The sequence below is a fragment of the Nocardioides humi genome, from assembly GCF_006494775.1.
In the GTDB taxonomy this organism is placed as follows: domain Bacteria; phylum Actinomycetota; class Actinomycetes; order Propionibacteriales; family Nocardioidaceae; genus Nocardioides; species Nocardioides humi.
This window is the reverse complement of sequence record NZ_CP041146.1, coordinates 562,013-672,835: the sequence shown is the minus strand read 5'-3', so window position 1 is coordinate 672,835 and position 110,823 is coordinate 562,013. Positions and strand designations below refer to the sequence as shown.

Genomic DNA, 110,823 nt, shown 5'->3' with positions numbered 1-110,823 from the left:
TCTCTCGCGCGAACAGCCGAGCGAGTTGTGACGATGACAGATGTACGGCTGCGGCGAGCTCGTCAGAGCGCCAGGACTTGTCCAGGGATGCCTCCAGTAGTCCGATTGCCTGTAGGACCTCTGTCCGCACGGTCCCTGTTGCTGCGGAAGTTGGCGTGGGGAAATGGTGGTCGCCGTTGTCTACGAGGCGGCGATCGGCGACGCGACGCGTAAGTTCGTCGAGGACTCTAAACCACAGAAGTTGGATCCTGAAGAACTGACCTTGGTGGGCACCGGAGATCCTCACTAACTCGTCGAGGCACGGCGCAAGGGTGAGCAGGTCACGTAGGCCGAGACGGACGATCACCATGTCTCGGGACCGAGTGGCCAGGTCCTCACAGATCGCGATCGATGCGTCGGGCTCGGCCCTCCGGTGCCAGGCGAACTGCTCCCGTAGGTACTCAGGTGCGAGGCTGACGGTCGTCAACACGGCCGAGTCTCGGGGCGAGCAGCGGTAGGTTGCGTCCTGGTTGATCAGTACGACATCCCCGGCCGCGACGTCCTCGATTCCTTGGCCGGTATGCATCCGCGCCCCACCGCGGCGAACGAAGCTGAGGGTGAAGCGCCCGTATTGGGTGATCCGCACGGCATTGTGTAGCAGCCATGTTCGTGCCAGAACTGGGCCTGTCTTACGTCCCATGACGCGTGTTCAGTCACCGCTCGTCCCAACGGTCAGGGACAATTCGCGAGGGCATGGTGACGCACTGACCTACTTCCCGCGACGAAGTTCAAGGGGATTGAGGACTCCTTCGGCGACGATCACGGTCGAGCGAGCGCCAGCTTTTCGATCTTGGGCGATCTCTTCATACTCCGGTGAGGTCGCCCATGCGTCGAAGGCGGCGCGGTCGGGAAACGAGATCAGGACAAGTTTGTCGTGCGGCCAGCTGCCTTCGATGATGTCGGGGGAGTTGTCGGCAGCCAGGAGGGCGCCGTCATACTGGGAGAAGACGTCGAAGAACTTGTCGAGGTAGCGACCGTACGCGTCGGGGTCGACGATGGTGAGTTCAGCGATGGCGTAGACCGTCATGGTCGGGGAACTCCGATGGGGTTGGGGACGGGAACTGCTCCGCGGTCGACCAGCAGCCGGGCCAGTGAGGTCAGGACGTCGATGGTTCCGGCGGCGTCATTCAACGCGTGGACCGATGGTGCGGCGAGTTGGTCGGTAAGGTCCTCGATCCGATCGCGCAGTGCGGTCCCTCTGGTGGTGAGGGAGTCGTCGTCGGCGAGGATTCCGCGTTCCCGGAGCGCGAGATGGGCTATCTGCCATTGCTCGTCGGTCCATCCCCGATTCTCTTGGATGATGCGGCGGCTTACCTGGCCGCTGGCTATATGGGTGATGGAGGCCTCCAGACCGGTCAGGCCGTTGGCGGTGGCCGCGATGACGTGGCCATCGCCGCGGTGCTCGCGCAGGATGGTGGCGGCCAGCCATAGTCGTTGCAGTATCGAGTCCGGTCGCCGGACTGAGTGCCAGGCGCTTGCGAGGGCGCGGCCGTCGAAGGGGAGGGCGTCGATGGCGCGTTCGAGGCCGTCGGTGACGCGGTGCAAGTCGTCGAGTGAGCCAGCGTCGGCGTGCTCGGCCAGAACCGTCTCTGCGGCGTCGAATCGCGCTTCGATGGCGGCTTCGGGACTGACTCGGGTCCAGATCTTCGGGACCGCGCGGTCGACCATCGCGGGGGAGAAGCCGTAGAACAGGGAGGTCACGACCTGCGACGGTGTTGGTCCGAGCGGGGCAGCGCGTCCGGCGAAGTAGCCGTTCCACCACCCTGTCAGCCCGGTTTCGTTCATTGTCGCAGCAAAGTGTGGGTGGAAGTAGCAGATCGCGTGGATGGGCTCGTAGGCGCGCCATAGCCGTCGTTCGGCACTTTGGACCCTGTCTGTGGTGGACATGAGGTCATGCTGTTGCGACTGCGAGGCATCTGGCTACTGCCACTTCGCAGTCGGTGGACTTGTCCGGCGTCCGCCACCGAATAGTCGTGGTCACCGGTTCACTTGGTTCTAGTGGTGGCAGAAGCGATCCGCCTGACGAGGGGGAGCAGAGCAACGACTGCTGCGATCGCGGAAGCGGTCGCGAACGCCCAGCGGATTCCCGTGGCCGCGGCCTGCTGGGACAGGACGAGTGGGCCACCGATAGATCCGAGCGCGAGAAGCGACAGTGTCGCGGTGAAGCCGACCGTCGGAGCCGCGGAGAAGGTGCGTGAATTCCACTCCGCGAGGAGTGCGCTCCCGATCATCAGCGACGCGCCGGCCAGTGATCCGGACGCCATCCACGCGATCCATGAGGATGGCCAGGCTGCCGTGAACAGACAGGCGCCAGTTAGGCCCCCGAAGGTGAGCGTGCACACGCTGTCGACCCCCCACCTCATGATCAGGTCCCCAGCGGCGAGTCCCAACAGCCCTGCCAGCCCCATCGCTGCATAAAGGCCGGCTCCGGCGGTGGCTTGCTCCAATCCGGCCGCGACGAGCTGGTCGGTGGAGAAGGTGAAGTAGAAGGCACTGACAGATCCGTAGCATGTGGCGACGGCGAAAAGTGATCGCGCCGACCTCATGCGTAGGCAGTCGATCAGCGATAGCTGGGACAAGTTCGTGTTCGTTCCACCCCCGCGATGTGGATCGGTCCCGCGAGTGGGTAGTTGTCTGTTCGCCCAAAGTGCTCCCACGGCCATGGCGGCATAAAGCCCCCATACCAACCGCCATCGGCCCTGTGCTGCTACGGACAACAGACCGATGATCAAGAAGCCACCCGCGGCACCGGAACTGATGACCGCCAAGACTCGAGCTCGGGTCGACGGGTCTGCCACATGGGCAGCGGCGTTGCTGTACGGCGCCCACGTCCAGCCGGCGCCGCTCGCCGCGATGATCAATCCGGATGCCGTCACCCACGAGTTGTGTGAAGCCGCGACGACTGCCATACCGAGACCGGCGGACGCGATCCCGATCACTACCGCAAGGCGGACCCCGAAACGCGGAACCACCATCCCGACGGCGAGCAGCGCCACGCCATACCCGCCGTACATGCCGCCAGCAACGACCCCGATGAACTCGGTCGAGGCTCCGAGTTCGGCACGGAACTGCGGAACGTACACGCCGAAGGCGTTGCGTCCGGGGCCCCAAGTGACGGCTATGCACACGAAGCCCGCTAGCGCGAGGTGCCGTGGAGCGGTTCGGCCTACCGCGCTCACGCGGGAACGGCTTCGCGCAGCAGCCGTGTCGCCGTGGCTTTGGCCAGGGTGATCTCCGATGCGTCGCGCAGTACCGCTCCCATCACGTAAGCGCCTTCCAGTAGCCGGGTGATGTCACCGGCGAGCGCTTCGGGCTCGCTTGCTCCGGCCGCCTGGCACAAGTCACTGAGTGTCCTTCGCAGCGATTGCTTGTGGTGAGCCACGACTTGGTGCCCTTCGTGGGAGGCGTCGGCGAATTCTGCGGTGAAGCTGACGAATGGGCATGGTCTGTAGTCGTCTTCGATCAGGGCTTCGTGGTACGCGTCGAACACCGCCAAGACCTGTTCGCCGTCGCCAACGTGATGATCAAGGTGGCGCGTGAGTCGCCGTTGCCACTCAATGTCCCGTTCGTTCAGGCTCGCCGCGACCAAGGCGTCTTTGGACGCGAAGTGCGAATACAGCGTGGCCTTCGTCACGCCCGCTTCTGCGGCGACCGCGTTCACTCCGACTGCACGAATTCCCTTGGACCGGAACAACCGGATCGCGGCGTCGAGCACCAGCTGCCGTCCTTGGCCGCGGCGGGTTCCCATGACGGATGACATAGGCCGAACTATACAGACTGGTATATATAGTTCAGGCCAGGTGGATCAGTCCACCTGTGTCGGATTGGATGCTGACGCCGCACGGTGGACCACGTTCACTAGCGGTGTTGGATCTTTGAGAGGAAGCGCGCCGATGACGACAGACATTCAGCACAGTCACATCGGTGCGCGTGCCGATGAGGCTTTCAGACTCCGAAGGAGCACCAGGCCACGGGAGAACGGCGAACTCGCTCGCGTTCTGGGGGATCCGAAGTTTGGCGAGCACTTCACCGATCACATGGTGCTCATCGACTATTCCGAGCCCGGCGGCTGGTGCGATGCACGCGTGGTGCCGTACGGCCCATTGACCCTGGATCCGGCATCGGCGGTGCTCCACTACGGCCAAGAGGTCTTTGAAGGGCTCAAGGTCTACCGCCACGCTGACGGTCATCTGCGGACGTTTCGGCCAGAGATCAACGCGCGTAGATTCGCTTTGTCGGCGGCTCGCCTCGCTCTGCCGGAACTGCCTGAGAGCCTGTTCATCGAGTCGATTCGGCAGCTCGCGCAAGCTGACGCCGGTTGGGTTCCGCATCAGAGCGGGGCCAGTCTGTACGTTCGACCGTTCCTCATCGCCACCGAGGCCTTCCTCGGGGTTCGTCCATCGCGTCAAGCAACCTACGGAGTGATCGCCAGCCCGGCCGGTTCGTACTTCGCGGACGCGGACGAGGGCATCAGTCTATGGCTGTCTCGCGACTACTCACGCGCTGGCCTCGGCGGAACGGGAGCAGCAAAGTGCGGTGGCAACTACGCGGCCTCCCTGCTTGCGCAGCAGCAGGCACATGCTCACGGATGTGCCCAGGTCCTGTTCACCGATGCGAGCACCAGGACGTGGGTCGAAGAGGCGGGCAGCATGAACATCTTCTTCGCCTTCTCCGATCAGACAATTGTGACGCCGCCCTTAACCGGAACCATCCTGGCGGGTGTCACACGCGACAGCGTCCTGCGCCTCGCGCGGGATATGGGGTATCGCGCGGTCGAACGGCCAGTCAGCATCGATGAGTGGCAGACCGCCGCCGTCACCGGCGAACTGAGAGAGGTGTTCGCCGCGGGGACCGCTGCGGTCATCACTCCCATTGCAGAGCTGGTCGGCGACGATCTGCTGATCGAAACCCCTGGCGGCGGCACCGAGTCGATTGCGGCACGGCTGCGCGCTGAACTGACCTCCATCCAATACGGTACGAGTCACGACCGCTACGCATGGATGCTCGATCTAGGTCCGGTCGACTCATGACGGCGGGCCACTTCGCCGCACGTGCCTGGGCAGATCTCGGAGCGCCCGGAGCGGACGTGGGCCACATCGGTTGTCCCGAGCCGCCGGTGAGACTCGACTCCCGACTCGATGTCGCCGGGCTGGTAACCGACAGCATCGCACTGGCCGCCTTGGCGATCGAACAGGTCGCCGCCACGCGAGCCCGGCGAGAGCCACGTACGCCGCGCCTTCGAGGCGACGTGATCACCACCTCGGTGCGCAGCGAACGGCACTTCCGTCTCGACGGCCAGCCCCCGCAGGCGTGGGCGCCCCTGTCCGGCTTCTGGTCGACGCGAGACGGCTGGGTCCGCACCCACGCGAACTACACGCACCACGAACAGCGGCTGCGACAACTGGTCGGACTCGACGAGTCAGCCAGCCCCGCGACGTTCGCGTCGGCCCTCGCCGAACGCCGTGCTATCGAACTGGAGAACGAGGCAGCCGAGCGTGGCGCGATCGTCGTTGCGGTCCGCGACCACCAGACCTGGGCACGACACCCACATGCGCAGACTGTCGCCACCATGCCGCTGATCGGCCGGGAGGTGGTGGGAGCGGCTCCGACGCGACGATGGCCGGGGGAATCCTCGCTACCCCTGTCAGGACTGCGGGTGCTCGACATGACCCGAGTCATCGCCGGGCCCGTGGCCACCCGCGACCTCGCCTACGCAGGCGCCGACGTGCTGCGTGTCGACTCTCCACGACTTCCCGAGATTGCTTGGCAACACCTCGACACAGGCCAGGGCAAGCGTTCGACCACCCTCGACCTAGCGTCGCGGGTCGATCGGCAGATGCTCGCAGATCTGCTCGAAACCGCTGATGTACTGGTCACCGGATACCGCCCGGGCGCTCTGGACCGCTATGGCCTCTCACCGGACGAGCTGGGCGAGCGGTATCCAGACCTGGTGATCGGCTCGGTCAGCGCGTGGGGCCGCGAAGGCCCGTGGCGGTCCCGGCGCGGCTTCGACAGCATCGTCCAAGCTGCCACCGGCATCGCGATGGTCGAAAGCCGCGACGGGGATCGTCCAGGGGCTTTGCCGGCCCAGGCGCTCGATCACAGCGCGGGACACTTCCTCGCTGCCGCGATCGCTCGGAGCCTGGTCGATCAGCGAGCCGACGGCCGTGTCTCGCACGTCTCGGTGGCCCTCGCCCGGCTGGCTCACGAACTGCTCGGGTCCGCTGCTCCCGGCCCGAGTGCTCTTGACGCTGCAGCGCCTGAGCAGCCTCCAACTACGCAGACGGCGACCGCCGATGCTGGAGTGGTGACCTTCGCTGCCCCTGTCGTCGGCTTCCCGGATGCCCCCGAGAGATACGCCTCGGTCGCCACCCGGTGGGGCAGCGACGCGCCCGCCTGGACAGGTCGTCAGGCGCTGCGGGAGGGTGCTCAAAGGGAGGACGGTCGGGCCCCATGACCTCGACGCCCACACGCCGGCAGACAACGCGACGTCCTTTGGCTCGGTCCCACATCGGCGCTAGGCAGCTCGTGGCGCTCCTGGGTGAGTGGGAATCGGCTGAACCGGTCTATGCGGCCCTGGCCACCCGGATCCGATTGCTATTGGCCGATGGTCGACTCTCCACCCACACTCGACTGCCTGCCGAGCGCGAGCTTGCCGACGAGCTAGGCAGGAGCCGCACCACGATCGTGGCGGCCTACCGAGCCTTGCGCGACAGCGGACACCTCATCAGCATGCGGGGGTCGGGAAGCGTCTTGGTCCTTCCCCGCCCTCGTCCAAGCCAAAGCGCGCCCGAGGTTGACTTCGCCCGCGCCGTACCGGCTCCAGTGGCCGGTCTCGACGAGATCATCCACGCTCTCGCTGGCCGAGCACCAGAAATTCTCGAGCGATCCGGTTTCGACCTCGTTGGCCAACGACGGCTCCGCGAACTCATCGCGGCCCGCTACACCGCGCGAGGCGCCGAGACAACGCCCGAGCACATCATGATCACCCTAGGTGCACAGAACGCCATCGCCCTCACCGCTAGGACGCTGCTACGACACGGTGATCGTGTCCTGATCGAGGCCCCGACGTATCCGCACGCCTACGAGGCGCTCGGAAACGCCGGTGGCCGACTCGCCAGCACGCCGGTGACAACGATGGGATGGGACATCGACCATCTTGTCAGTGCTATCGAGCGCGTGCGCCCCGAACTGATCTACCTCATCCCTGACTTCCACAATCCCACCAGCGCATCGATGACTGCTGAGGAACGCGAGCGAGTCATCGCCAGCGCTCGCCGCAACGGCGCCCTACTCCTTATCGACGAGACAACCGCTGACCTCGACATCGACCGGCTCGGCAGGCCGCCGGCATTCTCATCGCTGACCCCCGCACACGCCGCGGGCACTCTCGTCAGTGTCGGGTCACTCAGCAAGACCATCTGGGGAGGCCTGAGAGTCGGCTGGCTTCGCGCCGAACCCGCCATGATCAGCCGGCTGATCTCTCGGCGGCCCGCGGACGACCTCGGCACACCCGTCATCGAACAGCTCATCGCCACCGAGGTGCTGGAGCGCTACGACCTTCTCCTGGGTCGCCGGTCTGAACAACTGCGAGCTGGTCGAGATCTGCTGGTCGAACTCCTCCACACCCAGCTCCCCGACTGGCAGATTCCCGACGTCAAGGGGGGATTGTCGCTATGGGTCGAACTCGGCGCACCGCTCAGTTCAGCGCTGGCCTCGGCCTGTCAACGACGAGGAGTCCGGATCACTGCCGGTCCGAAGTTCGGCATCGACGGCGCGCATGAACGATTCATCCGGGTGCCCTTTACCGCTGAGGCCGAACGCATCGAACGTGGTGTGGCCATTCTTCGCGAGGCATGGGAATCCCTCGATCCCATGGCCACTCCGGGGTCACAGACCCACCTGCCGCCGGTCCTCTAGCCCGATCTAACGGCGGCTGGGCTAGCGCTCGCCGTCGGCAAACGCGACTGAGGCCCACTAATGAAAGGAAGACCATGGACGTCTCCGAGGACATCAACTCAGAACTCGCCGATTACGTCACCGACAGCTTCTCGCGTCAGGGACTGATGCGCCATCTCGGTGCCAGCATCACCGAGCTGCGTCGCGGATTCTGTCAGCTCCAGGCTCCCTACGGCGCTGACCTCACACAGCAGCACGGCTACTTCCACGCCGGAGTCACGAGCTCGCTCGTCGACACCGCGGGCGGCTATGCGGGTCTGTCCACCTACACCCGCGGTGACTCGATTCTGACCGTCGACTTCACCGTGAACCTCCTAGCACCCGCCATCGGCGACTCCCTTCTCGCCGAAGCCACGGTGATCAAGAGCGGTCGCACCCTCACGGTGTGCCAGTTGGAGGCATTCACCCTCAAGGCCGGCAGTCGTGTCCATGTCGCGACCGGACGCCAGACCCTGATCCGTCTTGCAGACACCTCCGATGGTCCGGCGTAGGGTTGCGATCAGACGCCCTGGATCAGGTGAGGTCGGCGGCAAGGTCGGCCAGGAGGGCCTGGCCGACGGGCCAGAGTCCTACTCCGCTGGACTCGTTGATATGCCCTTGGCGGCCGACCGCGCGGAACTGCCCAGCGAGCGCGCGAGCGACGCCTTGGGCGTACGCGATCTCCCCGTAGGGGTCATTCTCACTGGCGACCACCAACGAGCCGACGCCCAGCTCTCGGGCACGTACTTCGCGGAACGACTGTGCAGCGCCGGGGAAACTGGGTCCAGAGGGGTCGGGTACGGCCGCCAGAAACAATGCGGCTACATCGTCGACGTTTCCCTCGATCGCCCAGGCGATCGCTGCCAGGCACCCCAGGCTGTGGGCGATCAGGAGTGGCCGGCTGGTGGCCGAGTTCACGGCCTCGTCGACGGCCTGGACCCAATCGGAAAGGTCTGGCTGGATGAACGACTGTGGCGCGATACGCCGAGCATCCGGATGAGCAGCCTGCCACAACGACTGCCAGTGCCCCGGAGGCGAGTCGTCGATGCCGGGAACGATGACGAGCGGTTGCGACGGCAGGCTGATCTGTCGCGGAAACTCTACGGCGTCAGGTGCCTGCATGGCGGCGCTTCAGGAAGTTCATGGCCTTGAGTGACAGCACGAGGTCATCGTCGGAGTTGAGCAGTTCCGCGGTGGTGTGGACCAAACCCCGGTCGGGTTTGGAGTTCGATACCCGCGCCGCCTCGATCGTGGCTCGGAACCAGAGTCGGTCCCCGGGTCTGACGGGCCGAGGCCATCGCAACTCGTCCATTCCGGGCGACGCCATCGATGCGACATGAGACAAGTAGTGGTCCACGAACAACCGCATGCACACGGCCGCCGTGTGCCAGCCGCTGGCGATGAGTCCGCCGAACGGACCGCTCGACGCTTGCTCAGGATCGGTGTGAAACGACTGCGGGTCGTACTGGCGGGCGAAGGAGACGATCTCGTCAGCGGTGATGGTGATGTGGCCGTACTCATACACCGAGCCCGGGACATAGTCCTCGAAGTAGCGGTCAGTAACCGGCACCGCGAAATCTGTCGTGCTCAAGCACCGGGTCTTCGTCTCGTCTGCCATAGCACCAAGATATCGGCAAATCAGTTCGGTATCTAACGAAGTGTTTATGTCATACGCTGGGTGAGTGCACGCGAACGACTACGACCTGGCTGCCGTAGCCAAGGTCATCGGTGAGCCAGCTCGCGCGACGATGTTGTTGCGATTGATGGATGGACAGGCGCATACCGCCTCGGCCTTGGCCGCTGCCGCCGGCGTCTCGCAGTCGACGGCATCGGCGCATCTAAGCCATCTCGTAGACGCCGGCCTGGTCACTGTCCAGACTGAAGGACGTCGGCGTATGCATGTCCTTGCGTCTGGAGACGTTGCGGCTGCCGTCGAGGCACTGGGGTGTATAGCACCGCTGCTCCCGGTGGAATCGCTGAACCAGGCGCGAACGGGCAGCAAACTGCAGTTCGCGCGCGCCTGTTATAGCCACCTGGGTGGCTCGCTTGCAGTCGGCATCACCCGAGGACTCCTTAACGACGGCGCGATCGTGATGGCTGCTGATCAACGTGGCATCGAGCTACTCACGTTCGACCACCAACTTCTGCGCGGGTTAGGTATCGACTCGCTCGCCGCAGGCTCAGGCCCAGTCGCCTGGGGTTGCCTGGATTGGACCGAGCAACAACCTCACCTTGCGGGTCGGCTGGGAACGGCGATTCTGACGGCCCTTCTGAGCAAGGGTTGGCTGCTCCGCCGCCGCAACGACCGAGCCCTAGATCTAACAGAGGAAGGGAAGAACCGCCTGCAGCGCTGTCGGTTGATGGTCAACACACTGCACCCGACCTCGTGAGGATTCCAGTGCGGCGGGGTCTCCTGGAGCCAGTAGGTTGCGGCGTCGCCCGGCTGTGTTCGTCGAGACTCGTAAGCGGGGGCCGCGGATAGACGTTGAGCCGGACAGTTAGCTAGGCCATGTCTCCCATACCCGCACGCCGCCCGGACGGCCCCGCATCCCGCCCAGCGGCGTTGTCGGTGCTCGCCAGACAACCCCGGTATTGCTTCGGCCCTCCGCGTTGCCGGACGGGCGCGGATGCCGCCCGAGCTAACCGCGCTGATATGGGAGACACGGCCTAGCGTGCCCAAGCCTTGGCTGACTCGGCTTGGTCCCCTGCGTGATAGCTGGAACGAACCAGCGGTCCGGCCTCGATATGGGCTAGGCCCAGATCGAGGCCGTGCGTTCGATACGCCGCGAACTGTTCAGGAGTGACATATCGATCGACGCGCAGGTGCCCGTCGGATGGCTGCAAGTACTGCCCTATGGTCACCAACGAGACTCCAGCTTGGCGCAGGTCCCGCAAGCAGTCGAAGACTTCCTCATCGGTTTCCCCCATGCCGACGATGATGTTTGACTTGATCGCTGTCGAGGTGGGCATCAGCTCTCGCGCCAAGGCCAGATATTCCAGGCTGCGCTCATAGTCGAATGCTGGGCGGATATCAGAAAAGAGCCTTCGGGTGGTTTCGAGATTGAACGCGAAAACATCAGGGGCCGCGTCGACAACAGTGCGCAGTGATTCGCCTCCTCGCTCTGGATTTCTCGCGTAACCAAAGTCGCTCGGGAGGACTTCGATGCCGCAGTCGGGTGATTGGGAGCGGATCTGCCTGATGCATTCAGCTATCAACCAAGCTCCCCCGTCGTGAAGGTCGTCTCGAGCGACCATAGTCACAACGACAAAGTTCAGCCGGAGATAGGAAACTGCTGCGCCCAGTCTGCGTGGCTCGTCCCTGTCCAGAGGACCTGGTTTGCCGGTGCGGATTTGGCAGAAGGCGCAGCGTCGAGTGCAGTCTTCTCCGCCGACAATAAAGCTAACTTCCCTTTGCTCCCAGCACTCGAATATGTTTGGACACGCTGCCTGCTGGCAGACGGTGTTTAGCGACTTTCCGCGGACGAGTTGCGAAAGGTCGCGATACTCAGCGCCTTGCGTTGCGGTCACTTTGATCCATGGCGGGCGGACATCCGTATTGCGACTAGTGTCGATGCGGCTGCGAACAACGCCAGCACGTCGCTGGTTGTCGGTCGTCGCCAATGGAAGAAGTCGTCGTCCGTTTGGTCCGACGTCATTCTGCGAGTTCATCGATCTCCTAGGTGTTGTAGCTGACGCCAGCTGGCTCTCGTATCAGCCCATAGGCGACAAGGTTTCCGAGTTCGGCGAGAGCCGCTGACAACGTCAGCTGGCTGCGTTCAAGAAACTCCGGATCAAGGACCGATGTGATGCCGTCCGAAAGGACCTGGGCGGTGAACCCCGGATGGACGTTTCGAAACTCGCCATCTCTGATTCCGGCAACAACAATCGATTCCATCAACGTGACGCTGTATGCCGTGTGGGCAGCAAATACGCGGCGTGTTGCAGGGTGCGCATCAACGTCACGGCTGAATGCTAGTGAGGCTCGTTGAAAGCCAGCGGCCACGGTGTTGAGGTAGGTGCGGAGTTGATCGATCCGGCGTTCTTCGCGCTGTGCGGCGTCTCGCGCACCTGCTCCGAGCCGCTGTAGTACCCGATCAACGACTAGGACGACCAGCTCGTCCTTAGACGGAGCTAGTTGATACAGCGTGCGTCGTGAGCACTTTGCGCGCGTAGCCACATCGGAGAGCTTCAGCTGGCCGAATCCCTCTCTCAGAAAGAGATCCTCGAGCGCGTCCAAGACTTCGCGGGCCCGTCGTGTCGCCACTCCTCCGCGGTGCGACGCGGGCTTGATCGCCGGTGGAGGTGAGGCGGCCAAGCCGTGCGGTTGGCCGGGAGGGGTCGGGTTCGGCGAGCTCAAGGTCCAGGTCTCCTGAATCGATGCTTGACGGCGCGTCGACAAACACTCTACGGTACTCAAGACGGTACGCACAATCCCATTCTAGTACCGCTAGGAGGCGGAAGGATGTCATTGGAGACATCGCCCGGCACGGCTCGGGACGTAGCCTTGTCTGGCTACGAGTTGATGGTCACGGCGAGGCAGATCGAGCTCGAGTGTGTCCGTCTGTCAGGCCACTGGTATGCCGCAATCGGCGAGGAAGCCGTCTTGGCTGGTGCATATGGACTGTCGTCTCAGCACGGCGACGTGCTCTTCCCGCACTACCGGGGCGCGATGGTTGTGCATTACCTCCGCGGACGTTCATTAGAAGACCTGTTTCTCTCTGTGCTCGCGCGCAAGGGATCTAGCTCGCAGGGCCGGCACATTGCACCTCTTGATGGGTGGCTCCAGGGAGATGTGATGCCGTGGACTAGTTACATGCTTGGACCCAACATCCCCTTCGGCTCCGGAGCCGCCCTCGCCCTGTCGAGGTCGACAACCGACCGCGTCGCGATTGTCGGGCTAGGCGACGGCACTGCAGGAACGGGCGACTTTCACGAGGGTCTGAACATGGCGTCGGCGCTGAACCTGCCAGTCGTGTTTGTTTGCCACAACAACCAATTCTCGATTTCCACCCGCCCTCAGGAGGTTCTCGCAACGGAGAGCATCGCCTCCTGGGCGAGGGGGTATCAGATGCCGTCGGTCACGGTTGACGGCAACGATCTGAAGCAAGTCCAGGCAGCGGTGGGGGAAGCCGTCCGTCGTGCGAGACGTCGAGAGGGCCCGTCATTCGTGGAGTGTCTGACGTTCAGGCGCACCGGCCACTTTGCATCTGACCATGCTCCCTATCGAGATTCGGCGGAATTGGCGATGTGGGAGAAGCGGGATCCGATCGAATCTTGGGAGCGAGAACTAGTCAACCAGTGGAACATGTCGCGATCTGATCTGAAGGAGATCCGGACGCGTCTGGAGGAGGTCGTAAAGCAGGCAGCTGCGACCGCAGAGACTGCGCCGCACGCGGATGAAGAAGACCTCAGCCTCGAAGGGGTGTATGACCGATGATTGATACGACTTTGAGTGACCCGCCTGCGCGACGCCGGCACACGATTCGTGAGGCAACAATCGCTGGTCTGCGTGAGGAGATGGAGGCCGACGAATCGGTGATTTTGATCGGCCAGGACATCGGCGTGTTCAACGGGCCACTCGCTTGTACCGAAGGTCTATACGATCAGTTTGGCCCAAAGCGCGTAATCCAGACGGCCGTCTCGGAATCTGCAATGATCTCGCTCGCGCTCGGTGCCGCTGCCAAAGGGTTGCGACCGATCGTCGACATCATGTTCAGTGACATGCTTCCATTGATCGCCAGTCCGTTGATCCAGACTGCGGCACCGTTTAGATACTTGATGTCCGGTCGTGGTTCGCTCCCGGTCGTGATTCGTACCCGTGGCGGCGACGGCCCGTATCGTGCGCACCCTCAGAACTTCGAAGCTCTGTTCGCGCATTCGCCCGGGATGACGGTGGTGCAACCGTCGCGAGCGACGGATGCGTATGACCTCATTCGGGCGTCCGTGGCGTCAAATGATCCCGTCATCTATTTGGAGAATATCTACCTATACAACGCATTCAAGGACGATCTCCAGGACGAGAGGCAGCCGGCCAGAATTGGGAGCGCAACGGTTGTGTCGCAGGGTCGAGACGTTACCGCGGTCGGCTATGGAAGATCTGTGCGAACGCTGATGAATGCAGTCGCAGAATGTGAAGCGAAAGGCATCAGCCTTGAGGTAGTTGACTTGCGAACAGTTCACCCCTGGGATTCGGCCACGATCGAAGCATCGGTGGCGAAGACCGGCCGACTGATTGTGGCGCACGAAGCGTGGGCACGTGGCGGTATGGGTGACCAGATTGTCAGCCACATCAGCAGGACCATGTTCGGTCAGCTCCGGGCATCTCCTGCGGTACTGGGGGCACCGGACATTCCAATCCCTTGGGCGCCACGTGTCCGCGACGCCATGAGCATCTCGTCGGCAGCGGTGGTAGATGTGGCGGTCGAGATCATGCGTCGGTCCGAACGATGAAGGAGTACCCGATCGACCACCGTCCCAGGATCCTCGACCGCTCTCCGATCACGCCGCTACGCCGGATGGCGATAAAGCACTTGACTGAGAGCCACCGCAGCGTGGTAGCCGCGGGTCTGCACGGTCGCGCTCGTGCTGACAGCCTGCTTGAGTGGCGGCGCAGGATGGAGCGGAACGGCCAGAAGGTCAGCATCTCGGCGATGTTGGCCAAGTTGCTCGGTGACGCCGTGGCGGCGCATCCAGATGTGAATGCGGCGATCGTCGAGGATGAACTGGTCCGCTATGCGGACACACACCTGGGCGTCGCGATGTCGACTGGGCGTGACCTGGTAGTCCCAGTGATCAAGGATGCGAATCTCAAGACTATCGGGGAATGCGCCGAGGCGCTGGGCGACCTCAGTCGGCGGGCGATGGCGTCGAAGCTCGGCGTCAACGATCTTCGCGGAGGCACATTCACGCTCTCAAGCATTGGCATGTACGTCCGTGACGTGACAGCGACCGCGATTGTCCCGGGCGGCCAGAGCGGGATCGTTGTTGCCGCTGGCATTACCGACCAGCCCGTCGTGAACGGAGGCCAGGTCTGTGTTGCACCTGTGCTGCCGCTGAGTCTCACCGTCGATCATCGCGTCGTCAATGGCGCGGCGGCCGGTGAGTTTCTCACCGATCTGATCCAGCGCGTTGAGTCGTGTGTTGACCACTACCAACAATGAAAGAGAACGGATGAGTACGATTTTCGAGCTTTGTCTGCCGGAAGTAGGGGAAGGTGTGACCGAGGCATTCGTCGCGGTTTGGCTGAAGGATGTAGGCGATCCAGTAGTTGCTGGCGATCCGGTTCTCGAAGTCATGACCGACAAGGCCAATATCGATGTGCCCTCGCCAGTTTCTGGCACGCTCAAAGAACAGCGGTTCGCAGAGGAGGCGCGCGTGGAGGTCGGCGAAATTGTTGCAGTGATTGAGGTAACGACTTAGCCGCTTTCGTGGCGTCCTCGTGAGGCAGCGGTTCGCAGAGCTCTCGGCGCGCAATGGGCCGCAGTTTGGCCCTGGAGACATCCTTGGTCGCTGGCAGTTCGCGGCCGCACGCTGCTTCCAGCGCACATATTGCAGCGCTGGAATTGCAAGTCGGATTGTCTCGGAACTGCGCCAACCGACGAAGGCTTCAGCGAGTAGCGCGGCCAGCGGCCCCAGCCAGAGTACGAATTCGCGACTGTTCAGCGACGCTGGCTAACGTCGAAATCTGTGACTGCTGACGGGGCCGTCAGCCTTTGAATCCAGTTGGTTGTCCCCGGCGCCGCTTCGGCCTGCTGGTCGTCCCCGGCAGGGGATTTGCCAGCGCAGTTCGCAAGTCTGTGGTGGACCGCCTCATTGTTCAACGTGCTCGACGACACCCGAAAAGACTTGCTCGCGTCCGAGCATCGATGTCTCGATTACCTCGCCAAGCGTCGGAGCCCGGAGTGCTGTTACGGCAGTACGCGGGCGGGATGGATCTGTGTCAATGGGCGAGCTTGCCGTTGTGTTGTCGATGGTCGAGCAACGGGGTAGGTAGGGCGAGGCTCTCTAGCATCGCGCTGGCGCCCGAAAGGGGCTATGGGGTCAGCTCCGAGTAGCGCCCCCGGGTCGGATCGCTGTCCTCCATGTCCCTGTCGCCTGTTCGTGTTGAACGGATGTGCCGTGGCGCGGCCGGGCGGTCGCACAGGTACGGGAAAGGCTCTGCTTCTAGCCGGGAGTGGGGCCTGCCTGACGGGCTCCTGCGGCAGGTGGCGGGATCCAGAAGCGCACGCGAGAGCATGACGCCAACTGCAATCTCAACTCGTAACTTGATTTTCTATGTAGCACTTGACATTACGGAGAAGTGGCGTGAGAGTGACGTAGGGCACTTTCACTGCGGGAGTGCGATTGGACGTGGAGGAAGCACAATGAGAACGACATTCCGGACCGCTGCAATCTGCCTCGCATTGGGATTGCTTGCTGCGTGTGGCGGGCAAGATGCGAACGGCGGGGCTAGTGGGCGTGTTGGAGCCGATGTTCTTGAAGCGGCGCGGGATCGCGTCGCTGCGGCCAAGGCTGCTCCGGATGGTGTGGGGCTCGACGACGCCCTGTCTTCGCGACCCGAAAAGGGAAAGACCGTCGCCTTCTTGAAGTGTCCGGTGGCGACGTGCGCCACAATCGCCAAGGGCGTTGAGGCCGCAACGGAAGCCCTGGGTTGGGAGTTCAAGCTCGTTGACTTCGGGGCCACCCCCGAAGAGCAGAACGCGGCGTTCGAAAAGGCCATTCAGCTTGAGCCAGATGTGATTATGCAGACTTCAGGCTCGCTCGACACGTTGTCCAATTCGCTGGCAAAGACTAAGGCTGCGGGGATTCCAGTCGTCGAAGGGTCAACGTCAGACGTGGCGACTGGAATGGGCCCGGATGGGAACGGAATTATCGCGGTTCTCAACGGCGGCGCACAACTGGCAGACAACGGGTCGATGATCGCAGACTGGGTACTCGTCGATTCCGACGGGAAGAACCCTGAAGTGGCCGTTTTTAGTATTCCAGCAATCACCGTTCTCGAACACTTCGGGACGGGCCTGGAGGAATCACTGAAGGCCATCTGTGAGGGATGCCGAGTAACGACGGTAAACGCGCAGGTCGCTGATATCGGCAAGTCACTCCCGCAGACGGTTGTCTCCCATGTTCAGCAGAACCCCGGTGTCAAGTACGTGGCCTTCGCGTTTGGCGGAATGAGCACCGGAGTTAGCGCCGCGCTGCGTGAGGCTGGGATGAACGACGTGCGAGTCATTGGTGAAACCCCGAGCGAACCCAACTTGGCGAACCTAGGTCACAGGACCGAGCACGCCTGGGTTGGCCAAGACAGCACGATTCTCGGCTGGCGCATGGTCGATGCCTTCGCGCGTCAGGTAGTCGGCGACGATGTGGCGATTGCTCAAGGCGCTCTGTTGAACAACCAGTTGCTCGTGACAGGCGAGTACGAGCCTACAGGTCGGGACTACGAGGGTTACCCGAACTATGCCGCCGAATTCCAGCGCTTGTGGCGCATCGCCGATTGATGGGCGTTCAGAGGTCGGACACGGGGCTGGTCCTAGAGCACGTCAGCATGACATTTCCCGGCACGCGGGCTCTACAGGACGTGTCGGTGCATGTGGCTCCGGGAGAGATACATGCACTCGTCGGCCACAACGGGTCCGGAAAGTCAACACTGATCAAGTGCATGTCTGGCTACTATCAGCCGGACCCCGGTGCGACGTGTAGCGCAGATGGTAGGAGCATGACGCTCGGCGACGGGAGCGAGGCGCGTTCGGCGGGCCTAGCGTTCGTGCACCAGAACCTCGGCTTGGTTCACCAAATGTCTGTGACAGACAATCTTGCGCTTGAGTGGGGTGACATCTTGCGCCCGGTGCGCCGGATCGATCGGCGCGCTGAATCCCGTCGTGCTGAACTGGCTATGAACGAAGTGGGATACCCGACGTCTGGGGACCGATGCGTCGCGGATCTGAAGCCGTCGGAACGGGTCGGGGTCGCGTTGGCCAGGGCGATGTGGCGCCCCGGGAAGGTTCGCTACCTCGTCCTGGACGAGCCGACAGCCTCAATGCCTGCCGCTGAGGTGGAGCAGCTACTTGGATCGATGTGTTCGTTGCGCGACCGTGGCGTCGGAATTCTCTTCGTGTCGCATCACCTCCACGAGGTCGTCGAAATCGCTGATGCGGTGACAGTTCTGAAGGACGGCCAGGTTGTTCAAGTCTTCCGGCGCGGCGAGTTTGATCACGGGTCCTTGGTCCGCCTGGTGGGAGGCGAAGAGGCTGCGCTGGCTAACGGGCGGGTCCGCCCAGACTCAGACGACGCTCCGGAGCCAGCGAAACCGGAGAGTCTGGCAGTCCTAACTGTCGACGGGCTATCTGCGCCGGGCGTTCGCGGCTTCTCTACTGTGCTCTCGCGCGGCGAGATCGTCGGGATCGCCGGCGTCACCGGCTCTGGGCGGGAGGTCGTCCTGCAGGCCATCTTCGGTGCGGTTAAGCGGACTGGGACAGTTTCCGTGGGAGATGGCGCCATGATTCCAGACAGCCGACCAGACATCTCCATCAGAGAAGGTATGCAGTTGGTGCCAGCGGACAGGGCTGTTCACGCGGTCTTTCCTAACCTTTCGTTCAGAGAGAATCTGTACGTCAACCGGCTTGCCGGCGGCGCCCGCTACCGCGTCCGCCACTCGCGTGAGCGGGATGAAGCAACACAGTGGGGCCGCCGTCTACAAGTACGTCCCAATCGCTCCGAGTCGATGCTTTCGAACTTCTCTGGGGGAAACCAGCAGAAGATCGTCCTGGGGCGAGCGTTGGAGGCCGATCCGCAGGTTTTGCTGCTTGCTGAGCCGACCCAGGGGGTAGATGTTGGCTCAGCCGCAGAGATTCACCGGCTGATTATTGAGGTGGCCCGTGGAGGAGCCGGCGTACTCGTTGCCTCCTCGGACGAGGAAGAACTTGCGGCGATTTGCGACAGGGTGTTGGTAATGCGAGAAGGCCTCGTCACGCGTGAGCTAAGCGGCTCGGAGGCTACTTCGGGAGCGTTGGTTGGGGCGGTGCTGGGACCAAACGCGAACCAGCAGGCCACAAAGAGAGGCTTGACGGATGGAGCGAATAGCGATGATTGAGGGTGGAGCACTGACACGGGACCAGGAAGGTCGGTCCATATCTGCGCGACGGATCGGTCGGGTGATGATTGAAAGTTCGGGTCGACTGAGTGGCGTCTACGTCACAATCTTCCTGATTGTCCTATTTACGGTCCTCATCCCAGAAAACTTCGCTACATCGGTGAACGCCCGGATTATTATCTCAAGCGAGGCAGTGGCCGTGATACTCGCTTTGGCCCTGGTTATTGCACTTTCTGCCGACATCTTGGACGTCTCGGTGGCGGGCACCATGGGCATGGCAGTTGTGTTCGTGGGCTGGCTGCAGCAGCAAGGCGTCAACCCGGTCTGGTCAGTTGTGCTGACTCTGATGATGGGTCTGGTGGTTGGCGCTATCAATGCGTTGAACATCATCGTCTTGAAGGTACCCGCTCTGATCGCGACGTTGGGAATGATCTCGGTTCTGACCGCGATTGGCTACTGGCTGACCGACGGGATTGGCGTTGTCTCTGGTCTGAGTGACGGCTTCAAGAGGGCGGGACAGGCTCAGCCGTTCTCAATCCCGGCTCCTGTCTTCTATATGCTCGGCGTCGCGGCCATCGTCCACTACGTTTTGGAATACATGCCATTTGGTCGAAAAATTCGCGCAGTTGGTGATAATCGAGATGCCGCGCGCCTGGCAGGTCTTCGGGTGGAATGGCTGACGTTGAAGGTGCTGCTCGCGTCCTCGGGAATCGCTGCGTTCGCTGGAGTCGTGTATGCAGCTCGTTTGGGCACGGCCCCTCTTGACGCTGGTGATCCCTATCTACTGACAACTTTCGCTGCAGCGTTTCTCGGGTCGACACAGATTCGCCCGGGACGGTTCAACGTAATCGGCACCATCGTCGCTGTTTACCTTCTTGCAATTGGAATTAACGGCGTTCAGTTCCTATACCCAAATAGTTCGGTCTGGCTCAAGGGGCTGTTTTCCGGGTGTGCGCTCATCGTCGCAGTCGCGCTCTCTGTCCGTAGGAGGTCCACGTCGTGAGCAGCAAAATGGTCAGTTCGGACGTCCTCGTGGTCGGAGCGGGGCCAGGTGGATACGTCGCGGCAATCCGGGCCGCTCAACTCGGACTGAGCGTCACGGTCGTGGAGGAGAGATACTGGGGAGGGGTTTGTCTAAACATTGGCTGTATCCCCACGAAGACGCTTCTGGACAGTGCGGATCTGGTTCGCCGGGCCAAGGCAGAGGCCGCGATGCTGGGAGTGACGAGTTCGAACGTCATCCCAGATTACGAACTGGCCTTTGAACGCAGTCGGCACGTCGCGGCTGGTCGCGCCCGCGGTGTCCGCTACCTAATGAAGAAGAATGGCATCATCCAGATTGATGGGCGAGCCCGATTTGTCGACTTGAATGAAGTCGAGGTCGCGCTGAGCGACGGGACGACTCAGAGGGTCAGGTTCGGTAGCGCGGTGATTGCGACCGGCGCCCGTCCAAGGCCGCTCGAGGGCGTACCGTTCGGTAACGGGATCGTCAGCTACGCCGAGCAGATCTTGTCCTCTTCGGCCCCGCGTTCGGTCGGCATCGTGGGTGGCGGAGCTATCGGTACGGAGTTCGCCGTCTTGCTTAAGACATTCGGCGCGGATGTGACCGTACTGGAGAGCGAATCGCGGCTGCTGCCGCGCGAAGACTTGGATGTTTCTCGTGAGGTTGAGCGCGCCTTTCGACGATCAAAGATCGAGGTGGTTACTGACGCTTCACTGCAATCTGTTGAGAGTGCTGGCGACCATGTTCGCGTTAGTGTCGCGGCGGGCGGGGAACTTCGGAATATCAGCGTGGAAACTCTGCTCGTTTCGGTGGGTTTTCTGCCTAATGTCGAGAATCTGGGGCTTGAGGCTCTCGGTATTACCTTCGCGCCGGAGGCCGGGATTGAGACAGATGAGTATATGCGCACAGACGTTGCGAACATCTACGCGATTGGCGATGTAACAATGCGGATGCCACTCGCCCACGTGGCAGAGGCTCAGGGAATCATTGCCGCCGAAAGCATTGCAGGACGATCGCCAACGCCGATCGCCTACGAGATGGTGCCCCGGGTGACGTTCACGGAACCGCAGGTCGCTAGCTTCGGGCCGACTGAGTTGGAGGCGCGCCAATCGGGCATGGACGTCGTGACGGCATCGTTTCCGTTCGCGGCCAACGGCAAGGCGCATGCAGCGAACAGCACTGCCGGCTTCGTCAAGTTGGTCAAGGACTCTGCCACTGGCCACATTGTGGGAGCACATCTCGTGGGTCCGCACGTATCCGAGTTGCTGCCGGAGCTGACCCTTGCTGGACATGCGTGTCTCTCCGCGGAGCAAGTGCTCGTAAACATGCACAGTCATCCGTCACTGGGTGAGGCCGTTCAGGAGGCTCTCCATGGACTTGTTGACCGGCCGATCAACATCTAGCGGCCGCGCTGCGCGTCTCGTTGTGGGTGACCTGCGGATAGGTGACCCGGTTGTGCCGCTAGACCGACGGTCTGCCGATGGCGGCAATGATCGCTCCAGATTGCGACGACCGGTAGTTCAAGCCTGATCACACGTGAGTGCCTGCTTTCGTCTGACCCAGATCGATGCCCAACGGGCGACTGCTGCTCCCGATGGCAACAGTCGTCGTACCGATTGAGCAAGTCTTCTCAAACTACGTCGGGGCGGCAGAAGTTGCTGACCTTACGTATGCCTGGCATCTCACCGGACGATGAATGAGGGCAGATTCTGGGCTTGGTACAAGAAAATCTAGGGCCGACTTGACTTTTGGGTTGAGGTCGACAAATATCGCCTTGACAGGAGGATCTCGAAGTGACGAACCAACTTGCCGTTGAAACGGCTCTGGTGGACGGCGTCGGGCACATACGGCTCAATAGGCCGGCGGTATATAACGCGCTGAACTGCGAAATGCTGGGTGCGATCGACCGGGGCGTCCGGGAGTTGGCGGGCGAATGCGGGTCCATCCTCATTGCTGCGGCCGGCCCGCATTTTTCAGTTGGAGCGGATCTTCGGGAAGTGACTCAGGCAATTGACGATCCTGGGAAGCTGCGATCGCACCTTGCGCAGTTCCACCAGGTGGCTGAAACGATAAGTTCCTGCGCGGTCCCAGTCGTCGTCGCGGCTCAGGGATACCTCCTGGCGGGAGGGCTTGAGTTGGCCCTTGCGGGTGACATCCTCGTCGTCGCCGATGACGCGCTCATCGGCGACCAACACATTGGCGTGGGCTTGATTCCAGGCGGAGGAGGATCACAGCGCCTTCCGCGAGCGATCGGCGATCGGCGGTCGCGAGCTCTACAGCTGACTGGTGATCAGATTTCAGGGAAGCAGGCAGTCGAGTGGGGGCTGGCTTACGTCTCTGTACCTGCCGCAAAACTCCTGGCGCATGCGATGGAGTTGGCCAGCCGTCTCGCCACACAATCTGCGGACGCGATGAAGTTAATGAAGCAGCTTGCCGAGGTCGCGGAGAGCGAGTCGCTTCGGGTTGGCCTGTCGGCAGAGCTCGACGCAGTTGTCGCGCACGTCGCGTCCCAAGAGACCGCACAACAGTTGTTGGGATTTATCAACCGGCCGAGGTCGATTCCCGCGTCCTCTGCGCCTGAAAGGGATGTTCGGAATTGACTACTGATCAAGTCCATGTCGTTGGGGCGTCAATGACCAAGTTCGGTCGCCATCTGACAACGACCCCACGTTCGATGGTTTCCGAGGCCGTCGACGGAGCCATCCACGATGCCGACATCCAGCCGGCTGAGATCGAGGCTGCATTTGTGGGTAACGCCGTTGAGGGGCTCATGACCGGTCAGGAATCAATCCGAGGTCAGGTCGTGCTGCGGTCCTCGCGTCTGGGGCCTGTTCCCGTCGTGAATCTAGAGAATGCCTGTGCCTCGGGCTCGACGGCTCTCCATGTCGCGTGGAACTCGATTCGTTCGGGTGAGTACGACTGCGTGCTGGTGGTTGGATACGAGAAGCTTGTTGACGAAGACAAGACGAAATCATTCCGTGCTTTTGACGCGAGTATGGACTTGGTGGAGGCAGCAACCAACTATCCGGAAAGGTCGCCCGATCGAAGCGTCTTCATGGATCACTACGCGGAGAGTGGATCCGGAGGTCTCGACCCGCTCACGCTCGCGCGGATTTCCTCGAAGAGCCATCGACATGGATCATTGAATCCACGCGCACAGTTCGGCACTGCGTATACTCCGGAGGAGGTACTGGCCTCCCGCCAGGTCGTAGGGCCGCTCCATCTGTATATGTGCGCCCCAATGTCTGATGGCGCTGCAGCCGTCGTCCTAGTGTCGGACCGTTGGTTGTCGAGGACGCCGCGCCGGGCGGTGAAAATTCTCGCGTCAGTGCTGAATTCGGGCCGCGCAGACGACGAATCGCTGCAGCGCGCGCCTGAGCGAGCTTGTGCGCGCGCCTATAACGCGGCTGGTGTCGGGCCGGAGGATCTCAGCTTGATTGAGCTTCACGACGCGACTGCGGTCGGTGAGTTCGAGCTCTACTCGCAAATCGGTCTTTGTTCTCCGGGAGAAGAGGACCGCATGGTGGCGGAGGGCGAAGTAGGGCTCGGCGGCCGGTGCCCAGTGAATACCAGCGGAGGACTGACTTCGCGGGGGCATCCGATTGGAGCCACTGGGGTAGCTCAGGCGGTCGAAGCGTTTGATCAACTCATTGGACGGTGCGGTCCACGCCAAGTAGAGAATGCACGGTTTGCACTGACCCAAAACGTTGGGGGCTGGTTGGGAACTGATGTTGCGTGCTCTACGGCACACCTGTTCTCGAACTGAAGCGGTGGATGATGGATCTTGAATCGACGCATGGGAGGCTCATGGATCTTTCGCCGGCCGGCGGATGCGGTTGCAAAATGCGCCAGGGTCTCCTGAACGAGCTACTCGCAGGGATGGAACGGGACTTGGGTATCGGCGGACCCGACTTCGCGGCCGAGGATGCCGGGCTCTTAACGGTAGGTCAACAAGAGGTTCTACTCACGATTGATATCCAGACCCCAATATCGCCCACCGTCGAGCGGTGGGGCGCAGTGGCGGCGGTCAACGCGTTGTCCGACATCTATGCGATGGGCGGACGACCACTAGGTGCGGTTGCATTCCTAGGATGGCCGGCCGGACGATCGATTACTGAGGGCCGATCTCTGTTGAATGCAGGAGCAAAGGCACTGCGCGCAGATGGTGTCGCCTTGTTGGGCGGCCACACGATCACTAGCGAGGTTCCGACGTTCGGGTATTGCGTCCTCGGTTCACCGGGACGTGGCGGGCTAATGACTGTCGCCAGCGGCCGCGTTGGGGATCAGCTCGTATTGACCAAACCGCTCGGGAGCGGCGTTGCAAGCTCCGCGGAAAAGGCGGGAATAGGAAGTTCGGTGATGTATGCGGCCGCTCATGATGTGATGGTGACCTCCAACGGCCGAGCTGCTGAAGTGGCGGCGTCACACGCAGTGCGTTGTGCGACAGATGTGACCGGTTTTGGGCTTGTCGGTCACGCCCATAACATCGCGAAGGCATCCGGACTCAGGGCTCGACTATCGGCGGGCGCGTTGCCGGTAATTCCTGGAGTGGTCGATACTCTCGCGTCGGGATTCGTCCCGGATGGTCTGCTCCGAAACAGGGCCGACGCGGAGAACTACACGTCTTGGTCCTCGGTGGATGAAGTTCGCCGGAATGTTGTGTGCGATCCGCAGACATCGGGAGGACTCCTCCTTGCTGTCTCAGGCGATTCTGTTGTCGATCTCTGCTACGACCTGAGTGCGAGCGGAGTGCCTGCGGCGATCGTTGGTGAGTTTGTAGAGGGGACTCCAGGAGTCGTGGAAGTCCTTCCACAAATTGCCGCGTCGAGCCCTAGGTTCTAGCCACGGCTCCCAGCCGGCCGTGGTGCCCATTCAAACAAGACGAAAGTGACAGCCAAATGCTGTGGAATGCAAGTTTTCCCGAGAACGACTGGCCCCATGACGGGGCACTAATTGGCGACCTCGAGTTCGGTCTAGCTGAGCCGCCGACTGAGCTTGTCTCGACTCTGGAGGCAATCGACTCGCTCGTTGAGGAAGAGGTGAAGCCTCGGGAAAAGCATTTGCGCAGCACGGTCTCGGGACCCTACGGGCATCTGACTATCGAAGGAGCTCTATCTCCGGACGTCTGGGAAGCTCGACGGGAAATCCAACGCCTTGCTGCTGCGGCCGGCCTCTATGCCGCCCACCTTCCTAAGGAGCTCGGCGGTGGTGGGTACACGCGCGAAGAAATGTTCTTCATTGAAGAGCGTGTTTACCAGTACGGCACTCTGTTGGCACCGGCCATCCTTGGCTGGACGGAGGGACCGAGCCCGATGCTCACCCACGCATCGTCTGAACTGCGCGATCTGTTCGTCGATGACCTGGTCAACGCACGTACTACGGCGGCATTCTGTAACACGGAGCCGTCTGCCGGGTCGCATGTGCTGGGTCTTCGTACGTCAGCTCGACGCGAGGGTGACGGATGGATCCTGAACGGCAGCAAAGCTTTCATCACCAACGCTCAATACTGTGATGTGCTCCAGATCAACGCGGTAACTGGGAAGACTCCTAGCGGCCGCCCTGAACTGACGGTCTTCATGGTGTCAGTCGACACGCCCGGCGTGCGTCGAGGGGTGACGACTCCGACAATCATGGACGATGGGCTGACCGGCGAGATCCACCTTGAGAACGTCTTTGTGCCGGATTCTCAGCGACTGGGGCAGGTAGGTGACGGGCTCCGTCTGATGATCACAACGATCAACTGGCGGCGTCTGAGCCGCGCCGGCATGGGGAGCGGATGGATGAGGACCTTGATCGAGCGCTCTATTCGCCATATGCGTGGACGCGAAGTCGCCCGAGGAACCTTGGCAACTCAGCAAGTTCCCCAGCACATGCTTGTCGACATGTACCTGCGCTGGTACGCGGCCCGGGAGGCAAGTTTGTCGGCGATCCGAACTATTGACGCGACAGGGCCTTATCGAATTCCGCTCGACAAACGAGTTATCCGACTGACAAGCCTTATCAAGGTCCTCAATGACAACGCTCTTTACGAAGTTGCCGACACAGCGGTGCAGTTGGCCGGCGGACGGGGCCTACTTAAGGGGACGCCTGAGGAGCAGATTTTCCGGATCGCCAGGAATCTGCGGATTCCGGCCGGCGCTGTTGAGGTACAGAAGAACACGATCGCCGAAAGCCTCTTGCTCGATCCGGCTTCGTGATGGCTGACATCGGCTGTGTGACGGGTCGGTTCCAGCCGTTTCATCGCGGCCATATGGAGTTGGTACAGATCGCGTTGCGTACTCACGAATACGTCATCGTTGGAGTGACAAGCCCAGTTCGATGCCGTGTCACCGAGCGTCGCCAGAGCGCCCATCGTCACCTAACGGTCTCCAACCCGTACACCTACTATCAGCGTGCTCTTCTAATCTCCAAAGCGGTCGAGGAAATTGGCGAACGGCGCCGTGTCTTGGTAGTTCCGTTCGACCTGGACAATGTCGATAGCGTGGCTGACTACTGCCCATTCGATGCGGTCCAGTACGTACGTGTGTTCTCAGAGTGGGAGCGGCGGAAGGCAGAGATCCTAAGAAGCGCTGGGTTTGAAGTCTCTGAAATCCAGATGTCCGAGAAACAAGTCGAAGCATCTCAAATAAGAGCGTTGATGCGGGATGGACACGCGGCTTGGGAGACCCTGGTCCCTCCTTCGACAGTTGCTCTTCTCAGGGAGTGGGATTGCGAAGACCGGTGCAGTTCAGAGGTGTTCCCCTCGTGAAACGACATTATGGCGAGGACTATCCACGCCCTGTCGACGATCGCCTCCCGATGGTGCTTGTGATATGTGATGGCCTCGGTGATCGGCCATTGCGCGAGTTGGGCGGCCTGACTCCGAGTGAGGCGGCTCGAACGCCTAACCTCGACGCGCTGGTCGGCTCAGGACTATCCGGCTGGCATCTTCCGTTCGGCTGGGGCCGAGCTACTTCGTCGGAAGTATCGCATTGGGCAATGCTTGGGCTTAGCGAATGTGAATTCCCTGGCCGAAGCCTCTTGGAGGCGTTCGGAAACGGGATATCGGTTGAAGCTGGGAAGGGAACCGTCTATCTATCGCTGCGGACCTCACGCAGCAAGGGCGAACTCGTCTGGGTCGACGGGCGTTGTGCTGCCGACGACGCCGGAGACGCAGCCCTTCTATGGGCCGAGTTGGCGGAGTTCGCGAGCGGCTATGACGTAGAGGTGATTCCACTTACTACCAGGCCTGGTGAAGCGATCCTCCTGCATGGTGACCCGGCGGCAAGAGTCACTGATTCTGATCCGTTCTTCGAGCATCTTCACCCATGGCTGGATGTGCAGCCAGCACGGGCGCAATCCGAGGCACTCGCTGATAAGGTGCGGCAGTACCTGCTACGAGCACGCGCAGTTTTGCAGGAATCGCTGGTCAACCGCGATCGCAGGGCCCGGCGGCTTCCAGCGCTAGACGTGGTGACATCAAAGTGGAGCGGTGGTTGCAGGACTCGGCCAGAGTTCGCGGACGTGGTGGGCGTCCGCGGTGGGATCGTAGCCTCTACTGCGTTGTATAGAGGACTTGCCAGCTTCCTCGATATGGAATTCAGAACCCCGCCAGACAATCTGAGTTTGGCTGAAGACATGGCCTATAAGGTGCGACTTGCGGCCGAGCTTATCGACGATGGGTGCTCGTTCGTCCATCTGCATACAAAGGCCACTGACGAGGCAGGGCACACGAAGTCGCCGACCGCAAAGCGGGACGTGCTCGAACAGATCGATGGCGGGCTTGCAGGATTGCAAGATCTGGCGGCCGCTGCGGTCGTTATTGTCACCGGCGACCATGCGACACCGTCGCGTGACGGCCTGCTGCACGCGGGTGAGGCAACGCCACTCTGTCTGGCGGGGCCGACAATCTCGGCCGACGAAACACAGTCTTTTGGTGAACGCTCCATGAGGAGCGGCGCGCTGGGCATCGTTAGTGCCTGCGAAATCCTTCCCTTGATGTCGAGCTTTGCGAACCGACCCTACCTTCTTGGGCACATCCCTGGAGCTTCCACGGTTGTCCTTCCTGATAATCCGGCGCCAATGAGAATTGAGTCGGTCTAGTTAGCGGCGGTCGTCGGTTATCGAGTTTGTCGGGGCCCATGTTCCATACCGCAGAATAGTAAGAAGAGGTTTGTTATGAATGGAGTCCGATCCTCATTTTTGAGCACCGGCCTTGACGGACACGTCGCCCTAGTCACGGGCGCTGGATCAGGAATTGGCCGGGCGGTTTCGGAACGGCTGGCCAAGGCGGGCGCTAACGTCTGTGTTGCCGACGTGGATTACGACAGTTCCGAGGAAACTTGTGACCTGGTCCGCCAGGCAGGAGGCGCGGCGATGGCGGTTGAGATGGACGTAACCAGCGTTCACGCGGTCGACTCTGGATTCCAAGAGGTGATCGACAAATGGCATTCGCCGACTATCGTCGTAAACTGTGCGGGATGGGATCGAATGCACCGTTTCGTCGAAACGGACAGAGATTTCTGGGACAAAGTGATCTCGGTCAACTATGTGGGGACGCTGACAGTAACACAGCGCGCTACCCGTGAAATGATCGCACGCCGTACTGGGGGCCATGTGGTGAATGTCGTGAGCGACGCTGCGCGGGTGGGAAGTAGCGGCGAGGCTGTGTACGCGGGTGCCAAGGCAGCGGTCGTCGGGTTTACCAAGTCGCTTGCTCGCGAGGTGGCAAGACACGGGATTAATGCCAACGCAGTCGCGCCGGGGCCGACAGAGACACCGCTGTTCCACTCACTCGACGAGGGCATCCGTAATGCTGTCGTCAGAGCGATTCCCCTCGGTCGCATCGCGGATCCACGAGAGGTGGCCGCGGCGGTCGCCTTCCTCGCATCCGACGACGCGAGTTACATCACTGGACAAGTGCTTAGCGTCAGCGGCGGGTTGACAATGGCTGGTTAGTCGACTCTGAGGAGGGCCTCTAATCCAATCCGCCGAACATTGCGTGTGTCAGACTAGCGGAAACGACTCGAGCGAACTCCTCCAACGCGAGAGATCCTTCGGTTCGGTGCCACTCGTTCATGTGCGCGAGTGCTCCGATGCAGAGTTGGAGGCGAAGGACTAGGTGGTCGCTGTTGGCGTCCGAGATCGCTTGAACGCGTTCTTTGAATACTTCGAAGTGGGTTTCTCGAAGTGCTCGAACCTTCGCCCGAATCGTTGGGTTCGGGTGTTGAATCTGAAAGAATACCGCTGCGAACTCAGGGTAGTCGCGAAGTTGAAGGAGCGCTTGCTCCTGGAACAACGCACTGAGCGCCTCGTGCGGTTCGGTGTAATTGGCACTGATCTCGCGCAACCTCTCGACGATCGCCAGTGACGGAACTTCAACGCACTTGAGGAATAGGTCATCTTTCGAACTGACGTAGTGATATAAACTTGCTCCGCGCAGTCCAACTTTCGCGGCGACGTCATCGAAGTTCGTGCCGTCGTAGCCGTGCTCAGAAAAAAGTTCTGCTGACGCTCTGAGGATCTGGTCAAGCTTGCGTTCTCGCTTCTTGCGCACCCATGCGCTCTGCCCGGGGCTCGTATCGCCCTGGTCGGCCTGCTTGAGGGGATCGCCCACCCGACTGCTCCTAGCCCTGTTGTCTCTCGGTGACGGTATCGTACGCCAGCAGGTTTTCAAGGCTCATATAGATTTTCAGGACGGTCGCCGACGCGGTAGGGGCCCGAGCGCCGCATGCGCGCCCGCGTTGCGCTAATCGAGGGCATCATCCGGTCGACAAGCAAGTGCGTTTGGATGATCCTTGTCTGTTTCGCTCGGGGTGACCGAGCTGTCCCCACTGTGGCTGTCTGAGCTTGGACATGAGTCGTGCTGAGGTCACGTAGCGTGTCCACTGGGTGAGCAGGGTGAGCGACCCGTGGGTGACGGAACTGGCCTACGTCGGAGTGGAGGCGTTCATGGCCGAATACGGTTGAAGCGAGGAAACGCGATCTCCAAGGTGCCGGTCTCGATTCGAACTACTTCGCCGCACAGAAGTCGGGCGAGTCCTCGTGCCGGACGGTTGCCTTCGTCCACGACGGCATATACCTCACGGTCGGCGTGTTCAATAGTGAGCTCTACGAGGTGACGTGCAACGCCTTGTAGACGCCACGGTGGTGAGACGATGACCGCCACTTCCGTTCGTCCGTCCCTGGTGTGATGGGAATCGATCGCTGCCACGAGGTTGCCCGACAAGTCGAGCGCTGCGCGAAACGTGCCACCACCAGAAGGTGGAATCATCTGATCCACCGCTGTGCTCATTGTCAGGTATCCACCAAACCGGGCATAGCGGTCGCGTTGTGAGCAGGTGTTCAGCAGTTGGGTCAGCATTCGTCTCACGGTCCGCAAGGCCGTAGGCGAGTCAATTTCCCAGAGCTGGGAGGTCCATTCGTATCTTGGCGTCGAGTGAGACTCGCCAGGATAGGTGCTGTTCATGATGTGAACCGCACTGGGTTTCTTGGAGGCTCGTGACCTTGGAAACGAGGATGAGCACATGCCCAAGGAGCAGGTGCCCGGGAAGCCGCAGACGCGGCGCTACTCCCCGGAGGAGAAGGCAGCGGCGGTCCGGATGGTCCGCACGCTGCGAGCAGAGTTGGGAACCGAGCACGGGACGGTCCAGCGGGTCGCGACCCAGTTGGGTTACGGCGTGGAATCGGTGCGTCAGTGGGTCAAGCAGGCCGACATCGACGACGGCCACGTGCCGGGCGTGACCACAGCGGAGGCCAAGCGAATCCGCGAGCTGGAGCAGGAGAACCGCGAGCTCAAGCGAGCCAACGAGATTCTCAAGCGAGCGGCCTCTTTCTTCGGGGCGGAGCTCGACCGCCAACACAAGTAGTAGTCGCTTTCATCGACGCCAACCGCGACGAGGTCGTCGAGGGCAAGAAGCTCGGAGTCGAGTCCATCTGCACCACGCTGTCCAAGGCGGGGCTGCAGGTGGCTCCGAGCACCTACTACGCCGCCCGGTCCCGCGAGCCATCCGCACGCGCGCAACGTGATGCTGAGCTCAGACCGGCGCTGCGCGAGCTGTGGGAGGCGAACTACCGGGTCTACGGCGCGAGGAAACTGTGGAAGGCCGCCAGGCGTGCCGGACACGACGTCGGCCGTGACCAGGTCGCCCGGCTGATGCGCGCCGAAGGCATCGAAGGCGTCGTCCGCACGAAACGGGTGCGGACGACCAGGCCGGATGACAAGGCTGCACGGCACCCGGACCTGGTGAAGCGGAACTTCACCGCGACAAGGCCGAATGAACTGTGGGTCACCGACCTGACGTTCGTGCCGACGTTCGCCGGGATCGCCTACGTGTGCTTCATCGTCGACGCCTTCAGTCGGATGATCGTGGGGTGGCGAGTCGCCAGCCACATGCGCACCGAGATGGTGCTCGACGCGATCGAGATGGCCCGCTGGTCCCGCGGCACGCAGCTCGAGGGCCTGCGGTGTCACAGCGACGCCGGCAGTCAATTCACGAGTCTGCGCTACGGCGAGCGGCTCGCCGAGATCGGCGCCGTCCCATCGATCGGGACCGTCGGGGACAGCTACGACAACGCCTTGGCCGAGACCGTGAACGGCTACTACAAGGCCGAGCTCATCCGCGGTCCGGCGCGTCCGGGGCCGTGGCGCGCCATCGACGACGTCGAGCTCGCCACCCTCGGCTGGGTGCACTGGCACAACCACCAGCGGCTACACGGCTACCTCAGCGACCTCCCGCCGACCGAGTTCGAAGAAAGGTTCTACGCTACCCAGCAGGGAACCCAGGCCCTGGTTGAAATCAAATGACCAGAGCCTCCATCAGACCCAGTGCGGTTCAAAGAGCCAGTTATCTCTGCCTTCGTCTCGGAAGAACCTGATGGCGGTGTATCTCTTGAACCCGCACCGATGAACGACACCCGATCGTGGTGGCACGCTGCGGCAACCAACCTGCTTCACGCCGGGCAAGCTCTCGACCGACTCGACTCGCAAGGTCGCCGGGAGGAGCAGCTGGCGCAAGCCTCCGAGGTAGTCGGTTGGCCGGCGCCGCTGCGTCTGACCGAGAGTGCAAGGCGGAAGGTCGCCGAAGCGGCGGCCGCGCGGAAGGGCTCAACTGGTCGAGCACCCTAGAGTCGAACGCGCACTTTCGCGACGTGGCCTGCCGCTGCACAACGGGGGGCAACCGTTCGACTTCAGGTAGTGCTCTCGTGATGCCTTCGCAGCTGTCGCAGTTCGGGCACGGGCCAGTGGCCTCGGCAGAGATCCATCCCGTCTTCCGGTCGGCGCAGCGAATCTCTTGAGTCGCGGGCCAAGTGCGTCATTCTGGGCTAAGTGACGCAGACCCGAGAGGGTCACGAGGGACTCGATACCCCTCCACTTACCCTCCGCAAACGATCGGCAACTCTCCCGTGACGTTCCAGTACACTTGAGGTCTGTCAGCAAGGAAAACCCTTGATATACCGAGGGAATCCTTGATGACCCGAGTCCTCGGCGGGTGCCGGAGGGGCCTCCGATCTCTCCCAGAGGTCGCAGGTTCAAATCCTGCCCCCGCTACCAAAGGTGATAGATCCCAACCGCGGTCCTTTCGAGGGCCGCGGTTCTGTTTTCCCAGAGAAGTCGACCTCCGGGGCGTTCGAGGGCGAGGAACGAGCCCAGACGGGCTCTGGGCGCTGTTCGACAGGCCCAGGTGGGGAGACCTCGGGGACGATCGTGGTCCTCTGTGCCGCCTCTGGTGGTCGCTGGCGACGATCTCGTGATCTTCAACGTAGAGATGAGCGAAGACGGCTTGGTTCAACTCCTTGCGGCCGATCTCGTCGGCGGTCAGGGAGTGAGCGTGCGCGTTGTCGAGGAGCGCGAGGCAGTTGTCGACCCGGTCGCGGAAGTGCTGTTCGCTGACATCGTGCCTCTCGATCTCGGCCTGGGCCTGTGTCCGCTGGGCAGCCTCGTCAGTCCAGAGCCTCCACTGACTCGGCACGCGACACCCTCATCGAGTACCACACCCGATCCGCCGACACCCTGGTCCGCTCCACCAGCCACGACCTCGACCTGTGCCCCTCCGGGACCTTGAGTGAACTCACTACTGAGACGCCAAGGGACGGGTGTCTTGCGGTGCGCGATGAGTCAGTGACCAGCACGTACTCCTCGGGCGAGATGAAGTAGGCGCATTGGCTGTTGTCACCGTGAACGATAGGTCCAGTCGTGATGCCCAGCGCCCGAAGGACCCTCTCGTCCTGCGTCTCAGGGAAGCTCGATGCGGAAGTGCCGCAGCCGGTCGTACAGCTTGGACCGGCTGATCCCGAGGTGCTGCGCGGCCCGGACCTTGTTGCCGGAGTTCTGGGCCAGGGCTTCGATGATCAGATCGCGCTCCGCCTGCTCGATCGGCGTGAGGTTGGTACGCGACGAAGTGGCGCGCTGGTAGCGCTCGGGCAGATCGGAGATCACGATGTCGCCGACCGATCGCCGCTCGGTGCTGGCCTCCAGCACTCGCCGCAACTCGGCAACGTTCCCGGGCCAGGGCAGGGACTTCAGGTGGTGCAGCGTCGCTCTCGGCATCGCCGGTCGGTTGCTCCGGTCGATCGATCGCGCCGTGGCGATGTCCTCGAGGAGGCGCTCGACGATCGTGGAGAGCTCCGCAGTGCGTTGACGCAGCGGTGGGATCTCGATCCAGGAGCAGCACAGGCTGGCGATGTACTCCACGGAGGGGTTCGTCGCGAAGCCGGGCTCGGCGGTCGCGATGACGCGCAGGGGCGGCTCGGCCCGCATGTGATCGATGATGGACCGCGCCGTCTCGTTGTCGAGGTGGTCCACGTGCTCGACCAGGAGTACGGCGTCCTGCTGCTGCCGCAGGCCAGCCAGGGTCGCGCGGCGCTCGTCGGGCGTGGTCCGGGAGACGTCGAGCTCGGTGAACCCTGTCGTCGAGGCGATGGTGAGAGCGGTGCGCGTGCGGCCGGAGCCCGGCTCTCCGATGACCATCACGGACTCGGTCGTCTGAGTCGTCGAGGCGATGAGCCGTTCCAGCGCGGTGGTCCTCGGTGAGGGACTCGACCGTCGCTTCGCCCGGTTGCCGTCTCGCAGGCGGAGCAGGACGGCGCCGTCGACGCCCGTGGACGACGCGGAGACCGTCACGTCCACGCCGGAGGCCAGCGACATCGTGTCGGAGTCGTCCGGTCCCAGCCGCTCGGCCAGCTGGCGAAGGGCGTCGGCGTCGTCGCCGACCACGAGGTCGGCTGCGCGGAGGTTGTGCACGATGAAGTCGCGGGCGATGAGCGTGACGGCGTCGCGAGTGCGGGCGCTGAGACTCTTGAACGCCGCGATCTGCTGCGCGATCCCCGGGTCGTAGTCACCGAGCAGCCGCCCGGTGATGTCGTTGACCGCCTGGTCGAGGACGCTCGCCATGAGCGCGGGCGAGATGGCCTCCTCGACCATCAGATCGACGACTCCTTCGAGCCGGTTGGTGACCGGGTTGACGATGGGGACGCCGTAGCAGGTGAAGCCGCGCAGATCCGTCAGGAAATGCTCCTCGGCGTGCACCAGGATGGGCTCCCGGGTCTCGAGCGGGACCGAGAGACCGTTGGTGCCGGTGCGCTCCTCGTTGAACGAGGCGCCGATGACCGCGCCGAGACGGTCCGCCGCCCGGCCCATCCGGTCGTCCCCGAAGTAGCGATCGATCACCGTGCCGTGCCGGTCGGTGAGCAGTCCGCCCGCCATCAGGCCCTCGAGCGACTCGCTGAGCCGGCGCAGTGCCGGTCGTGATGCGTTCAGCAGCCGGCTGTCGGCGTCGAAGTCCTCCGTGACCACCTTGAGGCCGGTGTCGGAGTCGAGGCCGGCGCGTTGCGAGCGGTAGTGGGACAGGCGGATACGGTCGAGTCGCTCTTCGTCGGCAGCATCAGGGCTGTGCGTCGCCATGCTGGCCCCCTCCTCGCCTCGCCGGCCAGGTCGAACCCCGTGGACTGTGACGGCAGTCACGGCATCCTATCGCCGGCTGTCGCCGGCCGTCGCCGATCGCCGTCCGACGGCCGGCGTTACTGCGTGACGGCACCGTGGGCCGCCGATCGGACGGTCGCGGCGTACTTCCGGAGCACGCCGCGCGTGTACGTCGCGGGAGGAGGCTCCCATCCCGATCTCCGCTTCTCCAGCTCCGCGACATCGACTTCCAGGACCAGGCTGCGGTCGACGACGTCCAGCACGATGGGATCGCCGTCCCTGGCGAAGGCGATCGGCCCACCGTCGACGGCCTCGGGCGCGACGTGTCCGACGCACAGTCCGGTGGTGCCGCCCGAGAACCGGCCGTCGGTCACCAGCAGGACGTCCTTGCCGAGGCCCGCGCCCTTGATCGCCCCCGTGATGGCGAGCATCTCCCGCATCCCGGGACCGCCCTTGGGTCCCTCGTAGCGGATGACGACGACATCGCCTGCGCGGATCCTGCCGTCGGCGAGGGCGTCCAGCGCAGCCCGCTCGCCGTCGAACACCCGTGCAGTGCCACGGAACACGGTGTCGTCGAACCCCGCGGTCTTCACCACGGCGCCGTCCGGGGCGAGCGAGCCCCTGAGGACGGTCAGGCCGCCGGTCCGGTGGATCGGGCGGTCGAGGCCGTGGATCACCGCACCGTCCAGGGGCGGTGGGCTGAGCTCCCTCAGATTCTCTGCCATCGTCTTGCCGGTCACGGTCAGGCAGTCGCCGTTCATGAGGCCGGCATCCAGCAGCGCTCGCATCACGGTGGGGATCCCCCCGATCCGGTCGACGTCGTTCATGACGTACCTGCCGAAGGGCTTGAGGTCGGCGAGATGCGGGACGTCGTCGCCGATGCGGTTGAAGTCGTCGAGAGTCAGGTCGACCTCGGCCTCGTGGGCGATCGCGAGCAGATGGAGCACGGCGTTGGTGGATCCGCCGAGAGCCATCACCACCGCGATGGCGTTCTCGAACGCCTCCTTGGTCATGATCTGGCGAGCGGTGATGCCCTTGCGCAGCAGCTCCACCACTGCCTGACCGGACCGGTGCGCGAAACCGTCCCGACGGCGGTCGACAGCGGGAGGGGCGGCCGAGCCCGGCAGAGACATGCCGAGCGCCTCCGCGACCGAGGCCATGGTGTTGGCGGTGTACATCCCGCCGCACGCACCCTCGCCGGGGCAGATGGCGCGCTCGATCCTGTCGACCTCGTCGGCCGTGATCCGGCCAGCCAGGCACGCCCCCACCGCCTCGAACGCATCGATGATCGTCACATCGCGGCCGTCGACATGTCCGGGCATCGTCGACCCGGCGTACAGGAAGACGCTCGCCAGGTCGAGGCGCGCCGCCGCCATCAGCATGCCCGGCAGAGACTTGTCGCACCCCGCGAGCAGGACGGATCCGTCGAGACGCTCGGCCTGCATCACCACCTCGACGGAGTCGGCGATGACCTCCCGGGAGACCAGCGAGAAGTGCATGCCTTCATGTCCCATGGAGATGCCGTCGGACACGGAGATCGTGCCGAACTCCAGCGGATAGCCACCCCCTGCGTGTACGCCGTTCTTCACCGCCTTGGCGAGCCGGTCCAGGGAGAGATTGCAGGGTGTGATCTCGTTCCAGCTGGACGCGACGCCGACCTGGGGCTTCGCGAAGTCCTCGTCGCCCATCCCGACCGCCCGCAGCATGCCACGGGCGGCTGCGCGCTCCAGGCCATCGGTCACGTCGCGGGACCGAGGCTTGATGTCGGGACTGTCGGTGGCCGTGTGGGTCATCGTCTTCCTTGTCTCGGGGAGGGCAGGCTGGTGCATGACTCAGTCGTACCCGCGAACGGAGCCGAAGTCCTGATCCGCCGTCCAGCGGAGGTCGACCGGCGTGCAGGTGCTGTCCGCCGGCGCGACCTCGGCGACGGCGCGACTCACCAGCAGGCGCTGCAGGCTCAGTGTGTCGCGACATCGGATCAGCCGCACCTCCGAGGTCGGCCGGGCGCCGCGCAGGTAGCGGTCGAAGTGTGAGAGCGCCTCGGCGTCCGAAGTGGCGGTGATCGGCACGGCCGCCGTCTGCGGACTGCCACCGGTCATCGCGTTCACCGCGGTCGAGACCGGGTCGATGGCCTCGACGAGGCGCTGGTGAACGAGATCGGCGAGGCCGACGCCGATGGCATTTCCGGCCGTCGCGTGCGTCAGTCCCCGCGCGTACACGACCCGTATGCGCGGACGCTCGAAGCCCGCGAAGTCCAGGGCGCGCACCCGGCCGACGACATTGGTGTCCATCCCGGTCCCGCTGATGTCCTTGCCGATGCGGTCGACGACGAGGAGGTCGATGTCGTCGACCGGCAGCCTCGGCATCAGCGACCGGGCCTGTCTGAGCAGGTCGGGCTCACGGGTGCGGATCTGGCCGGCCGGGATGACCTCGACATGACTCAGGCGATGCTCGCCGTCCTCGATCAGGGCGACGCCCGCCAGCACCCGACCGGTGTCGACCAGTGCCTGTGCGGACACCGGCACGAGGTCCCGCAGGCCCGTGACGCCGTGGGCGTGCATCGCGAGGGCCTGCTCGTGCTTGCCGGCGCCGATCACGAGCATCTTCGTCAGACCCGACTCCGTCGGCCCGCGGAAGTGGGTGTGGGGCTTGATGCGGTTGACGACGATCACTCCGTCGGCCGCGGCGGCGTGCGCATCCAGGTGGATCGGGAGGTCGGTGTGGTCGACCGCGATCCGGGCGACGATCCGAGTCTCCATCGAGGACCTGATCTCGCAGCCGAGCGTCTCGTCGGTGATGCCGAGGGAGGCGAGGACCTTGAGCTGTCCAGGACCGGTGGCTCCGCCGTGGCTGCCCATCGCGGGAAAGGCGAAGACCTGGGCCCTCGGGCGCGGAGGGCGGCGACGATGGTCCGGGTGACCAGGACGATCTGATCGATGCCGCGGCTGCCGATGCCGAGTGCGATACGGGCCCCGGGAGCGATCTCCAGGTCCGCGACGCCGGTCGCGATCCGGTCGACGATGTCGGTCGTCGCCAGGGCGGCCCGGGCGACCGGCTGCTCCAGCAGATACATCTGCGGGAGCAACCGGTCGTCGTGGCTGTGTGACATCGGTCAGGTCAGCGGCCGGACCACGGACATGGGCCGGAGGTAGTCCAGGTACGTCTGCTGGCTGTTGACCCCACCGCCCCACCCGCTGAGGTTCACTCCGCCGTACGGCAGCCCGTAGGCGAACACGTTGTGGGCGTTGATCCAGCTGTTGCCCGAGACCATCCGCTCCGCGACACGGTACGCACGGTTCAGGTCCTCGCTCCACACGCTGTTGGCCAGGCCGTAGTGCGAGCTGTTCACCTGCTCGATGACGTCGGCCTCGTCGCTGAAGGGCATGACGTAGGCGACCGGCCCGAAGATCTCCTCCCGGGCGCAGACGTTGTCCGGCCGGCCGGTCATGAGCACCGGGCTCACGTAGTAGCCGTTCTCGAGGCCGGGCAGCTGGGTGGCTCCGCCCTCGAGAAGGGGAGTGGCCCCCTGCTCCAGCCCTTGGTCCAGGTAGGACTGGATCCGCGACCGCTGGCCCTCACTGATGACGGCTCCCAGCTGCGTGGCGTGGTCCGTGTCGGGGCCGAGCCTGATCCGCTCGAGGAAGTCGACCGACGCCGAGACCAGGTCGTCGTACACGTCGTCGTGGATGAACCACCTGGTCGCGGTGCAGCAGGTCTGTCCGGCGTTGCGGACGATGGCCATGCCGAGCTTCTCGGCGGTGTCCTTGACATCGATGTCGGGGAAGATGACCGCGGCGCCCTTGCCGCCGAGCTCCATCTTGCTGGGCACCAGGTTCCGGGCAGCGGCTTCGGCGACCAGCTTCCCGGTCTGGGGGGAGCCGGTGAACGAGATGTAGTTCAGGCCGGGGTGGTTGGCCAGGGCGTCGCCGGCCTCGCTGCCCAGACCGGTGACGACATTGATGACACCGGACGGGAAGCCGACCTCCTCGGCCAGCCTCGCCAGGTAGATCACCGACAACGGTGCCAGCTCGGCCGGCTTGAGAACCACCGTGTTGCCCGCGGCGAGTGCCGGCGCGATGCCCCAGACGGTCAGGATGGACGGCGCGTTCCACGGGATCACGAAGCCGCAGACGCCCCGAGGACGGTGCACCTGGCTGGCCTCCATATTGGCCAGGGGCAGCGGACGCGACAGGGTGGTGTGGGTCGCGAGGTCGGCGAAGTAGCGGTAGCCCTGGGCCGCGAACAGGATGTCGAAGTCCAGGGCCTCCGGGAGCGACTTGCCGATGTTGCGGGACTCCAGCGAGGCGAGCACGTCCTGGTCCCGCTCCATCGCGTCGGCCAGTCGGTGCAGGAGCACCGCGCGGTCGCGGGTGTCGAGGTCCGACCACGCCGGGAAGGCGGAACGGGCGGCTTGCACTGCCTCATCGACGTCGGCGGCGCCCGCGGACGAGATGGTCGCGAGTCGCTCCCCGGTCGAGGGTCGACGTACCTCGAACGTCTTGCCGTCCCTGGCCGGCTTCCACGCGCCATTGATGTAGAGCGGGATCTCCGACTGTGCGAGGAACGCGTCCGCGACGGCGATCGCGTTCTCCTGAGCGGTGGCTGTCATGAGTTTCTCCTTGTGCGCGTGCGGCTCAGGCGAGGCTGAAGTCGAGGATGCCGCGGATGTTCCTCCCGGCGTTCAGGTCGGCGTAGGCCTCGTTGACCTGGTCCAGCGAGTAGCGGTTGGTGACGAGGGCGTCGAGCTCGAGCCGGCCCGCCTTGTAGAGATCGAGGAGCTTCGGGACGTCGCGGTTCGGGCTGCAGGAGCCGTAGAGCGTGCCCTTGATCGTCTTCTCGTTCAGCGTGATCGCCTGGCTGGGGTAGACGACGTTCATCTTGTCGAGGCCGTTGAGGCCGACGAACACCGTGGTGCCGCCCTTGCTGATGACGTCGAGAGCCGCGGTCGTGGTCTCCACCTGCACGAGGTCGGTGATGACCAGGGACTTGTCCGCACCGACGCCACGGGTCAGGTCCATCGCGATCTCGTGGGCCTCCTCGGCCGTCGCGGCGGTGTGGGTCGCGCCCAGCTGCTTCGCCATCTGGCGCTTGTTCTCCAGCGGGTCGACGGCGATGAGGTTGGTGGCGCCCGCGTGGACCGCGCCCTGTACTGCAGCGCTGCCGAGGCCGCCGATGCCGTAGATCACGACGGTCTCCCCAGGCTGGATGTCCGCGACGTACACCGAGGCACCCCAACCGGTGGGCACGCCGCAGGCCGTGGTGACGATCTTGTCCAGCGGCAGCGACTTGTCCACCGGGATGAGGGACCGCTCGCTGACCACCGAGCGCTCGGCGAAGGTGCCGATCATGCAGTAGGCCCCGACGTCCTGGCCGCGGCCGCTGAAGCGGAACGAGCCGTCGGGCATCCTGCCCTCGAGGATCGTCGCGCCGTCGTCGCACAGGTTCTGGCGACCGGTCGAGCACCAGCGACAGTGTCCGCAGGCGGGGATGAACGAGGTGACCACGTGGTCGCCCACCGCGACGCGGGTGACACCCGGGCCGACCGCCTCGACGACGCCGGAGCCCTCGTGGCCGCCGACGAGCGGAAAGCGCGGCATGATGTCCCCGGTCCGCAGGAGGTCGTCGGAGTGGCAGAAGCCGGCCGCGACGTACCGGACGAGGACCTCGCCCTGGCGCGGCTCTTCGAGGTCTAGCTCGACGACCTCGAACGGCTGGTTGAGGTCCCAGAGAACAGCTGCTTTCGACTTCACCGGATGACTCCTCTTGAGAGTGGTTGCTGATGGATGTCGGCGAACCGCCGAGCGGTCGCCGTGCGGTGAGCCCCGGGTCTCCGACGGGCCGGCTGCCTCGGTGCGCGGGTGGCCTGGCGGGAAGGGCGGCGTAGCAAGTATGTGATCGCGGTCACCGGCTCCGACTGTCCGACTTTCCGACATCGGAGAGTCTCGGGCGGCCTCGGACAGCGGTGTGTGGAACTCGGACAGTTGGCCGGCTCCCGCCGACTGACAGAGCCCCGCGGGGTGGTGGGCTTTGAGGTGATCCTCGGTGCCTACGAGTCGCTGCCCTCGATGGCGGCGACGGGGTCAGTATCGCTGGTCTCGTAGAGCTTCGCCATCGAGCCTTCAGACAGGTAGCGGCGATCGGCGGCGATCCACTCGTCGTGCATGTCGATCAGCACGGCTCCGACCAGCCTGATGACCGCAGCGGGGTTGGGGAAGATCCCCACGACGCGGGAGCGGCGCTTGATCTCCTTGTTGACCCGCTCGAGCGGGTTGGTCGACCAGATCTTGCGCCAGTGCTCGCGCGGGAACGCGGTGAAGGCGAGGACCTCGGTCTTCGCGTCGTCCATGTAGGGACCGATCTTGGGCCACCTGAGGGCGAACTCCTCACGGGTGCGGTCCCAGGCCGCGTCGATGTCGGCTGGCTTGGCTTGGGCGAAGATCATCCGGAACGCTGCGGCGACGTAGTCGGCCTGACCCTTGGGGACGTGGGCGAGGAGGTTGCGGGCGAAGTGGACACGACACCGTTGGTGCGCGACGCCCTGGAACGCTCGGGACAGGGCTGCGACTAGCCCGGAGTGCTGGTCGCTGATCACCAGTTGTACCCCGCCCAGACCTCGCTGCTTGAGGCTGAGCAGGAACGCTCGCCAGAACGTCTCGTCCTCGCTGTCGCCGACGTCCAGTCCGAGGATCTCCCTGTCCCCACGGGCGGTAACGCCGGTCGCGACGACCACGGCCATGGACACGACTTGGCCACCCTTGCCGGGCTTGTTGCGGACGTGGAGGTAGGTCGCGTCGAGGTAGATGTAGGGGAACTCGACGTGGTCCAGGGTGCGGGTGCGGAACGCGCCGACGGTCTCGTCGAGGTTGGCGCAGATCCTGGAGACCTCGGACTTGGAGATCCCGGAGCCGCCCATCGCTTCGACCAGGTCGTCGACGCTGCGCGTGGAGATGCCGTGGACGTAGCACTCCATCACCACCGCGTAGAGCGCCTGGTCGATGCGGCGGCGGGGTTCGAGGATGATCGGGAAGAACGATCCCTTGCGGAGCTTGGGGATCCGCAGCTCGACGTCGCCGGCCTTGGTGGTCAACGGCCGCGTCCGGTGGCCGTTGCGCTCGTTGGTGCGGTCCTCGGTGCGCTCGTAGGGCGCGGCGCCGATCCGTTCGGTCGCTTCGAGTTCGATCAGCTCCTGGAGCGCGACACGGACCGATTCACGGATCAGGTCGACACCATCACCGGCACGAAACGCGTCGAGGATCTCGGACAGGGCAGACTGGGGCAAGGCCATCGGAGGGACTCCTTCTTCAGTGTGTTCTTGGTCGTTCACACCGAAGATCCCGCCGATGGCCGCCTACGTGCTGACGCCTCGCCGCTGGTCCCTCAAACCCCACCACTCCCGGGGACTCTTACCGCCGACTCCACGATGACGTCACGCCGAAGTGATCGGCGTCACGCCTCGCATGCGGAAGCCGGCGAGGTCGCGACCGAACGAGAGAGGAAGCGGGTGCATCCATGGCTGAGAATCCGGAAGCGCCGGGAAGCATCGACGGCGAGTCGCCGATCCTCGACGTGCAGGGACTGGTCAAGCAGTACCCGGGAACGCGGGCTCTCGACAGCGCCGACTTCTCACTGCGCTCGGGCGAGATCCACACGCTCGTGGGATCCAACGGCGCCGGCAAGTCGACGCTGGTCAAGATGATCTCCGGACGTGAGCGTCCCGACAGGGGGCGGCTGCTCGTCGATGGCGAGCTGGTCGAGCCCGGGGTCGCGAACTACCTCACTCGCTATTCGATCGGCTACGTGAGCCAGGAGGGCAGCCTCGATCCCGAGCTCACCGCGTACGAGAACGTCTATCTCGGTCGGGAGCTGACCACTCGTGGGCTGGTCTCCTACCGGCGGATGCGGCGCGAGGCGCGAGCGCTCGCGGACGAGTTCGGGTTCGCTGTCGACCTGGACCGCCGGGTGCGCGAGCTGTCTCCGCCCGACCGCAAGGTGGTCGAGATCCTCCGGGCGCTCTCCGTGCGGCCCCGCATCCTGATCCTCGACGAGCCGACCGCGGCCATCCCGAAGCCGGACATCGAGCATCTGCTCGGCCTGATGCGGACGCTGCGCTCACGCGCCTCCATCATCTTCATCTCCCACTACATGGAGGAGATCTTCTCGGTCAGCGACCGGATCACGGTGATGCGCGACGGGCGACGGGTCTGGGTCGGGGACGCGGCCGACACGGCGCCGGACCGACTCGTCGCGGGGATGCTGGGCGACAAGGCCTATCGGGCCCACCAGGCGGTCGGGAGCCATAGCCGCGTCGAGCGGGCTTCGGAGGGGCCCGTGCGATTAGCAGTGGAAGGTCTCCGAACCCGCGATGGCGCTGTCGAGGATGCGTCGTTGACTGTGCGGGGAGGCGAGGTCGTCGGCCTGTTCGGCATGGTCGGCGCCGGCAAGACGGAGCTGCTCGAAGCCCTCTACGGCATGCGGCGCAGCGAGTCGGCGACCTTCGACGTCGGCGGCGGCGGCGATGGCGGCCGGTGGTCCGTGCGCAGTGCTCAGACGGCGGGCGTGGCGCTCGTGCCCGAGGACCGGCTCAAGAACGCACTGGTCGGTGAGGAGACGGGCGGTTGGAACCTCGCCGCCCCCCATTGGCGTCGGGCGCCACGCCTGTTCCCCCGCCTCGGCCGGCTCGAGGCCGGGCTCAGTGAGCAGGCTCGCGGCCTCGTGACGATCAAGGGCGACGTGACCGGCCAACCGATCTCGACGCTGAGCGGTGGCAACAAGCAGAAGGTCTCGGTCTGCCGATGGCTCGTCAACGGCAGACCGCCCGAGATCCTCCTCCTCGACGAGCCGACCCAGGGCCTCGACGTGGTCGCGCGCGAGGAGATCTACCAGCTCATCCGGCGTCTCGCCGATGACGGGACAGCCGTTGTCCTGGCCTCGTCGGATCTGGACGAGGCGGTCACGGTGAGCGACCGCGTCGTCGTGATGAAGGCCGGAACCACCAGAGAGATGCAACCCGACCAGCAGTCCCGCGACAGCCTCCTGCTCGAGGCCACGAGCGACGTCGGGGCGGAGAGAGGAACCGATCATGTCTGAGACCGCACAGCTGCTGGAGCCGCATGCCTCCAGCACGCCACCGCCGCCGGTCGCTCGGCGCGCGAAGAGCAGAGATCGCTGGGCGCTCGTCGCGCAGAACTACGGAACACCGGCTGCCCTGGTCGTGCTCGTGATCTTCTTCGCGCTCGCGAGCGACAACTTCGCCGACCCGGCCAACCTCAAGAACATCCTGATCCAGATCTCGCCACTGCTGATCGTCGCCGTGGGGATCACGGTGCCGATGGCGGCGGGGGACTACGACCTGTCCGTCGGCGCCAACGCCGGCCTCGTGGGCCTGCTGTGCACCGGAATGCTCGCGCACGGGAGCATCACCTCGGTGCCCTTGGCCTTCCTCATCGGGGTACTGGTCGGCGCGGCCATCGGCCTCGTCAACGGCTTCCTCATCTCGTGGATCGGATTCCCCAGCCTCATCGCGACGCTTGCGATGATGAGTGTGCTGCAGGGTCTCAACACCGCCTACTCGGGCGGGCTCTCGATCTTCAACGGGATTCCCGTGCAGTTCACCGACATCGCCGCGGGCGGGATCGCCTACGTGCCGACGCTCATCGTGATCGCCGCTCTGGCGTCGGCTGTGATCTACCTGCTGATGCACCGACGGCCCACCGGCCGGCACCTGTACGCGCTGGGATCCAGCTTCGGTGTCGCCCGTCTCGTCGGCATCCGGATCGCTCCGACGCGGACGCTGGCGATGGTGATCTCCGGCATCGCCGCGGCCGTCGCCGGCATGCTGCTCGCCTCGCGGCTGGGAGCCGGCGTCCCCAGCGCGGGTGACGGCTTCCTGCTGAGCAGCCTCACGGTGGTCTTCCTCGGGATGACGATGTACCGGATCGGCCGAGCCAATGTGCCCGGCACGATCGTCGGCGCACTCTTCTACGGGGTGTTGCAGAACGGCCTCAACATCATGGGCGTCGACTCGGCCGGCCAGAGCCTGGCCACGGGCCTGGTGCTGATGGCGGCGGTCGCGTTCGCAGTCTTCCGGAACAGGAACAACGACTGATCCGGATCAGCTCGGGCTGGGTCCACGGACCCGCAGCACAACGGTGCAACCAAGCCGCACGTCTGGGTGGATCCCCGGAGAGTCGGCCCATCCAACAACAGGGAGTGAATGATGCTCAGAAAGCGAACCAGGCGCCTGTCGACGGTGCTCGCCAGCTTCGTGGCGATGGTCGTGCTCGCCGCGTGTACCGGCACCACGACTGAGACCGACTCCGGTTCCGGAGCCAAGAAGAACAGCGGGAGCACGGGAAGCTCGAGCGGCAGCGCTGGCGGGCCGGCCATCGACGGCCAGCCACAGGGCCCGTACGACGTCCGCACGGATGGGAAGCTGACCATCGGGTGGGTGGAGCTGACCGCGGACTGCCAGAGCTGTGTGAAGGCGCTCGCGGAGTTCCGCAGCTTCATCGAGGACAACGACTACGACTGGACGGTTGAGACGCTCGACTCGAAGGGCGACGCCGACGGCGCGGCGCGGGCGATCGAGGACTTCACCACGCGCAAGGTCGACGTCATCGTCACGGCCTTCGTCGTGCTCAAGGCGTCCGGCGCTGCGATCGACGGGGCCAACGCTGCGAAGATCCCGGTCTTCTCACTCGACTCGGGCTGGAGTCCGGGGGTGGTCGGCGACGTGACGACGAACAACTTCGACATGGCCGCGCAGATCGCCGCCTACCTGGCCGACAGCCTCGGGGGCAACGGCAACGTCGTCTCGATCTGGTCCGACCAGCACTACGGCGTGGTGATTCGGCAGGAGATGCTGGAGAACATCACCAAGAGCCGCTATCCCGGCATCAAGATCCTGGGCTCGAAGAACGTCACGCTCGCCGGGTACTACCAGGAGTCGATCGACGCGGCCGAGAACTTCGTCTCCCGTTTCGGCGACGAGATCGACGCTGTCTACTGCGGATTCGACGAGCCGTGCATGGCCGCCGCCGAGGTGTTCGAGAAGGCGGGCCTGGATGTGCCCATGTTCGGGTTCGACGGCCATCAGCAGGCGCTGGGCGAGATCCGGGGTGGCGACGGTACCAGCGGTCTCGTCGCGACGATGGCTCAGCAGTTCGGTCCCTTCGCCACCACCGTCGGGCAGTGGATCAACTCGATCCTCGTCGAGGGCAAGCCGGTCAACGAGGTGATCCCGGTGCCGGAGGTCTACCTCCCGGCGAAGCTGATCACCCCGCTGAACGTCCCCGCCGAGGGTGAGGACGGTTGGACCGTCCCCGGCTACTACGACGTCGTGAGCGGTCAGGCCGAGTTGAAGTGAACCCCAGGGCCGGCCGCGCCGGGTCGATCGCCCGCACGGCCGGCCCTGTGCCGCGATCCACGAGGAGGACACGACCTTGATCGACGCAGGACCGCCCACCTATCGGCTCCTTGCGCGGACCGCCGCGGGCTCGCTGCTGGTCGCGCTCGGCGACCTGCTCGAGGTCCTGCGCCGGCACGAGGTCGAGGTCAGGTCTCTGGTGGCGCGACCGATGCTGCCCAGCCGGGCCGACTTCGAGATCGGCGTGGACGCCTGCTTCGGCGCGAGCCCGGTCTCGGCCGTTCTCCTGGACATGATCGGCTGCGACGGCCTTGCTGTCCTCTCCGCGGAGAATCTGCAGGATCGCTCGACCTTCGTCCTGCCGATCTGAGCCGCCGACAGACGTCGACGGCGACTCTCGCCCAGCTCGGGTGCAGTGCCGGTGATCCTGGCCGCGACCGAGAACGCATCCCACAGGAAGCTGAGAAGCAACGATGACCACCCGAACGCAGGACGCGCTCAGGCGAGCGCCCGACGGCTACGTGCCTCCGCCCGTCGCCGCCGTCGAGGCGACACCGATGATCCAGTTCGTGGCACCCGACGGCAGTGAGACGCCCGCGGGCATGCGCCACGGCTTCGACCTGGCTCTGGCTCGCGATCTGTACCACCGCATGAGCCTCGCCCGTGCACTCGACCAGGAGGCCCTCGCGCTCCAGCGCCAGGGTGAGCTCAGCCTGTGGCTCCAGTGCTGGGGCCAGGAGGCCGCCCAGGTCGGCACGGCGCGGGCGCTGCCTGCCGAGACCATGGTGTTCCCCAGCTATCGCGAGCATGCGGCGGCGCTGTGCCGCGGCATCGAGCCCGCGGAGCTGCTGGCGCAATGGCGGGGGATCAGCCACTCGGGGTGGGTCGCCGACCACCGGAACTTCCACTTCTACTCCCTCGTCCTCGGGACCCAGACCCTGCACGCGACGGGCTTCGCGATGGGGAACCGCCTCGCGGGCGAGGCTTCTCCGGTGGCCGTGTACTTCGGCGACGGCGCGGCGAGCCAGGGTGACGTGAGCGAGGCGATGAACTGGGCCGCCGCGTTCAGGCTGCCGATCATCTTCATCTGCCAGAACAACCAGTGGGCGATCTCCACCCCGACCGAGCTGCAGTACGGGACTCCGCTCCATCACCGTGCCGCGGGATTCGGGCTCCGGAGCTGGCATGTCGACGGGAATGACGCGCTTGCAGTGCACGCGGTGACCACCGCCGCGGTCGAGTGGACCGCCGCGGGTCACGGCCCCGCGTTCGTGGAGGCCGACACCTTCCGGATGGCCGGCCACAGCACCTCCGACGACCCCAAGCGCTACCGATCCGAGCTCGAGGTGGAGAAGTGGAGAGGGCGCGACCCGCTGCGGCGGCTCGACGCGGCCCTGCGTCACCGGGGGGAGGGCGACTGGGTGGACACCGTCGCTCTGCAGGCGCGTGAGTTCGCCGCGGACGTGCGCCGGGCGTGCCTCTCGCTGACGGCCCCCGCGATCGAGGAGGTCTTCGAGCAGGTCTACACCACGCCGCACCCGGCGTTGCGCGAGGAGCAGCGCGCCCATGCGGCGTTCCGGGCGGCTGTCGAGGCGGAGGCCGGCCATGCCTGAGCTGACTCTCGCCAAGTCCTTGAACCAGGCCATGCGCACCGCCATGGCGCAGGACAGTCGCGTCCTCGTCCTGGGGGAGGATGTCGGCCGGCTGGGCGGCGTGTTCCGGGTCACCGACGGACTCCAGGACGAGTTCGGCGCGGACCGGGTCGTCGACACGCCCCTGGCCGAGTCGGCGATCGTCGGGGTCGCCATCGGCCTTGCCCTGCGGGGATTCCGGCCCGTGTGCGAGATCCAGTTCGACGGGTTCGTCTATCCGGCCTTCGACCAGATCGTCAGTCAGCTCGCGAAGATGCGGGCGCGCTCGGGCGGGCGGGTGCGGCTCCCGGTCGTGATCAGGATCCCCGCCGCCGGCGGCATCGGCGCCGTGGAGCACCACTCCGAGTCGAACGAGGCCTATTTCGCGCACACGGCCGGCCTGCGTGTGGTCTCCTGTGCCAACCCGGCGGATGCGTTCCGGCTGCTGCGGGCGGCGATCGCCTGCGACGATCCTGTCGTCTTCTACGAGCCCAAGCGCAGGTACTGGGATCGAGGGGAGGTCGACCTGGACGCTCCGCTGGCCTCCCTCGATCGGGCCATGGTCCTGCGCAAGGGCTCGCACTGCACGCTCGTCGCGCACGGAGCCACGGTGGCCACGGCGCTCGCCGCCGCTGCCGCGGCGGCGGAGGACGGGGTGTCGGTCGGTGTCGTGGACCTGCGGACCATCTCGCCGCTCGACGTCGACACCGTTGCGCGGTGTGCGCGGGAGAGTGGGCGGGTCGTCGTCGTGCACGAGGCCGCGACCTTCTTCGGCCTGGGCGCCGAGATCGCCGCGGCGGTGACCGAGCGATGCTTCGACGACCTGCGTGCACCGGTGGCGAGAGTGGGCTCCTACGGGCTGCCGTACCCTCCGGCGAAGCTGGAGGACGAGTTCGTGCCCGACGTCGACCGAGTGCTTCTGGCTGTCCGCTCGACCCTCTCCTCGGAGAGGAGCCCGGCATGAGCGAACCGGTCCACTTCCATCTGCCCGACGTGGGCGAGGGCCTGACCGAGGCGGAGGTCGTCGCATGGCACGTGGCCGTGGGCGACCCGGTCGAGCTCAACCAGCTGATCGTCGACATCGAGACCGCCAAGTCGATCGTGGAGCTGCCCAGTCCTCTGGAGGGCACGGTGGTCGAGCTGTGCGCCCAGGTCGGTGAGACGGTTCCGGTGGGCGGCAGGCTGATCGCCATCGCCTCGCCGGTGGAGTCGGCCGACGAGGCGCCGGTGGCGGAGATCGACCTGGTGGAGGACGAGTCGTCCGCCACGGTGGGTGAGTCGCCTCAGGTCCTCGTCGGAAGCGGCGTCCGCCGAGCATCAGCACGCCGAATCCGGCTGACGCCTCCTGCGGATGGTGGGACCGTGGCGACGCGGGACCGCGCTGTCGGACGAGCGTCGCCGTCGGACCTCCTCGTCGACGAGCGCCGGATCCCGGTGCGCGGTGTTCGCAAGGCGACCGCCGCGGCGATGGTGAGCTCGGCGTTCACGGCTCCGCACGCGACCGAGTGGGTCACCGTGGACGTGACGGCGACGATGGACCTCCTACGGCGCCTGCGATCCTCGTCGGCCTGGAGTGGAGTGCGGCTCACTCCGCTCGTGCTGGTGGCGAAGGCGCTCGTCCTGGCAGTGCGGGCCTTTCCCGAGATCAACGCCAGCTGGGACGAGGAGTCGCAGGAGATCATCGTCCGACAGCGGATCAATCTCGGCGTGGCCGCGGCGACACCGCGGGGCCTCCTGGTGCCGAACATCAAGGATGCCCAGGATCTCGACCTGCGGGAGCTCGCGGAGGCGTTGGCCGGTCTGGTCGAGCTGGCCCGCGCGGGGAGGACGCCGCCCGAGGACATGGCCCGGGGCACGATCACACTCACCAATATCGGTGCGTTCGGCATCGACGGGGGTACGCCGATCCTGAACCCCGGCGAGGCGGCGATCCTGGCGGTGGGGGCGATCCGTCCCTGCCCTGGGTGGTCGAGGGCGAGATCGTGGTCCGGCAGACGACCACCCTCTGCTTGTCGTTCGACCATCGGCTGGTGGACGGTGAGCTGGGCTCCAGGGTGCTGCACCGGGTGGGTGAGCTCTTGTCGGCGCCGGAGACGGCGGTGCTGATGTGAGGCGGACGCCGGTTGGGGGACAGGTCTGGCGCAGCGATGGCCTGTTGGAGTGTCGAGTCGTCACCGTCATCGCGGTGCCGGGGTGGACCTCCCCCAGCCGGCGTCCTTGGTGAGCTCGCGAAGCAGCGGCAGTATGCGGTGGGGGACCGGTGTGGCGACGGTGAAGGTCGAGGTCGTCTTGCGCACGCCGTCCACCTCGACGATGGCCGCGGTCAGCCGCTGCAGCTCCTCGAGGGACGCGAGCGCGACGTGCACCAGGAGATCCTCGCGCCCGGCCTGGATCCGGACCTCGAGGACCTCGGGCAGCTCGCGCAGCCCGTCGACGATGGAGGCCATCACGCGCTGGTCGATCTCGAGGCTGACGAGCGCCTGGACCGGAGCCCCGGCGACGGACAGGTCGACGATCGGCTGGAATCCGACGAGGATGCGGTCGTCCTCGAGGCGCCGCAGCCGGAGCTGGACGGTCTGCCGGCTGACGCCGAGCTCCTGCGCGATCTCCGCGATCCCCGCCCTGGCGTCGTCCGTCAACAGGGCGAGGATCTCGACATCGAGTCGGTCGATGGTTGCCATCGTGCACACCTCCAGGGCCTTGATGACGGACACAGCCTAACGATCTGCAAGGTTACATCGATGTTGATTGACCTGAGAGTGGCACTCAGGCTTGGATTGATCGTCAGATGGTCAAGGTGATCCCTTGGCTGCGACCAGGGCGAAGCCCCCACAGGGGACGCTGTCCGGATCATGAGGAGTGAAGACGTGAACACCGAGTTGCTCGAGCAGCTGGCCGGCCCGTGCGGCGTCGAGACGGACCCCCATGCCCCGGGGTGCGAGCGCGTCGTGTTCTGTCGCGACGACGAGACCGGTCTGATGGCGATCATCGCCATCCACAGCACGGCATTCGGGCCGGCCCTGGGCGGGACCCGGTTCCGGCCCTATCGCTCGGAGGCGGAGGCCCTCACCGACGTGCTGCGGCTGGCCGAGGGAATGACTTACAAGGCGGCCGCTGCCGGACTGCCCCTGGGGGCGGCAAGGCCGTGATCATGGGGGACCCTGCGCGGCACAAGACGCCCGAGCTGCTGCGCGCCTACGCACGCTTCGTCGACGGGCTCGACGGTCGCTACGTCACCGCCGCCGACGTGGGCACCTGCGCAGAGGATCTCGACGTCATCGGGGAGGTGACGCCGCATGTCGTCGGGAGGACCAGCGGCGCCGGCGGATCTGGAGACAGCGGCCGATCGACCGCCGCAGGCGTCTTCTATGCGATGCGGGCCGCCGCCACCGAGGTCTGGGGATCGGAAGGGCTCCGCGGGCGAGCTGTCGGCATCGAGGGAGTCGGCAAGGTCGGCGCGCACCTCGCCCAGCTCCTCCTCTGCGAGGGCGCGTCGGTGGTCGTCGCCGATCCTGACCCGCAGGCCATCCAGCGGGTGCGGGAGACGTGCGGCGACGAGGTGCCCAGCGTGCCACGGGTGATCGACGCCGATGTGGACATCTACGCGCCCTGCGCACTCGGGGCCTCGCTGACCCGGTCCTCCGTCACCGCGCTGCGGGCCCGGATCGTGTGCGGCGCCGCGAACAACCAGCTGGCCACGGCCGACATCGATCTGCGGCTGCACCACCTCGGCGTCACCTGGGTCCCGGACTACGTCGCCAACGCCGGCGGTCTGATCCAGGTCGGAGGGGAGCTGAGAGGGCACACGGGATCGCAGGTGCACCAGAGGGTGCGCGGCGTCGGCGACACCACCCGGGAGATCCTCCTCCAGTGCGCGGCCCGCCGGATATCGACGGGCATGGCCGCGGCAGAGATCGTCCATTCCCGCCTCCGGGAGGCGCCGGCGGAGCGCCTGCCGTGACCGGCGCCGTGCCTCATCGCGTCGTGGTGACCACGCTCGACGCGGACCGTGCGCTTCTCCTGTCACTGGCCTCGGTGCTCCACCGGCGCGGGGTCGACGTCCTCGCCGCGGACCTGAAGCCACCCGAGCACGGCCGACGCCAGTTCTGCGCGGTCGTCGTAGCGACGACCGCGCAGGCCCGGACGCTGCGCCAGACCCTGAGCAACCGCATCGACGTCGTGTCGGTGGACCTCGATGTCGCCGATCACGACGAGCTCCCGCCCGCTCAGCTGCTGGCGCTGCAGCCGGCCGTACCGGCGTCCTCCTGAGCCCTCAACGAGCATGTGTCGGCGATGCTGCGGCCTCCAGCGCCCGGCGATGAGCGTCGACGGCGACGTCGGCGGCCGCGAGGGCGGCCCGAACGGTCGTTCCGGCAGCACGCGCCAACCGGGCCACGTCCTCGTATTCAGGCGTCGCGGTGACGACCGCCCCGTCCAGCCATGCCAGTTTCGCGCGTACCGGCCGGCCTCCCACCTGCACCGTCACTACCTCACGCCGAAGCCGGCTCTTGTGTACCTCATGCCGGCGTACGCCGATCGTCGTTGTGTGTGTGAGGACCACACGAATGAGTGCGTCGACTCTGGTAGGCGCTGCTAGCACCGAGAGGGTGTGTGCAGGCCGTCCCTTCTTCATCAGGATCGGCGTCAGCCAGGCGTCGGCCGCCCCTGCCTCCAGCAGCGCGGCGAGCACCGAGGGCCACACTCGCGGATCGAGGTCGTCCACGTTCGCCTCCAGGACGACCTCGGCCTCGGTGGGCAGAGTGGACGCTGTCGCGGCGGAGTCGCAGAGGACCAGTCGGCACACGTTCGTGTGGCCGGCCGGCTCTCGGTCACCCGCGCCCACGCCGATGGCGAACGGAAGGCCGGCCGGGAGCGCCCCCGTGTCGGTGGCGAGCGTGACGAGAAGCGCGACGCCGGTAGGAGTGGCCAGCTCCATGTCGACGGGACCGCCGAACGCGGGCATTCCCCGCCCTCGGAGCAACTCGAGGACGGCTGGCCCGGGGAGCGGGATCGCGCCGTGCGCCGTCATCGTCCGACCGCCCCCCAAGGCGATCGGGCTGGCCACCAGCCGGTCGATGTGGAGGGCGTCGAGTGCGGCAACCACCCCGACCACGTCGACGATGCTGTCCAGGGCGCCGACCTCGTGGAAGTGCACCTCGCTGAGTGGGATGCCGTGGACCGCGGCCTCGGCTTCGCCGAGCGCGGTGAAGACGGCCGCCGTCCGCTCACGCAGCGGAGGAGCGAGCCTGCTGAGCAGGCGGTGCACGTCCGCGAGCGTGCGGTGGTGGTGCGCTTGCGGTACCGAGACGACGGCCCGGGTCGCTGCGAGTGCCCCACGACGTACGGTGCTCGCGGTGACGTCCACCGTCTCGGGCAGATCCAGCGACCGGACGGCACGATTGACGACGTCGAGCGGTGCGCCCGCCGCGATGCAGGCGCCCAGCAACATATCGCCACTGACGCCCGCAGTGGCGTCGATCCAGCCGATGCGGCTCACGAATCCCCGCCGCTCAACTGCTCGTTCATCGAACCTGACCGGAAACCTCGCGGATCGACCTCGACCACGTCGAAGCCGCGGATGGTGTCCAACAGCTGTGGGCGGCGACGCAGTTCCGCCACGATCTCCCTGTCGACCTCGACCCGGGCCACGTTGCCGTGGTCGCGGACGCGCAGATCGCGTACCGGGAGACCGGCCCCGCGGAGCGCCTCCCGAAGCGACTCCTCGGCACGTTCGATGCGGCGTAGTCGCGGGGAAGTGATCCGGAGACCGTAGGCCACACGACTCGAGAGGCAGGCCGCCGCGGGCTTGTCCGCGGTGGCCAGGCCCCAGGCTCGGGAGAGCTCCCTGACATCGGTCTTCGCGAGCCCGGCGTCACGCAGGGGCGTGACCGCGCCGGCGAGCGCGGCAGCACGGATGCCCGGCCGGAAGGGGTCGATGGCGTCGTCGCTGTTCGTCCCCGTCGCGACTGCGTCCAGGCCCAGCTCCGCTGCCAGTGGAGCCAGGACGCTGAGGAGCTCTGCCTTGCAGTGGAAGCAGCGATCCACGCCGTTCTCACGGTAGCCGCGGCGATCCAGCTCGCTCGTCGGAGCGAGGATGTGACGTACGCCGATGTCGGCGGCGAACGTCTTTGCTGCTTCGAGCTCCGTGTGCGGGAGCGACGGGCTCACCGCGGTCGCGGCGACCGTATTGTCCTTCCCGAGGAAACGCGCAGCGGCCGCCAGCAGCAGGGCAGAATCGGCGCCACCGGAGAAGGCGACGACCAGCGACCCGTGGCTCTCGACCTGCTCCCTGAGCCGAGCGGAACGATCGCAGAGTGCGGCGATCGGCCGCCGATCAGTCGCGGACATCGTCGCCTCTTCCTGGTTCTCCGAGCATCCGCAGAGCGGCACACGCGGCACCGAAGCCGTTGTCGATGCCGACGACCGTGATCCCCGGACTGCAAGAGGCAAGCATTCCGAGAAGGGCAGTGATCCCGGACAGGCCGGAACCGTAGCCCGTGCTCGTCGGTACCGCGATCACCGGCGCACGGGTGAGGCCCGCCGCAACGCTGGCCAGAGCCCCTTCCATCCCTGCGACCACGAGCACCACGTCTGCCGTGTCGAGCCGCTCCCGCTGCTCGAGCACCCGATGCAGGCCCGCGACCCCGATGTCGGCGATCAGGGTCGGCGCGCAGCCGTACGCCGACAGGACGGCGGCGGCCTCCCGAGCGACCGGGAGGTCGGCTGTGCCCGCCGTCAGGACGAGCACATGGCCCGGTCGAGGCGGGCAGGTGCGCCATGCGAGCAGGAAGAGTCCGTCCGCCGTCGGCATGCGGACGCCACCCGGGTTCGTCGAGAGTGCCGCCGCTGCCTGCTCGTCGTCCGCGCGGCTGAGCAGGACGGGGCCCTGAGACCCGCCGGCGAGCAGGCCGGCGACGGCGGTGGCGCATTGCCCGGCAGACTTGCCCGGGCCGTAGACCGTCTCGGCAATGCCCGTCCGCTCCCGACGAAGAAGATCGAGCCGCAACTCCGGGCCGACGATCACATCCTGCGCGACCATCCCCTCATGATGTCCGGCGTTCGAGGTCGGGGAGTGTCCGATATTCCGACAGGCAGTGTCGAGTCCGCCGGACGACCGCAGTGCGACCCATGGCGGGATCGGGGACCTGGCCATGGGCCGACCAGCGTAGCCATGTCTCGCGTAGTGAGAGCAGAACGGCCGGCGACTTGACCGGCCGTCCGGGGCTCAGGTCTCCGGGCCGCACGACGGATCGTCGAGCACCTTGCAACCTGAGCACGTGCTCCAGCGTCGGGACTCGGTCGCCGAAGTAGATCTCGTGGTGGCCGTTGGAGGTCAGGCCGCGGGCGGGCAGGTAGTCGTCGCGGAGCCGGGCGGGGGCGTGACGACGTAGTCGCGGGCGAGCTCGGCCCTGCTGAGGAACGTGATCCGGTAGGAGAGGGCGTAGAACGGCTCGACGGCCTCGCGGTGGCGCGGCACGCGGTTGGGCTCGCCGACAGCCCGGCCCGGCGTAAATCCGTTGCGGTGCCGGGCAGGATGGCGACGTGCTGCTGACCATCTCGACGACCCACCGACCGGCGACGGACCTGGGCTACCTCCTGCACAAGCACCCCGACCGCGTCCAGGAGTTCCCGCAGTCCTTCGGGACCGCGACCGTGCTCTACCCGGAGGCGAGCGAGGAGCGGTGCACGGCGGCGCTCGTCCTCGAGGTCGACCCGGTGCGGCTGGCGCGGCGGCAGGGGCGCAAGGCGCCGGACTTCAGCCTGGCGCAGTACGTCAACGACCGCTCGTACGCCGCGTCCTCGCTGCTCGGTGTGGCGCTGGCGGACGTGTTCAGCACGGCGCGCTCCGGCACCTGCAAGGCCGACCAGGCGCTCGCGGACAGCGCGATCCCGTTGGAGATCCGGATCCCGGTGCTGCCCTGCCGGGGCGGCGCGGAGATCGCGCACCGGGTGTTCGGGCCGCTGGGCTGGGAGGTGAGCGCGGAGCCGATCGTGCTCGACGAGGCCTTCCCGGAGTGGGGCGACTCGCGGTACGTGCGGCTCACGCTGACCGGTGAGCTGCGGCTGGCCGACGCGCTGAGCCAGCTGCACGTGCTGCTGCCGGTGCTCGACGAGTCCAAGCACTACTGGCAGGGCCCGGACGAGGTCGACAAGCTGCTGCGCTCCGGCGGCGAGTGGCTGGCCGGCCACCCGGACCGGACCCTGATCACCCGGCGATATCTGGGCCGCAGGGGCGGGCTCACCCGGGTCGCGCTGGCGCGCCTCGCCGAGCTCGACGAGGCGGCGGAGGAGAGCCTGGAGCCGGCCGCGGAGGAGGAGGTGCTCCAGCCGGAGGAGCGGCGGGTGCCGCTCAACACCCAGCGCCATCGGGCGGTGCTGCAAGTCCTGGCCGAGCTCGAGGCGCGCACCGTGATCGACCTCGGCTGCGGGCCCGGCCAGCTCCTGGAGCGGCTGCTCAAGGAGCCCGGCCTGACGAAGGTCGCCGGGTGCGACGTGTCCGCCCGCTCCCTGCAGTACGCCGCCCGCCGGCTGCACGTCGACCGGATGAGCGAGCGGCAGGCCGAGCGGCTGGAGCTGTTCCAGGGGGCGCTCACCTACGAGGATCCCCGCTTCGCCGGGTACGACGCGGCGGTGCTGATGGAGGTCGTCGAGCACGTCGACCCGCCGCGCCTGGAGGCGTTGGAGCGGGTGGTGTTCGGCGCGGCACGGCCCGGAGCGGTCGTCGTGACCACGCCGAACCGGGAGTACAACGCGCTCTACGAGGGGCTGACCGGGATGCGCCACCCGGACCACCGCTTCGAGTGGGACCGCGCCGAGTTCGCCGCCTGGTGCGAGCGGGTCGCGACCACCCACGGGTACGTCGTCGAGCGGCGCGGCGTCGGCGAGCCGGACGAGACCCACGGAACGCCCACCCAGCTGGCGATCTTCACCCGGAACGAGGACAGGAAGGAGGCGAGGGCCGATGCCTGAGCTCGGCATCCCCACGATGGGCCTGGTCGTGCTGGTCGGTGTGTCCGGCAGCGGCAAGTCGACCTTCGCTCGCCAGCACTTCAAGCCGACCGAGGTGGTCTCCAGCGACTTCTGCCGCGGCCTGGTCGCCGACGACGAGAACGACCAGTCGGCGACTCCCGACGCCTTCGACGTCCTCCACTACATCGTCGGCACCCGCCTGCGCCGCGGCCTGCTGACGGTGGTCGACGCGACCAACGTCCAACAGACCGCGCGCGCCTCGCTGGTCCGGCTCGCGAAGAGCCACGACGTCATGGTCGACGCGATCGTGCTCGACGTACCCGAGCGGGTGGCGGTGGACCGCAACGCGGCCCGGCCCGACCGCGCCTTCGGCCGCCACGTCGTCACCCGCCAGCACCGCGACCTCAAGCGCTCGCTGGGCCGGCTGCGCAAGGAGGGCTTCCGCCGGGTCCACGTCCTGCGCGGCGTCGACGAGGTCGCCGCGGCCACGATCGTGCGCGAGCGCTCGTGGAACGACCGTCGTGACGTCACCGGTCCGTTCGACCTGATCGGCGACGTGCACGGCTGCGTGTCCGAGCTGCGCAGCCTGCTCACCGAGCTGGGCTGGAGACTGGAGTACGACGACGCCGGCGTCGCGGTCGGCGCCACCCACCCCGAGGGCCGGCAGGCCGTCTTCGTCGGCGACCTCGTCGACCGCGGCCCGGACACGCCCGGCGTGCTCCGCCTCGTCATGGGGATGGTCGCCGCCGGCACCGCGCTGTGCGTCTCGGGCAACCACGAGGCCAAGCTGGTGCGGGCGCTCAAGGGCGCCAACGTCAAGGTCTCGCACGGACTGGCCGAGTCGCTCGAGCAGCTGGCGGCGCAGCCGGACGACCTCCGCGCGCGAGCGCTGGCGTTCATGGACGGGCTGATCAGTCACTACGTCCTCGACGGCGGCCGGCTGGTGGTCGCGCACGCCGGGCTCAAGGAGGCCTACCACGGCCGCGCGTCGGGCCGGGTGCGCTCCTTCGCGCTCTACGGCGACACGACGGGGGAGACCGACGAGTACGGCCTGCCGGTGCGCTATCCGTGGGCGAAGGAGTACCGCGGCGAGGCGATGGTCGTCTACGGCCACACCCCGGTCCCCACCGCCGAGTGGGTCAACAACACCATCTGCCTCGACACCGGCGTCGTGTTCGGGGGCGCCCTCACCGCGCTGCGCTACCCGGAGCGGGAGATCGTGGCGGTCCCGGCCGAGCAGCAGTGGTACGAGCCGGCCCGCCCGCTCGCCCCGGCGACCGACGAGCGGGAGCCGTCGGTCCTTGCCATCGACGACGTGGCCGGGACCCGGTGGATCGAGTCGCCGCACGCGGGCAAGGTCAAGATCCCCGAGGAGAACGCCGCCGCCGCGCTGGAGGTGATGAGCCGGTTCGCGGTCGACCCGCGCTGGCTGGTCCACCTGCCGCCGACCATGTCGCCGGTCGCGACCTCCTCGCTCGACGGCTTCCTGGAGCACCCCGCCGAGGCCTTCGAGGAGTACGCCGGCTGGGGCGTCACCCACGTCGTGTGCGAGGAGAAGCACATGGGCTCACGCGCGATCGCGGTCCTGGCCCGGGACGCCGGGGTGGCGGAGCGCCGGTTCGGGGTCGCCGACGGCACGACCGGCGCCGTCTACACCCGCACCGGACGGCCCTTCTTCGCCGACACCGCCGAGCTGGTCGACCGGCTGCGCGCGGCCGCGGCGCCGCTGTTCGCCTCGCTCGACACCGACTGGCTGGCGCTGGACTGCGAGCTGCTGCCCTGGTCGGCCAAGGCGCTGGACCTGATCCGGAGCCAGTACGCCGCCGTGGGCGCCGCCGCGCGCGAGGTGCTGCCCGAGGCGGCGGCCGTGCTCGCGCAGGCCGGCGCACGGGGAGTCGACGTCGCCGCCCTGGCCGACCGGGTGGAGCGCCGGCGGGTCAACGCGGCCGCTTTCCGGGACGCGTACGCGTCGTACTGCCGGCCGACGGAGGGCCTCGACGGCGTGACCGTGGCGCCCTTCCAGGTGCTCGCCGCCGAGGGCCGGGCGCTCGCCCACACCGAGCCGCACCCCTGGCACCTCGCGGCGCTGGCGCGGATGGAGGGCGGCCTGGTCACGCCCACCCGGCACCGGCTCGTCGACCTCTCCTCGGCCGCCGAGCGCGAGGCCGCCATCCGGTGGTGGCTCGAGCTGACCGCCTCCGGCGGCGAGGGCATGGTCGTCAAGCCGGCCCACCTCGTCGAGGGGCGGGTGCAGCCGGGGCTGAAGGTGCGCGGGCGGGAGTACCTGCGGATCATCTACGGCCCCGACTACACCGACTCCCTCGACGTGCTGCGGCAGCGCCACCTCGGGAGGAAGCGGCAGCTGGCGCTGCGCGAGCACGGCCTGGGCCTCGACGCGCTCGACGCGTTCGTGGGGAACGAGCCGCTGTGGAAGGTGCACCAGGCGGTGTTCGCCGTGCTCGCGCTGGAGTCGGAGCCGGTCGACCCGCGCCTGTGAGAGCGCGGCTCACGCCTCGTGGACGACCTGCCCGCCCAGCACGGTCAGCACCGGCGTGACGGCGTGCAGGTCCTCGTCGGGCACCGCCATCAGGTCCTCGGCGACGACGCACAGGTCGGCGAGCCGGCCGGGCTCGACGGTGCCCTTGTCGTGCTCGGCGTGGTCCTGCCAGGCGGGGGCCGCGGTCCAGGCGCGGATCGCCTGCTCGCGGGTCAGCCGCTCGGCGGGGCCGCAGGGGCCGGTGCCGCCGCGGGGGACGCGGGTGACGAGCATCTGCAGGGCGAGACGCCAGTTCGGGTCGGTGATCGGGGCGTCGGAGGCGTCGCACACGACGACGCCGGCGTCGGCCATCGAGCGGGCGGGCATCATCCGGTGCCACTGGTCCTCGTCGATGACGCCGACCAGCCCGCCGGCGGCCTGCCACTTCACCAGCGCGTTGACGTTGGCGAGGATGCCGTGCTCGGCCATCGCGGCGACCGCGGTGGGCGAGGGCAGGTTGGCGTGGATCAGCACGTGTCGGGCGTCCGGCCAGGGATCCTCGGTCAGCGCGGCGACCAGCGCCTCGACCGCCGTGTCGCAGGCCCGGTCGCCGGTGGCGTGCACCTGCACCTGGAACCGGTGCTGGTGCAGCAGCCGGACCAGGGCGTGCAGGGCGGCGACCCGCTCGGCGTCGTCGGCGCCCTCCGTGACGAGGGCGCCGCAGGTGCCCTCGTGGTGGTAGGGCAGCGACATCCAGGCGGTGCCGAGCGCGGCGACGCCGTCGGCGATCAGCTTGCAGCCGCCGATCCGGAGCAGGTCGTCGCCGAGCCCGGTGGTCGAGCCGACGTACCTCATCGCCTCCTCCAGCACGGCCAACGGCGTCTGCACCGACGGCCAGGTCCAGTGCAGCAGCGTGGTCAGCCGGGCCGTGAGTCGGTCCCCGCGGCGCAGTGCGACGTAGTCGCGCAGCATCTCCGGCGTGACGATCGGGTCGGTGACGCTGGTGACGCCGCGCCGGTTGAGCTCGGCGAGGGCGTCGACCACGGCCTGCTGCCGCTCGGCGGCGGTCGGCTCGGGGAGGACGCCGTCGAGCAGCTGGCGTGCGGTCTCCTTGAGTACGCCGGTCGGCTCACCGGTCGCGGGATCGCGGACCACCTCCCCGCCGGACGGGTCCGCGGTGGCGGCGGTGATCCCGGCGCGCCGCAGTCCGACGCTGTTGAGCAGGCCGCCGTGGGCGCTGAAGTGCTCGAGGAACATCGGCCGGCCGCCGCACACGTCGTCGAACATCGCCGCGGTCGGGCCGAGCGGGTCGTCGCCGGACAGCACCCGCTCGTGCCAGCCGCGCCCGCGCACCCAGCCGCCGTCGGGCTGGGCGGCGGCATGGCGGCGTACCAGCTCGCGGGCCTCGGCCAGCGACCCCGCGGCGGACAGGTCCACGGCCGTGCGGGCCAGGCCCCACCACTGCAGGTGCAGGTGGGAGTCGTTGAGGCCGGGCAGCACGGTGCCGCCGGCCAGGTCGACCACGCGGGTGGCGGGCCCGGCCAGGTCGCGGATCGCGCGGTCGTCGCCGACCGCGAGGATCCGGTCGCCGCGGACCGCGACCGCGGAGTGCGTGGTGAAGCCGGCGTCGACGGCGAGGACGGTGCCGGAGTGGAGGATCAGGTCGGCGTGCACGGTGCTCCTGCTCGGTCGGTCGGGACGGGTCAGGCGGAGGCGGCCGGCCGGACGCCGGTGTCGCTGAGCCGGATCAGCTCGGCGGCGAGGTCGGCGGTCAGCCGGGCCTGCAGGGCCGCGCCGTCCACGGTGTCGGCGAGATTGGTCGTCTCACCGGCATCGTCGTCGAGCGCGTACAGCTCGCGCGCGTCGTGGCCGCCGTACACCGTGAGCCGGGCGTCCTCGGTCAGCAGCGTGCGGATGTGCACCGGCCCCGGCAGGCCCGGGAGGCCGAACGGCTGGTCCTCCTCGACCAGCAGCCGCGGCCGGACGGCGCCCGCCCGGCCCTCGACCAGCGGGCGGAGGCTGGTGCCCTGGATGCCGCGGTACGCCGGCACGCCGCCCAGGTCGAGCAGGGTCGGCGCGATGTCGGCGCTGCTGACGAGCGCGGTCGAGCGACCGGCCCCGCCGCCGGGGGCGCGGACGACGAGCGGGACCCGGGTGACGCCCTGGTAGTGCACGAAGTGCTTGAGCATCAGCCCGTGGTCGCCGAACAGGTCGCCGTGGTCGGCGGTGAAGACGACCGCCGTGTCGTCGGCGACGCCGAGCGCGTCGAGGCGGCCGAGGATCCGGCCGATGCTGTCGTCGAGCAGGGCGACCAGGCCGAGCTCGGCGGCCAGCGCGTGGCGGTACTGCTCCTCGGTGGGCGACCAGGTCATCGTCGGGTCGGCCGCCGGGCGGCCGCGGTCGGCGACGATCCGGCGGACGTGCTCGGGGGAGCGGTCGTGCCGGTCGAAGAAGGTCGCGGGCAGCTCGACCGCGGCCGGGTCCACCCGGTGCCAGTAGTCGCCCGGCGGCGCGAACGGGTGGTGCGGGTCGGGATAGGAGACGAACAGGCAGAACGGCGCGTCCGCCCCGGCCAGCTGTTCGAGCCGGTCCAGCGCCCGCTCGGTGACGTACGACGTCGGGTGCAGCTCGACCGGGACCTCCGATTGGTAGACCTGCTCCCAGCCGGGGTAGCCGACGAGCGCGTCGCCCAGGGTCCGCACCGTGTCCGGGTCGAGGCCGCGGGCCCGCGCCCAGTGGGCGTAGTGGCCGCCGGGGGCGTCGCCGTGCCCGATCACCAGGTCGACGGTGTCGAATCCGTAGTAGTCGGGCGGCAGGTCCAGGTGGGCCGGCCGGTGCCGGTCGAGGCTCTCCCAGGTGTCCCACTGCGCCGGCCGGCCGCGCTCGACCGCGTCGGCCAGCGCGGCGTCGACCAGCTCGGGCGCGTGCCGGGCCATGTCGGCGAGCTGGTCGTCCTCGTAGGGCCAGCCCATCGTCTGGAAGTGCAGCTTGCCGACCGCGGCGGTGCTCCAGCCGGAGCGCTGCATCGCGCGCATGAAGGTCTGCGCGTCCCAGTCGAGGGTCACGCCGTTGGTGCGGGTGCCGTGGGTGGAGGGCCACCGGCCGGTCGCGATGGTGGCCCGGTTGGGCATGCAGGTCGGGTTGGCGACGTACGCCTGCTCGAAGACGGTGCCGCTCGCGGCCAGCGCGTCGAGGTGCGGCGTCGGCACCCGGCCGCCGCCGAAGCCGAGGTGGTCGGCCCGGAGCTGGTCGGCGACCAGGACGACGACGCCGCGGACACCGCTCACGCGGACGCCTTGATCCGCGAGAAGACCCGGGCCCGGAGCTCGACGAAGCGCGGGTCCGACTTGGTCGCGATCTGGTCGCGCGGGAAGGGCAGCTCGACCGGGATGATCTCGTCCACGGTGCAGGGGCCCTTGGTCACCACGACGACCCGGTCGGAGAGGTAGACCGCCTCGTCGATGTCGTGGGTGACCAGCACGATGGTGATGCCGAAGTCCTCGCGCACCGTGAGCATCAGGTCCTCCAGGTCGGCGCGGGTCTGCGCGTCCACGGAGGCGAACGGCTCGTCCATCACGAGCACCTCCGGCCGGTAGGCCAGGGCGCGGGCGATCGCGACGCGCTGCTGCATGCCGCCGGAGAGCTGCCACGGATAGCTGGTGCGTACGTCGGACAGGCCCACCTCGCGCAGGGCGTCGGTGATCCGCTGCTCGCGCTCGGCCCTGCCCAGCCTGAGGTTGGCCAGCGGCAGCCGGACGTTCTTCTCGACGGTCAGCCACGGCATGAGGGAGCGGGTGTACTCCTGCAGCACCAGGGCCATCTGCCGCGGCGGGCCGTCGACGACCTCGCCGTCGAGGCGGACGGCGCCCGCGCTGGCCGGGTGCAGGCCCGTCAGGCACTTGAGCAGCGTGGTCTTGCCGGCCCCGGACGGGCCGACGATGCAGACGAACTCGCCGGCGAGGACGTCGAAGGTGAGGTCGGCGATGACCTCCTTGCGGGCCGGCCCGGCGCCGTACCCCTTGTGGAGGCCCTCGATGGAGAGCCGGACCTGGCGCTGCTGCTCGCTCATCGTCGGAGCTCCTGTCGGGAGGGTGGTCGTGATCATTCTTTGGCCGCCTTTCGGGCGCCGTCGTACCAGTGCAGGACACGGCTGCGGACGAGGAGGAAGAGGAGGTTGACGAGATAGCCCAGCAGGCCGAGCAGGACGATGCCGGACCACATGTCGGTCACCGCGAAGCTCTGCTGGGCGAGCAGGGTGAGGGCGCCGATGCCCTCGGTGGAGCCGAGCATCTCGCTGGCGATCATCACCACGAACGCGACCTGGAGGCTGACCTGCAGGCCCGCGAAGATCTGCGGCCCGGCCGAGGGGAGGAGCACCTGGGTGACCCGCTGCCGCCGGGTGAGCTGGTAGGCGCGGGAGATGTCGAGCAGCACCGGGTCGGCACTGCGGACGCCGTCCATGGTCGCGATGACCGTCGGGAACACCGCCGCGGTGGCGATGATCGAGATCTTCATGGTCGGGCCGAAGCCGAGCAGCAGGATGAAGATCGGCACCAGCGCGACGCCGGGCGTGGCGCGGACGAAGTGCATCAGCGGCTCGAGCGCCTCGCGCAGCAGGCGCACCCGGGCCAGCACCAGGCCCACGGCGACGCCGACGACGCTGGCGATGCCGAAGCCGATCGCCATATTGCGCAGGCTCGGGACCACGTCGCTCAGGAACTGGTCGAAGACCCACATCTCGCGGAGCCGGTCGAGGATGTCGCGCAGCGGCGGGAAGAAGGGCTCCGCGGCGCCCGCGGACCACGCCCACCAGCCGGCGAGCACGACGACGGGCAGCCACAGCTCGAGGGCCACCAGCCACAGCCGGCGCGTCATGCCGTCACCTCCGACCGCACCGAGGCGTGCCAGAAGAGCGCACGCCGCTCGAGGGCGGCGAGCAGGCCGTTGATCAGCACGCCGAGCACGCCGAAGGTCACCACCAGCGCGTAGATCGCGGCGTAGTCGCCGGTGGTCTGGGCCAGCACCAGGTCCTTGCCGAGCCCGGGCGCGCCGCCGATGATCTCGGACACCAGCGCGATGACCAGGGCGGCGCTGGCGCTGATCCGTACGCCGGTCGCGACGAACGGCAGCGCCGTCGGGGCGACCAGGGTGCGGACCCGCTGCCACCGGGTGAGCCGGAACGAGCGGGCGGTCTCGGCGGCGACCGGGTCGACGTCGTGGACGCCGTGGGCGGTCTGGGTGATCAGCGGGAACATGCCGCCGAAGGCCACCAGGAAGATGCCCATGTCGCCGGTCGGCCCGAGCACGAGCACCAGCAGCGGGAGGATCACGATCGGCGGGATCGGCTTGAGGAACTCCACGAGCACGCGGGTGCTGCGGTAGGCCAGGTCGGACTGGCCGACGAGCAGGCCCGCGCCCACGCCCAGCACCACGGAGATGGCCAGGCCGATCGCCGCGACCCGGAAGGTCTCGCCGAGGGAGACCCAGAACTCCGGGTCGGCGGCGAACTCGCGGAGCCGGCCGAGGATCGCCGGCACGCTCGCCAGGGGCTTGTCGTCGAGGGGCCGGTGACCGCCCACTGCCACAGCAGGGCGGTCACCGCGATGCTGGCCGCGCCGACGGCGTACCGCCGGACGGTGCCGGGTCGCAGGGTGGTCATGGCCGGCGCCTCCGTCAGCCGCCGAAGACGAGGGAGGCGGCGTCGATGTCCTTCTTCAGGTAGCCGAGCTCCTTCATCCGCTCGATCACCGACTGGACGTCCGCGGGGTCGACCGTCGCCGGGAACGACGGGACCGAGCCGGTCTGGACGACGGCGAGGTCGGTCTTGAGCACGGTCGCCGCCGCCTGCTGGGCCTCCTCGATGTGCGCGGCGGCGTACTCGTTGGTCCTCTCGACCGCGGCCTGGAAGGACTTCACCACCGCGGGCTCGGCCGTGGCGAGCGACGCCGAGGTCACCCACAGGCCGACGGCGCCGTCGTCGAAGAACTCCAGGCCGGGGGAGAGGACCAGCGTGCCGCCCGCCTGCTCGCCCTGCGCGATGAACGGCACGACCAGGCCGGCCGCGTCGATCCGCCCGGCCTGCAGGGAGCTCACCGCGCTCGGGAAGTCGAGCGTGATCCAGTCGATCTTGGCCGGGTCCCCGCCGTCGGCCTTCACCGCCGCGGCGATGGTGACCTCGAGCTGCGCGCCGCGGGCCGGGACGGAGACCGTCTTGCCCTCGAGGTCGGCGGCCCGCTCGATGCCGGAGCCCTTCGCGGCGACGACCCCGCTGTCGTCGTGCTGGAGGGCGAGCGACGGGTCGGCCTCGACGGAGGCCTTGGTGCCCTCGTCGTAGCCGTCGGCGGCGCCCACGATCTCGAGCTGGACGCCGTTGGCGATGGCGTTCACGAACGGGATGGAGGGCGTGTAGTTGAAGTCCACCTCGTCGCCGGCCACGGCCGCGATGCCGCTCGGCGGGTTGGCGACCTGCTGGAGCTCGATCCGCAGCCCCTCGTCCTCGAAGAAGCCCTGGTCGATGCCCAGCTGGAGCGCGCCGACCGAGTAGATCGGGGTGTAGGCGACCGTGACGACCTGGAGCCCGTCCTCGGTCGTGCGCTCGTCGCTGCCGCCGCAGCCGGCGAGGACGACGGCGAGCGATGCGGTGGCGGCGACGAGCCCTGTGCGCAGGGTCTTCATGGGTCCTCCAAGGGTGGGCGTGGGAAGCGGGTCGGTGTATCCGAGGTCACACCAGCGTGCTGCGCCGGGAGCGAGGGGTCCAATGGAAACTTCGTACCCGAATGATAGGGAATGCCTATGTGTCTCGGGGAGGTCTCCGCTGAGACGGATGATTGTCGGGGGTCGGGCCGACGTCTCGCGGCTGAGACCTGCGGATCCTGATAGCCATTGCCTATCTCAACGAGCTATCCTGGAAGCATGGAGCGTCGTCAGCTGGAGTACTTCGTGGCCGTGGTCGACCACGGCGGCTTCGGGCGGGCGTCGGAGGCCGTCCACGTCACCCAGCCGTCGCTGTCCCAGGCGATCGCCGCGCTGGAGAAGGACCTCGGCGTCACCCTGTTCCACCGCCTCGGGCGCAAGGTCAAGCTGACCGCCGCCGGCGAGGCTCTGCTCGCCCCGGCCCGCCAGGTGCTGCGCGACCACGCGGTCGCCCGGGCGGCGGTGGCGAAGGTTCGGGGCGGGTACGACGGCACGCTCGACATCGCCTCGACCCCCACCGTCGCGGCGCACCCGCTGACCGCCCTGCTCGGCCGGTTCAGCCAGCTCTATCCCGGGATCCGGGTCCGGATCACCGACTGCGACGTCCCCGGCGGCGCGGCGGCGATCGTCGGCGGTGGGCAGTGCGAGATCGGCGTGGTACGGCTGCCGTCCGCGACCGCCGGGCTGCAGGCGATCGCGCTCGGGCAGCAGGTGTTCTACCTCGTGCTGCCGCCCGACAGTCCCGACCCCGGACCCGGTCCGGTCGAGCTGTCCTTGCTCGGCGAGTTGCCGCTCGTCGTGACGCCGCCCGGCACCGCCTCCCGCAAGCGGCTCGACGACGCGCTCGCGATCGCCAACGTCGCCGAGCCGCGGATCGCGGTCGAGACCATCTACCGCGCGACGATCCCCAAGCTGGTCGCGGCCGGCGTGGGGGCCTCGCTGCTGCCGCGGCACATGGCCCAGGAGGCGGCCGGGCTCGGTGCCCGCGTCGTCGGGACCACGCCGACCGTCGCCCACGACATCGGCATCGTCCGCCGCGAGGGACCGCTGTCGCCCGCCGCCCGGGCCTTCGTCGACCTCGCCGTCGAGATGGCGCCCTTCGGTGCCGAGGGGGAGGAGCCGTGACCGCCCGGCGGCCGCGCAGTGTCTACGACGTCGGCGACGAGCCCGACCCCCGCTTCACCTTCGCCAACGAGCGCACCTTCCTGGCCTGGATCCGCACCGCCCTGGCCCTGATGGCGGCGGGCGTGGCCCTGGACTCGCTGGCCAGCGCCCTGCCCGAGACCCCGCGCCGCTGGCTGGCCGCAGCGCTGGTGCTCGCCGGCGTCGCGGGCTGCGTGCTCGCCTGGCTGCGGTGGACCGCCAACGAGCGCGCCCTGCGCGAGTCGCGTCCGCTGCCGGGACTGCCCGCCGCGCTGGTGCTGGCGGCTCTCGTGGCGTCGGGCGGACTCGCGCTCGTCGTACTGACGTTGGCCGTGCGATGAGCCGTGTCCCCGGCACCCAGGCCGAGCGGACCCGGCTGGCCTGGTCGCGCAGTGTCCTCGCCCTGCTCGGCCTCGCCCTCCTCGTCGCCCGGGTCCTCGTCGGCGTCGACCTCGTCACGGCCCTGCTCGTCCTGGGCGTGGCGCTCGCCGCGGGCGTCGCCGCGCTCGTCCTCGCGGCCCGCCGCCACCCGCGGGTGCGTGCGGTGAATGGGCTGCGCGGGGATCTCGACGGGCGCCTGCCCGCGCTGGTCGCGGTGCTGGCCGGAGTGGTCGGCGTGGGCTCGCTGGTGCTGGTCCTCGCGTAGCGGCGGCTTCCGGTCAGGGTCTGCTGCCCTCGGCATCGCCCACCACTCATGCGGACTCAGGTGACGAGGACCGCGCCGACGAGCCCGACGGCACCGACCCAGGCGGTGGCGGCCGCGGCGAGCACGAAGGGTGCGCGGCCGGCCGCACGCAGCCGGTCGAGGCGCACGCCGCAGCCGAGGGCGAACATGGCGGCGGCGAGGAGCAGGGTCTCGACCGCCGCGGCGCCGTCGAGGAGCCGGGCGGGCGGTGGGGTCCAGGTGCGGACCAGCACCAGCGCCACGAACCCGAGCACGAAGCCCGGCACCAGCGGGTGGCCGGTGGCCCCAGCGGCCCGGCGGCGCCAGGAGATCCAGGCGAGCACGGGGGCCAGGGTGAGCACCCGGCCGAGCTTGACCACGACGGCGACCGAGAGCGCGCTGCTCCCGACGATGCCACCGGCGGCGACCACCTGGGCGACCTCGTGCACGGAGGCGCCGGTCCACACGCCGGCCGTGGCCGGGGCGAGGCCGAGCACCGCGGCGGCGAGCGGGACCAGGCCGATCATCGCCGTACCGAAGACCACGACCAGGGCGACCGCCGAGGCGGTGTCCTGCTCCTCCGCCTCGACCACGCCGTCGACCGCGGCCACGGCGGCGGCACCGCAGATCGAGGAACCGCAGCCGATCAGCAGCCGCTGGTGCCAGGGCAGGCCGAGCAGCCGCCCGACGAGGAGGCTGACCGCGATGCCGGACACGACGACGACCACGACCAGCGCCAGCACCCCGGCGCCCAGGCCGCCGACCTGCCGCAGCGACAGCTGCAGGCCGAGGAGCACGACACCCGCGCGGAGCAGGGTGCGGGCGGTGAACGCGATGCCGGGCGCCAGGCGCGGGCCCGGGGGAGCGAGCGCCGCGACGACCATCCCGAGCGCGATCGCGACGAGCAGCGGGCTGGCGGCCGGCAGGGCCCGTCCGACGGCGAGCGCGAGGAGCGCGGGAGCCAGGCAGAAGGCGACCCCGGTACGGCGGTGGGCGACGGTCACGCCCTCCAGCCTCGGTCGCGGGGCGCGACGGCAGTAGCCGTCGATCCGGCATGAAGGCATATCCTGTGGATATGGAGGAGTGGCCGGAGACGGCAGCGCTCGAGCTGCTGGTGGCGGTGGCCGACCACGGCAGCGTCAGTGCCGGCGCCCGGTCGGTCGGGATGGCGCAGCCCAACGCGAGCCGGTCGCTGGCGCGCCTGGAGCGGGCCCTCGGCGTCGGGCTGCTCGTGCGTGCCACCACCGGCGCCCGCCTGACGCCGGCCGGTCTCCTCGTCGTCGACTGGGCGCGCGACGTGCTCGCCGCCAGCCGCACCCTCCTCGACGGTGCCGCGGCCCTCGCCACACCCGGCGGTGGCGAGCTGGCCGTGGCGGCGAGCCAGACCGTGGCCGAGCACCTCCTGCCCGCCTGGCTCGCCGGGCTCCGCGTCGCCCACGCGGGGCTGTCGGTGCGGGTCGAGGTGCGCAACACCGCCGAGGTGGTGGCCGACGTCCTCGGCGGCAGGTGCGACCTCGGCTTCGTCGAGGGGCCGCGCGCCCCGCGCGGGGTGCGGACCTCCGTGGTCGCCGCCGACGAGCTGGTCCTCGTCGTCGGCCCCGACCACCCGTGGACCCGTCGGCGCACGCGGGTGACGCCCGACGAGCTGGCCCGGACGCCGCTGCTCACCCGCGAGCCGGGCTCGGGCACCCGGGTCCGCCTCGACGACGAGCTGGTGGCTCGGACCGGCCACGCCGCCCCGACGCTGCAGGAGCTCGGCAGCAACGCCGCCGTACGCGTGGCGGTGCAGGCCGGCGCCGGACCCGCCGTGCTGAGCCGGCTGTCGGTCGCGGACGCCCTGGCCGCCGGCACCCTGCTCGAGGTGCCGCTCGACCTCGACCTCGGCCGTGAGCTCAGGGCCGTGTGGACCGGGCCCCGGCGGCTGACCGGCGTCGCCGCCGACCTGGTCGCCGTCGCCCGGGCCCAGGGGTCCTGAGCCCTCCCGGGGAACGGTCCGTCCGAGGGACGCGGCTACGACCGCGGCGCCGGTGCCGGTGAGGAGTCCGCGTCGGGCGCGGCCGGGACGGCGGCCACGCGGACGACGGTGCGGCCGATCGCGCGCCGCTCCTGGTGGTCGACCAGGGCGGCAGCGGCGCCGTCGAGGTCGACGACCCGGCCGACGTACGGGGTGATCCGGCCGTCGGTGACGAGGGCGCGGAGAGCCTCGTGGACGCGGTCGCCCTCGGCGCGGGTGAACGGGTTGAAGCCGAAGCGGCGCAGGCCGGGGTCGACCTCGTCGACGAAGGCGGCAAGCACGCCCACGATCGAGAAGTTGCCGATCGAGGCGAGCCGGAGAGGACGGCCGGTCATGCCGTTCTGGTCGTCGTCGCTGAAGCCGACGGGGACGTAGCGGCCCTCGCGGGCGACGCACTGCCAGGAGCGCTGGACGAAGTCGCCGCCGGCGAGATCGCAGACGACCTCGGCGCCGCGGTCGTCGGTGGCCGCGAGGACCGCCTCGGCGAAGTCCTCCCGGGTGTGGTCGACGACGAGGTCGGCGCCCAGGGAACGGCAGACCTCGGCCTTCTCCGGCGAGCCGACGGTCGCGATCACCCGCGCTCCGGCGGCCACGCCGAGCTGGATCGCGGCGGTGCCCAGACCGCTCGCGCCGGCGTGCACGAGCAGGGTCTCGCCGGCCTGCAGGCGTGCCCGCGTGTGCAGGGCGAGGTAGGTGGTGTGGAAGGGCAGCAGGAAGGCGGCCGCGGCGATGTCGTCGAGCTCGGGCGGCGCGGCGAAGACGCCGGCGGCCGGGGCGGTAGTCCACTCCGCGAGCCCGCCGTAGGCGTCCTTCGACACCGCGACGACCCGCTGGCCGATCCGGTCCTCGGCGCCCGCGCCGGCCGCCTCGACCGTGCCGCACACGTCCATGCCGAGGGTGAACGGCGGCTCCTGCGGCACCGAGACCAGCCCGCCGCGGCAGCGCAGGATGTCGTTGAAGTTGAGGGCGCCGGCCGCGACCCGGACCAGCACCTCGCCGTCGCCCGGCTCCGGCGGCGCGACGTCGTTGACGGAGAGCACGTCCCGCGGCTCGCCGTGCCGGTTCACCTGCAGTGCGCGCATCGGATCTCCCGCCGACCCTGGACAAATGTGAGACTTAGTATCATCTTTGGGGCCATGGCTGTCCAGCAGACCGGCGTCCGCGCCCGCAGGCGCGCCGAGGTCCGGGAGCGGATCGCGGACGCCGCCGCGCGGCTGGCGAGCGAGCAGGGGATCGCGGCGACCACGGCCGACGACATCGCCGCCGCGGCCGGGGTGGGGCGGGCGACCTTCTTCCGGTACTTCGACAGCAAGGAGCTCGCGATCGCGACCGGGCTCTCCGGCGCCGGCGCCTACGTCCTCGCCGAGGTGCTGGCCGGCGTCGATCCCGCGCTCGGGCCGCTCGACGCCGTGCGAGTGGCCTACGCCGCGCTGGGGGAGGACTTCGCCGACCGGCGGGAGATGTTCGCCGAGCAGGCCGCGCTCAGCCGAGAGTCGGCGGCGATGCTCGCCTGGACCCTCCACCTGTACGTCGACTGGGAGATAGCCGTCGCCGACGCGGTCGCGCCCCGGTTCGCCGGCCTGCGACCCGGCGATCCCCGCCCACGCATGCTCGGGGCGCTCACCATGGCCGCGGCCCGGCTCGCCTGCGACGCCTGGCTCGCCGACGGTGCCGAGGGCGACCTGCCCGCGCTGATCCAGGAGCACCTCGCCGCCGTCGAGCTGCCCGCCGGCGCCCCCGGCGGCCGACCGGGCGCCGCACCCAGGAGGACGAGATGACCGAGACCACCGTCCAGCGCCGGGACCGGCTGGTCGACGCCGCGATCGCGGCCGCCGGCGCCGACGACTTCGGCGCGGACACCTGGCAGGAGGGCCTCGACGTCTACCTGGCCTCGCTCGCCGAGTCGGCACGGCTGAACGAGATCGGCGTCGGCGTCGCCGAGGACGGCGTCGTCGCCGACCTCGCCAACCGGCTGCGGATCGAGCGGTGGCGCACGGAGCACCCGGAGGTCGCCGAGCAGGAGATCCGCCGGCCGATCGTCATCGTCGGCCAGCCGCGCACGGGCACGACGATCCTGCTCGACCTGATGGCGCAGGACCCCGCCCACCGCGCCCCGCTGTCGTGGGAGGTCGAGCGACCGGTCCCGCCGCCGCGCACCGCGACGTACCGGACCGATCCGCGGATCGCCGAGTGCCAGGCGCAGTTCGACCTGGTGGACTCGTTCATCCCGGGCTTCGCCGCGTTCCACGAGCTCGGCGCCGAGCTGGCCCAGGAGGACGTGCGGATCACGGCCGGCGACCTGCGCTCGATGCAGCTCTCGCTGCAGTTCGAGGTGCCGGCGTACAACCACTGGCTGCTGCACGAGACGAGCATGGCGCCGGCGTACCGCTATCACCGGAGGTTCCTGCAGCACCTGCAGTCCGGGCGCCACGGCGAGCGCTGGCTGCTCAAGTCGCCGGCGCACCTGTGGTCGCTGCCGGAGCTGCTGGCGGAGTATCCCGACGCGATCGTCATCCAGAACCACCGCGACCCGCTGAAGGTGATCGCCTCGATCAGCGCCCTCGGCGCCAGCCTGCGGGAGATGACGACCGACCACTTCGAGGTGACCCGGCTGGCGAGACAGTACGGCGAGGACATCTGCGTCGGCCTCGACCGCGCGCTCGAGGCCCGCCGGCAGGGGCTCTTCGCCGAGGGGCAGGTCGTCGACATCCGCTACCAGGACATCCGGCACGACCTCGTCGGCGCCGTCGCCCGCATCTACGACGCCCTCGGCTGGGAGCTCACGGCCGAGACCGAGACCCGGATGTGCGCCTTCCTGGCCGCCCATCCGGGCGACCAGGAAGGCAGCCTCCAGCGCTACCGGTTCGCCGAGACCGGGCTCGACGAGGGCCTGCTGCGCGAGCGGGTCCGCGCCTACCAGGAGTGGTTCGACGTGGAGTCCGAGCAGCTCGACTGAGCGTCGGGGCCGAGCGGTCAACCCCGGGCCAGCTGGGCCCGGGTCGGCACGAACGGCTCCACGAGCAGCCGCATCCCGGCCTCGCGCGGCGTGCGGTTGGCCTTGCGGCCGTTGCACGGGCTGCACGCGGCCACCGTGTTGAGCCAGGTCCACGTGCCGCCGCGGCTCTGCGGGATCAGGTGGTCGATGGTCGACGCGTGCCGGCCGCAGTAGGCGCAGCGGTGGCGGTCCCGCTTGAGCACGTTGGTGCGGGAGTACGCCGCCGGCCGGTACATCCACTTCGCGGCGACGTACCGCACCAGCCGGATCACCCGCGGCCACGGGTGCGGCCCGATCATCCGGTCCTCGTGGGCCTCCTCGACGGTGGCGACCTCGCGGAACAGCATCCGCACGGCGTGCTGGAAGGTCACCGTCCCGAGCGGCTCGTAGGAGGCGTTGAGCAGCGTCACGGTGGTCATGCGGCCCCGCCTCCTCTCGTGTCCGTGCGGGCAGGCTCCTGGGTCATGTCGTTTGTGGCGGACGCCGGGTCCCGCAGCGTTGCGCCGAGGTCACGACTGCGTGAAATGCAGGCGGCGACTGCGTGCAGGCGCACCCCGGGCACCGACGCGGGTCGGTGTCGAGACGACGGTACGCCGCCGCGGGCCCGTGGTTCCATGGGTTTCCCGCGGTCGCCGCCGGCGCGACCGGGCCGCCGAGGACACCGGGAGGACGACATGGGTGGTACGACGTGGGATGCGGCGCGCAAGGAACGGGTCCATGCCGAGCTGCGGCGCCGGGCCGAGGAGGCCCTCGCCACCGCCCGGGCCGCGGTCGCCGACGAGCAGGACGCGGCCGAGCTCGACCAGGCCGACGTGCACGACGTCGACGCCCTCTCGCAGTCCGACGAGGGAGGCGACCTGGCCGGCCTGTACGGCGGTGTCGTCGCCCACCGCGAGCGACTGCTCGCGCAGATCGACGCGCTCGACATGGCGCCCTCCGACGTCGTCGCGGACGGCGCGATCGTCGCCTTCGGCGGCGACCACTACGTCGTCGGCGTGGCCGCGGATGCGTTCGAGGTCGACGGGGTCGCCTTCGAGGGGATCGCCGCCGACGCGCCGGCGTACGCCGCGATCGCCGGGCTGCGGGAGGGCGACGGCTTCACGCTCGGCGGCGCCGAGCACCGGCTCGACCTGGTGGTCTGACTCGCTACTCGGCCAGGTAGGGCGCCAGCGCCAGCGCGAGGTGCAGCCGGAGCCGGTCGGCGCCGCGGGCGAGGTCGTAGCCGGTGGCCTGCTCGACCTGCCCGAGCCGGTGGTAGACGGTCTGCCGGTGCACGGCGAGCCGGGCCGCCGTACGGGAGGCGCTGCCGGCCTCGTCGAGCCAGGCCCGCACCGTGGCGAGCACGTCGGGGCCTGCGGTGGCGAGGAAGGCCCGCGCCTGCGGGTCGATCACGGCCGCCGCGAGGTCGTCGTCGCGGCCGACGCCGAGCAGGGCGAGCGGGCCGAGGGACTCCCAGCGGACGACGGCGCCGGGCGCGGCGGTGCGGGCGACGCGGAGGCCGACCCGGGCGCCGCGGTGGGCCGCGGCGACGGCGTCGATCCCGGGGACCGCGGGTCCGGTGGCGGCGCGAGTGACCCGGTCCAGGCTGTCGACGCGGCGGCCCAGGCCGAGGACGCCGAGCAGGTCGGTCAGGGTGGCGGCGGACTCGACGAGGGAGGCGCGGGCGACGGCGCAGGCCACGCCGGGGCCGGAGCGGACCCACACGACGCCCGGCCGCGAGGGCCGGCTGGCGACCTGGTCGAGCAGCTCGGGGCGCTCCAGCAGCACGCAGGTGACCGGCTCCTGCAGGTCGAGCCCGGCGGCCTGGGCGAGGTCGACGGCCGACTCGCGGGCGGCCAGCCGCCCGCCCTCGACCAGCTCGCGGAACAGCTCGTCGCGATGGGCCTGGCGGCGCTCGGCCACGCTGAGCAGGCGGGCGGCCGACTCGGCGATCCGGGCCGCCTCCGCCCAGGTCGACTCCGGGATCCGGCCGTCGGGGTCGAGGAGCCAGAAGTAGCCGTGCACCCGGTCCAGGTGGCGGGCGGGGACACAGAGCCGGGCGACGATGCCCAGCTCCGCGTCGGCCGGCGTACGCAAGGGGCCGGGGGAGTCCTCGATGCCCTGCCCCCGGAACCAGGCGCGGACCTCGTCGCTGGACCGGCGCTGCAGGATCGAGCGCTGCCGGATCGAGTCGACGACGTCGTCGCCGCGGTGGTCGGAGAACCCGATCAGCCGGAAGTCGGGGTCCTCGAGCGTGCACGGCGCGTCGGTCAGCCGGGCCATGTCCTCCACGAGGTCGTCGAGCGAGCTCATCGGACAAGTGTCTCATCGGCTCCCGAGAAACCTGTGACAGATGTCGGTTCCGTGTGACCCGGGACCCTCCTAGCGTGGAGACATGCTCAGCGCCACCCTGAACCGCGCGTCCCGCAGCACGCGCGCCCGCCGCGCGGTCGAGTCGTTCCCGCTGACCCGCCGGGTCGTGGACCGGTTCGTGCCCGGCGAGACGACCGCGGACGCCGTCGCCGCCACCCGCCGGCTGGTCGCCACTGGGCGCACGGTCACCCTCGACGTGCTCGGCGAGGACGTCCTCGACCCGGCCGGCGCCCGCGCCCTGTGCGACTCCTATCTCGCCCTGCTGGCGGCCCTCGCCGAGGCCGGGTGCGCCGACGGCGCCGACGTCTCGCTCAAGCTCTCCGCGATGGGCCAGGCCCTCCCCGGCGGTACGACGATCGCCGCCGACCACGCCGCCGAGATCTGCGCCGCGGCCGCTGCCGTCGGCTGCACGGTCACCCTGGACATGGAGGACCACACCACCGTCGACTCGACGCTCGCGATCGGGGCCGCCCTGCGCGCGTCGTACCCGTTCGTCGGGAACGTGCTGCAGACCAACCTGCGCCGTACCCCCGGCGATCTCGCCGATCTCGACGGCACCGGCGCCCGGATCCGGCTGGTCAAGGGCGCCTACCGCGAACCGGAGTCGGTCGCGCTGCAGCGCAAGGCGGAGGTCGACCGGGCCTACGAGCGGGCGATCGACGCGCTGATGGCCTCCGACTGCCATCCGATGATCGCCACGCACGACCCGGCCATGCTCGACCGCGCGGTGCGGGCGGCCGGTGCCGCCGGGCGCGGCACCGGGGACTGGGAGGTGCAGATGCTGTACGGCGTGCGGCCGGCGCTCGAGCAGCGGATGGTCGACGAGGGCAGGCGGATGCGCGTCTACCTCCCGTTCGGCACCGACTGGTACGGGTACTTCATGCGTCGGCTGGCCGAGCGGCCGGCCAATGTCGCCTTCTTCCTCCGCGCCCTGGCGCACCGCTGACCCCGCTGACCCCCGCTGATCCTATCGAGAGGACCTGACATGGACGCCATCACCACCCCGCCGGCTCCGGTCAACGAGCCGAACCTGACCTACGCGCCCGGCAGCGCCGAGCGGGACGCGCTGGTGACCGAGCTGGAGGCGCTGCGCGGCACGACGCGCCAGCTCGACGCCCACATCGGCGGAGAGCGGGTCGCCGGCGGCGGTGAGGAGGTCGCGGTGGTGGAGCCGCACGCCCACCAGTCGGTGCTGGGCGTGCTGCGCAACAGCACCGCCGACGACGCGAAGGCCGCCGTGGCGGCGGCCCGGGAGGCGGCGCCGGGCTGGCGGGCGCTGCCCTTCGACGAGCGGGCGGCGGTCATCCTGCGGGCCGCCGAGCTGCTGGCCGGGCCGTGGCGGCAGCGGCTCAACGCGGCGACCATGCTGGGGCAGTCGAAGACCTGCTTCCAGGCCGAGATCGACGCGGCGTGCGAGCTGATCGACTTCTGGCGGTTCAACGTCCACTTCGCCCGGCAGATCCTGGGGGAGCAGCCGATCGCCAACGCGCCGGGGGTGTGGAACCGCACCGACCACCGGCCGTTGGAGGGCTTCGTCTACGCGATCACGCCGTTCAACTTCACCGCGATCGCGGGGAACCTGCCGACCGCGCCCGCGCTGATGGGCAACACGGTGCTCTGGAAGCCCTCGCCCACCCAGCAGCTGGCGGCGTCGCTGACCATGGAGCTGCTCGAGGAGGCCGGCCTGCCGCCGGGCGTCATCAACATGCTCCCCGGCGACGGGCTCGCGGTCTCCGAGGTCGCGCTGGCCCACCCCGACCTGGCCGGCATCCACTTCACCGGCTCCACGCCGACCTTCCAGCACCTGTGGCGCACTGTGGGGGAGAGCCTGCCGTCGTACCGGACCTATCCGCGGCTGGTCGGCGAGACCGGCGGCAAGGACTTCGTCATCGCGCATCCGTCGGCGGACCCGGACGTGCTGCGCACGGCGCTGATCCGGGGCGCGTTCGAGTACTCCGGGCAGAAGTGCTCCGCGGCCTCCCGCGCCTACGTCCCGGCGTCGCTGTGGGCGCGGATGGGCGCCGACCTCGCGGCCCAGACCGACGCCCTGCCCGTGGGCGACCCGACCGACTTCGCGAACTTCACCGGCGCGGTCATCGACGCGCGCGCGTTCGCCAAGCACGAGGCCGCCATCGGGCGGGCCAGGGCGACCTCCGGTCTCGAGGTGGTCGCCGGCGGTGAGGTGGACGACAGCGTGGGCTGGTTCGTGCGGCCCACCGTCGTGGTCGCCGAGGACCCGGCCGACGAGATGTTCTCCACCGAGTACTTCGGGCCGATCCTCGTCGTCCACGTGTACGACGACAGCCGGCCCGGCGCGTTCGAGGAGATCGTGACGCAGGCCGAGTCGGCGGCGCCGTACGCGCTGACCGGGTCGATCATCGCCACCGACCGGACCGCCATCGACTGGGCCGGCGACCGGCTGCGGTACGCCGCCGGGAACTTCTACGTCAACGACAAGCCCACCGGCGCCGTGGTCGGCCAACAGCCCTTCGGCGGCGCCCGCGCCTCCGGCACCAACGACAAGGCCGGCTCCGCGCTCAACCTGCTGCGCTGGACGTCGCCGCGGTCGATCAAGGAGACGCTCGTCCCGCCCACCGACCACCGCTACCCCCACATGTCCTGACCCGTTCGTGGCGACTCAACGACGAGATCAGCCGCCGTACGGGACCGTGATGATCTCCAGGTTGTGGCCGTCGGGATCGGACCAGTAGAGCCCGCGACCGCCGTCGTTGTGGTTGATGGCGCCGGGGCGGTGGTGGTGCGGGTCGGCCCAGTAGGGCAGGCCGCGCTCGACGATCCGGGCGTGGATCGTGTCGAACTCGGCCTCGCCGACGAGGAACGCGTAGTGCTGGGGCGTCAGGTGGCCGGGGTGCTCCACGACGTCGAGGCTGACGCCGTTGCCGAGCTCGACCACCCGGAAGGGGCCGTACACCGGCGCATCGGGCAGGCCGAGGATGTCGGTCAGGAAGGCGGCGGTGGCGTCGCGGTCGGTGGCGTGGACGATGGTGTGGTTCAGCTCGATGCTCATCGGTCTGCTCCTTCGGGGGCGTGGTGGGGGCGGGGAGCCGGCAGCAGGACCGCCGGCACGAGGGCCAGGACGGCGACCGCGAGCGGCCACCAGAAGGTCGCCCCGAAAGCATCCCCCGGATTCGCGCCGCCGGCGCCCGACAGGTGGTGCTGGAGGGCGGTGGCGAAGACCGCGGTGGCGACGACGCCGCCGGTGCGCTGGGCGATGCTCATCGTGGTGGTGGCGCGGGCGATGGCGGCCCGGTCGAGGGCGGCGTACGCCGCGGCGCTGGTCGGCGCGAAGATGCAGCCCGCGCCGAGGCCGATCGCGAAGAGCGCGATCCCGAGCCAGACCTGCCCGGGCGCCCGCCCGACCGCGGTGTAGCCGAGGAAGCCCACAGCCAGCAGTCCGACGCCGGCGAGGACGACGGCGCGTCCGCGTCCGCGGTCGACGAGCCGGCCGGTCAGCGCCATGGCCAGGGCCGCGCCGACGCCCTGCGGGACGAGCAGCAGGCCGGTGGTCAGCTCGGACTCGCCGCGGGCGATGAGGTGGTAGAGCGGGAGCAGGAAGCCGGCGCCGGTGAGGACGCCGACCGTGAGGAACTGCACGGCGGTCGCGGTCGCGAAGCCGCGGTGGGCGAAGTGCCGCAGCTCGACGAGGGGACGGTCGGTGCGCAGCGCGTGCGCCACGAACGCCACCAACAGCACGGCGCCGCCGCCGATGCCGCCGACCACCGCCGTCGAGGACCCCGAGGCGCTCGCGACCGCCGTGACGCCGTACGCGAGGGCGACCAGGCCGGGGGAGAGCAGGGCCAGGCCGAGGACGTCGAGCCGCTCGCGGCCGGCGCCGCGGTCGTCGGCGAGCGCACGGACCGACCAGGCCAGGCAGGCGAGGCCGGCGGGGATGTTGACGAGGAAGATCCAGCGCCAGTCGACGCTGTCGACGAGGACGCCGCCGATCACCGGGCCGAGGATCGGGCCGAGCATCATCGGGATGCCGACGACGGCCATCGCCCGGCCCATCCGCTGGGGGCCGACCGCGCGGGCGACCATGGCGATGCCGACCGGGCTGACCAGCCCGGCGCCGGCGCCCTGGAGCACTCGGAACCCGATGAGGGACGGCGCGGACCAGGCGGCGCCGCACAGCAGCGAGCCGGCGGTGAACAGGCCGACGGCGACCAGCCAGACCCGGCGGGCGCCGTACCGGTCCATCGCCCAGCCGGCGAGCGGGATGGTGGCGGTGAAGGCCAGCAGGTAGCCGGTCATCACCCACTGGACGGTGGTGAGGGAGACCGCGAACTCGGTGGCGAGGCGGTCGGTGGCGACGCTGACGATGGTCGCGTCGAGGACGGTGGTGATCATGCCGAGCACGACCACGGCGATGACGGTGCGTGCGGTCCGGTCCAGCGGAGCGGGAGCCGGCGGGGACGCCGGGACGGCGGTCTGGCTCATGACGGCACTCCTTTCCTGTGGTGGGTTCCTGTGGTGAATATAAACTTAGAGTGACGCTAAGTTTATATCGACCAAAAGTCAAGGTAGGGTGCGCTCATGGCCGAACCGGGACTGCGCGAGCGCAAGAAGCAGGAGACCCGCCAGCGGATCACCGACGCCGCGATCGGGCTGTTCGCCGAGCGCGGGTTCGAGCAGGTGCCGGTCGCCGACATCGCCGCCGCCGCGGACGTCTCGACCGCCACGGTGTTCAACTACTTCCCGGCCAAGGAGGACCTGATCTACGACGGGATGGCCGCGTTCAACGAGCACCTGCTCGCCGCCGTGCGCGACCGCCCCGCGGGCCAGCGGGTCGTCAGCGCCTTCCGTGAGTACGTCCTCCAGCCCCGTGGTGTCCTCGCCGACCCCACGTCCCCGATGCTCGACGGCCTCTCGCGGATCGCGCGGATCGTGCAGGACAGCCCGAGCCTGCAGGCCCGGGAGCGGCTCGAGGCCGACCGCGCCGTCGCCGCCCTGCACGACCTGCTGGCCGAGGAGCTGGGCGACGACCTGCGCTCGTGGACCGTCGCGTCCGCGCTGGTCGGCACCACGCGCGGGATGACCCGCGAGGTGCAGCGCGCTGCCGCCGAGGGCAGGGTCGACGCCCGGCTGGCGAGGCGACTCCTCGCGTCCGCCGCCGCGGCGATCGACGTCGTCGAGGCCGGCTTGGCCGGCAGGTGAGCGTCAGGCCCAGAGGCTGCCGGGGCGGCCGCCGTCCGCGGTGATGACGGCGCCGTTGGCGATCCGGCCGCGCGGCGAGGCCAGGAAGGCGATGACGTCGGCGACCTCCGCGGCGGTGATCGGCCGGCCGAGCGCGTTGGCGGACGCCGTGGCGGCGTACCCCTCGTCGCCCTCGGTCCGCTCGGTGACGGTGAGGCCGGGGTGGACGCAGCAGACCGAGATGCCGGCGGGCCCGAGCTCGTCGGCGAGGTTCTTGCTCAGCGCGACGACCGCGATATTGCGGACCGAGCCGGCGATATTGCCGGTCGAGCGCGCGTTCATGCCGCTGATGTTGACGATCGCCCCGCCGTGCTGGCGCAGGTACGGCGCCGCGGCGCGCGCGGTGCGGAGGTACCCGAGCGCCTTGGTGTCCAGATTGCGCAGGAAGTCGGCGTCGTCGAGGCCGGCCAGCCCGGGCGTGGCCGCGGTGGTCGCGCGCGGCGCCGCGCAGTTGACGAGGACGTCCAGCCCGCCCAGCAGGGTGGCGGCCTCGGTGACGGCGGTGACGACGGAGGTGTCGTCGGTGGTGTCGGCCACGACGTACCCGGCCGCGCCGATCTCCGTGGCGGTGGCGGCGAGGGTGGCGGCGTCGCGGGCCAGGAGGACGACGCGCGCGCCCTCGCGGGCCAGGGCCGCCGCCGTGGCGCGGCCGATGCCGCGGTTGCCGCCGGTGACGAGCGCGGCGGATCCAGCGAGTCCGAGGTCCATCAGCTGTCCTTCCCTGTCGTGGTCATCTCCGGGATCGGGGTGCGCAGCGTGCCGTCGGCCAGCCACGACGCGAGGTTGTCGAGGGTCAGCGCCCGCATCGCCGCCCGGGTGGGGTGGGTGCCGGACGCGACGTGGGGGAGCAGCACCACGGTGTCCATCGCGATCAGCTCCGCGGGGACCTGCGGCTCCTCGGCGTACACGTCGAGGCCGGCGCCGCCCAGCCGGCCGTCGGCGAGCGCCGCGACCAGGGCCGGCTCGTCGACCACGGAGCCGCGGGCGACGTTGACCAGGACGCCGTCCGGACCGAGGGCGTCGAGCACCTCGCGATCGACCAGGGCCGCGGTCCCGGCGCCGCCCGGCACGACCACGACGAGGCTGTCGACGCCGGCGGCGAGCTCGGCCGCGGAGGCGGCGTACGCGTAGGGGACGTCGGGCAGGCGGTGCCGGTTGTGGTAGCTCACCGTGCAGCCGAGGGCCTCCAGCCGGGTGGCGACCGCACGGCCGATCCGGCCCAGGCCGAGGATGCCGACCCGGCTGCCGGCGACCTGGCCGGTCAGGGGGAACGCCTCCTCGAGCCACCGGCCCGCCCGCACGAACCGGTCGGCGGGCACCACCTGGCGGCGTACGGCGAGCAGCAGCGCGACCGCCGTCTCGGCGACCGCGTCGTCGAGCACCTCGGGGGTGTTGCTGACCGCGATCCCGCGCTCCAGCGCCGCCGGCACGTCGATGTTGTCGTAGCCGACGCCGTGGTTGGCGATCACGCCCAGCCGGGGCAGGGCGGCGATCAGGTCGCCGTCGACGCGGCCGCTGTTGGAGCAGACGATCCCGACGACGTCCTCGGCGTGCTCGGCGAGATCGGCGAGGTCGACGGCGTCGTACTGCTCGCCGACGGCGTCGTGGAGCTGGGGACTGAGCGGCGGGACACGGAGGATGGTCGGTCGGCTCACCCGGTCAGGCTAGGACACGCCCTAGATGTGATGCCCAGCCAGGTTGTTCAACCTGGTGATGGGTGCGGCCTTCCCGATTGCTGAGTGGGGCCGGTGATGGTTGTACTTGTGGACCCATGCTGGCAGAGCGGCAAGTCGGGCTGACTCGGAGTTGTAGAACTTCTTGAACGCCCAGCCCTCGGCCAGGGTGCGGTGGAACCGCTCGATCTTCCCGTTGGTCTGCGGTCGGTAGGGCCGAGTCTTCTTCGCCGTGATGCCCAGCTCGGTGCACGTGTCACGCCACAGGTGGGACTTGTAGCAGCTGCCGTTGTCGCTGATCACCCGCTGGACGGTGACGCCACGCTCGGCGAACCAGGCGACCGCGTTCTTCAGGACCTCGGTCGCGGTCTCTTTGGTCTCGTCGTCGCGTGCCTCGATATAGGCGACGCGGGAGTGGTCATCGATCACTGTGTGTAGGTAGCAGGTCCCGATGTTCGGTTCGTAGCGCTTGTTGCGTGATCCAGTGCGCGCTGCGGTCGCAGCGCGGTTCTTCAGGCCTTGCTGGCGGCCGACGTAACGCCAGCCACCGCCGTCGGGGACCTTGCCGAGCTTCTTGACGTCGACGTGCAGGAGGTCGCCCGGCTTCTCGTGCTCGTAGCGGCGGATCGGCTCACCGGTGGCCCGGTCGACATGGGAGAGCCGGTTGATCCGACATCGCACCAAAACCGCGTGCACGGTCGATGCCGGCATCGAGAGCCGGTCGGCGATCTCGACCGGACCGAGTCGCTGCTTCCACCGCAGGTGCACGATCTTGCGCACCACCGGTGCCGGTGTCCGGTTCGGCTGACGGCGTGGGGCTGAGGATCGGTCGCACATCCCGGCGGGTCCCTCGTGCCGGTAGCGCTCGGCCCACTTCTTCGCTGTGCGCCAAGAGACGTCGTAGCGCTCAGCCGCTCGAGCGAGGGGCCAGTCGTGGTCTACGACCAGGCGAGCCAGCCGTAGCCGGGCGCGTGGGGTCAGGGCAGCGTTAGCGTGGGACATGAAGACCTCCTGAGGTTGGAGCGGTTCCTAGACAGCTCCACTCCACATCGGGAGGTCTTCACCCGTCTACGACTCAGACCGTCTCGTCACACGATCTCGACCAACGTGCCTGGGCATCACACCTAGATGAATGAGTCCAAGGCCTCGCACGCTGCGCGACGCTCGGCATCCACGCTCGCGGCGTTGCCGATGCTCGACGTGCGTCCAGCATGCCTTCGCCTCGGCGCCTTGCGAGCGCGGCGCCGAGCGCCGCTCGCAGCACGATCCCTTGGGCTCATCCATCTAGGCGGATCCCGATCAGCTCGACGACGGCCTCCACGGTGGCGATCGGGATCGCGTAGCCGGTGGCTTCGCGCGGGTCGCGCGACGCCGCGACGTTCATGCCGACCACCTCGCCGTCCTCGTCGAGCACCGCGCCGCCGGAGTCGCCGGGGACGACGTAGGCGTCCAGCCGGATCAGGTCGGTGAGGGGGCCGCCGGTGCCGTCCGCGCCCTCGACGGTGATGTCGTCGTGGAGCGCGGTGACGGTGCCGGTCGCCGCGGTCAGCGCGCCGCCGTCGCCGCCGGCGTCACCGACCGAGGTGATCTCGTCGCCCACCCCGACCGGGTCGTCGGACAGGTCGACCGGGGTCAGGCCGGAGGCGCCGTCCAGCCGCAGCACGGCGACGTCGGCGGTGGCGTCGCCGCCGACGTACCGCGCGGCGTAGGTCTCGCCGGTCGTCACGACCGTGACCTCGATGAGCCGCGCTCCCTCGACGACGTGCTGGTTGGTCACGACCGTGCCGTCGGGGTCGAGGACCAGGCCGGTGCCGGCGCTGGTGCCGCCGGTGAGGATCGCGGTGATCTGCACGATGCCGGTGGACTGCTCGGCGGTGGCGTCGCCGACCTCCTGGGCGGTGGCGGCGGGGGAGGACGCCTGGCGGCGGAGGTACGGCGCGGTGCGGGGCGCCGTCGGGGCGGGGGCGACCGCGCTGGTCGAGGTCGACGCGGGGGTGGTGGGCTCCAGCAGGTGCGTGGCGAGCGCGGCACCGCCGGCGCCCGAGGCGACGAGCAGCACCGCGGCCGTGCCGAGTGCGAAGGGGTGAGGGGTCATGCCCCCGATGCTGGGGACCGCCGCTGTGGGGCGGCTGTGCCGTGGCCCAGCGTCGGCAACGAGGCCGGGCCACGGCGTACGACGGCGTCAGCCCCGACCGGCCGCGAGCATGTCCGCGCGGGTGGCGACCTTGACCCGGGCCCGGCCCTCGGCCTCGCCGAGGGCGATCTCGTGGGCGTCGAGGAGCTCCCACGAGGCGTGCGTGACGACGTCCACCTCGCGCTCGGCGAAGTAGGCGTCGACGTCCTCGGGGCGGCGCGAGGGTGCGGTCGGCGTGGTCTCGGCGAGCAGGTGCCCGACGGTCTCGGCGGCGTCGGACTTGGTGTGGCCGATCAGCCCGACCGGTCCGCGCTTGATCCAGCCGGTGACGTAGGTGCCCGGGACCGGGTCGCCGTCGAGGTCGAGCACCCGGCCGCCGTCGTTGGGGATCACGGCGGCGCGGTCGTCGAAGGGCAGCCCGGGCAGCGCGCTGCTGCGGTAGCCGATCGCCCGGTACACCTGCTGCACCTCCCAGTCGGTGATCTCGCCGGTGCCCTCGACGTTGCCGTCGGCGTTCGGGGAGTGGGTGCGCTCGGTGCGCAGCGTGGTCACCCGGCCGTCGGCGTCGGCGACGATCTCGGCGGGCGCCTCGGCGAAGTGCAGGTGGATCCGGTGCGGCTTGCCGACCGGGTCCGCCCCCACCCACGACGTGAGCGTGTTGAGCACCATCTTCTGCGCCTTGTGCTGGGCGATGTGCTCCACACCGTGCTCGTCGACGTCGAAGCCCTCGGGGTGCACGATCACCTCGACATTGGGGGAGTGGTTGAGCTCGCGCAGCTCCAGCGGCGAGAACTTGGCGTACGCCGGGCCGCGGCGCGCGAACACGTGCACGTCGGTGATCGTCTTGGCCTTCAGGCCCGCGTGGACGTGCGGCGGGATGTCGGTCACGAGCATCTCGTCGCCGGTCTTGGCCAGCACCCGCGCGACGTCGAGCGCGACATTGCCGACGCCGAGCACGGCCACGCTCGTCGCGTCGAGGGGCCAGGTCTGCGGCACGTCCGGGTGGGCGTCGTACCAGGAGACGAAGTCGGCGGCGCCGAGCGAGTGCTCCTCGCCGGGGATGCCGAGGTCGCGGTCGGCCATCGCGCCGGTGGCGATCACGACCGCGTCGTAGAACTCGCGGAGGTCCTCGAGCTTCACGTCGACGCCGTACTCCACGTTGCCGAGGAAGCGCACCTCCGGCTTGGCGATCACCCGCTGGAGCGCCTTGATGATCTCTTTGATCCGCGGGTGGTCGGGCGCGACGCCGTACCGCACGAGGCCGAACGGAGCGGGGAGGCGCTCGAGGATGTCGACGGAGACCGGGGTCTCGGCCTTGGTGAGGATGTCGGCGGCGTAGATGCCGGCCGGGCCACCGCCCACGATCGCTACACGAAGAGTCATGCTGCCGAGTCTGGTGGGCGCGGCGTCCTCACAGAACGAGGTTGTGGTTGGGTGCTCACAAGGTTAGGTTGTGAGCATGCTCGGTCCCCGTGTTCCCGACCTGCGGGCCCTGGAGCTGCTCGTCGTGGTCTCCCGCACCGGGAGCCTGGGCGCCGCGGCGGCCGAGCTGGGCATCAGCCAGCAGGCGGCGTCCTCGCGGGTGCGGACCATGGAGGCGCTCGTCGGCGAGCCGCTCGTCGCGCGCAGCAGGCGGGGCTCCGAGCTCACCCCGACCGGCGAGCTGGTCGTCCAGTGGGCCGACCGCGTGCTCGATGCCGCCCAGGAGCTGGACGCCGGCATCGCCGCGCTGCGGGCCGACCGGCGCGGCCACCTCGACATCGCCGCCAGCCTCACCATCGCCGAGCACCTGCTGCCCGGCTGGCTGGTGGGCCTGCGCACCCACCAGGTGCAGCACGGCCAGCAGCCCACCGAGGTCACCATGACCGCCACCAACACCGCACGGGTCGCCGAGCTGGTGCGGGCCGGCGACGTCACGCTCGGCTTCGTGGAGGGACCGGAGGCGCCGCGCGGGCTGCGCCGGCGCCTGGTCGGCACCGACGAGCTGGTCGTGGTCGTCGGTCCCGCCCACCCGTGGGCGCTGCGGTCCCGCCGCCGGGTGAGCGCCGAGACGCTCGCGGCCACGCCGCTCGTCGTCCGCGAGGCGGGGTCGGGGACCCGGACCGTGCTGGAGCGCGCGCTGAGCGGGCTGCCGCAGGCGGCACCGGTCCTCGAGCTGTCGAGTACGGCGGCCGTGCGGGCCGCGGTCGCCGCGGGTGCCGGCCCCGCGGCCGTCGGCGCGCACGCCGTCCGCGACGACCTCGCCACCGGCCGGCTGGTGCGGATCACCGTCACCGGCCTCGACCTCACCCGCCGCCTGCACGCGGTGTGGAAGGGCGGGCCGCACCCGCCCGAGGGGCCGGCGCGGGAGCTCGTCGCCTGGGCGGCCCGCGACACTCGTACCTGACGCAAATGTCGTGAGATCAGCCGCGGGACAGCAGATCCGTCAGGTACGACGGTGGCGGAGCCAGACCTCGCGCGGTGTGGAAGGGCGGGCCGCACCCGCCCGAGGGGCCGGCGCGGGTGACCACCTCGATGCCGGCGCGGCGAGTGACCTCCTCGCGCATCAGGTCCCTGCTGTGCCGCCCGCTCGCGAGATGGTCGGCTCCGTCGTAGTCGGCAGCGACACCGGCGACCGCGTCGAACACGTCGGGCGTGAACAGGTGGCGACCCGCGAGGTCGAAGATCGGTGGGTTGCACAGCAGCCGGCCACCGCGGTGGAGGTGCCAGGCCCGCCGCATCACCACCTCCATGGGTGACCACGCGTTCTCGTCGGCCACGGCGAGGGCGCGTTCGAGGCGGCGCTTGCCGCGGCGGCTGACGAGCCGGGTCGTGTAGTCCTGGAGGGCAGGAAGATCGACGAGGTCGTCGTACGCCGCCATGTCGATCGCGCGCACGGCGGCGATGTCGTCCGGGGCGGTGCGAGCGGCGTAGGTCACGGACCGCAGCGGGATCGTGATCGGGAGCCCGTCGACCAGGACCACGTCATCGGGGAAGAGCCAGTCCTCGGACAGGACCACGCCGGCGCGCGGGCGTGCGCTGCGCTGGTCGCCGAGCGCCACCGGCACGGGGAGGGCCGTGCCGTCCGCGGCGGTGCCGTCGAACCATCGGGCGCCGAGCCAGCTCAGCGCGGCCCAGCCGGTCGCTGCGGAGCCGGGCGGCAGGCAAGCCACGGCCTCGACGATGCGCTGATGGGTCGTGAGCGCAGTGTCGGCCGGCACGTAGTGACTGGGGCCGGCACTGCGCCAGCGTGGACCCGCGCCTGGCCGGGGGTCGGGCCGATGGCGCCGGTCGGGTCGATCCGCACCGGTGCGACCACGCCGGGGTGCGCGTCGTACCTGACGGAAACGTCGTGAGGCCAGCCGCAGGACAGCAGTTCCGTCAGGTACGACGTGGGCCAGGGTCAGGCGTGGGCGGGGGTGCGCGCCAGGATCTCGGCGATCGAGTCGTCGGTGCAGGTCGCCCAGAACCCGCCGACGACGTCCTCGAGCTGGCTGAACGACTCCGCGACGTACAGGACGTCCTGGTAGTCGGTGATGTCGTAGAGCTGGGTGCCCATGGCCGCGATGTCGAGCGGGCGGATGGTCATGCCGCGGAACGCCTCGATCTCGCCGGGGGAGGAGAGGATGCCGGCGCCGTACGCCTTGAGCTCGCCGGACTCCCACAGCACGCCGAACTCGAGGGTGAACCAGAACACCTTGCTCACGAACTCCAGCGCCTCGGTCGAGGCGACCCGGCGCGAGGCCTGGCCGGCGAGCTCGTAGAGGGCGGTGAAGCGAGGGTTGGCGAGGGTGTTGCCGTGGCCGACGACCTCGTGCAGGACGTCGGGCTCGGGGGTGTAGAGCGGCACGGAGTGGTGTCGGACGTACTGCGTCGACCAGAAGCCCCTGTCGGCGAGCGAGCCGTAGAACTCGCGCAGCGGGACCAGCCCGGCGGCCGGGCGGTAGCTGAAGCCGGTGAGCGGCGCCAGCCACTCGCCGACCTCGGCGAGCTGGGGGATCCGGTCGATCGGCAGGCCGAGCGACTCCTTGCCGTCGAGGAACTCGCGGCAGCCGTACGCGCGATGCTTGGTGACCAGCGCCTCGCTGACCACGCGCCACACCTCGTGCTCGTCGTCGGTGTACTCCGCCGTCGGGCAGGGCGTGCCCGGCCGCCAGTTGCTGGCCAGCGTGGCCAGGGCGTCGCGGCGGGCGCGGTACGCCGGGTCGGCGAAGCCGGGGTGGTCGGCGCCGAGGTGGACCTTGAGCGAGCCGTCCTCGTCGGCGGTCACCGGGGCGAAGTACTGGGCTTCCTCGAACATGACTGCAGTGTGTGACGTGGTCCACGGAATTGCGAGTCGAGTCGGACGAATTGCTGCCGACCACCGCCATTTGATGGCAATCTGTCCGCCATGGATGCCGTCGACACTGGAATTCTGGACGTCCTGCGTGCCGACTCGCGGACCTCGATCCGGGAGGTCGCCGAGCGGCTCGGGATCAGCCGGGCCAGCGCGTACGCCCGGGTCAAGCGGCTCGTCGACACCGGGGTGATCCGCGGCTTCACCGTCGACGTCGACCCCGCCGCGCTGGGGCTCGGCCTGCCGGCGTACATCCACGTCCGGATCAAGCAGAACACCTGGAAGTCCTTCCGCAAGAAGGCCTGGGCGCTCGAGGAGGCCGCCCACATCGCGCTCGTCGCCGGCGACTTCGACTGCGTGATGCTGGTCCGCGCCCGCGACGCCGAGCACCTGCGCGAGCTCGTACTGGAGCGGATCCAGTCGCTGCCCGAGGTCGTCGCGACGCAGACGGTGCTGGTGTTCGAGGAGCACGTGGGGCACGGCTGAGCGCCGGTCAGGGCCGGTTGAGGAGCCAGCGGTGGCCGAAGGGGTCACGGAAGGACGCGACCCGGCCGGCCGGCGGGGAGTCCTCGGGTCCGCGGTCCAGGGGCGTGCCGGCGGCGGTGACCCGCGCGCAGAGCCCGTCGACGTCGGGGACGGTCAGGTGCAGGGTGACCGGCAGGCCGCGGTCGCCGCGGGGCGCCTCGGCATGCAGCTCGGGCCACTCGTCGGACATCATCCAGCGGGCGCCGTCGACGGCGAGCTCGACATGGCCGACCCGGCCGTCGGGCATCTCGATCGGCGGGTAGACGACCTCGGCGCCCAGGACGTCGCAGTACCACTCGATCGCGGCGCGGGCGTCGGCGACGTGGAGGTAGGGGACCAGCTCGGTGGTGGTCATCGCCCCATTCTGCCTCGGTTCGGCGCCGAGAGCCCTCACTGGAGGGCGGCGGTCAGCCGGGCCACGTTGTCGACGTACTTCGTGCCGGGGGAGCGCTCGTCCCACGCGGCGAGGGTGAGCTCCTTGGACAGGGCGCGGTAGGTGTCCTCGATCCGGCGCATCTTCGCGACCACGGCGGGGTCCGGCATCATCAGCGAGACCTCGTAGTTGAGCGCGAACGAGCGCATGTCCATATTGCTCGAGCCGACGACGGCGACCTGGTCGTCGATGGTGAAGTGCTTCGAGTGGAGGATGTACGGCGCCGGGTACTGGTAGATCCGCACGCCCGCCTCCAGCAGCGCCTTGTAGTACGACGCCTGCGCGTGCCCGACGAGGAACTGGTCGGACACCTCGCTCACGAACAGCTCGACCTCGATGCCGCGCTCGGCGGCCGTGGTGACGGCGTACAGCAGCGACTCGTCGGGCACGAAGTACGGTGAGGTCAGCGAGATCCGCTCGGTGGCGGCGTAGAGCAGCGTGGTGAACATGCGCAGGTTGTTCTCCGCGACGATGCCGGGGCCGCTGGGCACGACCTGGCACGGCACGTCGAAGATCTCCTCGGGCCGGCGGTCCGGCTCGCCGTGCACGGCGACGAGGTCGACGACCTGGCCGGTCTCGACGTACCAGTCGGAGGCGAAGACCGCGTTGAGGGCGCCGACGACAGGCCCCTCGAGGCGCACCATCAGCTCGACCCACTCGCGGCCGAGCCGGCGGTTGGCCGGCTTGTTGTAGCAGGGCTCGGTGAGGTTGAGGGAGCCGGTGAACCCGACGCTGCCGTCGACGACGAGGATCTTGCGGTGGTTGCGCAGGTCGGGACGGCGGAACCGGCCCTGCAGCGGCTTGATCGGCAGCATCGGGTGCCACGCGATCCGGGTGCCGCGCAGCCGCTTGACCATCCTCTTGTAGCCCGGGATCCGGCGGGAGCCGATGTGGTCGAAGAGGAGGCGTACGTCGACGCCGCGCTCGGTCGCGCGGACCATGGCCTGGAAGACCGGGTCGGTCACCTCGTCCCATGCGGTGATGTAGAACTGCACGTGCACGTGGCTGCGCGCCCGGTCGATCTCGCGGGCCATCTCGGTCATCAGGCCGCGGTAGTCGGGCCACAGCTCGACCTCGTTGCCGCCGGTGAGCGGCAGCGAGCCCAGGTTCTCGTTGAGGTGGGCCACCCGCGCCATCGCCGCCGGCAGCTTGGCGGAGTCGAAGGAGAGCGGGAGCTCGCGGCTGCGCTCGCGGATGGCGGCGATCGCCGTGCGCTGGCGGGTGATCCGGCGGTTGCCGAGCCGGATCCTGCCGAAGAGCAGGAAGATCGCGAACCCGATGATCGGCTCGACCATGATGAGCAGCAGCCAGGCCATCCCGGTCGACGGCTTCCGGTTGCCGGGGATGACGCCGAGCGCGACCAGGCGCAGGACCATGTCGAGTCCGAAGACGAGCCAGCCGAGCGTCGAGGTCGGAACGAGCAGATGCATGCGCGCAGCCTATGGAATCCTCGGCCCATGACACCGCCAGATCACGGACTGTTCAGCCGTGTCGCCGGCGCGGTCACCGGCAAGGTGGTCGACGCCGTCCCCGTGGAGGAGATCCTCGAGCACGTCGACCTCGACGCCGTGCTCGACCAGATCGACGTCAACCACCTGCTCGAGCGCGTCGACGTCAACCGGCTGCTGGACCGGGTCGACGTCGACCGGCTGCTCGCGCGGGCCGACGTCGAGGCGCTCGTGCAGCGCGCCGGGATCCCGGACATCGTCGCCGAGACGACGGGCAACCTCGCCGGCCGCACCCTCGACGTCGCGCGCCGCCAGGTGGTCGGGCTCGACCGGGTCGTCGGCGCGATGGTCGACCGGCTGCTGCGCCGCCGCGGCCCGGCGCCGCTCGGCCCCGCCCTGCTGGTGGTGGAGCAGTGAGGCACGCGACGGTCACCGGCCAGTACGCCGGGCCGGTGAGCCGGGCCGCGGCGGTCGCCATCGACGTGGGGGTGGTGCTGGCGTCGTACTCGATCGGGGTGGCGCTGGCCGGCTTCCTGCTGGACGCGATCCTCGACGTCTCGCTCGAGGAGGGCACCGGCGCGGTGGCGTCGATCGCACTGCTCGCGTGGGGCGCGGTGTACGTCGTCGTCAGCACCGCGGTGAGCGGACGGACCGTGGGCAAGGCGGTCGTCGGCCTCAAGGTCGTCTCCCGGCACGGGCGCCCCGTCGGCCCGGGCGCCTGCCTCGTGCGAACCCTGGTCCTGCCGCTGAGCACCTCCTTCTTCGGCGTGGGCGCGCTGCTCGTCGTGCTGCGCCGCGACCACCGGGCGCTGCACGACCTGATCGCGCGGACCGCGGTCGTCTACGACTGGGGCGACCGGCCGGCGCAGCTGCCGGGGCCGCTGACGGCGTACCTCCGGGCGCGCGACGCGGCCTGAGCATGTGACGTGCGCCACGCCGAGCGGCGCGGCAGCGCGACCGGCGGCCGTCGCGGCGCGATACTGCCTCTCAGGCCCGGCCTCGTCGGGCCGCTCTCCTCAGGAGGCACGATGTCCACTCAACCCGCTGTCCCCAAGATCGTCGCCGCGGAGTTCCTCGGCACCTTCGTCCTCGTCTTCGGCGGCTGCGGAACGGCCGTCCTCGCGGGTGAGCACGTCGGCTTCGCCGGCGTCGCGCTCGCCTTCGGCCTGACCGTCCTCGTGATGGCCTACGCGGTCGGTCACATCTCCGGCGGCCACTTCAACCCGGCCGTCACGCTGGGAGCCGCGGCCGGCGGCCGGATCGCCTGGAAGGACACCCCGGTCTACATCGTCACCCAGGTCGTGGCCGGCGTCGTCGCCGGCGCGGCGCTCCTGCTGGTGGCCAGCGGCACGGACGGCTTCGACGCCGTGAAGAGCGGCTTCGCCTCCAACGGGTACGACGACCGCTCGCCGCTCGGCTACAGCCTGCTCGCCTGCCTGGTGATCGAGGTGCTGCTGACCGCGGTGTTCCTGTGGGTGATCCTCGGGACCACCGACACCCGCGCGCCCAAGGGCTTCGCGCCGCTGGCCATCGGGCTCGCGCTGACCCTGATCCACCTGATCAGCATCCCGGTCACCAACACCTCGGTGAACCCGGCGCGCTCGATCGGCGTGGGCCTGTTCGCCGGCGGCGACGCGATCGGCCAGCTCTGGCTGTTCATCGTCGCGCCCGTCGTCGGCGGCCTGATCGCCGGGTTCTCCTATGCCCTCCTCCTCGGCAGCGACGACGCCGCGGAGCTGGCGGAGGCGATGGAGGCCTGAGCCGCACGCCTGTCAGGCCAGCGACCGCCCGACGCCCTGCGCGGCGACCTGGAGGCCCCGACCAGCCGGTGCGCGGTCGGGAGGGGCAGGCAGGCTCGGCGGGCGAGCTCGGAGAGGGCGAGCCGGCGGTGGGTCTCGTCGAAGGCGAAGAGCAGGGCGAGGCTGCGCGAGACCACGGTCGCGCCCGGGACCGAGGTGTTGCCGGCCATCGCGCTCCTCGCCAAGGTATTGCGCTGAGTGGAAGCACTCCATCGGCGCGGGCCGGTCCGCGCACCTAGCGTGGACGGGTGCTCACGACCACCACCGCAGCGCCGCCGGCGCTGGATCCCCAGGAGCGGATCACCGCCGAGATCACGGAGAACCTGCGCCACGCCGACCCCGAGGGCGTCGAGCTGGTCGCGCCGGTGTTCGGCCACTCCGACGTGGACCCGGTGGAGGCGGACCTCACGATCCAGCACGGCGGGGAGCCGATCGGCGAGCGGACCGCCTGCCCGACGCCAGTGACTTCGGCGTACACCGCCAGGTCGGCGAGCTGACCTCGCTCGTCTCGTCCACTGCGGGCTCGACGTACCTCGCGGAGGGCTACACGGGCTGGCCCTCCTGAGGGGTCAGCGCCCGAACAGCCGGCGGAGGAGGCTCCCGCCGTCCTCGCGCCCGTCGTCCTCGTGCCCGCCGCACCACTGCGCGGCGGGCACCAGCGCCCTGACCGAGGCGACGTGCTGGCCGCAGCCGGACCAGGTCGTCTTGCCGCACCTGCGGCAGCGCACTGCGCGGCACATGCTCAGGCCCCCGGGTCCGCGGACCCGACGACCGCGTCGGCGAAGGAGCAGAAGGCGTCGTACGCGCGGGCGCCGTGGATGGTGGCCGGACCACCGTGCATCAGGAAGGCGACGCCGATGGCCTCGGCGGCCTCCTGCCGGGTGGCGCCGGCCCGCGCGGCCGCCTGCGCGTGGGAGGCGATGCAGCCGTCGCAGCCCTCGGCGACGCCGATCGCGAGCGCGATCAGCTCCTTGGTGGCACGGGGGAGGGCGCCGTCGGCGAACGCGGCCCTCGAGAGCTCGCCGAAGCCGGTGTAGACGTCGGGGACGGCGCGGCGCAGGTTGCGGTGCAGCGGCGAGAGCTCGTCGAGGACGGGCTTGCCGTGGGGTGAGCTGTGCTCGGTCATGGTGCTCCTTCTCGGGGTCGGCTGCCGTTCGCCCATATCCCCCCAGGGGGTTATGCTCGAACTCTAGCAGATCCCCCTAGGGGGATATGGGGCCGAGGAGGAATGCCATGACCGACAGCGACGTACCCGCTGGCTTCACGATCTGCACGACCGTCCCGACGGCGTACGACGCGACGGTGGGGCGGGTGCGGGCGCTGCTCGCCGAGGCAGGCTTCGGGGTGCTGACCGAGACCGACATCCGGGCCACGACCCGCGCGTCGCGACCCTGCTGCCGTGCAACGTCGTGGTCGCCGACGCAGGGGAGGGGTGGACCCGGGTCGAGGTGCTCGACCCGGCGTTCCTGGCCGCGATCGCGCCCGATGCGGAGCTCGGCGCCGTGGCCGCCGACGCGCGCGCCCGGCTGGTGGGGATGATAGACGCACTGACCGAGGACGACACCGCCGATGCAGGAGTGGACGATGCAGCTGGAGCCTGAGGAGATCAAGGCGATCATCACCCGTCTCAAGCGGGCCAACGGCCACCTGGTGTCGGTGATCCGGATGCTCGAGGACGGCGCCGAGTGCGAGGACGCCCTGCTGCAACTCGCCGCCGTCAGCAAGGCCGTCAGTCGCGGCGGCTACGCCCTGGTCTCCTCCGGACTGCAGAAGTGCCTCGAGGAGGGCGGCCCCGACAGCGTGGACGCCAAGAAGATGGAGAAGCTGTTCCTGGCGCTGGCCTGAGGCCTTCCGGTCTGTCCGGTCCGTGCGGTCTGCTCGGCCTGTCCGATGGGGCGGTTTCGCTTGTCCACAGGCGGGGTCTGCTCGTTTCGTGGTGTCGGGGGTGGGTGGGAGAATCTGTGTCATGGATCTCGGAACCCGGCCCCGTACGACGGCAGCACTGCTGTCGCGGGTCGGTGCGCGGATCCAGGCCCGTGACACCCTGCTGATCGAGGAGTGGCAGGACATCGTCACCTGGGCCAGCGACCACGTCGTCGTCGGGCCGGAGGGTGCGGCGACGATCACCGACGGGTTTCTCGATACGGGGGTCCCGATCGCCGGGGACGGGGCGCCGTTGGTGTCGGAGTTCGCGCTCATGGAGCTCGTCGCCGTGCTCGGACGCTCGCCGGACGGTGGACGCGCCTATGTGGGGCGGGTCATCGAATGCGCCTGGCGGCTCCCGACCGTCTATGCCGCCGTGATGACGGGTCGGCTCACCCCGTGGCGGGCCGAGCGGATCGCGGACCTCACCCACGCCTTGAACGCCGACGCGGCCGGGTTCGTGGACCGGCAGCTCGTCCACGCCTCCGGGGTCGGGTGGGCCCAGTTGGACCGGCTCATCGCCGAAGCGATTCTCCGGTTCGACCCCGAACGCGCCGAAGCCGAGCGGGAGGCGGCTGCGGACCAGCGGTATGTGGAGGTCGGGGACCCCGACACCCACGGCAACACGAACGGGATCGTGCACCTCGATGCCGTGCTCGACGCCGCTGACGGACACGACCTCGAGGTTGCGATCGCCCGCCGCGCCCGTCTGCTCGGGGACCTCGGCAACGACGCTCCGCTCGATGTGCGGCGCTCGGTCGCGCTCGGGGAGTTGGCCCGGGCGGACCTCACGCTCGATCTGGAGGGTTCGCCGGGCCGCAAAGCCGTCGTGAACGTCCACATCACCGACACCACCCTGACCGGCCACAACCCCGTCGGCAGATGGGAAGACCAGCAGGTCCCCGTGTCGAGCGAGCAGATCCGCAAGTGGCTCGGCACCGCCTCGACCGTGATCGTGCGACCGGTGATCGATCTGGCCGACCACGTGCCGATCGACTCCTACGAGATCCCCGAGCGCCACCGCGTCCAGGTCGCTCTGCGCGACCATGCGTGTCGGTTCCCGCACTGCACCAGACCAGCCACCCGCTGCGACCTCGACCACGCCCGACCCTACGGCGAGGGCGGGCCTACCTGTCCGTGCAACGAGGTGGCCCTGTGCAGACGCCATCACCGGGCGAAAACCCACTCCGCGTGGTCCTACGACATCGTGATGCCCGGCTCCTACATCTGGACCAGCCCCAACGGCTTCACGTTCCGTGTCGACCACCGAGGCACCCACCCCATCCACCACGCGACCGACCCCGCCGGCGACCCAGCGCCACCCGACGAGTAGCCACCCCGCCCCGCACCCCGCAACCCGACGGTTGCGGGGACGCAGGCGTGTCCAGACCCGATTCTCAGCACTGCGATCCCCGCGACCACCGCAACCCCAGGCCGACGACCACCAACGACCCGACCCCGGACAGCGGCGATCAACCAACCACCGTGACCCCAGCGGACCGCAACCACGTCATCGGTCAATCAAAGACCCGCACCGAGCAAACCCACAGCCCGAGCAGATCACCCGCCGCCAGCAGAGCAGAGGACCTCCCGCACCCCGGCCGCGGCGTACGCGTTCCACAACGGCACCCGCCGCAGCAGGTAGTGCCCGACGGCGCCCATGTCGGTGAACTCGGCGTCGGCGACCTCGGCCGCGCGGGCGACGTAGGCGCGGGTGGCGCGGGCGGAGGTGATCCGATCGAGGCGGCCGTGGGCGGCGCGGAGCATCTTGCCGGCCAGCGGGGCGACGGGGTCGTCCGGGGGCAGCCAGGGGGCGAGTGCGACGACGCCGCGGACGCCGGGGTGGTCGGCGACGGCGACGCCGGTCCGGGCGCCCATGGAGTGGCCGAGGACGGCGACGGGGAGGTCGTGGGTGCGGGCGAGCTCGTCGAGGGCCCAGCGGGCGTCGGCGACGGGTGCGGGGACGGGGCCGTGGCCGGCGTTCCAGCCCTTGAGCCGGTAGCGGAGCAGGACGACGCCGATGCCGTCGGCGTTGAGACCGGCGGCGAGCTGGCGGGCCAGGGCGCGACCCCGGCGCCAGGACAGGCTGCGGCCGTCGACGGGACCGGTGCCGCGCTCGGCGCCGCCGTGCAGCACGAGCGCGAGGGCCCGGGCGCCCTCGGGCAGCCAGGTGTCGGTGAGCGTGGGCGCCGTCATCCGTGCCGCCGCAGCAGCTGGTAGGCCTCGAGCGCGGCGGCCCGCTGCTCGGCGTGGTCGACGATCGGCTCCGGGTAGTCACCGAGCGAGGGGTCGGCCAGCTCGGGCACCCAGCGCCGGACGTAGGCGCCGTCGGGGTCGAACTTCCTTCCCTGGGCGGTCGGGTTGAAGATCCTGAAGTACGGCGCCGCGTCGGTGCCGCAGCCTGCGACCCACTGCCAGTTGTGCTGGTTGCTGGCGAGGTCGCCGTCGACCAGGTGCTCCATGAAGTGCCGGGCGCCGTGCTGCCACTCGACCTGGAGGTCCTTGACCAGGAAGGACGCCACGATCATCCGCACCCGGTTGTGCATCCAGCCCTCGGCGAGCAGCTGCCGCATCCCGGCGTCCACGATCGGGTACCCGGTGCGGCCGGCCGCCCACGCGTCGAGCCGGCGCCGGCGCTCCGCCCCGGTGACATAGGGCAGGTCGCGCAGCTCGGGCCGGAAGTACTCCCGCGCCGACCCCGGCCAGGCGTGCAGGACCTGGGCGTAGAACTCGCGCCAGGCCAGCTCCTTGCGGAAGGTCGCGGCGTGGGGGTTGCGCGCGTCGATGCCGGCGAGGATCGTGCGCGGGTGGATGCTGCCCCAGCGCAGGTGGGGCGACAGCCGCGAGGTGGCGTCCAGGTCGGGGCGGTCGCGGACGTCGTCGTACGGCGTGCCGCGCCACTCCTCCCAGCGCGCCAACGCCGCGGCCTCGCCCGCCTCGGGCAGGTCGATCCCGGAGACGACCGGCTCCTCCGGGAGATCCGAGCCCGGCGCACCCACCCAGTCGACCGCCGCGGGGTCGGACTCCGCGGGCGCGCGCCAGCCGTGCTCGACCCAGGCCCGGTGGAACGGCGTGAAGACCCGGTAGGGATGCCCGGAGCCGGTGCGCACCCGCCCCGGCGCGACGGCGTACGGCGACCCGGTGCGCACGAGCGGGACATCGCCGAGCGCGTCCGCGACCTCGTCGTCGCGGGCCGCGCCGTACGGTCCGAAGTCGGCGCTGACGTGCACCCCGCGCGCGTCGACCTCGGCGGCCAGGTCGCGCACCACCGTCGCGGGCCGGCCACCGCGGACGACCAGTCCCGGGCCGTGCCGGCGCAGGTCGGCGTCCAGGGCGCGCAGGGTGCGCAGCAGGAACGCCCGCCGGACCGCGCCGGAGGGCGCGAGCAGCGCGTCGTCGAGGACGAACAGAGGGAGGACCGGCCCGTCCGCGGCGGCGGCCAGCAGGGCGGGATGGTCGCCGAGCCGCAGGTCCCGCCGGAACCACAGGATGCTCGGTCTCACCCCGCCATGCTGGCAGACGGCTGATGACGGCCGACGACGGCCGGTTCAGGCACCGCCCCGGATCAGGTCGGCGGCCTTCTCGCCGATCAGCATGGTCGGGGCGTGGGTGTTGCCGTGGGTGACCCGCGGCATCGCCGAGGCGTCGGCGACCCGCAGGCTCGCGTCCAGCACGCCCTCGCCCTCCGTCCCCATCCGCGCGGTGCACGGGTGGTCCGCCAGGTGCGCGCCGACGTGCGGGTAGTCGACCACGGGGGCGATGCCGTGCTCGGCCAGGTGGTCGGCGGGCCCGATGCCGGAGAGCAGCAGCTCGGCGGCCGGATCACCCGGGACGCCGCCCGGCTCGAAGCGTGCCTGACCTGGCTCGAGGTGTACGGCGCCGCCGCGCTGGACTGATTCCCCGCGGGGAGTCAGCCCAGCCCGAGGTCCTTGATCGCCAGCCGGGCCGCGCGGTACCCCGCCATGCCGTGGGCGCCGGGACCCGGAGGGGCGGCGGCCGAGCACAGGTAGACCCCGCGGACGCCGGTGCGGTAGGGGCTCCGGCCGGGGCGCGGCCCGAGGAGCAGCGCGCCGGGGGACTTGGCACCGGTGAGGATGTCGCCGCCGACGTAGTTGGCGTTGCCGGCCGCGAACTCGCCCGGGCGGGTCACCCGGAGGTCGACGATCCGCTCGCGGAACCCCGGGGCGAAGCGCTCCACCTGGTCGACGACCGCCTCGGTCGCGTCGCCGTCGTACCCGGCGGGGACGTGGGCGTAGCTGTAGACCGGGTGGACGTCGCCGCGCGAGCGGGAGGGATCGGCGAGGTACTGCTGGCCCAGCAGGACGAACGGGCGCTCGGGCATCCGCCCGGCGGCGACCGCCTTCTCGTTGGCGATGATCTCCGCCGGGCCGCCGCCGAGGTGCACCGTGCCGGCGCGGCCGACCTCGGCGTCGCGCCAGGGCACGCCCTGCTCGACGGCGAAGTCGACCTTGTAGGCGGCCGGGCCGTAGCGGTACCGGCGGTAGGCGCGCCGGGTGCCCGCGGGCAGGCGGTCGGCGTACAGGCCGAGGGCGGCCGACGGCGAGAGGTTGAGCAGCACGGCGCGAGCGGGCGGGAGCTCGACGGCGGAGGTGACCGGCACGCCGGTCTCGATCTTGCCGCCGAGGTCGACCAGCGCCTTCGCCATCGCGTCGGTCAGCGCCTGGGTGCCGCCCACCACGACGGGCCAGCCGTCGTGGTGGCCGGCCGTCAGGATGCCCATCCCGATGGCCGAGGACACGATCTCGGTCAGCGGGCGCATGGCGTGGGCGGTGGTGCCGAGGAAGAGCGCACGGGCCTGCTCGGTCCGGAAGAGCCGGGCCAGGAGGGCGGCGGGCAGCAGCGTCGGCGTACCGAAGCGCCCCAGCAGGAGCGGGTGGCGGGGCAGGTGCACGACAGGGCCGAGGATGTCGCCGGCGAGCCGGTCGTAGGCGCGGGACGGCCCGCCGAACAGCAGCCGCCACCGGCGGGCGTCCGCCCCCAGGCCGGACGCCGTCGCGTCCACGGAGCGGTGCAGCAGGGCAGGCGCCGCGTCGTCGAGCGGGTGCGCGGCGTCGATCTCCGGCCACGCCCACTGCAGCCCGTAGCGGTCGAGGCCGGCCAGCGCGGGCGACTGCAGCGCCATCGGGTGGAACGCCGCGCAGTGGTCGACGAGGATGCCCTCGCCGAACGGCTGCGTGGTGCGGGTCCCGCCGCCGATCTCGTCCCGCGCCTCGAGCACGGTGACCTGCGCGCCCGCGCGGGCCAGGGTCAGCGCCGCGGCGAGCCCGTTGGGCCCGCTGCCGATCACGATGGCGTCCGTCATGGCACGACGGTACGGCGGGAGCGGGGTCCGGCCCCATGGTCCGCGCGGCCGGACTTGGGTGCCGCCCTTTGGTCGTCGCACACAAGACGTTCTCAGGGCGCGCCCAGCAGGACCGCGCGCCCCAGCCAGTGGCAGGCGGTGAGGGCCAGCTCGATGGCCTGCCGGTCGGAGCTGATCGAGCGTCCCAGCGCCTTCTCGGCCGAGGCGATCCGGTACTTCACCGAGTTCTTGAGCAGCTTCACGATGTAGATCGTGTGCACCACCTTCTGGGTGCCGAAGCCGTTCTCGGCCCAGAAGGTGGCGAGGAAGCGGATCCGCTCCTGGTGCGGGCGCCTCAGGAACTCCGCAGGGTCCACCTGCGGGACAACGGGGGTGAGGAAAGGCATCGGTCTGGCTCCTTCGGTACGGGCCCGCCGCAGCGGGTGCACCGACGGTAGGTTCGCGGGCGTGCGGTCGGTCACGGCCGCGACGACCGAAGATCCGCCCGGCCTTCGTCCGTCACCGACAAGTGACCCCCGTCACGGCTCTCCGTCACCTTCGAAAGGTGGCTACGGTGGGCCCCATGCGGGTCCCCGAGTTCTCCGACGAGCAGATCGCCGCCGACCTCGCCGCCGCGGCGGCCGAGCTCGGCGAGCCGCTCACGGCCTCGGCGTACGACGGTTGGCAGCGGCCGCGCGACGCCGCCTCGCCGGCGCTGCTGATCCGCCGGTTCGGGTCGTGGAACGCCGCCTGCGCCCACGCGGGCGTCGCCACCAACAAGACCCGGTCCACCAGCCGCCGCTGGAGCGACGACGACGTGGTCGCGATCGTCGCCCGCTATCTCGCCGCTCCCGGCAGCACGGGGTCGTTCGCCGACTACGCGGCGTGGGCCAAGGAGCAGGACGGTGTCCCGAGCGGCGCGACCCTGCGCCAGCGCTTCCCCTGGGCCGAGGTCAAGCGGCGCGCGACGGAGCTCTCGTGACCGCCGTCGTCGACGGCCGGACCGCCGCCGCCCTGCGCGACCACGCGGCGGGGCTCCGCGAGCGGCTGGGGCTGGCGGAGGCGCCGATCCTGTCGGCGACCGGACTGTGGCTGCTGCTCGGCGCTGTGGCGGAGGCGGTCGAGGAGCCCGCGGACCGGGCCGCGCTCGAGGCGGTGCTCGGCGTGCCCGCCGGCGACGCGACGGCCGCCGTCACGGCCCTGCTCGCCGATCCGCATCCCGCCGTCGGTGCCGCCCTCGGCGGCTGGGTGCGGCCCGACCTCTCGCTGCTGCGGCCGGTCCCCGGGCCGGTGCCGGTCGGGCCGCTGCCCGGCCAGCCCGCCCTGGACGCGTGGGCGCGCGAGCACACCCGCGGCCTGATCCGGGCGTTCCCGCTCCGGGCCGACCCGCGGATGCTGCTGCTCCTCGCCTCCGCCCTGGTCACCGAGCCACGCTGGCGCGAGCGGCTGGCCACCGACCGCGACGGCCGGCTGCTGCTGGAGGACGGGCTGCAGGCGGTCGTCGCCACCGAGGCCGCCGGCCCGGTCGGGGTGGCCGGCCCGCCCACCGACGACGGCATCGACGTCCTCAGCGTGATCGCCGCTCCGGACCTGCCCGCCGCGGACGTGTGGCGGGCCGTCGACGAGGTCGTCTCCCGCCGGCTCGGCGGGACGCTCGCGCCCGGCTCGCGTCCGTCCGGTCCGCTCGGCGACGGCCACGCGTGGCGGGTCACCGAGGGCGTCGAGTCGTTCGTCGCCTGGCAGGCGCCCGAGGAGGGCGCCGAGCTGTGGACCAGCCGCCTCCCGGCCTGGCACGCCGAGGCCCGCCACGAGCTGACCGCCGCCCCCGGCGTCGCCGAGGCCGGTCGCGGCCTGGCCGGCCTGCTCCCGCCGGAGGCGCTGGCCGACGGGCTCGACCTGCGCTGCGTGCAGGCGGCGACCGCCACCTACGACGCCGACGGGTTCCGGGCCGCCGCCGTCACCGCGCTCGGGATCCGGGCGGCCGGCATGCCGTCGTACGTCGACCGGAGGGTGCGGCGGGTCGTGCTCACCTTCGACCGGCCGCACGCCCTCGTCGCCGTCGCCCGCGGGGAGCGTGGGAGGGCATGCCACTGTTCCACGCCTGGGTCCGGCCCTGAACTACGACGGTGGGTAGGGCGCGGCCTTGAGCAGCGCCGCCAGGTGCGCGGCGTTGGCGGCCAGGGTCGTGGTGGTGCTCGCGGTCTTCTCCGGCTCGGGGTCGAGGTCCTGGTAGTCGGTGCCCTGCATCGCCTCGCCCACCCAGTAGGTCACGCCGTTGGCGGGAACGGTGAAGCCGACGTCGCTGAGCGCCTGGTAGACCTCCGCGGACACGTGGTGGGCGCCGTCCTCGTTGCCGACGACGGCGACGCCGGCGACCTTGCCGTAGGTGAGCATGCGGCCCTCGTCGTCGGTCTCGCTCAGCTCGGCGTCCAGCCGCTCGAGGACCAGCTTGCACACCGCGGACGGTTGGCCCATCCAGATCGGCGTCGCGATCACCAGGATGTCGGCGGCCAGCACCTGGCGCCGGATCCCGGGCCACTCGTCGCCGTCGCCCTCGTCGGTGCTCACCCCGAAGGCGACGTGGTGGTCGGCGATGCGCACCAGGTCGCCGGTGACGTCGTGGCCGCCCAGCGCCTCCAGGACGCGCCGGCCGAGGAGCTCGGAGCTCGACGTCGCCGGCGACGGCTTGAGCGTGCAGCAGAGCACGAGGGCGCGGAGCTGGTCGTCGGCTCGGTTCTCCATGGGCCGGGAGGTACCCGGACGGGGGTGGGCCAGCCGGTCAGAGTGCGAGGGCGAGCAGCACCACGGCGACGAGCGGGAGCGCGAGCTGGGTGATCGCGGAGCGGGCCTTGTCGGGGAGGACAGCAGGAGCACCAGGCCGGCGGCGACCATCGACCCAGCGCCGGTGAACACCAGCGTCGCGCCGACGGTGTCCTCGTCCACGGCGTACGCCACGATGCCGCCGGCGGTCACCACGGCGAGGAAGAGGTTGTAGAAGCCCTGGTTGAAGGCCAGCTCCTTCGTGGCCTCGGCCTCCGCCTCGGTGGTGCCGAAGGTGGCGCGGGTGCGGGCGCTGGTCCAGGTCAGCGACTCCATCACCCAGATGTACACGTGCAGCAGGGCGGCCAGCCCGGCGAACACCAGCGCGACTGCGGTCATGCCGGTGATTGTGGCGTGCGCCCGAGGTACGCCGCCAGTCCCGTCGGCGCCCGGCCGGTGAGCCGCGCCACGTGGTCGGTGACCGCGGCGAGCTCGCCGCGGGCGATCGCGGTGTAGGTGGAGACCCAGGCGTCGTACTGCCACGGGGGTGCGTCCCACCGCCGCCGCGACGCGTAGGCCTCCTCGACGGTCTCGTCGTGGTAGGTCACCGGCCGTCCGGTGTGCTCGGCGATGATCGCCGCCACCTCGGCGAGGGTGAGCGCCTCGGGGCCGGTCAGATCGTAGGTGGCGCCGGCGTGCGCGTCGGGCCGGAGGAGGACCGCGACGGCGCTCGCCGCGACGTCGTCGCGGGTCACCGCCGCCAGCCGGCCGTCGCCGGCCGGACCGCGGATCACGCCGTCCTCGCCGACCAGGTCGGGGAGGAGGTCGAGGTAGAGGCTGTCGCGCAGGAAGGTGAACGCCATCCCGGAGGCACGCAGGTGCTCCTCGGTCGCCCAGTGGTCGCGGGCCAGGGTGAACGTGGCGTCGGCCGCCGCACCCTGGAAGGACGTGTAGACCACGTGCTCCACGCCGGCGGCCGCGGCGGCGTCGACGAACGCGAGGTGCTGCTCGCGCCGGTCCGCCGCCTCGGCGGCCGAGACCATGAGGAGCGTGCGCACCCCGGCCAGCGAGGCCTCGGCGAGCCCGCGGTCGGCGTACGACGTGGGGGTGACCGTCGCGCCCGGGAGCTCCGGCGCGCGGGCCGGGTCCCGGACCAGCAGCCGCTGCGCGACGCCGCGCGACGCGAGGGCTCGGGCGACGCGTCCCCCGAGCCCTCCCGTCGCGCCGGTGACGGCAAGCGTCACAGCAGCCCTTCTTGCTCGAGCCAGTCCTTGGCGATGGTCGCCGCGGGCAGCTGCTCGTCGACGCTGCGGGCGTCGAGGTCGACCAGGTCCTCCGGCGACATCGCGGCGCTCACCTTGTTGATGATGCCGGCGGCCTCGTCGCTGACGTCGTCGCTGGCGACGGGGACGACATTGGAGGCCAGGAACAGGCCCTTGGTGTCCTCGAGGGTCACCAGGTCGTTCTTCTTGATCGACGGGTCGCCGGTGTAGATGATCGCCAGCTGGATGTCGTCGTCCTTGAGCGCCTTGACGGTGAGCGGCCCGCCGCCGTCCTCGATGGGCGTGAAGGACACGTCGACGCCGTAGGTGTCCTTGAGGCCCTTCGGCCCGTTGGGGCGGCTCTCCGCCTCGGAGTTGGCGCCGAAGACCAGGGGTCGGTGACCTTGGCCAGGTCGTCGATGGTCTCCAGGCCCCACTTCTCGGCGAAGGCGCGGGTGACGACGTAGGAGTCCTGGTCGGTGGCCGGGGACTGGTCGAGCACGCGCAGCCCGTCGGGGGTGGCCTCGACCAGCGCGTCGTAGACGTCCTCGGACAGGCGCGCCTCGGTGTCGGGCTGCCAGACCTGCAGCAGCGGGCCGGTGTACTCGGGGAAGAGGTCGATCGAGCCGTTCTCGAGCTCGGGGAGGTAGGCCTCGCGCTGGCCGATCTTGAACTGCCGGTCGACCTTGATGTCGGCGGCCTCGAGGGCCTGGGCGTAGGCCTCCGCGATGATCTCGTTGGAGTAGTAGTCCTGGGAGCCGATCACGATCGTGTCGCCGCCCTTGTCGCCGGAGCTGAGCGGGTCGGAGTCGTCACCTCCGCAGGCGGTGAGGGAGAGCGACGCGACGGCGATCAGCAGCAGGCCGATGCGGGTGCGGGTCATGACGGAACCTTTCCTGTGGTGGGACGGCTGGCCCGCTGGAGGGCAGCCATGGTGAGGTCGAGCAGGAGCGCCAGCGCGGCCACGAGCAGCGCGCCGGCGAGCATCTGGGCGTAGTCGCGGGACTTGAGGCCGGCGAAGAGGTAGCGGCCCAGCCCGGTGTCGGAGATGTACGCCGCCAGGGTGGCCGTCGCGACGATCTGCAGCGTGGCGGCGCGGATCCCGCCGAGGATGACGTCGGCGCCGAGCGGGATCTCGACCCGGGCGACCAGCTGCCACTCGCTCATGCCGACGGCGCGGGCGGCGTCGACGGCGCCGCGGTCGGCCGCCTCGATGCCGGCGTACGCACCGGCGAGCAGGGAGGGGAAGCCGAGCGCCACGAGGGCGAGCAGCGGCGCCTCGATGCCGATGCCGAGCGCCAGGCCGAGCAGGGTGAGCAGGCCGAGCGTCGGGACGGCGCGGACGGCCCCGGCGAGCGCGACGACGACCAGCCGGCCGCGGCCGGTGTGGCCGATGAGGACGCCGAGGGGGAGCGCGACCACCGCGGCGATGCCGACGGCGGCGAAGGTGACCAGCAGGTGCTGGAGGATCCGGTGGTCGATGCCGCCCGGGCCGCCCCAGTGGGAGCCGTCGGCGATCCAGGAGAGCGCGTCGCCGAAGAGGTTCACGTGGTCACCCCTACGGGACGGTGGCCCGCCACGGCGTCACGAGCCGGCCGAGCCCGACGAGGAGCAGGTCGAGCGCCACCGCCAGCAGCATCGTGCCGACCACGCCGGTGACGATCTCGGCGCGGATGTCGCGCTGGAAGCCGTCGGTGAGCAGGTTGCCGAGGCTCGGGATGCCGACCAGGGCGCCGATCGTCACCAGGCTGACGGTGCTCACGGTGATCACCCGGACCCCCGACAGCAGCACGGGTACGGCGAGCGGCAGGTCGACCTTCCAGAACAGTCCCGTGCGGGAGTAGCCCATCGCCTCGGCCGCCTCGCGGACCCGGCCGTCGACGGAGCGGAACGCGTCGGCGGCCGTGCCGGCGAGCAGGGCGGTGCCGTAGACGGCCAGCGCGACGATGAGGGTCAGGCCGGAGCGCAGCGGGATGCCGAGCAGGACCGGGATCACGATGAGCAGGGGCAGCGCGGGGACGGAGTAGAGCAGGCTCGCCGTGCCGAGGACGACGGTGCCGGCCCGGGGCCAGCGCCAGGCGATCCGGCCCAGCACGATCGCGATCAGGACGCTGATCACGACGGCGGGCACCGACAGCCGGACATGCTGCACCAGCATGTCGAGGACGTAGTCGACATTGGCGGTGAGCCAGCTCATCCGAGGACCCCGACCGGCCGGCCGTCGCCGTCGACCACCAGGTTGCGGCCGTCGACCTCGACGGTGCGCAGCGCCCGCTCGGCGCGGTCGGACCCGATGAAGTCGCGGACGAAGTCGTCGGCCGGCGCGGCCACGATCTCCTTGGGCGTCCCGGTCTGCGCGACGATCCCGCCGGTGCGGAGGATCACGACGTCGTCGCCGAGCCGGAAGGCCTCGTCGATGTCGTGGGTGACCAGCACGATGGTCTTGCCGAGCTCGGCCTGGAGCTGGAGCAGCTGGTCCTGCAGGCCCCGGCGCACGATCGGGTCGACGGCGCCGAACGGCTCGTCCATGAGCAGGACGTTGGGCTCCGCCGCCAGCGCCCGGGCCACGGCCACGCGCTGCTGCTGGCCGCCGGACAGCTGGGCGGGATAGCGGCGGCCGAGCGCGGGGTCGAGACCCACCAGCTCGAGCAGCTCGAGGGCGGCGGCGCGCGCCGCGCGCTTCGGCGTACCGGTGAGGACCGGCACCGTCGCGACGTTGTCGACCACCCGGCGGTGGGGGAGCAGGCCGCCGGCCTGGGGGACGTAGCCGATCGAGCGGCGCAGCTCCACCTTGTCGAGGGTGCGCACGTCGCGGTCGTCGATGAGGACGGTGCCGGTGGTCGGCTCGACCATCCGGTTGACCATCCGCATCAGCGTGGTCTTGCCGGAGCCGGAGGTCCCGACCAGCGCGAGTGTGCGGTGGGAGGGAACGGTGCACGAGAAGCCCGTCACGGCGACGGTGCCGTCGGGGTAGGTCTTGCCGACATCGCGGAACTCGATCCCCATGCGGGGAACCCTACGGTGCGGCGGGGACAACGGGGAGGACGTCCGCGCCAGTCCCTTCCGGGTACTGCCCTCGGTGTTGCCGGGTACCGCCCAGGACGACCGACGAGAGGAGCACGGGCCATGAGCACGATCGAGAAGTCCGTCAGCTCGAGCCTCCGCCCGCTCAGGCCCCGCTCGCCATCGCGACGATCCGGTCGAACCGGGCGGCCATCTGCCCGGCCAGTGCCTGCGCCGCCTTGAGCGGGCGGACCATCACGGTGAATTCGGTGATCAGGCCTTCCTCGTCGAGGACGAGGAAGTCGCAGCCCGTGAGCTGCAGGCCGTCGACGGCCGCCTCGAAAACCAGGGCGTGCCCGTCGTCGTCCTGCAGCTCGCGCACGTAGCGGAAGTCCTCGAAGACCTCGATGACGTGGGCGAGGATCGCGCCGGTGATCGCCCTGCCCTCGTACGGCTTGTGGGCGACGGGACTGCGGAAGACCACGTCGTCGGCCAGGCAGGCGCGCATCGCCTCCACGTCGCGGGCCTCGACGGCGGCGCGGAAGGCGCTCCCGGCGCTCACAGCGCCGCCGCCAGCTCGGTGCCCTGCTTGATCGCGCGCTTGGCGTCCAGCTCGGCCGCGACGTCGGCCCCGCCGATCAGGTGCACGGAGCCGGGGAAGCCGCCGGCGACCAGCTCGTCGTACAGGCTCCGGACGGACTCCTGGCCGGCGCAGACGACCACGTGGTCGACGTCGAGCACCTGCGGGGCGCCGTCGACGGTGATGTGCAGGCCCGCGTCGTCGACCAGGTCGTAGGAGACGCCGCTGAGCTGGTGCACGCCGAGGTCCTTGACCACCGCGCGGTGCACCCAGCCGGACGTCTTGCCGAGTCCCTTGCCCTGCGCGGACTCCTTGCGCTGCAACAGCCACACCTCGCGCCTCGGGTCGCGCGGCGCCTTGTCGGTCACCCCACCGCGGACGACGGCCGGGTCGGCCACGCCCCAGTGCGCCTTCCACTCCGCCAGGGACTCCTCGCGGTGCGCCAGCAGCTCGGTCACGTCGAAGCCGATGCCGCCCGCGCCGATCACGGCGACCCTGGCGCCCACGCACACGCGGCCGGTGATCGCGTCCGGGTAGGACACCACCTTCGGGTGGTCGATGCCGGGGATCGCCGGCGTGCGGGGCGCGACGCCGGTGGCGACCACCACCTCGTCGTACCCGGCGAGCAGGTCGGGGTTGGCGCGGGTGGAGAGCTTCACGTTGACGCCGAGGACCTCCATCCGGCGGCGGAAGTAGCGCAGCGTCTCGGCGAACTCCTCCTTGCCGGGGATCTGCATGGCCAGCCGGAACTGGCCGCCGAGCTCCTCGGAGGCCTCGAACAGGGTCACGTCGTGGCCGCGCTCGGTCGCGCTCACGGCGGTCGCGAGGCCGGCCGGACCGCCGCCGACCACGGCCACGCGTTTGGCGCGCCGGGTCGGGCTGAGCACCAGCGTGGTCTCGTGGCACGCGCGCGGGTTGACCAGGCAGGACGCCCGCTGCGCCTTGAAGGTGTGGTCGAGGCAGGCCTGGTTGCAGCCGATGCAGGTGTTGATCTCGTCGGCGCGACCGTCGCGGGCCTTGGCGACCAGGTCGGCGTCGGCCAGGAACGGGCGGGCCATCGAGACCAGGTCGACGCCCTGCGCGAGGACGTCCTCGGCCAGGTCCGGGGTGTTGATCCGGTTGCTCGCGCAGACCGGGATGCCCAGCTCCTGCTTGATGCGCAGCGTGCTGTCGACCCACGCGCCGCGCGGGACGCTGGTGACGATGGTGGGCACCCGCGCCTCGTGCCAGCCGATGCCGGTGTTGACGACGCTGGCGCCGGCCGCCTCGATCCGGTGCGCGAGCTCGACGGTCTCGTCCCAGGTCTGGCCGTCGGGGACCAGGTCGAGCAGGGACATCCGGTACATCACGAAGAAGTCCGGCAGCTCCTGGCGGATCCGGCGCACGATCTCGACGGGGAAGCGCATCCGGCTCTCTGCGGAGCCGCCCCACTTGTCGGTACGACGGTTGGTGCGGGCGGCGAGGAACTGGTTGATCAGGTAGCCCTCGGAGCCCATGATCTCGACGCCGTCGTACCCCGCCTTCTTGGCGAGCCGCGCCGAGTCCACGAAGTCGTCGATGGTCCGCTCCACCGCCCTCCCGGAGAGGGCGGACGCCTTGAATGGCGTGATCGGCGACTTGGTCGCGCTGGCCGAGACGCTGAACGGCGTGTAGCCGTAGCGGCCCGCGTGCAGCAGCTGCAGCGCGATCCGCCCCCCGTTGGCGTGGACCACCTCGGTCACCCGCTGGTGACGGTGCGCGTTGAGGCGGGTGGTCATCTGCGAGCCGAACGGCAGCAGCCAGCCGCGCACGTTGGGGGAGTAGCCGCCGGTGACGATCAGGCCGACGCCGCCGGCCGCGCGCTCGGCGAAGTACGCCGCCAGCTCGTCGACGTGCCAGGGCCGGTCCTCGAGCCCGGTGTGCATCGAGCCCATCACCGCACGGGACTGCAGCTCCAGGCCGCCGACCGTCGCGGGCGTGGTGAGGAGGGGATAGGCGGTCATCGGGACTCCTGGGGGCGTGGGCGTCGAGGTACTCGGTCAGCCAGCGGATCCAGAACTCCTCCATGAGGAGGCCGCCGCGCAGCACGAGGTAGATGTCGAGGTCGGCGCCGGCGAGTGCGCCGGGGTCGGGGAAGTCGCGGGCGGCGAGGTACTCGTAGAGCGAGAGCCGCTTGGTGTGCTCGTCGAGCTGGCGGCGCAGGTCGTCGAGCAGGGCTGCGCGGTCGCCGTACGACGCCCCGCGCATCTTGACGCTGACGCTGCTGCGCATCGCGTCGGGCGTGGTGGGCTCGGCGATCCAGCGGGCCAGCTCGGCGCGGCCGGCGTCGGTCACGTCGTAGACCTTCTTGGTGGGCCGGTCGGACTGGGCGACCGACTCCGAGGAGATCCAGCCGTCGCCCTCCATCCGGCCCAGCACGCGGTAGATCTGCTGGTGGGTCGCGGACCAGAAGAAGCCGATGGACGCGTCGAAGCGCCGGACCAGGTCGGAGCCCGATGCGGCGCGCTCGCTCAGCGACACGAGGATCGCGTGCTCGAGGGCCATGCCTCTCAGGATGCCCCAGGCCGAGCCACTATGCAACTAGTTGCGCAACTCGTTTCAGGCTGGGGGTTGCTGTCTGCAGGAATCGCCGCTGAGGCGGTGATTCCTACGCTTGTTGGCCGTTGCAACGGCCAACAAGCGCCAGAACCGGTCGACAAGTGGTGCGGTGATGGGTCTTGTTGGCGATCCGCCAGACGCCGTCGACGCGCAGTAGGACGAAGGAGTCGGTGAAGACGTCCGAGCCGTGGTGCAGTGTCATCGTCGCGGGACCCGGTGACCCCGGTGCCGTCGGCGTCGAGCCGGGCGAGAGCCCGCGGAGACGGTGGCCGCGCTGCTGGCGGCGTTCAACGCTGCGCTCGGAACTCCTTCATCCGGTTGAGGTAGCGGCGCAGCCGCACCGCTGGCACCGCGCGCGGCCAGTCGTCGGCGCGGAACCATGCGTCGGAGCCGCCGTCGACGAACACCACGCTGCCGCACAGGAAGTCCGCGGCGTCGGAGAGCATGAACACGACCCAGGCGGCCAGCTGGCCGGGATCGCCGAAGCCGCCGATCGGCACCGGGAAGGACCTGATCCGCTCGGCCTCCTCCGGCGTCGCGAGCTGCTGCTCGAGCAGGGGCGTGCGGATCGCGCCGGGCGCGATCGCGTTGAGCCGGATGCCGG

Annotated in this window: 112 protein-coding genes and 5 pseudogenes (2 of these 117 only partly in view); 54 read left to right on the top strand and 63 right to left on the bottom strand. The window is 69.3% G+C overall.

Annotation, left to right across the window (positions count from 1 at the left end; genetic code table 11):
* The 5 genes from FIV44_RS33830 to FIV44_RS03250 form a co-directional block, all read right to left on the bottom strand.
* A protein-coding gene (locus FIV44_RS33830; protein ID WP_425465167.1) for a helix-turn-helix transcriptional regulator crosses the window boundary here: on the bottom strand, window positions 1-349 show its 5' portion. Its footprint begins 209 nt before the window's first position; only the first 349 of its 558 coding nucleotides appear in the window; it begins with the start codon at window positions 347-349; its stop codon lies off the left edge, out of view.
* A gap of 399 nt (window positions 350-748) precedes the next feature.
* Window positions 749-1,066, bottom strand: coding sequence for a DUF1330 domain-containing protein (locus FIV44_RS03265; RefSeq protein WP_141003245.1), 318 nt, complete (start codon window positions 1,064-1,066; stop codon window positions 749-751).
* Window positions 1,063-1,926 carry an SCO6745 family protein gene (locus FIV44_RS03260; RefSeq protein WP_141003244.1) on the bottom strand — a complete coding sequence of 288 codons (864 nt, stop codon included), beginning with the start codon at window positions 1,924-1,926 and terminating at the stop codon, window positions 1,063-1,065. Before FIV44_RS03260 ends, FIV44_RS03265 begins: the two co-directional genes overlap by 4 nt.
* A 98-nt stretch (window positions 1,927-2,024) precedes the next feature.
* Complete coding sequence (locus FIV44_RS03255; protein WP_281285850.1) at window positions 2,025-3,167, bottom strand: MFS transporter; 1,143 nt, start codon at window positions 3,165-3,167, stop codon at window positions 2,025-2,027.
* 47 nt (window positions 3,168-3,214) lie between these two features.
* Complete coding sequence (locus FIV44_RS03250) at window positions 3,215-3,754, bottom strand: TetR/AcrR family transcriptional regulator (protein WP_181410963.1); 540 nt, start codon at window positions 3,752-3,754, stop codon at window positions 3,215-3,217.
* Between the two features lie 178 nt (window positions 3,755-3,932).
* Between FIV44_RS03250 and FIV44_RS03245 the strand changes: the two genes are divergently transcribed.
* The 4 genes from FIV44_RS03245 to FIV44_RS03230 all read left to right on the top strand — a co-directional run bounded on the left by FIV44_RS03245 (window position 3,933) and on the right by FIV44_RS03230 (window position 8,489).
* Window positions 3,933-5,069: a branched-chain amino acid aminotransferase gene (locus FIV44_RS03245; protein WP_141003241.1), complete on the top strand. Its 1,137-nt coding sequence runs from the start codon at window positions 3,933-3,935 to the stop codon at window positions 5,067-5,069.
* Window positions 5,070-5,125: 56 nt separating this feature from the next.
* Window positions 5,126-6,496: a CoA transferase gene (locus tag FIV44_RS03240; protein WP_181410962.1), complete on the top strand. Its 1,371-nt coding sequence runs from the start codon at window positions 5,126-5,128 to the stop codon at window positions 6,494-6,496.
* The gene (yczR, locus tag FIV44_RS03235; RefSeq protein ID WP_141003239.1) at window positions 6,493-7,959 is read left to right on the top strand and encodes a MocR-like transcription factor YczR; all 1,467 of its coding nucleotides are present in this window, start codon (window positions 6,493-6,495) and stop codon (window positions 7,957-7,959) included. Before FIV44_RS03240 ends, yczR begins: the two co-directional genes overlap by 4 nt.
* A gap of 74 nt (window positions 7,960-8,033) precedes the next feature.
* Window positions 8,034-8,489 carry a PaaI family thioesterase gene (locus FIV44_RS03230; RefSeq protein ID WP_141003238.1) on the top strand — a complete coding sequence of 152 codons (456 nt, stop codon included), beginning with the start codon at window positions 8,034-8,036 and terminating at the stop codon, window positions 8,487-8,489.
* Window positions 8,490-8,511: 22 nt separating this feature from the next.
* Here FIV44_RS03230 and FIV44_RS03225 read toward each other — a convergent pair whose 3' ends face one another.
* Together FIV44_RS03225 and FIV44_RS03220 are read right to left on the bottom strand one after the other, a co-directional pair.
* Window positions 8,512-9,099, bottom strand: a complete 588-nt coding sequence (locus tag FIV44_RS03225) for an RBBP9/YdeN family alpha/beta hydrolase (protein ID WP_141003237.1) — start codon at window positions 9,097-9,099, stop codon at window positions 8,512-8,514.
* A complete protein-coding gene (locus FIV44_RS03220) occupies window positions 9,086-9,595 on the bottom strand; it encodes a MaoC family dehydratase (RefSeq protein WP_141003236.1) in 510 nt (169 codons plus the stop codon). The genes FIV44_RS03225 and FIV44_RS03220 overlap by 14 nt, the downstream gene beginning before the upstream one ends.
* A 64-nt stretch (window positions 9,596-9,659) precedes the next feature.
* Between FIV44_RS03220 and FIV44_RS03215 the strand changes: the two genes are divergently transcribed.
* Window positions 9,660-10,367, top strand: a complete 708-nt coding sequence (locus FIV44_RS03215; protein ID WP_141003235.1) for an ArsR/SmtB family transcription factor — start codon at window positions 9,660-9,662, stop codon at window positions 10,365-10,367.
* 277 nt (window positions 10,368-10,644) lie between these two features.
* Here the strand turns inward: FIV44_RS03215 and FIV44_RS03210 are convergent, their stop codons facing one another.
* Both FIV44_RS03210 and FIV44_RS03205 read right to left on the bottom strand, forming a co-directional pair.
* A complete protein-coding gene (locus FIV44_RS03210; RefSeq protein ID WP_141003234.1) occupies window positions 10,645-11,646 on the bottom strand; it encodes a lipoyl synthase in 1,002 nt (333 codons plus the stop codon).
* 7 nt (window positions 11,647-11,653) lie between these two features.
* The gene (locus FIV44_RS03205) at window positions 11,654-12,214 is read right to left on the bottom strand and encodes a TetR/AcrR family transcriptional regulator (protein WP_181410961.1); all 561 of its coding nucleotides are present in this window, start codon (window positions 12,212-12,214) and stop codon (window positions 11,654-11,656) included.
* Window positions 12,215-12,439: 225 nt separating this feature from the next.
* Here FIV44_RS03205 and FIV44_RS03200 point away from each other — a divergent pair, with 225 nt between their 5' ends.
* From FIV44_RS03200 to FIV44_RS03130, 15 genes are all read left to right on the top strand, one after another.
* The gene (locus tag FIV44_RS03200) at window positions 12,440-13,414 is read left to right on the top strand and encodes a thiamine pyrophosphate-dependent dehydrogenase E1 component subunit alpha (protein ID WP_141003232.1); all 975 of its coding nucleotides are present in this window, start codon (window positions 12,440-12,442) and stop codon (window positions 13,412-13,414) included.
* Window positions 13,411-14,427 (top strand): alpha-ketoacid dehydrogenase subunit beta, encoded by a 1,017-nt coding sequence (locus tag FIV44_RS03195; RefSeq protein ID WP_141003231.1) that lies wholly within the window; start codon window positions 13,411-13,413, stop codon window positions 14,425-14,427. The genes FIV44_RS03200 and FIV44_RS03195 overlap by 4 nt, the downstream gene beginning before the upstream one ends.
* Window positions 14,424-15,137, top strand: coding sequence for a 2-oxo acid dehydrogenase subunit E2 (locus tag FIV44_RS03190; protein ID WP_141003230.1), 714 nt, complete (start codon window positions 14,424-14,426; stop codon window positions 15,135-15,137). Before FIV44_RS03195 ends, FIV44_RS03190 begins: the two co-directional genes overlap by 4 nt.
* A 10-nt stretch (window positions 15,138-15,147) precedes the next feature.
* A complete protein-coding gene (locus FIV44_RS03185; RefSeq protein WP_181410959.1) occupies window positions 15,148-15,396 on the top strand; it encodes a biotin/lipoyl-containing protein in 249 nt (82 codons plus the stop codon).
* 944 nt (window positions 15,397-16,340) lie between these two features.
* Window positions 16,341-17,474, top strand: coding sequence for a sugar ABC transporter substrate-binding protein (locus FIV44_RS03180; protein ID WP_181410958.1), 1,134 nt, complete (start codon window positions 16,341-16,343; stop codon window positions 17,472-17,474).
* The gene (locus tag FIV44_RS03175; RefSeq protein WP_141003227.1) at window positions 17,474-19,066 is read left to right on the top strand and encodes a sugar ABC transporter ATP-binding protein; all 1,593 of its coding nucleotides are present in this window, start codon (window positions 17,474-17,476) and stop codon (window positions 19,064-19,066) included. The genes FIV44_RS03180 and FIV44_RS03175 overlap by 1 nt, the downstream gene beginning before the upstream one ends.
* The gene (locus FIV44_RS03170; RefSeq protein ID WP_141003226.1) at window positions 19,044-20,069 is read left to right on the top strand and encodes an ABC transporter permease; all 1,026 of its coding nucleotides are present in this window, start codon (window positions 19,044-19,046) and stop codon (window positions 20,067-20,069) included. The genes FIV44_RS03175 and FIV44_RS03170 overlap by 23 nt, the downstream gene beginning before the upstream one ends.
* Window positions 20,066-21,472: a dihydrolipoyl dehydrogenase gene (gene lpdA / locus FIV44_RS03165; protein ID WP_246086781.1), complete on the top strand. Its 1,407-nt coding sequence runs from the start codon at window positions 20,066-20,068 to the stop codon at window positions 21,470-21,472. Before FIV44_RS03170 ends, lpdA begins: the two co-directional genes overlap by 4 nt.
* 390 nt (window positions 21,473-21,862) lie before the next feature.
* Window positions 21,863-22,669, top strand: coding sequence for an enoyl-CoA hydratase/isomerase family protein (locus FIV44_RS03160; RefSeq protein WP_141003225.1), 807 nt, complete (start codon window positions 21,863-21,865; stop codon window positions 22,667-22,669).
* A complete protein-coding gene (locus FIV44_RS03155; RefSeq protein ID WP_281285801.1) occupies window positions 22,666-23,835 on the top strand; it encodes a thiolase family protein in 1,170 nt (389 codons plus the stop codon). Before FIV44_RS03160 ends, FIV44_RS03155 begins: the two co-directional genes overlap by 4 nt.
* Window positions 23,805-24,911 carry a selenide, water dikinase SelD gene (selD, locus tag FIV44_RS03150; protein WP_141003223.1) on the top strand — a complete coding sequence of 369 codons (1,107 nt, stop codon included), beginning with the start codon at window positions 23,805-23,807 and terminating at the stop codon, window positions 24,909-24,911. The genes FIV44_RS03155 and selD overlap by 31 nt, the downstream gene beginning before the upstream one ends.
* A gap of 56 nt (window positions 24,912-24,967) precedes the next feature.
* Window positions 24,968-26,266, top strand: coding sequence for an acyl-CoA dehydrogenase family protein (locus FIV44_RS03145; RefSeq protein WP_141003222.1), 1,299 nt, complete (start codon window positions 24,968-24,970; stop codon window positions 26,264-26,266).
* Window positions 26,266-26,817, top strand: coding sequence for an adenylyltransferase/cytidyltransferase family protein (locus FIV44_RS33825; RefSeq protein WP_141003221.1), 552 nt, complete (start codon window positions 26,266-26,268; stop codon window positions 26,815-26,817). Before FIV44_RS03145 ends, FIV44_RS33825 begins: the two co-directional genes overlap by 1 nt.
* Complete coding sequence (locus tag FIV44_RS03135; protein WP_219996262.1) at window positions 26,814-28,151, top strand: alkaline phosphatase family protein; 1,338 nt, start codon at window positions 26,814-26,816, stop codon at window positions 28,149-28,151. The genes FIV44_RS33825 and FIV44_RS03135 overlap by 4 nt, the downstream gene beginning before the upstream one ends.
* Before the next feature lie 99 nt (window positions 28,152-28,250).
* On the top strand, window positions 28,251-29,006 hold the full coding sequence (locus FIV44_RS03130; RefSeq protein ID WP_219996261.1) for an SDR family NAD(P)-dependent oxidoreductase: 756 nt from the start codon (window positions 28,251-28,253) through the stop codon (window positions 29,004-29,006).
* 19 nt (window positions 29,007-29,025) lie between these two features.
* Here FIV44_RS03130 and FIV44_RS03125 read toward each other — a convergent pair whose 3' ends face one another.
* Together FIV44_RS03125 and FIV44_RS03120 are read right to left on the bottom strand one after the other, a co-directional pair.
* Window positions 29,026-29,664, bottom strand: a complete 639-nt coding sequence (locus tag FIV44_RS03125; RefSeq protein WP_181410957.1) for a TetR/AcrR family transcriptional regulator — start codon at window positions 29,662-29,664, stop codon at window positions 29,026-29,028.
* 333 nt (window positions 29,665-29,997) lie between these two features.
* Window positions 29,998-30,411, bottom strand: coding sequence for a GNAT family N-acetyltransferase (locus tag FIV44_RS03120; protein ID WP_181410956.1), 414 nt, complete (start codon window positions 30,409-30,411; stop codon window positions 29,998-30,000).
* A gap of 163 nt (window positions 30,412-30,574) precedes the next feature.
* On the opposite strand from FIV44_RS03120, the gene FIV44_RS03115 reads away from it, so the two are divergent.
* A protein-coding gene (locus FIV44_RS03115; protein ID WP_141003217.1) for an IS3 family transposase occupies window positions 30,575-31,854 on the top strand; the annotation gives its coding sequence in 2 pieces (ribosomal slippage) (window positions 30,575-30,878 and window positions 30,878-31,854; 1,281 coding nt in all).
* Between the two features lie 1,428 nt (window positions 31,855-33,282).
* Here FIV44_RS03115 and FIV44_RS03110 read toward each other — a convergent pair.
* From FIV44_RS03110 to FIV44_RS03085, 6 genes are all read right to left on the bottom strand, one after another.
* The gene (locus tag FIV44_RS03110) at window positions 33,283-34,950 is read right to left on the bottom strand and encodes a helix-turn-helix domain-containing protein (protein ID WP_141003216.1); all 1,668 of its coding nucleotides are present in this window, start codon (window positions 34,948-34,950) and stop codon (window positions 33,283-33,285) included.
* A 116-nt stretch (window positions 34,951-35,066) separates the two neighbouring features.
* Window positions 35,067-36,797 carry a dihydroxy-acid dehydratase gene (gene ilvD, locus FIV44_RS03105; RefSeq protein ID WP_246086780.1) on the bottom strand — a complete coding sequence of 577 codons (1,731 nt, stop codon included), beginning with the start codon at window positions 36,795-36,797 and terminating at the stop codon, window positions 35,067-35,069.
* A gap of 3 nt (window positions 36,798-36,800) precedes the next feature.
* The gene (locus FIV44_RS03100; protein WP_141003215.1) at window positions 36,801-37,826 is read right to left on the bottom strand and encodes a DUF362 domain-containing protein; all 1,026 of its coding nucleotides are present in this window, start codon (window positions 37,824-37,826) and stop codon (window positions 36,801-36,803) included.
* A gap of 254 nt (window positions 37,827-38,080) precedes the next feature.
* Entirely contained in the window at window positions 38,081-39,577 is a 1,497-nt protein-coding gene (locus tag FIV44_RS03095) for an aldehyde dehydrogenase family protein (RefSeq protein WP_141003214.1), read from the bottom strand.
* A 25-nt stretch (window positions 39,578-39,602) separates the two neighbouring features.
* Window positions 39,603-40,718, bottom strand: coding sequence for an NDMA-dependent alcohol dehydrogenase (locus FIV44_RS03090; protein WP_181410955.1), 1,116 nt, complete (start codon window positions 40,716-40,718; stop codon window positions 39,603-39,605).
* Window positions 40,719-41,014: 296 nt separating this feature from the next.
* A complete protein-coding gene (locus FIV44_RS03085; protein ID WP_141003212.1) occupies window positions 41,015-42,253 on the bottom strand; it encodes an IS256 family transposase in 1,239 nt (412 codons plus the stop codon).
* Window positions 42,254-42,477: 224 nt separating this feature from the next.
* Between FIV44_RS03085 and FIV44_RS03080 the strand changes: the two genes are divergently transcribed.
* The 7 genes and pseudogenes from FIV44_RS03080 (at window position 42,478) to FIV44_RS03050 (ending at window position 50,075) form a co-directional block, all read left to right on the top strand.
* Window positions 42,478-44,055: a sugar ABC transporter ATP-binding protein gene (locus FIV44_RS03080; protein ID WP_141003211.1), complete on the top strand. Its 1,578-nt coding sequence runs from the start codon at window positions 42,478-42,480 to the stop codon at window positions 44,053-44,055.
* A complete protein-coding gene (locus FIV44_RS03075) occupies window positions 44,048-45,073 on the top strand; it encodes an ABC transporter permease (protein WP_141003210.1) in 1,026 nt (341 codons plus the stop codon). The genes FIV44_RS03080 and FIV44_RS03075 overlap by 8 nt, the downstream gene beginning before the upstream one ends.
* A 144-nt stretch (window positions 45,074-45,217) precedes the next feature.
* On the top strand, window positions 45,218-46,333 hold the full coding sequence (locus FIV44_RS03070) for a sugar ABC transporter substrate-binding protein (protein ID WP_181410954.1): 1,116 nt from the start codon (window positions 45,218-45,220) through the stop codon (window positions 46,331-46,333).
* Between the two features lie 76 nt (window positions 46,334-46,409).
* Window positions 46,410-46,703 (top strand): hypothetical protein, encoded by a 294-nt coding sequence (locus tag FIV44_RS03065; RefSeq protein WP_141003208.1) that lies wholly within the window; start codon window positions 46,410-46,412, stop codon window positions 46,701-46,703.
* A gap of 103 nt (window positions 46,704-46,806) precedes the next feature.
* Window positions 46,807-47,946, top strand: coding sequence for a thiamine pyrophosphate-dependent enzyme (locus tag FIV44_RS03060; RefSeq protein ID WP_219996260.1), 1,140 nt, complete (start codon window positions 46,807-46,809; stop codon window positions 47,944-47,946).
* Window positions 47,939-48,928, top strand: coding sequence for an alpha-ketoacid dehydrogenase subunit beta (locus tag FIV44_RS03055; protein WP_141003207.1), 990 nt, complete (start codon window positions 47,939-47,941; stop codon window positions 48,926-48,928). The genes FIV44_RS03060 and FIV44_RS03055 overlap by 8 nt, the downstream gene beginning before the upstream one ends.
* Window positions 48,925-50,075, top strand: a pseudogene (locus FIV44_RS03050) (dihydrolipoamide acetyltransferase family protein). The gene FIV44_RS03055 and the pseudogene FIV44_RS03050 overlap by 4 nt, the downstream one beginning before the upstream one ends.
* A gap of 66 nt (window positions 50,076-50,141) precedes the next feature.
* Here FIV44_RS03050 and FIV44_RS03045 read toward each other — a convergent pair.
* Window positions 50,142-50,645: an Lrp/AsnC family transcriptional regulator gene (locus FIV44_RS03045; RefSeq protein WP_141003206.1), complete on the bottom strand. Its 504-nt coding sequence runs from the start codon at window positions 50,643-50,645 to the stop codon at window positions 50,142-50,144.
* A 171-nt stretch (window positions 50,646-50,816) separates the two neighbouring features.
* Here FIV44_RS03045 and FIV44_RS31035 point away from each other — a divergent pair.
* The 3 genes and pseudogenes from FIV44_RS31035 to FIV44_RS03035 all read left to right on the top strand — a co-directional run.
* Window positions 50,817-51,187, top strand: a pseudogene (locus FIV44_RS31035) (Glu/Leu/Phe/Val dehydrogenase dimerization domain-containing protein); the annotation flags it as partial.
* Window positions 51,188-51,337: 150 nt separating this feature from the next.
* On the top strand, window positions 51,338-51,925 hold the full coding sequence (locus tag FIV44_RS03040; protein ID WP_425465166.1) for a Glu/Leu/Phe/Val dehydrogenase family protein: 588 nt from the start codon (window positions 51,338-51,340) through the stop codon (window positions 51,923-51,925).
* The gene (locus FIV44_RS03035; protein WP_141003205.1) at window positions 51,922-52,233 is read left to right on the top strand and encodes a hypothetical protein; all 312 of its coding nucleotides are present in this window, start codon (window positions 51,922-51,924) and stop codon (window positions 52,231-52,233) included. The genes FIV44_RS03040 and FIV44_RS03035 overlap by 4 nt, the downstream gene beginning before the upstream one ends.
* A 4-nt stretch (window positions 52,234-52,237) precedes the next feature.
* On the opposite strand, the gene larC is transcribed toward FIV44_RS03035, so the two are convergent.
* The 4 genes from larC to FIV44_RS30195 all read right to left on the bottom strand — a co-directional run bounded on the left by larC (window position 52,238) and on the right by FIV44_RS30195 (window position 55,441).
* A complete protein-coding gene (gene larC, locus FIV44_RS03030; RefSeq protein ID WP_246086779.1) occupies window positions 52,238-53,461 on the bottom strand; it encodes a nickel pincer cofactor biosynthesis protein LarC in 1,224 nt (407 codons plus the stop codon).
* Window positions 53,458-54,312, bottom strand: a complete 855-nt coding sequence (gene larE, locus FIV44_RS03025) for an ATP-dependent sacrificial sulfur transferase LarE (protein WP_141003204.1) — start codon at window positions 54,310-54,312, stop codon at window positions 53,458-53,460. Before larE ends, larC begins: the two co-directional genes overlap by 4 nt.
* On the bottom strand, window positions 54,299-55,003 hold the full coding sequence (larB, locus tag FIV44_RS03020) for a nickel pincer cofactor biosynthesis protein LarB (RefSeq protein ID WP_141003203.1): 705 nt from the start codon (window positions 55,001-55,003) through the stop codon (window positions 54,299-54,301). Before larB ends, larE begins: the two co-directional genes overlap by 14 nt.
* A gap of 294 nt (window positions 55,004-55,297) precedes the next feature.
* Complete coding sequence (locus tag FIV44_RS30195) at window positions 55,298-55,441, bottom strand: hypothetical protein (protein WP_181410953.1); 144 nt, start codon at window positions 55,439-55,441, stop codon at window positions 55,298-55,300.
* A 65-nt stretch (window positions 55,442-55,506) separates the two neighbouring features.
* Between FIV44_RS30195 and FIV44_RS03015 the strand changes: the two genes are divergently transcribed.
* Window positions 55,507-56,934, top strand: a complete 1,428-nt coding sequence (locus tag FIV44_RS03015) for a 3' terminal RNA ribose 2'-O-methyltransferase Hen1 (protein ID WP_141003202.1) — start codon at window positions 55,507-55,509, stop codon at window positions 56,932-56,934.
* Window positions 56,927-59,431, top strand: a complete 2,505-nt coding sequence (locus FIV44_RS03010; RefSeq protein WP_141003201.1) for a polynucleotide kinase-phosphatase — start codon at window positions 56,927-56,929, stop codon at window positions 59,429-59,431. Before FIV44_RS03015 ends, FIV44_RS03010 begins: the two co-directional genes overlap by 8 nt.
* A gap of 9 nt (window positions 59,432-59,440) precedes the next feature.
* Here FIV44_RS03010 and FIV44_RS03005 read toward each other — a convergent pair whose 3' ends face one another.
* From FIV44_RS03005 to FIV44_RS02980, 6 genes are all read right to left on the bottom strand, one after another.
* Entirely contained in the window at window positions 59,441-61,084 is a 1,644-nt protein-coding gene (locus tag FIV44_RS03005) for an amidohydrolase (protein WP_181410952.1), read from the bottom strand.
* Between the two features lie 29 nt (window positions 61,085-61,113).
* Entirely contained in the window at window positions 61,114-62,697 is a 1,584-nt protein-coding gene (locus tag FIV44_RS03000; RefSeq protein WP_141003199.1) for a sulfatase family protein, read from the bottom strand.
* Window positions 62,694-63,479, bottom strand: coding sequence for an ABC transporter ATP-binding protein (locus FIV44_RS02995; RefSeq protein ID WP_181410951.1), 786 nt, complete (start codon window positions 63,477-63,479; stop codon window positions 62,694-62,696). Before FIV44_RS02995 ends, FIV44_RS03000 begins: the two co-directional genes overlap by 4 nt.
* A gap of 32 nt (window positions 63,480-63,511) precedes the next feature.
* Entirely contained in the window at window positions 63,512-64,285 is a 774-nt protein-coding gene (locus tag FIV44_RS02990; RefSeq protein ID WP_141003197.1) for an ABC transporter permease, read from the bottom strand.
* The gene (locus FIV44_RS02985; RefSeq protein WP_141003196.1) at window positions 64,282-64,995 is read right to left on the bottom strand and encodes an ABC transporter permease; all 714 of its coding nucleotides are present in this window, start codon (window positions 64,993-64,995) and stop codon (window positions 64,282-64,284) included. The genes FIV44_RS02990 and FIV44_RS02985 overlap by 4 nt, the downstream gene beginning before the upstream one ends.
* A gap of 88 nt (window positions 64,996-65,083) precedes the next feature.
* On the bottom strand, window positions 65,084-66,085 hold the full coding sequence (locus FIV44_RS02980; protein WP_141003195.1) for an ABC transporter substrate-binding protein: 1,002 nt from the start codon (window positions 66,083-66,085) through the stop codon (window positions 65,084-65,086).
* Between the two features lie 237 nt (window positions 66,086-66,322).
* Here FIV44_RS02980 and FIV44_RS02975 point away from each other — a divergent pair, with 237 nt between their 5' ends.
* Genes FIV44_RS02975 through FIV44_RS02965 form a run of 3 tightly spaced genes read left to right on the top strand, consistent with a single transcriptional unit; the run spans window position 66,323 to window position 67,892 of the window.
* Window positions 66,323-67,228: a LysR family transcriptional regulator gene (locus tag FIV44_RS02975; protein WP_141003194.1), complete on the top strand. Its 906-nt coding sequence runs from the start codon at window positions 66,323-66,325 to the stop codon at window positions 67,226-67,228.
* Window positions 67,225-67,587: a YidH family protein gene (locus tag FIV44_RS02970; RefSeq protein ID WP_141003193.1), complete on the top strand. Its 363-nt coding sequence runs from the start codon at window positions 67,225-67,227 to the stop codon at window positions 67,585-67,587. Before FIV44_RS02975 ends, FIV44_RS02970 begins: the two co-directional genes overlap by 4 nt.
* Window positions 67,584-67,892 (top strand): DUF202 domain-containing protein, encoded by a 309-nt coding sequence (locus tag FIV44_RS02965; RefSeq protein WP_141003192.1) that lies wholly within the window; start codon window positions 67,584-67,586, stop codon window positions 67,890-67,892. The genes FIV44_RS02970 and FIV44_RS02965 overlap by 4 nt, the downstream gene beginning before the upstream one ends.
* Window positions 67,893-67,948: 56 nt before the next feature.
* On the opposite strand, the gene FIV44_RS02960 is transcribed toward FIV44_RS02965, so the two are convergent.
* On the bottom strand, window positions 67,949-68,914 hold the full coding sequence (locus FIV44_RS02960; protein WP_219996257.1) for a YeiH family protein: 966 nt from the start codon (window positions 68,912-68,914) through the stop codon (window positions 67,949-67,951).
* A gap of 71 nt (window positions 68,915-68,985) precedes the next feature.
* Here FIV44_RS02960 and FIV44_RS02955 point away from each other — a divergent pair, with 71 nt between their 5' ends.
* On the top strand, window positions 68,986-69,885 hold the full coding sequence (locus tag FIV44_RS02955; RefSeq protein WP_141003190.1) for a LysR family transcriptional regulator: 900 nt from the start codon (window positions 68,986-68,988) through the stop codon (window positions 69,883-69,885).
* A 35-nt stretch (window positions 69,886-69,920) separates the two neighbouring features.
* On the opposite strand, the gene FIV44_RS02950 is transcribed toward FIV44_RS02955, so the two are convergent.
* Window positions 69,921-71,006 carry a quinone oxidoreductase family protein gene (locus FIV44_RS02950; RefSeq protein ID WP_141003189.1) on the bottom strand — a complete coding sequence of 362 codons (1,086 nt, stop codon included), beginning with the start codon at window positions 71,004-71,006 and terminating at the stop codon, window positions 69,921-69,923.
* A 54-nt stretch (window positions 71,007-71,060) separates the two neighbouring features.
* On the opposite strand from FIV44_RS02950, the gene FIV44_RS02945 reads away from it, so the two are divergent.
* Together FIV44_RS02945 and FIV44_RS02940 are read left to right on the top strand one after the other, a co-directional pair.
* Window positions 71,061-71,702 (top strand): TetR family transcriptional regulator, encoded by a 642-nt coding sequence (locus FIV44_RS02945; RefSeq protein ID WP_141003188.1) that lies wholly within the window; start codon window positions 71,061-71,063, stop codon window positions 71,700-71,702.
* A complete protein-coding gene (locus FIV44_RS02940; protein ID WP_141003187.1) occupies window positions 71,699-72,880 on the top strand; it encodes a sulfotransferase family protein in 1,182 nt (393 codons plus the stop codon). The genes FIV44_RS02945 and FIV44_RS02940 overlap by 4 nt, the downstream gene beginning before the upstream one ends.
* Window positions 72,881-72,897: 17 nt before the next feature.
* Here FIV44_RS02940 and FIV44_RS02935 read toward each other — a convergent pair whose 3' ends face one another.
* The gene (locus FIV44_RS02935) at window positions 72,898-73,338 is read right to left on the bottom strand and encodes an HNH endonuclease (RefSeq protein WP_141003186.1); all 441 of its coding nucleotides are present in this window, start codon (window positions 73,336-73,338) and stop codon (window positions 72,898-72,900) included.
* Window positions 73,339-73,593: 255 nt separating this feature from the next.
* On the opposite strand from FIV44_RS02935, the gene FIV44_RS02930 reads away from it, so the two are divergent.
* Window positions 73,594-74,061 carry a hypothetical protein gene (locus FIV44_RS02930; RefSeq protein ID WP_141003185.1) on the top strand — a complete coding sequence of 156 codons (468 nt, stop codon included), beginning with the start codon at window positions 73,594-73,596 and terminating at the stop codon, window positions 74,059-74,061.
* A 4-nt stretch (window positions 74,062-74,065) separates the two neighbouring features.
* Here the strand turns inward: FIV44_RS02930 and FIV44_RS33020 are convergent, their stop codons facing one another.
* A complete protein-coding gene (locus FIV44_RS33020; RefSeq protein ID WP_141003184.1) occupies window positions 74,066-75,211 on the bottom strand; it encodes a PucR family transcriptional regulator in 1,146 nt (381 codons plus the stop codon).
* An 82-nt stretch (window positions 75,212-75,293) separates the two neighbouring features.
* Between FIV44_RS33020 and FIV44_RS02920 the strand changes: the two genes are divergently transcribed.
* On the top strand, window positions 75,294-76,217 hold the full coding sequence (locus FIV44_RS02920) for a proline dehydrogenase family protein (RefSeq protein ID WP_141003183.1): 924 nt from the start codon (window positions 75,294-75,296) through the stop codon (window positions 76,215-76,217).
* A 39-nt stretch (window positions 76,218-76,256) separates the two neighbouring features.
* Window positions 76,257-77,894, top strand: a complete 1,638-nt coding sequence (gene pruA, locus FIV44_RS02915) for an L-glutamate gamma-semialdehyde dehydrogenase (RefSeq protein WP_141003182.1) — start codon at window positions 76,257-76,259, stop codon at window positions 77,892-77,894.
* A 27-nt stretch (window positions 77,895-77,921) separates the two neighbouring features.
* Here the strand turns inward: pruA and FIV44_RS02910 are convergent, their stop codons facing one another.
* Together FIV44_RS02910 and FIV44_RS02905 are read right to left on the bottom strand one after the other, a co-directional pair.
* On the bottom strand, window positions 77,922-78,299 hold the full coding sequence (locus tag FIV44_RS02910) for a VOC family protein (RefSeq protein ID WP_141003181.1): 378 nt from the start codon (window positions 78,297-78,299) through the stop codon (window positions 77,922-77,924).
* The gene (locus tag FIV44_RS02905; RefSeq protein WP_141003180.1) at window positions 78,296-79,729 is read right to left on the bottom strand and encodes a DHA2 family efflux MFS transporter permease subunit; all 1,434 of its coding nucleotides are present in this window, start codon (window positions 79,727-79,729) and stop codon (window positions 78,296-78,298) included. The genes FIV44_RS02910 and FIV44_RS02905 overlap by 4 nt, the downstream gene beginning before the upstream one ends.
* Window positions 79,730-79,825: 96 nt before the next feature.
* Between FIV44_RS02905 and FIV44_RS31030 the strand changes: the two genes are divergently transcribed.
* The gene (locus tag FIV44_RS31030) at window positions 79,826-80,446 is read left to right on the top strand and encodes a TetR/AcrR family transcriptional regulator (RefSeq protein WP_141003179.1); all 621 of its coding nucleotides are present in this window, start codon (window positions 79,826-79,828) and stop codon (window positions 80,444-80,446) included.
* Window positions 80,447-80,449: 3 nt separating this feature from the next.
* Here FIV44_RS31030 and FIV44_RS02895 read toward each other — a convergent pair whose 3' ends face one another.
* The 5 genes from FIV44_RS02895 to FIV44_RS02875 all read right to left on the bottom strand — a co-directional run bounded on the left by FIV44_RS02895 (window position 80,450) and on the right by FIV44_RS02875 (window position 85,675).
* Window positions 80,450-81,193 (bottom strand): SDR family NAD(P)-dependent oxidoreductase, encoded by a 744-nt coding sequence (locus FIV44_RS02895; protein ID WP_141003178.1) that lies wholly within the window; start codon window positions 81,191-81,193, stop codon window positions 80,450-80,452.
* Window positions 81,193-82,140, bottom strand: a complete 948-nt coding sequence (locus tag FIV44_RS02890; RefSeq protein ID WP_141003177.1) for a 2-hydroxyacid dehydrogenase — start codon at window positions 82,138-82,140, stop codon at window positions 81,193-81,195. Before FIV44_RS02890 ends, FIV44_RS02895 begins: the two co-directional genes overlap by 1 nt.
* Window positions 82,141-82,161: 21 nt before the next feature.
* Window positions 82,162-83,160, bottom strand: coding sequence for an IS481 family transposase (locus FIV44_RS02885; protein WP_141003176.1), 999 nt, complete (start codon window positions 83,158-83,160; stop codon window positions 82,162-82,164).
* A gap of 274 nt (window positions 83,161-83,434) precedes the next feature.
* Complete coding sequence (locus tag FIV44_RS02880; RefSeq protein ID WP_141003175.1) at window positions 83,435-84,253, bottom strand: S1C family serine protease; 819 nt, start codon at window positions 84,251-84,253, stop codon at window positions 83,435-83,437.
* A gap of 87 nt (window positions 84,254-84,340) precedes the next feature.
* Window positions 84,341-85,675 carry an FAD-dependent oxidoreductase gene (locus tag FIV44_RS02875; protein ID WP_141003174.1) on the bottom strand — a complete coding sequence of 445 codons (1,335 nt, stop codon included), beginning with the start codon at window positions 85,673-85,675 and terminating at the stop codon, window positions 84,341-84,343.
* Between the two features lie 76 nt (window positions 85,676-85,751).
* Here FIV44_RS02875 and FIV44_RS02870 point away from each other — a divergent pair, with 76 nt between their 5' ends.
* On the top strand, window positions 85,752-86,678 hold the full coding sequence (locus FIV44_RS02870) for a LysR family transcriptional regulator (protein WP_141003173.1): 927 nt from the start codon (window positions 85,752-85,754) through the stop codon (window positions 86,676-86,678).
* A 16-nt stretch (window positions 86,679-86,694) separates the two neighbouring features.
* Here FIV44_RS02870 and FIV44_RS02865 read toward each other — a convergent pair whose 3' ends face one another.
* Window positions 86,695-87,492 carry a hypothetical protein gene (locus FIV44_RS02865; protein WP_141003172.1) on the bottom strand — a complete coding sequence of 266 codons (798 nt, stop codon included), beginning with the start codon at window positions 87,490-87,492 and terminating at the stop codon, window positions 86,695-86,697.
* 182 nt (window positions 87,493-87,674) lie between these two features.
* A complete protein-coding gene (locus tag FIV44_RS02860; RefSeq protein WP_141003171.1) occupies window positions 87,675-88,571 on the bottom strand; it encodes a phenylalanine 4-monooxygenase in 897 nt (298 codons plus the stop codon).
* A 90-nt stretch (window positions 88,572-88,661) separates the two neighbouring features.
* On the opposite strand from FIV44_RS02860, the gene FIV44_RS02855 reads away from it, so the two are divergent.
* Entirely contained in the window at window positions 88,662-89,093 is a 432-nt protein-coding gene (locus tag FIV44_RS02855) for an Lrp/AsnC family transcriptional regulator (protein ID WP_141003170.1), read from the top strand.
* Window positions 89,094-89,100: 7 nt separating this feature from the next.
* Here FIV44_RS02855 and FIV44_RS02850 read toward each other — a convergent pair whose 3' ends face one another.
* Window positions 89,101-89,487 carry a VOC family protein gene (locus tag FIV44_RS02850; RefSeq protein WP_141003169.1) on the bottom strand — a complete coding sequence of 129 codons (387 nt, stop codon included), beginning with the start codon at window positions 89,485-89,487 and terminating at the stop codon, window positions 89,101-89,103.
* Between the two features lie 35 nt (window positions 89,488-89,522).
* Complete coding sequence (gene cls, locus FIV44_RS02845) at window positions 89,523-90,995, bottom strand: cardiolipin synthase (RefSeq protein ID WP_141003168.1); 1,473 nt, start codon at window positions 90,993-90,995, stop codon at window positions 89,523-89,525.
* A gap of 27 nt (window positions 90,996-91,022) precedes the next feature.
* On the opposite strand from cls, the gene FIV44_RS30185 reads away from it, so the two are divergent.
* The 3 genes from FIV44_RS30185 (at window position 91,023) to aqpZ (ending at window position 92,773) form a co-directional block, all read left to right on the top strand.
* Window positions 91,023-91,430 carry a hypothetical protein gene (locus FIV44_RS30185; RefSeq protein WP_181410950.1) on the top strand — a complete coding sequence of 136 codons (408 nt, stop codon included), beginning with the start codon at window positions 91,023-91,025 and terminating at the stop codon, window positions 91,428-91,430.
* The gene (locus tag FIV44_RS30180) at window positions 91,427-91,930 is read left to right on the top strand and encodes an RDD family protein (RefSeq protein WP_181410949.1); all 504 of its coding nucleotides are present in this window, start codon (window positions 91,427-91,429) and stop codon (window positions 91,928-91,930) included. The genes FIV44_RS30185 and FIV44_RS30180 overlap by 4 nt, the downstream gene beginning before the upstream one ends.
* Before the next feature lie 111 nt (window positions 91,931-92,041).
* Window positions 92,042-92,773 carry an aquaporin Z gene (aqpZ, locus tag FIV44_RS02835; protein WP_141003166.1) on the top strand — a complete coding sequence of 244 codons (732 nt, stop codon included), beginning with the start codon at window positions 92,042-92,044 and terminating at the stop codon, window positions 92,771-92,773.
* Here aqpZ and FIV44_RS33820 read toward each other — a convergent pair.
* A complete protein-coding gene (locus FIV44_RS33820) occupies window positions 92,713-92,982 on the bottom strand; it encodes a helix-turn-helix domain-containing protein (protein ID WP_141003165.1) in 270 nt (89 codons plus the stop codon). The two genes, aqpZ and FIV44_RS33820, sit on opposite strands and share 61 nt — an antisense overlap.
* Before the next feature lie 78 nt (window positions 92,983-93,060).
* On the opposite strand from FIV44_RS33820, the gene FIV44_RS31025 reads away from it, so the two are divergent.
* Window positions 93,061-93,309: a hypothetical protein gene (locus tag FIV44_RS31025; RefSeq protein ID WP_219996587.1), complete on the top strand. Its 249-nt coding sequence runs from the start codon at window positions 93,061-93,063 to the stop codon at window positions 93,307-93,309.
* A gap of 72 nt (window positions 93,310-93,381) precedes the next feature.
* On the opposite strand, the gene FIV44_RS30175 is transcribed toward FIV44_RS31025, so the two are convergent.
* The gene (locus FIV44_RS30175; protein ID WP_181410948.1) at window positions 93,382-93,552 is read right to left on the bottom strand and encodes a hypothetical protein; all 171 of its coding nucleotides are present in this window, start codon (window positions 93,550-93,552) and stop codon (window positions 93,382-93,384) included.
* Window positions 93,553-93,554: 2 nt separating this feature from the next.
* Window positions 93,555-93,938 carry a carboxymuconolactone decarboxylase family protein gene (locus tag FIV44_RS02820; RefSeq protein ID WP_141003164.1) on the bottom strand — a complete coding sequence of 128 codons (384 nt, stop codon included), beginning with the start codon at window positions 93,936-93,938 and terminating at the stop codon, window positions 93,555-93,557.
* Window positions 93,939-94,221: 283 nt separating this feature from the next.
* On the opposite strand from FIV44_RS02820, the gene FIV44_RS31720 reads away from it, so the two are divergent.
* The 3 genes from FIV44_RS31720 to FIV44_RS02805 all read left to right on the top strand — a co-directional run bounded on the left by FIV44_RS31720 (window position 94,222) and on the right by FIV44_RS02805 (window position 96,068).
* On the top strand, window positions 94,222-94,413 hold the full coding sequence (locus FIV44_RS31720; RefSeq protein WP_246086778.1) for a DUF302 domain-containing protein: 192 nt from the start codon (window positions 94,222-94,224) through the stop codon (window positions 94,411-94,413).
* Window positions 94,397-94,657 (top strand): metal-sensitive transcriptional regulator, encoded by a 261-nt coding sequence (locus FIV44_RS02810; protein ID WP_141003163.1) that lies wholly within the window; start codon window positions 94,397-94,399, stop codon window positions 94,655-94,657. The genes FIV44_RS31720 and FIV44_RS02810 overlap by 17 nt, the downstream gene beginning before the upstream one ends.
* Window positions 94,658-94,778: 121 nt before the next feature.
* Entirely contained in the window at window positions 94,779-96,068 is a 1,290-nt protein-coding gene (locus FIV44_RS02805; protein ID WP_141003162.1) for an HNH endonuclease signature motif containing protein, read from the top strand.
* Between the two features lie 227 nt (window positions 96,069-96,295).
* Here FIV44_RS02805 and FIV44_RS02800 read toward each other — a convergent pair whose 3' ends face one another.
* The 3 genes and pseudogenes from FIV44_RS02800 to FIV44_RS31715 all read right to left on the bottom strand — a co-directional run.
* A complete protein-coding gene (locus FIV44_RS02800) occupies window positions 96,296-96,931 on the bottom strand; it encodes an alpha/beta hydrolase (RefSeq protein ID WP_141003161.1) in 636 nt (211 codons plus the stop codon).
* Window positions 96,928-98,238, bottom strand: coding sequence for a cryptochrome/photolyase family protein (locus FIV44_RS02795; RefSeq protein ID WP_141003160.1), 1,311 nt, complete (start codon window positions 98,236-98,238; stop codon window positions 96,928-96,930). Before FIV44_RS02795 ends, FIV44_RS02800 begins: the two co-directional genes overlap by 4 nt.
* Before the next feature lie 45 nt (window positions 98,239-98,283).
* Window positions 98,284-98,448: pseudogene (locus FIV44_RS31715) on the bottom strand (GMC oxidoreductase); the annotation flags it as partial.
* Between the two features lie 51 nt (window positions 98,449-98,499).
* On the opposite strand from FIV44_RS31715, the gene FIV44_RS33015 reads away from it, so the two are divergent.
* Window positions 98,500-98,631, top strand: a complete 132-nt coding sequence (locus FIV44_RS33015) for a hypothetical protein (protein ID WP_281285800.1) — start codon at window positions 98,500-98,502, stop codon at window positions 98,629-98,631.
* 14 nt (window positions 98,632-98,645) lie between these two features.
* Here the strand turns inward: FIV44_RS33015 and FIV44_RS02785 are convergent, their stop codons facing one another.
* Together FIV44_RS02785 and FIV44_RS02780 are read right to left on the bottom strand one after the other, a co-directional pair.
* Window positions 98,646-100,058: a phytoene desaturase family protein gene (locus FIV44_RS02785; RefSeq protein ID WP_141003158.1), complete on the bottom strand. Its 1,413-nt coding sequence runs from the start codon at window positions 100,056-100,058 to the stop codon at window positions 98,646-98,648.
* Between the two features lie 92 nt (window positions 100,059-100,150).
* Window positions 100,151-100,444, bottom strand: a complete 294-nt coding sequence (locus FIV44_RS02780) for a DUF3556 domain-containing protein (protein ID WP_141003157.1) — start codon at window positions 100,442-100,444, stop codon at window positions 100,151-100,153.
* A gap of 176 nt (window positions 100,445-100,620) precedes the next feature.
* Here FIV44_RS02780 and FIV44_RS02775 point away from each other — a divergent pair, with 176 nt between their 5' ends.
* A complete protein-coding gene (locus FIV44_RS02775; protein WP_141003156.1) occupies window positions 100,621-101,019 on the top strand; it encodes a homing endonuclease associated repeat-containing protein in 399 nt (132 codons plus the stop codon).
* Here the strand turns inward: FIV44_RS02775 and FIV44_RS02770 are convergent.
* The 12 genes and pseudogenes from FIV44_RS02770 to FIV44_RS02710 all read right to left on the bottom strand — a co-directional run.
* Window positions 100,914-102,128 carry a hypothetical protein gene (locus tag FIV44_RS02770; protein ID WP_141003155.1) on the bottom strand — a complete coding sequence of 405 codons (1,215 nt, stop codon included), beginning with the start codon at window positions 102,126-102,128 and terminating at the stop codon, window positions 100,914-100,916. The two genes, FIV44_RS02775 and FIV44_RS02770, sit on opposite strands and share 106 nt — an antisense overlap.
* Window positions 102,129-102,155: 27 nt before the next feature.
* Window positions 102,156-103,196 carry a DUF1304 family protein gene (locus tag FIV44_RS31710; protein WP_246086777.1) on the bottom strand — a complete coding sequence of 347 codons (1,041 nt, stop codon included), beginning with the start codon at window positions 103,194-103,196 and terminating at the stop codon, window positions 102,156-102,158.
* Complete coding sequence (locus FIV44_RS02755) at window positions 103,193-104,041, bottom strand: SDR family oxidoreductase (RefSeq protein ID WP_246086776.1); 849 nt, start codon at window positions 104,039-104,041, stop codon at window positions 103,193-103,195. The genes FIV44_RS31710 and FIV44_RS02755 overlap by 4 nt, the downstream gene beginning before the upstream one ends.
* A pseudogene (locus FIV44_RS02750) lies at window positions 104,038-104,942 on the bottom strand (ABC transporter substrate-binding protein). The gene FIV44_RS02755 and the pseudogene FIV44_RS02750 overlap by 4 nt, the downstream one beginning before the upstream one ends.
* A complete protein-coding gene (locus FIV44_RS02745; RefSeq protein ID WP_141003153.1) occupies window positions 104,939-105,607 on the bottom strand; it encodes an ABC transporter permease in 669 nt (222 codons plus the stop codon). The pseudogene FIV44_RS02750 and the gene FIV44_RS02745 overlap by 4 nt, the downstream one beginning before the upstream one ends.
* A gap of 10 nt (window positions 105,608-105,617) precedes the next feature.
* On the bottom strand, window positions 105,618-106,256 hold the full coding sequence (locus FIV44_RS02740; protein ID WP_141003152.1) for an ABC transporter permease: 639 nt from the start codon (window positions 106,254-106,256) through the stop codon (window positions 105,618-105,620).
* Window positions 106,253-107,065: an ATP-binding cassette domain-containing protein gene (locus tag FIV44_RS02735; protein ID WP_141003151.1), complete on the bottom strand. Its 813-nt coding sequence runs from the start codon at window positions 107,063-107,065 to the stop codon at window positions 106,253-106,255. The genes FIV44_RS02740 and FIV44_RS02735 overlap by 4 nt, the downstream gene beginning before the upstream one ends.
* 163 nt (window positions 107,066-107,228) lie before the next feature.
* On the bottom strand, window positions 107,229-107,624 hold the full coding sequence (locus tag FIV44_RS02730) for a nuclear transport factor 2 family protein (protein ID WP_246086984.1): 396 nt from the start codon (window positions 107,622-107,624) through the stop codon (window positions 107,229-107,231).
* Window positions 107,621-109,624, bottom strand: coding sequence for an NADPH-dependent 2,4-dienoyl-CoA reductase (locus FIV44_RS02725; RefSeq protein WP_141003150.1), 2,004 nt, complete (start codon window positions 109,622-109,624; stop codon window positions 107,621-107,623). The genes FIV44_RS02730 and FIV44_RS02725 overlap by 4 nt, the downstream gene beginning before the upstream one ends.
* A gap of 31 nt (window positions 109,625-109,655) precedes the next feature.
* Window positions 109,656-110,165, bottom strand: a pseudogene (locus FIV44_RS02720) (PadR family transcriptional regulator); the annotation flags it as partial.
* A gap of 103 nt (window positions 110,166-110,268) precedes the next feature.
* On the bottom strand, window positions 110,269-110,421 hold the full coding sequence (locus FIV44_RS02715; RefSeq protein ID WP_141003149.1) for a nuclear transport factor 2 family protein: 153 nt from the start codon (window positions 110,419-110,421) through the stop codon (window positions 110,269-110,271).
* A gap of 85 nt (window positions 110,422-110,506) precedes the next feature.
* Window positions 110,507-110,823 carry the end of an SDR family oxidoreductase gene (locus tag FIV44_RS02710; protein ID WP_141003148.1) on the bottom strand. Its footprint extends 544 nt past the window's final position, so only the last 317 of its 861 coding nucleotides appear in the window; its start codon lies off the right edge, out of view; its stop codon occupies window positions 110,507-110,509.

Bases quoted from the DNA above. Each gene is read 5' to 3' on its own strand.
- FIV44_RS03265 (WP_141003245.1), bottom strand. From the start codon at position 1,066: ATGACGGTCTACGCCATCGCTGAACTCACCATCGTCGACCCCGACGCG.
- FIV44_RS03260 (WP_141003244.1), bottom strand. From the start codon at position 1,926: ATGTCCACCACAGACAGGGTCCAAAGTGCCGAACGACGGCTATGGCGC.
- FIV44_RS03245 (WP_141003241.1), top strand. From the start codon at position 3,933: ATGACGACAGACATTCAGCACAGTCACATCGGTGCGCGTGCCGATGAG.
- yczR (WP_141003239.1), top strand. From the start codon at position 6,493: ATGACCTCGACGCCCACACGCCGGCAGACAACGCGACGTCCTTTGGCT.
- FIV44_RS03230 (WP_141003238.1), top strand. From the start codon at position 8,034: ATGGACGTCTCCGAGGACATCAACTCAGAACTCGCCGATTACGTCACC.
- FIV44_RS03225 (WP_141003237.1), bottom strand. From the start codon at position 9,099: ATGCAGGCACCTGACGCCGTAGAGTTTCCGCGACAGATCAGCCTGCCG.
- FIV44_RS03220 (WP_141003236.1), bottom strand. From the start codon at position 9,595: ATGGCAGACGAGACGAAGACCCGGTGCTTGAGCACGACAGATTTCGCG.
- FIV44_RS03210 (WP_141003234.1), bottom strand. From the start codon at position 11,646: ATGAACTCGCAGAATGACGTCGGACCAAACGGACGACGACTTCTTCCA.
- FIV44_RS03200 (WP_141003232.1), top strand. From the start codon at position 12,440: ATGTCATTGGAGACATCGCCCGGCACGGCTCGGGACGTAGCCTTGTCT.
- FIV44_RS03195 (WP_141003231.1), top strand. From the start codon at position 13,411: ATGATTGATACGACTTTGAGTGACCCGCCTGCGCGACGCCGGCACACG.
- FIV44_RS03190 (WP_141003230.1), top strand. From the start codon at position 14,424: ATGAAGGAGTACCCGATCGACCACCGTCCCAGGATCCTCGACCGCTCT.
- FIV44_RS03185 (WP_181410959.1), top strand. From the start codon at position 15,148: ATGAGTACGATTTTCGAGCTTTGTCTGCCGGAAGTAGGGGAAGGTGTG.
- FIV44_RS03180 (WP_181410958.1), top strand. From the start codon at position 16,341: ATGAGAACGACATTCCGGACCGCTGCAATCTGCCTCGCATTGGGATTG.
- FIV44_RS03175 (WP_141003227.1), top strand. From the start codon at position 17,474: ATGGGCGTTCAGAGGTCGGACACGGGGCTGGTCCTAGAGCACGTCAGC.
- FIV44_RS03170 (WP_141003226.1), top strand. From the start codon at position 19,044: ATGGAGCGAATAGCGATGATTGAGGGTGGAGCACTGACACGGGACCAG.
- FIV44_RS03145 (WP_141003222.1), top strand. From the start codon at position 24,968: ATGCTGTGGAATGCAAGTTTTCCCGAGAACGACTGGCCCCATGACGGG.
- FIV44_RS33825 (WP_141003221.1), top strand. From the start codon at position 26,266: ATGGCTGACATCGGCTGTGTGACGGGTCGGTTCCAGCCGTTTCATCGC.
- FIV44_RS03120 (WP_181410956.1), bottom strand. From the start codon at position 30,411: ATGCTGACCCAACTGCTGAACACCTGCTCACAACGCGACCGCTATGCC.
- FIV44_RS03110 (WP_141003216.1), bottom strand. From the start codon at position 34,950: ATGGCGACGCACAGCCCTGATGCTGCCGACGAAGAGCGACTCGACCGT.
- ilvD (WP_246086780.1), bottom strand. From the start codon at position 36,797: ATGCACCAGCCTGCCCTCCCCGAGACAAGGAAGACGATGACCCACACG.
- FIV44_RS03100 (WP_141003215.1), bottom strand. From the start codon at position 37,826: ATGGGCAGCCACGGCGGAGCCACCGGTCCTGGACAGCTCAAGGTCCTC.
- FIV44_RS03095 (WP_141003214.1), bottom strand. From the start codon at position 39,577: ATGACAGCCACCGCTCAGGAGAACGCGATCGCCGTCGCGGACGCGTTC.
- FIV44_RS03085 (WP_141003212.1), bottom strand. From the start codon at position 42,253: ATGGCCTTGCCCCAGTCTGCCCTGTCCGAGATCCTCGACGCGTTTCGT.
- FIV44_RS03080 (WP_141003211.1), top strand. From the start codon at position 42,478: ATGGCTGAGAATCCGGAAGCGCCGGGAAGCATCGACGGCGAGTCGCCG.
- FIV44_RS03075 (WP_141003210.1), top strand. From the start codon at position 44,048: ATGTCTGAGACCGCACAGCTGCTGGAGCCGCATGCCTCCAGCACGCCA.
- FIV44_RS03060 (WP_219996260.1), top strand. From the start codon at position 46,807: ATGACCACCCGAACGCAGGACGCGCTCAGGCGAGCGCCCGACGGCTAC.
- FIV44_RS03055 (WP_141003207.1), top strand. From the start codon at position 47,939: ATGCCTGAGCTGACTCTCGCCAAGTCCTTGAACCAGGCCATGCGCACC.
- FIV44_RS03045 (WP_141003206.1), bottom strand. From the start codon at position 50,645: ATGGCAACCATCGACCGACTCGATGTCGAGATCCTCGCCCTGTTGACG.
- FIV44_RS03040 (WP_425465166.1), top strand. From the start codon at position 51,338: ATGCGGGCCGCCGCCACCGAGGTCTGGGGATCGGAAGGGCTCCGCGGG.
- larE (WP_141003204.1), bottom strand. From the start codon at position 54,312: ATGTCCGCGACTGATCGGCGGCCGATCGCCGCACTCTGCGATCGTTCC.
- larB (WP_141003203.1), bottom strand. From the start codon at position 55,003: ATGGTCGCGCAGGATGTGATCGTCGGCCCGGAGTTGCGGCTCGATCTT.
- FIV44_RS03010 (WP_141003201.1), top strand. From the start codon at position 56,927: ATGCCTGAGCTCGGCATCCCCACGATGGGCCTGGTCGTGCTGGTCGGT.
- FIV44_RS02995 (WP_181410951.1), bottom strand. From the start codon at position 63,479: ATGAGCGAGCAGCAGCGCCAGGTCCGGCTCTCCATCGAGGGCCTCCAC.
- FIV44_RS02990 (WP_141003197.1), bottom strand. From the start codon at position 64,285: ATGACGCGCCGGCTGTGGCTGGTGGCCCTCGAGCTGTGGCTGCCCGTC.
- FIV44_RS02980 (WP_141003195.1), bottom strand. From the start codon at position 66,085: ATGAAGACCCTGCGCACAGGGCTCGTCGCCGCCACCGCATCGCTCGCC.
- FIV44_RS02975 (WP_141003194.1), top strand. From the start codon at position 66,323: ATGGAGCGTCGTCAGCTGGAGTACTTCGTGGCCGTGGTCGACCACGGC.
- FIV44_RS02965 (WP_141003192.1), top strand. From the start codon at position 67,584: ATGAGCCGTGTCCCCGGCACCCAGGCCGAGCGGACCCGGCTGGCCTGG.
- FIV44_RS02955 (WP_141003190.1), top strand. From the start codon at position 68,986: ATGGAGGAGTGGCCGGAGACGGCAGCGCTCGAGCTGCTGGTGGCGGTG.
- FIV44_RS02950 (WP_141003189.1), bottom strand. From the start codon at position 71,006: ATGCGCGCACTGCAGGTGAACCGGCACGGCGAGCCGCGGGACGTGCTC.
- FIV44_RS02945 (WP_141003188.1), top strand. From the start codon at position 71,061: ATGGCTGTCCAGCAGACCGGCGTCCGCGCCCGCAGGCGCGCCGAGGTC.
- FIV44_RS02940 (WP_141003187.1), top strand. From the start codon at position 71,699: ATGACCGAGACCACCGTCCAGCGCCGGGACCGGCTGGTCGACGCCGCG.
- FIV44_RS02935 (WP_141003186.1), bottom strand. From the start codon at position 73,338: ATGACCACCGTGACGCTGCTCAACGCCTCCTACGAGCCGCTCGGGACG.
- FIV44_RS02930 (WP_141003185.1), top strand. From the start codon at position 73,594: ATGGGTGGTACGACGTGGGATGCGGCGCGCAAGGAACGGGTCCATGCC.
- FIV44_RS33020 (WP_141003184.1), bottom strand. From the start codon at position 75,211: ATGAGCTCGCTCGACGACCTCGTGGAGGACATGGCCCGGCTGACCGAC.
- FIV44_RS02920 (WP_141003183.1), top strand. From the start codon at position 75,294: ATGCTCAGCGCCACCCTGAACCGCGCGTCCCGCAGCACGCGCGCCCGC.
- pruA (WP_141003182.1), top strand. From the start codon at position 76,257: ATGGACGCCATCACCACCCCGCCGGCTCCGGTCAACGAGCCGAACCTG.
- FIV44_RS02910 (WP_141003181.1), bottom strand. From the start codon at position 78,299: ATGAGCATCGAGCTGAACCACACCATCGTCCACGCCACCGACCGCGAC.
- FIV44_RS02905 (WP_141003180.1), bottom strand. From the start codon at position 79,729: ATGAGCCAGACCGCCGTCCCGGCGTCCCCGCCGGCTCCCGCTCCGCTG.
- FIV44_RS31030 (WP_141003179.1), top strand. From the start codon at position 79,826: ATGGCCGAACCGGGACTGCGCGAGCGCAAGAAGCAGGAGACCCGCCAG.
- FIV44_RS02895 (WP_141003178.1), bottom strand. From the start codon at position 81,193: ATGGACCTCGGACTCGCTGGATCCGCCGCGCTCGTCACCGGCGGCAAC.
- FIV44_RS02885 (WP_141003176.1), bottom strand. From the start codon at position 83,160: ATGTCCCACGCTAACGCTGCCCTGACCCCACGCGCCCGGCTACGGCTG.
- FIV44_RS02880 (WP_141003175.1), bottom strand. From the start codon at position 84,253: ATGACCCCTCACCCCTTCGCACTCGGCACGGCCGCGGTGCTGCTCGTC.
- FIV44_RS02875 (WP_141003174.1), bottom strand. From the start codon at position 85,675: ATGACTCTTCGTGTAGCGATCGTGGGCGGTGGCCCGGCCGGCATCTAC.
- FIV44_RS02870 (WP_141003173.1), top strand. From the start codon at position 85,752: ATGCTCGGTCCCCGTGTTCCCGACCTGCGGGCCCTGGAGCTGCTCGTC.
- FIV44_RS02860 (WP_141003171.1), bottom strand. From the start codon at position 88,571: ATGTTCGAGGAAGCCCAGTACTTCGCCCCGGTGACCGCCGACGAGGAC.
- FIV44_RS02855 (WP_141003170.1), top strand. From the start codon at position 88,662: ATGGATGCCGTCGACACTGGAATTCTGGACGTCCTGCGTGCCGACTCG.
- FIV44_RS02850 (WP_141003169.1), bottom strand. From the start codon at position 89,487: ATGACCACCACCGAGCTGGTCCCCTACCTCCACGTCGCCGACGCCCGC.
- cls (WP_141003168.1), bottom strand. From the start codon at position 90,995: ATGCATCTGCTCGTTCCGACCTCGACGCTCGGCTGGCTCGTCTTCGGA.
- FIV44_RS30185 (WP_181410950.1), top strand. From the start codon at position 91,023: ATGACACCGCCAGATCACGGACTGTTCAGCCGTGTCGCCGGCGCGGTC.
- aqpZ (WP_141003166.1), top strand. From the start codon at position 92,042: ATGTCCACTCAACCCGCTGTCCCCAAGATCGTCGCCGCGGAGTTCCTC.
- FIV44_RS33820 (WP_141003165.1), bottom strand. From the start codon at position 92,982: ATGGCCGGCAACACCTCGGTCCCGGGCGCGACCGTGGTCTCGCGCAGC.
- FIV44_RS30175 (WP_181410948.1), bottom strand. From the start codon at position 93,552: ATGTGCCGCGCAGTGCGCTGCCGCAGGTGCGGCAAGACGACCTGGTCC.
- FIV44_RS02820 (WP_141003164.1), bottom strand. From the start codon at position 93,938: ATGACCGAGCACAGCTCACCCCACGGCAAGCCCGTCCTCGACGAGCTC.
- FIV44_RS02810 (WP_141003163.1), top strand. From the start codon at position 94,397: ATGCAGCTGGAGCCTGAGGAGATCAAGGCGATCATCACCCGTCTCAAG.
- FIV44_RS02805 (WP_141003162.1), top strand. From the start codon at position 94,779: ATGGATCTCGGAACCCGGCCCCGTACGACGGCAGCACTGCTGTCGCGG.
- FIV44_RS02800 (WP_141003161.1), bottom strand. From the start codon at position 96,931: ATGACGGCGCCCACGCTCACCGACACCTGGCTGCCCGAGGGCGCCCGG.
- FIV44_RS02785 (WP_141003158.1), bottom strand. From the start codon at position 100,058: ATGACGGACGCCATCGTGATCGGCAGCGGGCCCAACGGGCTCGCCGCG.
- FIV44_RS02780 (WP_141003157.1), bottom strand. From the start codon at position 100,444: ATGCCTTTCCTCACCCCCGTTGTCCCGCAGGTGGACCCTGCGGAGTTC.
- FIV44_RS02775 (WP_141003156.1), top strand. From the start codon at position 100,621: ATGCGGGTCCCCGAGTTCTCCGACGAGCAGATCGCCGCCGACCTCGCC.
- FIV44_RS31710 (WP_246086777.1), bottom strand. From the start codon at position 103,196: ATGACCGCAGTCGCGCTGGTGTTCGCCGGGCTGGCCGCCCTGCTGCAC.
- FIV44_RS02740 (WP_141003152.1), bottom strand. From the start codon at position 106,256: ATGAGCTGGCTCACCGCCAATGTCGACTACGTCCTCGACATGCTGGTG.
- FIV44_RS02735 (WP_141003151.1), bottom strand. From the start codon at position 107,065: ATGGGGATCGAGTTCCGCGATGTCGGCAAGACCTACCCCGACGGCACC.
- FIV44_RS02725 (WP_141003150.1), bottom strand. From the start codon at position 109,624: ATGACCGCCTATCCCCTCCTCACCACGCCCGCGACGGTCGGCGGCCTG.
- FIV44_RS02715 (WP_141003149.1), bottom strand. From the start codon at position 110,421: ATGACACTGCACCACGGCTCGGACGTCTTCACCGACTCCTTCGTCCTA.